This is a genomic window from Streptomyces sp. NPDC032472, assembly GCF_040636955.1.
Taxonomy (GTDB): domain Bacteria; phylum Actinomycetota; class Actinomycetes; order Streptomycetales; family Streptomycetaceae; genus Streptomyces.
The window spans coordinates 1-94,567 of the sequence record NZ_JBEZVK010000029.1; the positions used below are offsets into that span (position 1 = coordinate 1).

The window sequence follows — 94,567 nt, forward strand, 5'->3', positions numbered from 1 at the left end:
CCGGCCGGGGGCGGGGCGCCGCGGCCGGCGGGCGGGGCCGCCCCCGTCGGCCTGCCCGGGCAGGCCGACGGGGGCGACCGGGTGCACGGCGGGGTGCCGCTGGAGCGTTTCGTGCGGGGGGACGGCGCAGCGGTGCGGGCCGTCGGGTGGGTGCTGCGGGACCACGTGCTGGTAGGTGACCTCGACCAGGCGCAGCAGCTCGTTGCGGTGCGGCCCGACCTGGTGGCCGTGACACCCGACGGGGACGTGCTCGGGGCGCACCTCGCGCACGGCGGTTCCGCCGGGGCGCCCAGCCTGATCGAGGTGCAGGCCGCCGTCGACGAGGCCACCGCCGAGCTGGACCGCCTCGACGGGCAGTGCAAGGAGCTGGCCGAGGCCCAGGAGGCCGCCCGGGAGGCGCGCCGCGACCTCGCCGCCCGGGTCGAGGAGATCGGCGAGCGCCGCCGGGCCGGCGAACAGGCCCGGGCCGGGCACGCCCAGCAGCTCGGGCGGCTCGCCGGCCAGGCCAAGGGCGCCGCCGGCGAGGCCGAGCGCAGCGCCGCCGCCGCGGACAAGGCGCAGGCCGCGCTGGAGCAGGCCCTCGCCGAGGTGGAGGAGTGCGCCGAGCGGCTCGCCGCCGCCGAGGAGATGCCCGTCACCGAGGAACCCGACCCCGCCCGCCGCGACCGGCTCGCCGCCGACGGGGCCAATGCCCGCCAGACCGAGATGGAGGCCCGCCTCCAGCTGCGTACCCACGAGGAGCGGGTCAAGGGCCTGGCCGGCCGCGCCGACTCCCTCGACCGCGGCGCCCGCGCCGAGCGCGAGGCCCGCGCCCGGGCCGAGCGGCGCCGGGCCCGGCTGCGCCACGAGGCCGCGGTGGCCCGGGCCGTGGCCGACGGCGCCCGCCAGCTCCTCGCCCACCTGGAGGTGTCCCTCGGCCGGGCCGACGCCGAGCGCACCGCCGCCGAGCGCGCCAAGCGCCTGCGCGAGCAGGAGCTCGCCGAGGCCCGCACCCGCGGCCGCGACCTCAAGGCCGAGCTCGACAAGCTGACCGACTCCGTGCACCGCGGCGAGGTCCTCGGAGCCGAGAAGCGGCTGCGCATCGAGCAGGTGGAGGCCCGCGCCCTGGAGGAGTTCGGCATCGGGTCCGCCGCCCTCGTCGCCGAGTACGGCCCGGACCAGCCGGTCCCGCCGAGCCCGCCCGCCGAGGGCGAGGAGCTCCCCGAGGACCCCGAGCACCCCCGCAACCGCCCCGGCCCGTTCGTCCGGGACCGTCAGGAGAAGCGCCTCAAGGCCGCCGAGCGCGCCTACCAGCAGCTCGGCAAGGTCAACCCGCTCGCGCTGGAGGAGTTCGCCGCGCTGGAGGAGCGCCACCAGTTCCTCAGCGAGCAGCTGGAGGACCTGCGCAAGACCCGAGCGGACCTGCTCCAGGTCGTCAGGGAGGTGGACGAGCGCGTCGAGCAGGTCTTCACGGAGGCCTACCGGGACACCGCCCGCGAGTTCGAGGGGGTCTTCTCCCGGCTGTTCCCCGGCGGCGAGGGCCGCCTCGTCCTCACGGACCCCGACAACATGCTCACCACCGGCGTCGACGTCGAGGCCCGGCCGCCCGGCAAGAAGGTCAAGCGGCTCTCGCTGCTCTCCGGCGGCGAGCGCTCGCTGACCGCCGTGGCGCTGCTGGTGTCGATCTTCAAGGCCCGCCCGAGCCCGTTCTACGTGATGGACGAGGTCGAGGCGGCGCTCGACGACACCAACCTGCAGCGGCTGATCCGGATCATGGAGGAGCTCCAGGAGAGCTCGCAGCTGATCGTCATCACGCACCAGAAGCGGACGATGGAGGTCGCCGACGCGCTCTACGGCGTGTCCATGCAGGGCGACGGAGTCTCCAAGGTCATCAGCCAGCGCCTCCGCTGAACCGATCCGTCCGATTTCATTCAAGAAGTGAATGACCCGCCCTCGGGGCTCTGTCTCCGCTGCGCCTTCGCTGGGGCGAAGTGGAATTCATCTCGGTCACTTGCCTCCTCTTGACTTCAAGAACTGAAGACATAGGCTCGCTCCGCCGCCTCTTCCCTTCGAGTGGTGCCGGATCTTGCCCTGTGCGCCACTGGAGGGGTCAACCCCCACCCGCCCGCCACTGCAGCCGGGCACGCAGGAGCACACCTTGACCAGCAGCACAGCGCCGGCGCCGGCCCCGAAGGGCGGCCGGGCCGCCCGCCCCGACCACCTCGGGCGCGTCGTCTTCATCGCCGCCGCGGCCGCCATGGGCGGCTTCCTCTTCGGCTACGACAGCTCCGTCATCAACGGTGCCGTCGTGGCGATCCGCGACCGGTTCGACGTCGGCTCCGAGGCCCTCGCCCAGGTCATCGCCGCCGCGCTGGTCGGCTGCGCCCTCGGCGCCGCCACCGCGGGCCGCATCGCCGACCGGATCGGCCGCATCCGCTGCATGCAGATCGCCGCCGTCCTCTTCACGGCCAGCGCCATCGGCTCCGCCCTGCCCTTCGCCCTGTGGGACCTCGCGCTGTGGCGCGTCATCGGCGGCTTCGGCATCGGCATGGCCTCCGTCATCGGCCCCGCCTACATCGCCGAGGTCTCCCCGGCCGCCTACCGAGGCCGGCTCGCCTCGTTCCAGCAGGCCGCCATCGTCATCGGCATCGCCGTCTCCCAGCTGGTCAACTGGGGCATCCTGAACCTCGCCGACGGCGACCAGCGCGGCGAGCTCGCCGGCCTCGAGGCCTGGCAGTGGATGCTCGGCGTCATGGTGGTACCGGCCGTGCTCTACGGCCTGATGTCCTTCGTCATCCCCGAGTCCCCGCGCTACCTGATCTCCGTCGGCCGCACCGGCGACGCCCGCGCGGTCCTGCGCGAGGTCGAGGGCTCCGGCGCCGACCTCGACGGCCGCGTCCGCGAGATCGAGCTCGCGATGAGCTCCGAGCACAAGTCCACCTTCAAGGACCTGCTCGGCGGCCGCTTCGGCTTCCTGCCCATCGTCTGGATCGGCATCGGCCTGTCGGTCTTCCAGCAGCTCGTCGGCATCAACGTGATCTTCTACTACAGCTCCTCGCTGTGGCAGTCCGTCGGCATCGACCCGTCGAGCTCGTTCCTGTACTCCTTCACCACCTCGATCATCAACATCGTCGGCACGGTGATCGCGATGGTCTTCGTCGACCGCCTCGGCCGCAAGCCGCTCGCCCTGATCGGCTCCGTGGGCATGGCCCTCTCGCTCGGCGCCGCCGCCTGGGCGTTCTCGTACAAGGAGGGCAGCGGCGACCAGATCACGATGCCCGACACCCAGGGCACCGTCGCCCTCGTCGCCGCCCACTCCTTCGTGCTCTTCTTCGCCCTCTCCTGGGGCGTCGTGGTGTGGGTGCTGCTCGGCGAGATGTTCCCCAACCGCATCCGCGCCGCCGCGCTCGGCGTGGCCGCCGCCGCGCAGTGGGTCGCCAACTGGGTCATCACCGTCACCTTCCCGACGCTGTCGGACTGGAACCTCTCCGGCGCCTACGTGATCTACACGGTCTTCGCCGCGCTCTCGATCCCGTTCATCCTCCTGTGGGTGCCGGAGACCAAGGGCAAGGCGTTGGAGGAGATGGGGTAACCATCCCCGCCACCACCCCCTCTCCTCGTCGACAGGTGCTGCCCCGGCTCATCCGCTGAGCCGGGGCAGCACCTGTTCGCACAGCAGGTGCAGGCTGCGCCAGCCCTCGTCCAGCGGCATCCCGCCGCACAGCGGGTGCAGCACCAGGTTCCCCGCCCCGCCCGCGTCCCGCGCGTACGCGACCGCCTCGTCCGGGGTCAGGACGCGGTACACGCCCTCCGCCCGCAGCTCCGCCACCGAGCGCGCCCGGGACCGTACGGCGCTGCGGATGTCCTTCGACTGCCAGGACGCGTACGTGCCCGCCTCGTGCAGGAAGCACGCGCCGTGTTCGGCCCACACCCGGTCCGGGTCCTCGGCGATGTGCAGCAGCGGGGTCTCGGCCGCCGGCATCATGCAGAACCCCTCGGTGCCGTACTCCGCAAGCTGCTCGGTGTAGTACGCCTCCAGCTCCGGCAGGTGCGCGCTGGGGAAGAACGGCAGCCCGAGCCGGGCCGCCCGCCGGGCCGCGGCCCGGGAGCTGCCGCCGACCAGCAGCAGCGGGTGCGGCCGGGTGAACGGCACCGGTGTCACCCGCACCGTGCGGCCGCGGAACGCGAACGGCTCGCCCGTCCACGCCGACAGCAGCGTCTCCAGCAGCTCGTCCTGGAGCCGGCCGCGCCGGCCCCACTCGACGCCGTGCTGCTCGTACTCCTCGGGCCGGTAGCCGATGCCCGCGACCGTCACCAGCCGGCCGCCGCTCAGCAGGTCCAGAACGGCGATGTCCTCGGCGACCTTCAGCGGATCGTGCAGCGGGCCGATGATCGCCGAGACGGTGACCGCGATCCGCCGGGTGGCGCCGAGGACCGCCCCCGCGAACGTGAACGGCGAGGGCAGCCAGTTGTTCGCCGTGCCGTGGTGCTCCTCGGTCTGGACGGTGTCGATCCCGCGGTCGTCGGCGTACCGGGCCATCTCCAGCGCGGCCCGGTAGCGGGCGGACAGGCTCTCGGGGGTGCCGTTCGGGTCGACCAGATTGAACCGGGCCACGGTGACGGGCATGGCGGAAGTCCCCTTCGCCGGAGGTGGGTGGGCGGCGAAGGGGGACGTTAGCTGACGGAGCGTCAGTCGGCCAGGGATCCGGCGGGCTCGGACTCGGGCGCGGGCTCCGGCGACGGCTCGGGTGCGGGCCCGCTCACCTGCGCCGGGCGCGGCAGTACGGCGTACAGCGCGCCGGAGGTGAGGATGCCGGCCGCCCAGCCCAGCCCGTTCGCCCCGATCCAGGTGCCGGCGAGGGGGCCGGCGAACCAGTCCACCTCGGTGAACAGCAGGCCCACCGCCAGCGCCGTGCCCCAGGCGGTCATCGCCTGCCAGGCGAAGCCGCCCCGGTACCAGTAGGCGCTGCCCGGCGTGGTGTCGAGCAGGGCCGCGCCGTCGTACGCCGTCCGGCGCAGCATGTCCACGCCGAAGACGCCGATCCACGCGGAGAAGGCCACCGCCAGCAGGGTCAGGAAGGAGACGAACGAGCCGAAGAAGCTGGTCGCGACCACCATCAGCAGGAAGCCGAAGACCAGGCTGATCACGGCGTTCACGCTGACCGCAGCGGCCCGCGGCACCTTGATGCCGAGCGTCTGCGCCGTGAAGCCCGCCGAGTACATGGACATCGAGTTGATCAGCAGCATGCCGACCAGCGCGATCAGCAGGTACGGGACCGCGATCCAGGCGGGCAGCAGGGTGCCGATGAAGGAGACCGGGTCCTGGGCGGAGGCCAGGTCGGGCGTGCCGACCGCCATGACCGCACCCATCAGCACCATCGGCACGACCACCACGGCCGCACCGCCCACCGTCGCGCCGACGATGCCCCGGCCCGAGGCCGTACGCGGCAGGTAGCGGGTGAAGTCCGGCCCGGAGGGCACCCAGCTGATGCCGCCGGCGGCGATGGTGCCGATGCCCGCCACCATCATCGCGGTGGAGCCGGCCGGCTTGTCGAGAACGGCGGCCCAGTCGGTCTCGGCGACCAGATAGCCCAGCACGAGCACGCTGAAGGCGCCGAAGAGGTACGTCGACCAGGTCGAGCACGCGCGCAGCGCGCTGATGCCGAGACCGGAGACGAGGAAGGTGCAGCCCACGAAGAGCAGCAGGGTGGCCACCACCAGCGCGGTGTTCTTCCGGACGCCGAACAACAGGTCCAGCACCGTCAGCATGGCGAAGGCGCCGCTGACCGCGTTGATGGTCTCCCAGCCCCAGCGCGCCACCCAGATCAGGGCGCCGGGGAACAGGTTGCCGCGCTGGCCGAACACCGCCCGCGACAGGGCCATGCCGGGGGCGCCTCCGCGCTTGCCGGCGATCGAGATCAGGCCGACGAGCCCGTACGAGACCACGGGCGCGGCGACCGCCACCACGAGCACCTGCCAGATGTTGAGCTCGTTGAAGATCACCAGGCCGGCACCCATGGTCAGCAGCAGCACGCTGATGTTGGCGGCGACCCAGGTGGGAACCAGCTCGCGGACCCGGCCGGTGCGCTCGGCGTCGGGGACGGGTTCGAGGCCGCGGGTCTCCATCGCGGTCTCGGTCGTCGGGTGCTCCAGCGCGCCGTCTGCGGGCTCGGCGGACATGCGGTTTCTCCGGAAGGGGCGGGTACGGGTGGGCAAGTCGCCCATCATCGTAGATTTAATGCCTATACAACAAATAGGTCCTTACGGTCCGCTCCGGGCGCTCGGTGTCCGCGGCCCGGGGAGCCCGTGGCCGATACTGGTGCCGTTATGGACATCCTCATCCTTGCTGTAGTCATCGCCCTGGTCGCGGTCGGCGCGATCAGCGGGCTCCTGGTCAGCAGCCGCAAGAAGAAGCAGCTGCCGCCGGCCCCGCCCAGCACGCCGACCATCACTGCCCCGCCCGCCGAACCGCAGGTGGGGGAGGACGCCGCAACGACGGTCGAAGAGCCGCGCCGCACGATCGAGGAGGTCGCCCTCCCCGAGGCGGAGGCGGCGCCCGCCCCGCCCGCCGAGGCGCCGGTCGCCGAGGCCGAGCTGCCGGCCGCACCCGAGATCGAGGTGCCCGAGCCCACCGCGGGCCGCCTGGTCCGTCTGCGCGCCCGCCTCGCGCGCTCGCAGAACTCCCTCGGCAAGGGGCTGCTCACGCTGCTCTCCCGCGAGCACCTCGACGAGGACACCTGGGAGGAGATCGAGGAGACCCTCCTCATCGCCGACGTCGGTGTCGTCCCGACGCAGGAGCTGGTCGACCGGCTGCGCGAGCGGGTCAAGGTGCTCGGCACCCGCACCCCGGCGGAGCTGCGCACCCTGCTCAAGGAGGAGCTGCTGACCCTGGTCGGCACCGACTCCGACCGCGCCGTGAAGACCGAGAGCGGCACCGACACCCCGGGCGTCGTGATGGTCGTCGGCGTCAACGGCACCGGCAAGACCACCACCACCGGCAAGCTCGCCCGCGTCCTCGTCGCCGACGGCCGCAGCGTGGTCCTCGGCGCCGCCGACACCTTCCGCGCCGCCGCCGCCGACCAGCTCCAGACCTGGGGCGAGCGGGTCGGGGCGCGCACCGTGCGGGGCCCCGAGGGCGGCGACCCCGCCTCGATCGCCTACGACGCGGTCAAGGAGGGCATCGCCGAGGGCGCCGACGTGGTGCTCATCGACACCGCCGGCCGCCTGCACACCAAGACCGGCCTGATGGACGAGCTCGGCAAGGTCAAGCGCGTCGTGGAGAAGCACGGCCCGCTGGACGAGGTCCTGCTCGTCCTGGACGCGACCACCGGACAGAACGGCCTGATGCAGGCCCGCGTCTTCGCCGAGGTCGTCGACATCACCGGCATCGTCCTGACCAAGCTCGACGGCACCGCCAAGGGCGGCATCGTCGTCGCCGTCCAGCGCGAGCTCGGCGTCCCGGTCAAGCTCGTCGGCCTCGGCGAGGGCCCGGACGACCTCGCCCCCTTCGAGCCGGAGGCGTTCGTCGACGCCCTGATCGGCGACTGAGCCCCGCCCCGTACGGTGCCGCCCGCGCGGCCCGTGCACACGCCGGCGCCCCCGCGTTCCGCCCGGAACCCGGGGGCGCCGGCGTACGTACGGACCGCGCGGGCGGGGCGAGGCGGGCCGGTCCGGCGGCTGAGCTCAGCGGCGCAGGCGGTGGCAGATGTACGCGAGGGTGCCGAGCAGCAGCCGCGCCTGCGGCGGGCCGCCCGCGCAGTCCAGGGCGGGCGGGCGCAGCCAGCTCACCGGGCCGAGGCCCGCGTGGTCGGACGGCGGCGCCGTCACGTAGGCGCCCGTGCCCAGGGCCTGCAGGTCCAGGTCCGCGTCGTCCCAGCCCATCCGGTACAGCAGCTGCGGCAGCTCGGCCGCCGCGCCCGGGGCCACGAAGAACTGGGCGCGGCCGTCGGGGGTCGTGGTGACCGGCCCGAGCGGCAGGCCCATCCGCTCCAGGCGGACCAGCGCCCGGCGCCCGGCCTCCTGGGAGACCTCGATGACGTCGAAGCCGCGGCCCACGGGCAGCAGCACCGCCGCGCCCGGGTACTCGCCCCAGATCTCGCTGACCCGGTCGAGGGTGGCGCCCGCGGGGACCGTGGGGGCGAGGGGCAGCGGGTGCGCCCCGGGAGCCGCGCACTGCGCCCGGCCGCAGGAGCAGTCGCGGGCCGGAGCGGCGGCCCGGGCCCCGGGAACCACGTCCCAGCCCCACAGGCCGGTGTACTCCGCCACCGCCGTGCACTCCGACGTGCGTCCGCGCCGCCGGGCGGCGGAGCGGAATTCCTTGGTGCTGCGGCTGCCGCCGATCGTGAAGCCCATGCCCATGCCCCCTCCAACGGGTCGGACGCGCCGGTGGTTACGACGTCGGCAGGGCGGGTGCGGGCCCGGGTCCCGGCGGTGTGTCCCCTTCCCGGACTCCGTCCGGGAGGGACCCCGGGGCGCACTCCTCGCCGCGCGCGCCCCGGGCACACTCCTGTCCAACCGATCGTTTCGCCTCGCTGTCAAGTGAATCGCGCCTGGCGGGTGGCGAGTTCATTCGAAGGGGTGGCGAATGGTGGCGTTTCTGGAATCGACCTCGCGGGAGGGGTGATCGTAGGATTACTTTCAGTGCACGAACCCTTGCGGCAGGCCGATCCGTGGTTATGCCGGAGGCAAGGTGTGAGGGACCTGTGAAGGTGCCCGGCGGCAGGCGCCGCCCCGGCCAGGGTTTCGTGCGAGGAGCCAGAGCGGATGGGGGCGTTCCAGTGAGCGGCAGCGGCGCAAGCGGAACGAGCGCGGAGCCCGACGTGCCGGACGCTGCGGGCCCGGCCGCCCGCAACGAACAGCTCACCTCCTGGTTCGTGCGCAGCGGCTGGTCCAAGGGCGAGCTCGCCCGCCAGGTGAACCGGCGGGCCCGCCAGATGGGCGCCCACCACATCTCCACCGACACCTCCCGCGTCCGCCGCTGGCTCGACGGCGAACAGCCCCGCGAACCCGTCCCGCGGATCCTCTCCGAGCTGTTCTCCGAGCGGTTCGGCTCCGTCGTCGCCATCGAGCAGCTGGGCCTGCGCACCGCCCACCAGACGCCCTCCGTCTCCGGCGTCGACCTGCCCTGGGCCGGCCCCCAGACCGTCGAGCTCCTCGGCGAGTTCTCGCGCAGCGACCTGATGCTGGCCCGCCGCGGCTTCCTTGGGACCTCCCTCGCCCTCTCCGCGGGCCCCGCCCTCATCGAGCCCATGCAGCGCTGGCTCGTCCCGGTCCCGGCCGCCGACCCCGGCGTCCGCGAGCCGCTGCCCGGCGGCCACCGCCCGCCGCGGCTCTCCGAGCCGGAGCTCGACCTCCTCGAGGCCACCACCGTGATGTTCCGGCAGTGGGACGCGCAGTGCGGCGGCGGACTGCGCCGCAAGGCCGTCGTGGGCCAGCTCCACGAGGTGACCGACCTGCTCCAGGAGAACCACCCGGCCCCGGCCATGAAGCGGCTGTTCAAGGTGGCCGCCGAACTCGCCGAGCTGGCCGGCTGGATGAGCTACGACGTGGGCCTGCACCCCACCGCCCAGAAGTACTTCGTCCTCGCGCTGCACGCCGCCAAGGAGGCGGGGGACAAGCCGCTGGGCTCGTACATCCTCTCCAACATGAGCCGCCAGATGATCCACCTGGGCCGCCCCGAGGACGCCCTGGAGCTCATCCACCTCGCCCAGTACGGCAGCCGGGACTGCGCCGGCCCCCGCACCCAGGCCATGCTGTATGCGATGGAGGCCCGCGCCTACGCCAACATGGGCCAGCCCAGCCGCTGCAAGCGGGCGGTCCGCATGGCCGAGGACACCTTCGGCGACGTAGGCCTCGGCGGCGAGCCCGAGCCCGACTGGATCCGGTTCTTCTCCGAGGCCGAGCTCAACGGCGAGAACTCCCACTCGTACCGCGACCTGGCCTACGTCGCCGGCCGCAGCCCCATGTACGCCTCCCTCGCCGAACCCGTCATGGAGCGCGCCGTCGAGCTCTTCCAGAAGGACGAGGTGCACCAGCGCTCCTACGCCCTCAACCTCATCGGCATGGCCACCGTCCACCTGCTCCAGCGCGAGCCCGAGCAGGCCGCCGTCCTCGTGGACCGCGCCCTCGACGTGGCCGGAAAGGTGCGGTCCGAAAGGGTGAACACCCGGCTGCGCAAGACCGTCGACACCGCCGCCCGTGAGTACGGCGACGTCGCCGAGGTCGTCCGGCTCACCGACCACCTCGCCTCCCGCCTCCCCGAGGCCGCGGAGGCCGTCTGACGGCCCTCTCCCGGCCGCCCCCCCAAGGCCCCGGCCGCGGCAGACACCCCGTGAAGCCCGATCAGGCTCCCCCAGCCAGGTCTCCCGGGTGCTGCCGCGGCCGGCCGTACCGCACTGCCCCCACCCGACCCGTTCATGGACGCGTAACACGTCCGACCTCTTCGTCACGGGCGCGAAACATCGAGCGGCGCCGCCGGAAACCGGCCTGCGCGAATCTCATGGCCAATAACCGGCCAGCCCCCAGGCCCCACCCCCGGCCTTACGCCTTGCGCCGCTCAGGTTTTCACGATCGCCCGCACGCGAACGTACCGACGACGAGGAGACGCCGATGGCCTCAGCAGCAGCCATCACGACCCTCGCGGCAGACGCCCCGACGCTCTCTGCCGCGAACACCGGGTTCATGCTCATCTGCTCCGCCCTGGTCATGCTGATGACCCCGGGACTCGCCTTCTTCTACGGAGGCATGGTCCGAGTCAAGAGCACCCTCAACATGCTGATGATGAGCTTCGTCAGCCTCGGGATCGTCACGATCCTTTGGGTCCTCTACGGCTTCAGCCTCGCCTTCGGCACGGACTCCGGCAGCATCATCGGCTGGAACTCCGACTACGTGGGCCTCAGCGGCATCGGCATCACCGAGCTCTGGGACGGCTACACCATCCCGGTCTACGTCTTCGCCGTCTTCCAGCTCATGTTCGCCGTGATCACCCCCGCCCTGATCAGCGGCGCCCTCGCCGACCGCGTCAAGTTCAGCGCCTGGGCCCTGTTCACCGCCCTGTGGGTCAGCCTCGTCTACTTCCCCGTCGCCCACTGGGTCTGGGGCACCGGCGGCTGGCTCTTCGACATGGGCGTCATCGACTTCGCCGGCGGCACCGCCGTCCACATCAACGCCGGCGCCGCCGCCCTCGGCGTCATCCTCGTCATCGGCAAGCGCGTCGGCTTCAAGAAGGACCCGATGCGCCCGCACAGCCTGCCCCTGGTGATGCTCGGCGCCGGCCTGCTGTGGTTCGGCTGGTTCGGCTTCAACGCCGGATCCTGGCTCGGCAACGACGACGGCGTCGGCGCCGTCATGTTCGTCAACACCCAGGTCGCCACCGCCGCCGCCATGCTCGCCTGGCTCGCGTACGAGAAGCTGCGCCACGGTTCCTTCACCACCCTCGGCGCCGCCTCCGGCGCGGTCGCCGGCCTCGTCGCCATCACCCCCTCCGGCGGCTCCTGCTCCCCGCTCGGTGCGATCGCCATCGGCGCCATCGCCGGCCTGCTGTGCGCCATGGCCGTCGGCCTGAAGTACAAGTTCGGCTACGACGACTCCCTCGACGTGGTCGGCGTCCACCTCGTCGGCGGCATCGTCGGCTCCCTCCTCGTCGGCTTCTTCGCCACCGGCGGGGTCCAGTCCGACGCGGCCGGCCTCTTCTACGGCGGCGGCCTGGAGCAGCTGGGCAAGCAGGCCATCGGGGTCTTCTCCGTCCTCGCCTACTCTCTCGTCGCGTCCGCGGTGCTCGCCCTCCTCCTCGACAAGACGATGGGGATGCGCGTCAGCGAGGACGACGAGGTCTCCGGCATCGACCAGGTCGAGCACGCCGAGACCGCCTACGACTTCAGCGGGGCCGGCGGCGGCGCCTCCTCCCGGAGCACCGCCGTCCACACCACCGCTGCCGCCGCGACCAAGAAGGTTGACGCATGAAGCTGATCACCGCGATCGTCAAGCCGCACCGGCTGGACGAGATCAAGGACGCCCTCCAGCGCTACGGGGTCCAGGGCCTGACCGTCTCCGAGGCCAGCGGATACGGCCGCCAGCGCGGCCACACCGAGGTCTACCGCGGCGCCGAGTACACCGTCGACCTCGTACCGAAGATCCGCATCGAGGTCGTCGTCGAGGACGACGACGCCGAGTCCGTCATGGAGATCCTGGTACAGGGCGCCCGCACCGGAAAGATCGGTGACGGCAAGGTGTGGAGCGTCCCCGTCGACGCCCTGATCCGCGTCCGCACCGGCGAGCGCGGCGCCGAAGCGCTCTAGCGAGGGAGAACCCGGTTGACGAGCGTGGAAGACACAACGGACACCTCCGACCCCGGACCCGGCGGCTACGCCGCGGCCCGGCTGCGACTCCTCCAGGAGGAGTCGCGGTCCGGGCCTTCGCGGCGTTCCACGCTGTCCGGGCTCACCGACGACTGGCTGAACGCCCTGTTCACCACCGCCGCGCGCGAGACCGGTGTGCGCGGCGCCGCCCTCGTCGCCGTCGGCGGCTACGGGCGCGGCGAACTCTCCCCCCGCAGCGACCTCGACCTGCTGCTCCTCCACGACGGCAAGGCCGCCCCCGCCGACCTGGCCCGGCTCGCCGACCGCCTCTGGTACCCGGTGTGGGACCTCGGGCTCTCCCTCGACCACTCCGTGCGCACCCCCGGCGAGGCCCGCAGGACCGCCGCCGAGGACCTCAAGGTCCACCTCGGACTGCTCGACGCCCGCCCCGTCGCCGGAGACGCCGGACTGCTGGCGGGCCTGCGCACCTCCGTCCTGGCCGACTGGCGCAACCAGGCCCCCAAACGGCTGCCCCAGCTGCACGCCCTGTGCCGCGAACGGGCCGAACGCTCCGGCGAACTGCGCTTCCTCCTCGAACCCGACCTCAAGGAGGCCCGCGGCGGCCTGCGCGACGCCGCCGCCCTGCGGGCCGTCGCCGCCTCCTGGCTGGCCGACGCCCCCCGCGAGGGGCTCGCCGACGCCCGCCGTCGGCTGCTCGACACCCGTGACGCCCTCCACCTCGTCACCGGGCGCGCCGGCGACCGCCTCGCCCTGCAGGAGCAGGCCCAGGTCGCCGCCCGGCTCGGCCTGTCCGACGCCGATGCGCTCCTGCGCGAGGTGTACGAGGCCGCCCGGACCGTCGCCTACGCCGCCGACGTCACCTGGCGCGAGGTGGGCCGCGTCCTGCGCGCCCGCGCCGCCCGGCCCCGGCTGCGCGGACTCCTCGGCGGCCGCGGTGCCCCCGCCGGGGAACGGGCCCCGCTGGCCGAGGGGGTCGTCGAGTCCGACGGCGAGGCCGTGCTCGCCCTCGCCGCCCGGCCCGAACGCGACCCCGTGCTGCCGCTGCGGCTCGGCGCGGCCGCCGCCCAGGCCGGGCTGCCGGTCTCGCTGCACGCCGTACGCCGCCTCGCCGCCCAGGGCCGGCCGCTGCCCGTGCCCTGGCCGGGCGAGGCGCGGGAGCAGCTGCTCACCCTGCTCGGTGCGGGGGAGCCCACCGTCGGCGTCTGGGAGGCGCTGGAGGCCGAGGGGATCATCTCCGCGCTCCTGCCCGACTGGGAGCGCGTCCGCTGCCGCCCGCAGCGCAATCCCGTGCACACCTGGACCGTGGACCGGCACCTGGTGGAGACCGCGGTCCGGGCCTCCGCGATGACCCGCCGGGTCGGCCGGCCCGACCTGCTGCTGATGGCGGCGCTGCTGCACGACATCGGCAAGGGGTGGCCCGGCGACCACTCCGTGGCGGGGGAGACCATCGCCCGCGACACCGCGCTGCGGGTCGGCTTCGACGCGGCCGACGCCGACGTGCTGGGCGTGCTGGTCCGCCACCACCTGCTGCTGGTGGAGACCGCGACCCGGCGCGACCTGGACGACCCCGCCACCGTGCGGGCGGTCGCCGAGGCCGTCGGCAGCCCCGGCACGCTGGAGCTCCTGCACGCCCTCACCGAGGCCGACGCGCTGGCCACCGGGCCGGCGGCCTGGTCGGCCTGGCGGTCCTCGCTCGTGGCCGACCTGGTCGGGCGGGTCGCGGCCGTCCTCGGCGGGGCCCCCGTCCCCGACGAGCCCGACCCGGCGCCCTCCGCCGAGGAGGAGCGGCTCGCGGTGGAGGCGCTGCGGACCGGGGAGCCGGTGCTGGCGCTGCACGCCCGGCAGGAGGAGGACGCCGTCGGGGTGGAACTGGCCGTCGCCGTCCCCGACCAGCCGGGGGTGCTGCCCGCGGTGGCCGGGGTCCTCGCCCTGCACCGGCTCACCGTGCGCGCCGCCGACCTGCGGTCCCTGGAGCTGCCCGACCGGCTCGGCGAGGCCCTGGTGCTGCGCTGGCGGGTGGCCGCCGAGTACGGCTCCCTGCCCGAGGCGGCGCGGCTGCGGAGCGATCTGATCCGGGTGCTGGACGGGTCCCTCGACGTCTCGGCGAAGCTCGCCGAGCGGGAGGCGGCGTACCCGCGGCGCCGGGGGGTCGTCCCCCCGCCGCCCCGGGTCACCGCCGTGCCGGGCGTCTCCTCGCTCGCCACGGTCCTGGAGGTCCGGGCCCCCGACGCCGTCGGACTCCTCCACCGGATCGGCAGGGCCCTGGAGGGCGCCGGCGTGCGCGTGCGCAGCGCCCACGTCTCCACGCTGGGCGCCAACGCGGTGGACTCCCTGTACGTCACCACCCCCGAGGGCAAACCCCTGTCCCCGACCGAAGCCGCCACGGTGTCCGACACCCTGACCGAGGCTCTGTCCTAGCGCCACCGCCCCCGCTGCGCGAAGCAGTCCCCTCCCCGCCCCTTCCCGCAGTACCGATGAGCGGCTCCGCCGCGGGCGGGGCTGCGCCCCGGACCCCATCCGTGCGCTTCGCGCCCGGTGCGCTCAAACGCCGCGCGGGCTGGGTTTTGCCGCTGCGCGGCAATTCCAGCCCCGCCCGGCGGAAATCCAGCCCCGCCGGCGTTTGAGGCGCGGGGCCCGGGGCGGAGCCCCCGCTCTTTGAGCCGCGCCGGCGATTGAGGCGGGCGGGGCCGGGGCCGCAGGCCACGCCCGCGGCGGAGCCGCTGATCGGTACTGCGGGAAGGGGCGGGGAAGGGAAAGCCGCCCGCAGGGCCGGGGAGTCGGCCGGGACCGATACCCTGGGGTACGACCACCCCGCCCCCGACCCGAGGAATCGCGACCACCGTGTTCGATACGCTTTCCGACCGCCTCAGCGCGACTTTCAAGAGCCTTCGCGGCAAGGGCCGCCTGAGCGAGGCCGACATCGACGCGGCGGCCCGGGAAATCCGTATCGCCCTCCTCGAGGCCGACGTCGCCCTCCCGGTCGTCCGCTCCTTCATCGCGAACGTCAAGGAACGCGCCCGCGGCGCAGAGGTCTCCAAGGCCCTCAACCCGGCCCAGCAGGTCCTGAAGATCGTCAACGAGGAGCTCGTCGGCATCCTCGGCGGCGAGACCCGCCGCCTCCGCTTCGCCAAGACCGCCCCGACCGTGATCATGCTCGCGGGCCTCCAGGGCGCGGGCAAGACCACCCTCGCCGGAAAGCTCGGCTTCTGGCTCAAGGGCCAGGGCCACACCCCGCTGCTGGTCGCCTGCGACCTCCAGCGCCCCAACGCCGTCAACCAGCTGAGCATCGTCGCCGAGCGCGCCGGCGTCGGCTTCTACGGCCCGCAGCCGGGCAACGGCGTCGGCGACCCGGTCCAGGTGGCCAAGGACTCCGTCGAGTACGCGCGCACCAAGCAGCACGACATCGTCATCGTCGACACCGCCGGCCGCCTCGGCATCGACCAGGAGCTGATGCAGCAGGCCGCGGACATCCGCGACGCCGTCAGCCCCGACGAGATCCTCTTCGTCGTCGACGCCATGATCGGTCAGGACGCGGTCAACACCGCCGAGGCCTTCCGCGACGGCGTCGGCTTCGACGGCGTGGTGCTGTCCAAGCTCGACGGCGACGCCCGCGGCGGTGCCGCGCTCTCCATCGCGCACGTCACCGGCAAGCAGATCATGTTCGCCTCGAACGGCGAGAAGCTCGACGACTTCGACGCGTTCCACCCCGACCGCATGGCGGGCCGGATCCTCGACATGGGTGACATGCTCACCCTGATCGAGCAGGCCGAGAAGACCTTCAGCCAGGCCGAGGCCGAGAAGATGGCGGCCAAGCTGGCGAAGGGGCCGAAGGAGTTCACCCTCGACGACTTCCTGTCCCAGATGGAGCAGGTCCGCAAGATGGGCTCCATCAGCAAGCTGCTCGGCATGCTGCCGGGCATGGGCCAGATCAAGGACCAGATCAACAACATCGACGAGCGCGACGTGGACCGCACCGCCGCGATCATCAAGTCGATGACCCCGGCCGAGCGCCAGGACCCGACGATCATCAACGGCTCGCGCCGCGCCCGTATCGCCAAGGGCTCCGGGGTCGAGGTCAGCGCGGTGAAGAGCCTGGTCGAGCGGTTCTTCGACGCCCGCAAGATGATGTCCCGCATGGCCCAGGGCGGCGGCATGCCGGGCATGCCGGGCATCCCGGGGATGGGCGGCGGCCCCGGCCGGCAGAAGAAGCAGGTCAAGCAGGCCAAGGGCAAGCGCAAGAGCGGCAACCCGATGAAGCGCAAGGCGGAGGAGGCGGCCGCAGCCGCCCGCCGTGAGCAGGGCCCGCAGGACGCCCTGCCCGCCGGCAACCCGTTCGGCCTGCCGGCCGGCGGCCCGGACGGCCAGGACTTCGACCTGCCGGACGAGTTCAAGAAGTTCATGAAGTAGTTCGCGCGGTAGTCCGCGCAGGAGCTCGTGGAGTGCGTGCGGGGCCCCGGTCGCTGGGTGCGGCCGGGGCCCCGTGCGTACGGGCCCCGGTGTCGGCCCGTGCGGAAGCCGCCGTCCGGAATATCCCTTATGGTCGGCCGGGGGGACGGCAGTAAGGAGGCCACGGTGCCCAGCCCCACGCCCGCACCGCCCCGCGACCGGGCCGACACCCCCTGGCGCTCCGAGGGGGCGCCGCCCACCCCTCCGCCGCGGCGGAGGATGCCGGGCGGCTGGCGCGGACTGATCCTCGCCGCCCTGATCGTCTTCCTGCTGACCAACCTGGTCCTGTCGTTCTTCAACGAGGGCGACGAGCCGACGATCTCGTACACCGAGTTCAGCAAGCAGGTCGGCGCCGGCAACGTCTCGAAGATCTACTCCAAGGGCGACCGGATCCAGGGCGAGCTGAAGGCCGAGCAGGCGCTGCCCGACGGCGGAAAGGGCGACTACACCAAGTTCGTCACCCAGCGCCCCGCCTTCGCCGAGGACAACCTGTGGGCCGAGCTCACCAAGCAGCACGTGACCGTGACCGCCTCCCCGGTCGTCGTGCAGCGCAGCTTCCTGGCCAACCTCCTGCTCTCCCTCGCCCCGATGCTGCTGCTGGTCCTGCTGTGGGTGTTCATCGCCCACCGGATGGGCTCGGCGCTGGGCGGCGGGCTCGGCGGCCTCGGCCGCAAGGCGCCGCCCAGGCCCGTGGAGCTGGAGGCGGGTGCCAAGCGCAGCACCTTCGAGGACGTGGCGGGCATCGACGAGGTGGAGGCGGAGCTCAGCGATGTCGTCGACTTCCTGAAGAACCCGCAGCAGTACCGGCGGATGGGCGCCCGGATGCCCGGCGGCGTGCTGCTGTCCGGCCTGCCCGGCACCGGCAAGACCCTGCTGGCGCGGGCGGTCGCGGGCGAGGCGGGCGTGCCGTTCTTCTCGGCCTCGGCCTCCGAGTTCATCGAGATGATCGTCGGCGTCGGCGCCTCCCGGGTCCGCGAGCTGTTCGCCGAGGCGCGCAAGGTCGCCCCCGCGATCATCTTCATCGACGAGATCGACACCATCGGGCGGGCCCGCGGAGCCGGCGGCGGCCTCGGCGGCCACGACGAGCGCGAACAGACCCTGAACCAGATCCTGACCGAGATGGACGGCTTCTCCGGCTCCGAGGGCGTCGTCGTGATCGCCGCGACCAACCGCGCGGACGTCCTGGACCCGGCGCTGACCCGCCCCGGCCGCTTCGACCGCACGGTGACGGTCTCCCCGCCCGACAAGGGCGGCCGCGAGGCCATCTTGAAGATCCACACCCGCGAGATCCCCCTCGCCCCCGATGTGGACCTGGCGCACGTGGCCGCGACGACCCCCGGCATGACCGGCGCCGAACTCGCCAACCTGGCGAACGAGGCCGCCCTGCTCGCGGTCAAGCGCAAGCGGGACTCGGTCACCCGGGCCGATCTCTCCGAGGCCCTGGAGAAGGTCCAGCTCGGCGCGGAACGGCCGCTGGTCATGCCGCAGGAGGAGCGCCGCCGCACCGCGTACCACGAGAGCGGGCACGCCCTGCTGGGCATGCTCCAGCCGGGCGCCGACCCGGTCCGCAAGGTCACCATCGTGCCGCGCGGCCGGGCGCTGGGCGTCACCCTGTCCACCCCCGAGGCGGACCGCTACGCGTACACGGAGCAGTACCTGCGCGGCCGGATCATCGGGGCTCTCGGCGGCATGGCGGCCGAGCACACCGTGTACGACGTGGTCACCACGGGCTCCGAGAACGACCTGGAACAGGTCACCAACATCGTCCGCGGCATGGTCGGCCGCTGGGGCATGAGCGACCGGATCGGCCGGCTCACCGCGATCCCGTCGGACGCGCAGAGCCCGTACGGCCTCGTGGCGGCCCCCGCCACCCTCGACGCGGTGGACGTCGAGATGCGGCGGATCGTGGACGAGTGCTACGCGGAGGCGTGCCGGCTGCTGCGCGAACACCGGCCGAAACTCGACGCCCTCGCCGAGGCGCTGCTGGAGCACGAGACCCTCGACGAGGCCGCCGCCTACGCCGCGGCCGACATCCCCCGCATGGCCAAGTGACCGCGGCTCCCGGGCGGCGCACCGGCCGGCCGCCCGCCGGTCAGGGCACGCGGGCGATCACGTAGCGGAAGATGTTCGGCAGCCAGACGGAACCGTCGCTTCGCTCGTACGGGTGAAGCGCCTCGGCCAGCTCCTTCTCGAGCTGCGCCGGGTCCCCCGCGGCGTCGTACATCCCCGTCGAGACCAGCCCGCGTACCGCGCTGTCCGCGTCCGCGTACCCGAACGGGCAGAACACCCGCCCGGAGCCGTCGGGCAGCAGCCCGGCCCCCGCGACCAGGGCGTCCAGGTCGTGCGGTGCGGGCCCGCCGCCGAGCACCGCCGGCACCGTGCACCGCTCCGGCGGCCCCCAGTCGGCCAGGACCACCGCCCCGCCCCGCCGGACGGCCGGCAGGGCCGCGTCCAGGGCCGCCGCGGACGGCGCGAAGCCCAGCAGCACGTCGTAGGGCCGGGAGCGGGAGCCGCCCGGCGGGGCCGCCGCCACCTCCAGCAGCCGCTCGCGCGCCAGCGCCCGCCGCGCCGGCTCCGCCTCCACCCCGGTGGCGGCGGCGCCCCGCCCGGCGGCCAGCAGCAGGGCCAGCCCGGCGCCGCAGTCCAGGCCGAGCAGCCGGTCGCCCGGACCGACCTCCAGCCGGTCGAAAACCGCCTCGTACAGCGGTACCAGCATCCGTTCCTGGATCTCGGCCCAGTCCCGGGCGACGAGCGTGGCCGTCGGCGTCGGTGTCATCGAAAGAGCGCTCCTGATTCCTTGTCGCCCCCTTGCCCCCGTTGCCAGAGAACTCCCCATTCGCCCCGGCGTCCAGAGGACTGCGCCACCCGATTCACGCATCGAGCGCCCGGCGCCGTACCATTCGCGCCATGGCAAAGGCTCCCGTTCTCACCCCCCAGGCGGAGGATTTCCCCCGCTGGTACCAGGATCTGATCAACAAGGCCGAGCTGGCCGACAACGGCCCGGTGCGCGGCACCATGGTCATCCGGCCGTACGGCTACGGGCTGTGGGAGCGGATGCAGCAGGAGATGGACGCGCGCATCAAGGAAGCGGGCGCCCAGAACGCCTACTTCCCGATGTTCATCCCGCAGGCCTACCTCACCAAGGAGGCCGAGCACGTCGAGGGCTTCGCCCCCGAGCTCGCGGTCGTCACCCACGGCGGCGGCAAGCAGCTCGAGGAGCCGGTCGTGGTCCGCCCGACCTCCGAGACGATCATCAACGACTACTTCTCCAAGTGGGTCCAGAGCTACCGCGACCTGCCCCTGCTGATCAACCAGTGGGCGAACGTGGTGCGCTGGGAGATGCGTCCGCGCGTGTTCCTCCGGACGAGCGAGTTCCTGTGGCAGGAGGGGCACACCGCCCACGCGACGTACGAGGACGCCCGCGACTACGCCGCCCGGATCCACCGCGACGTGTACGGCGACTTCATGGTCAACGTGCTCGGCATCGACGTCGTGCTCGGCCGCAAGACGCCCAAGGAGCGCTTCGCCGGCGCCATCAACACCCTCACGCTCGAGGGCATGATGGGCGACGGCAAGGCCCTGCAGATGGGCACGAGCCACGAGCTCGGCCAGAACTTCGCCAAGGCGTTCAACACCCAGTACCTGTCCAAGGACAGCAAGCAGGAGTTCGTCTGGCAGACCTCCTGGGGCGTCTCGACCCGCATGGTCGGCGGTCTGATCATGTCCCACGGCGACGACAACGGCCTGCGCGTGCCGCCGCGGCTGGCCCACATCCAGGTCGTCGTCATGGCGATCAAGGGCGACGAGGCCGTGGCCAAGGTCCGCGAGCTGGGCGACCGCCTGAAGGCCGCCGGCATCCGGGTCCACGTGGACGACCGGGTCGACATCCCCTTCGGCCGCCGCGCCGTGGACTGGGAGCTCAAGGGCGTACCGGTCCGCATCGAGATCGGCCCCCGCGACCTGGAGGCCGGCACCGCGATGCTCGCCCGCCGGATCCCGGGCGGAAAGGAGCCGGTGCAGATCGAGGCGCTCGCCGACCTGCTGCCCAAGGTGCTGGACGAGGACCAGGCGCAGCTGCTGCGCGAGTCCCGCGAGCGCCGCGAGGCCCGTACCAGCGACGTCTCCACCCTGGAGGAGGCGGCCGAGGCCGCCATCGCCGGCGGCTGGGCCCGGATCCCGTGGGCCGACCTCGGCCCCGAGGGCGAGGCCAAGCTGGGCGAGCAGGCCGTCACCGTGCGCTGCCTGATCGCCGAGGACGGGTCGGTGCCGGAGTCCGACGACGCCCCCGGTACCCTCGCCATCGTCGCGCGCTCGTACTGACCGCCACCACCGCACTGCTCCGCATCAGCCCCGGCGCGCGGCCCGAGCCGCGCGCCGGGGCTGAGGTGTACCGGTCGTCGTTACGTACCGACTCCTCCTGGGATCGGCGCATGGGTCCTCGTCGGGTCGCATCAGGCTGAACTGACGGGTACGTGCAAAAAATTTGGAATGGCCCGGAATCGGAACACCGGGGCACCTCGGCTCGTTGTCACGACGTGAGCACGACACCACCTGTTCTCGCCGCAGAGCTGGCGCAGGCGTGGGCCGACATTCAGCGGTACCACCCCGAGCTGCCCGATCTTGCCGCGCCCGAGTCCCTGATCGGAGAGTCCTCGTCCGCCTGTGGCGCCGAGCTCTCCTTCGAGCGACTGCTGCACGAGGCAGTCCACGGCATCGCCGCCGCCCGCGGAGTGCGCGACACCTCCCGGGCCGGCCGCTACCACAACCGCAGATTCCTCGCGATCGCCGAGGAGATGGGGCTGGACCACTCGGACGAGCCGCATGCCAGCAGCGGCTTCTCCCTGGTCACGCTCAACGCGGAGGCGAAGAAGCGCTACCGGCCCACCATGGAGCGGCTCCAGCGCGCCCTGAAGGCGCACACGGCGGCCACCATGGCGGACACCAAGCGCAGCTTCCGCGGGCCGGCGGCGCGCCACGGCTCCTCGGGCGGCGGTGTCCGCGTCAAGGCGGTCTGCGACTGCGGGCGCAACGTGCGGGTCGTGCCGTCCGTGCTGGCGCAGGCACCGATCGTCTGCGGCGGCTGCATGAAGCCCTTCCGCATCCCCGAGGCCGCGATGGCCGCGGCAGCCTCCTGAACTGGGGGAGTTGCAGGCCCCCGCACGGAGGTGCGCCGGGCATGTGGCACAATGGCAAGCTGTACTCGACAGTCGCACAGGACCCCTCTCTCCTCCGGCTGACGCGTCCATCGGGCACCCGAGTACCGCAACCCCACGTGGCATCTCAAGTGCCCTACCACGTCAAGTTCAGGAGACACCACTCCAGTGGCAGTCAAGATCAAGCTCAAGCGCCTCGGTAAGATCCGCTCTCCGCACTACCGCATCGTCGTCGCCGACGCCCGCACCCGCCGGGACGGCCGCGCGATCGAGGAGATCGGCATCTACCAGCCGACGTACAACCCCTCGCGCATCGAGGTCAACGCCGAGCGTGCGCAGTACTGGCTCTCGGTCGGCGCCCAGCCCACCGACGCCGTTCTCGCCATCCTGAAGCTCACCGGCGACTGGCAGAAGCACAAGGGCCTGCCGGCCCCGGCGCCGCTGCTGCAGCCGGCCACGAAGGAAGACAAGCGTCGTTCCTTCGAGGAGTTCGCCAAGGCCCTCGAGGGCGTCGGCGAGGGCAAGGGCGAGGCCATCACGCAGAAGGCGAAGAAGGCCGACAAGAAGGCGGACGAGGCTGAGGCCGCCGCCGAGTCGACCGAGGCCTGATCATGCTCGAGGAGGCTCTTGAGCACCTCGTAAAGGGCATTGTGGACAACCCCGACGACGTGCAGGTCGCCTCGCGCAACCTGCGCCGCGGGCAGGTGCTCGAGGTCCGGGTCCACCCGGACGACCTCGGGAAGGTAATCGGCCGCAACGGCCGCACCGCACGTGCCCTGCGCACCGTCGTGGGAGCCATCGGCGGCCGTGGCATCCGCGTCGACCTCGTCGACGTGGACCAGGTCCGCTGAGCAGTTGAATCACCGGCACGGGCCGGGGAGGGCATACGTGCCCGCCCCGGCCCGTCGTCGTCTGAACAGGAGAGAAGCAGTGCAGCTGGTAGTCGCGCGGGTCGGCCGCGCCCACGGGATCAAGGGTGAGGTCACCGTCGAGGTGCGCACGGACGAGCCGGAGCTGCGGCTCGCGCCCGGCGCCGTCCTGCAGACCGAACCGGCCACGGCAGGCCCCCTGACCATCGAGACGGGCCGGGTGCACAGCGGCCGCCTCCTGCTCCGGTTCGAGGGCGTCAAGGACCGCAATGCCGCCGAGGCGCTGCGCAACACCCTCCTGATCGCCGAGGTCGACCCCTCCGAGCTGCCGGAGGAGGAGGACGAGTTCTACGACCACCAGCTCATCGACCTGGACGTGGTGCTGGAGGACGGCACGGAGATCGGCCGGATCACCGAGATCTCCCACCTGCCCTCGCAGGACCTGTTCATCGTCGAGCGGCCGGACGGCTCCGAGGTGATGATCCCCTTCGTCGAGGAGATCGTCGCCGAGATCGACCTGGACGAGCAGCGCTGCGTCATCACCCCGCCGCCCGGGCTGATCGACGACCGCGCCGAGATCGTCTCCTCGCGCGACAACGGGGACCAGGCCTGATGCGGCTCGACGTCGTCACGATCTTCCCCGAGTACCTGGAGCCGCTGAACGTCTCCCTCGTCGGCAAGGCGCGGGCCCGCGGGCAGCTCGACGTGCACGTCCACGACCTGCGCAACTGGACCTACGACCGGCACAACACGGTCGACGACACCCCGTACGGCGGCGGCCCCGGCATGGTCATGAAGACCGAGCCGTGGGGCGAGGCCCTCGACGAGGCGCTGGCCGACGGGTACGAGTCCGGCGCGCACGGCCCGGTCATGGTCGTCCCCACGCCCAGCGGCCGCCCCTTCACCCAGGAGCTGGCCGTGGAGCTCTCCGAGCGGCCCTGGCTGATCTTCACGCCGGCCCGCTACGAGGGCATCGACCGCCGTGTGATGGACGAGTACGCCACGCGGATGCCGGTGTACGAGGTCTCCATCGGCGACTACGTGCTCGCGGGCGGCGAGGCCGCCGTCCTGGTGGTCACCGAGGCGGTGGCCCGGCTGCTGCCCGGCGTGCTCGGCAACGCCGAGTCCCACCGCGACGACTCCTTCGCGCCCGGCGAGATGGAGAACCTGCTCGAAGGGCCCGTCTACACCAAGCCCCCGACCTGGCGCGGCCGCGGCATCCCCGAGGTGCTGCTCAGCGGCCACCACGGGAAGATCGCCCGCTGGCGCCGGGACGAGGCCTTCCGCCGCACCGCGCAGAACCGGCCGGACCTGATCGAGCGCTGCGAGGCGTCCGCCTTCGACAAGAAGGACCGCGAGCTGCTGGGCATCCTCGGCTGGCAGCCGACCGCCGACGGCCGATTTTGGCGCAGGCCCCGAGCCGTGGAAGAATGAGCGGCTGCTGTGTGCTCGCGTACGCCCCTGCCACAGGGGGACCGTCGTCCGCCGAGCGACCCGGCTGAAGAATTCTCTACGAAAACCCGCATCGGCGACCTGTGGCGTCGTGCGAAGAAAGCAGACGAAGAACATGTCTCACCTGCTCGACAGCGTCAACGCCGCCACGCTGCGCTCCGACGTCCCGGACTTCCGCCCGGGTGACACGATCAACGTGCACGTCCGCGTCATCGAGGGCAACCGCTCCCGTATCCAGCAGTTCAAGGGCGTCGTCATCCGCCGCCAGGGCTCCGGCGTCTCCGAGACCTTCACCGTTCGCAAGGTCTCCTTCAGCGTCGGCGTCGAGCGCACCTTCCCGGTGAACTCCCCGATCTTCGAGAAGATCGAGCTCGTCACCCGCGGTGACGTCCGTCGCGCCAAGCTGTACTACCTCCGTGAGCTCCGCGGCAAGGCCGCGAAGATCAAGGAGAAGCGCGACCGCTGATCTCCTCTCCGGATCCTGGGGACGGCCGGATAGGCTCGCCCCCGATGGACACCGAAGCAGAGCTCACACAGCGCGGCCACTCCTCCCCCGACACGGGGGAGGGGCGGCCGCGTTCTGCGTTGGGGCGCGGGCGCGAGGGCCGTCCCGGGCGCGCGCTCCCGGGTGGGCGGCGGCTTTCGGGATGGCGGCGGGCCGGGGCGCTCGGCGCGCTGTGCACGGTCTTCCTGCTGCTGCTCAGCCATTTCGTCGTCCAGCCCTTCCTGATCCCGAGCCGCTCGATGGAGCCGACGCTGCAGGTCGGGGACCGGGTGCTGGTCAACAAGCTGGCGTACCGCTTCGGCGCGCAGCCGAAACGGGGGGACGTGGTCGTCTTCGACGGCACCGGCTCCTTCGTACGGGAGAGGGCCGACGCCGGTCCGCTCGCCGGGCTGCTGCGCGGCGCCGGCTCCGCGCTCGGGATCGGCGAGCCGTCCGAGACCGACTTCGTCAAAAGGGTCGTGGGCGTGGGCGGCGACGACGTGGTCTGCTGTGACGCCGACGGGCGGATCAAAGTCAACGGAGTGCCCGTGGCGGAGCCGTACGTGTACCCCGGCGACACGCCCTCGCGCGTGCCGTTCCGGATCGTCGTGCCGCTCGGCACGCTGTGGGTCATGGGAGACCACCGGTCCCAGTCCCGCGACTCCCGGGACCACCTGGGCGAGCCCGGCGGAGGGATGGTGCCCGTGGAGAAGGTGATCGGCCGGGCCGACTGGATCGGCTGGCCCCCCGCCCGCTGGGGCGCCGCGGATGCGGGCGGCCATGGGTAGCCGGGGGCGGCCGCGACGCGAGCGCGGTCCCGGGCCGGAGCCGGAGCGCGAGCCCGAGCGGCAGGGACCGGCGGAGCCGCAGGGACGCGCGGAGTCGCGGGGACGTGCGGAGTCGCGGGGACGTGCGGAGTCGCGGGGTTCCGCCGGACCCCGTCGTGCCGCCGCGCCGCCCGAGCCGGGGGGCCGGGCCGAGCGGCGCCGGCTGGCCCGCAAGGTCCGCAGGCGCCGGCGCACCCGCCGGGCCGGTGAGGTGCCGCTGCTGGTCGTCGCGGCCCTGTGCATCGCCCTGCTCCTGAAGACCTTCCTGGTGCAGGCGTTCTTCATCCCGTCGGGCTCCATGGAGCAGACCATCCGGATCGGTGACCGGGTGCTGGTCGACAAGCTGACCCCGTGGTTCGGCTCGAAGATCGAGCGCGGGGACGTCGTCGTCTTCAAGGACCCCGGTGGCTGGCTCCGGGGTGAGGCCGCCCGCCCGCCGCAGGACCCCGTCGGCGTCAAGCAGATCAAGCAGACGCTGACCTTCATCGGGCTGCTGCCCTCGGCCGACGAGCAGGACCTGATCAAGCGGGTCATCGGGGTCGGCGGCGACACCGTCGCGTGCTGCGACGCCAAGGGCCGCGTCACCGTCAACGGCGCGCCGCTCGAGGAGCCGTACGTCAATCCCGGCAATTCCCCCTCCGACATCCGGTTCGAGGTGCACGTACCGCCCGGACGGCTGTTCGTCATGGGCGACCACCGCGCGAATTCGGCCGATTCCCGGTTCCACCTCGACGAGGCCTTCCAGGGCACGATCGACGAGGAGGGCGTCGTGGGGCGGGCCGTGGTCATCGCCTGGCCGTTCGACCACTGGCGCGAGCTGGAGCAGCCCGCGACCTTCCGCACGGTGCCCGATCAGCAACGCAGCCGACGGCGCGGCCGCCGCGGGGGCCGCCGGGGCGCGCCCGTCGCATAGTGTGTCCTCGGTCTCCCGAGCCCTAGGGAACTCCCGCTCGTTAAGGGAGGGGAGGACCCGTGTCCGGTTCGGCGCGGGGCGGCAATTCCGAGTGAGGAGTGGATGTGGGGGACGTGGCGGTAGGCGCGCGGTCCGGACGCGACGAAGGCGAGGAGCGGCCGGAGGGTGCCGAGCGCGATGCCGAGCGCGATGCCCGCGAGAGCGACGACGGCGCGGAGGACGGCGCCGAGGCGCGCCCGCACCGGTCGTTCTGGAAGGAGCTCCCGCTCCTGGTCGGTATCGCCCTGCTGCTCGCCCTGCTGATCAAGACCTTCCTGGTGCAGGCGTTCTCGATCCCGTCCGACTCGATGCAGAACACCCTGCAGCGCGGCGACCGGGTGCTTGTGGACAAGCTGACCCCCTGGTTCGGCTCGGAGCCCGAGCGGGGCGAGGTCGTGGTCTTCCACGACCCGGCGAGCTGGCTGGCCGGTGAGCCCACCCCGGAGCCCAACTTCGCGCAGCAGATCCTCAGCAAGATCGGCCTGATGCCGTCCGCGGACGAGAAGGACCTGATCAAGCGGACCATCGCCATCGGCGGGGACAGGGTCGAGTGCAAGAAGGGCGGCCCGGTCGTCGTCAACGGCAAGGAGCTCGACGAGCCGTACATCTTCCCGGGCAACACCCCCTGCGACGACGCCCCCTTCGGCCCGATCACCGTGCCCAAGGGCAAGATCTGGGTGATGGGCGACCACCGCCAGAACTCGCAGGACTCCCGCTACCACATGCAGGACTCCACCCAGGGCTTCGTGCCGGTCGACAAGGTGGTCGGCCGGGCCGTGGTGGTGGCCTGGCCGGTCACCCGCTGGGCGACCCTGCCGATCCCGGACACCTTCGACCAGCCCGGCATCGGCGACCAGGCCCCGGCGAAGGCCATCGGGGCCGGACCGGCCGCACTCGGGCTCGCCGGGGCGGTCCCCGTCGTGCTGTGGCGCCGCCGCAGGGGGCTGACCAGCAGGACTACCGACAGGTAGGGTGCCGCCCAGGTCGTCGATCCCGGATGTGGGGGCGCTGCAATGGGCGGAACGCAGGCAAGCGGTGCACAGGCACCGCAGGCAATACGCGGTGGAAAGGACGGCCGCGGCGGTATCGGCAACGTGTTGTCGGGCATCGCCGTGGCCGTCGGCTTCGTGCTCTTCCTGGGCGGCTTCGTGTGGGGAGCGCTGGTCTACCAGCCGTACACCGTGCCGACCGACTCGATGATGCCGACCGTGCAGCCCGGCGACCGGGTGCTCGCCCAGCGGATCGACGGCGGCCAGGTGCGCCGCGGCGACGTGGTCGTCTTTACTGATGCCATGTGGAGCGACTCTCCCATGGTCAAGCGGGTCGTCGGCATCGGCGGCGACACCGTGAAGTGCTGCGGCCAGGGCGGCCGGCTCACCGTGAACGGCAAGGAGCTCGACGAGCCCTACGTCGACCCCGACAAGGGCCGCCCGGATCCCGTCACGGGCATCGCGGCGCCCTCCGACACCCCGTTCGAGGTGACGGTGCCCGAGGGCAACCTCTTCCTGCTGGGCGACCGGCGCGCCGCCTCGCTGGACTCCCGCGCCCACCTGCAGGAGGCCGGGCAGGGGACCGTGGCCCGCTCGGCGGTCCGGGCCCGGGTCGACGCGGTGGCCTGGCCGTCCACGACCATGCTCGCGCGGCCGCAGACGTACGCCGCCCTGCCCGGCGGGACCTCGAAGGCGGGTCCGCTGAAGCTGCAGCTGGCGGCCGTGGGCGTCGGGGCGGCGCTGGTGGTGCTGGGGGCCGCGTACGGGCCGCTCGCGCGGATGCTGGGGCGGGGCCGCGGGCGCGGGCGCGCGGGGGAGCCGGCCGGTGTCCGCTGAGCCGGCCGCCGCTTGCGGCCCGCGCAAGGTGTCCCGGGTGATCCTGCTGGACCCCGACGACCGGATCCTGCTGCTGCACGGCTTCGAACCGGACGATCCGGGTGTCGACTGGTGGTTCACGCCGGGCGGCGGCCTGGAGGACGGCGAGAGCCGCGAGGAGGCCGCGCTGCGGGAGCTCGCCGAGGAGACCGGGATCACCGAGGTCGAGCTCGGGCCGGTCCTGTGGCAGCGGTACTGCTCCTTCCTGTTCGACGGGCGGCGCTGGGAGCAGGACGAGTGGTACTACCTGGCCCGGACGGCGCAGACCCGCACCGAGATGGGCGGGCTGACGGAGCTGGAGCGGCGCAGCGTCACCGGGGCCCGGTGGTGGACCTCCGCGGAGCTCCTCGCGGCCGGGGAAACGGTGTATCCGAAGCGGCTCGCCGTTTTGCTGCGTACGCTGCTCGACGACGGACCTCCGGGCGCGCCGGTGGTCCTGGCGCCGGAAATCGTCTAGGGGTGCCCCGGCCTGGCGCACAATAGGGGGACGCACGGCTGAAGGGGAACATGCCATGAGCGCCGAGGACCTCGAGAAGTACGAGACCGAGATGGAGCTGAAGCTCTATCGGGAGTACCGCGACGTCGTCGGGCTGTTCAAGTACGTGATCGAGACGGAACGCCGCTTCTACCTCACCAACGACTACGAGATGCAGGTGCACTCGGTCCAGGGGGAGGTGTTCTTCGAGGTCACCATGGCCGACGCCTGGGTCTGGGACATGTACCGGCCGGCCCGCTTCGTGAAGCAGGTGCGGGTGCTGACCTTCAAGGACGTCAACATCGAGGAGCTCAACAAGAGCGACCTCGAACTGCCGGGCGGCTGATCCCGCAGGTCACGGCTGTGATGCCGCCCTTGTGTCGGTCGCGGTTCCGCCCCTGGCGGCGGCAGCGGTCCCGGCCCTGGTCTCACCCCTGGGGGTGAACGGGTTGTCCACAACGGCCTGACCGTCCACAAAGATCCACTCGTCGGGTGCGCCTCCGGGATCGTCGGGGGCGGAGGTGGTGCCCGATGAACGCGAAGGACGTGGCACGGCAGGCACTGGGGCGGTACGGCGAGGAGCTCGCGGTACGGCGGCTGACCGAGGCGGGGATGACCGTCATCGCGCGGAACTGGCGGTGCCGCAGCGGGGAGATCGACATCGTCGCGCGGGACGGGGACGCCCTCGTCGTGTGCGAGGTCAAGACGCGCCGGGCGGGGGATTTCGAACATCCCATGGCCGCGGTGCGGGCGGGCAAGGCCGAGCGGCTGCGCCGGCTCGCCGGGCGCTGGCTCGCCGACCACGGCGGGCCGCCGCAGGGCGGCGTGCGGATCGACCTGGTGGGCGTCCTGCTGCCGCGGCGCGGCGCGCCGGTCGTGGAGCACGTGCGGGGGGTGGCGTGATGGGCTTCGCGCGGGCCTGCTCGGTCGCCCTGGTGGGCGTCGAGGGCGTGGTGGTGGAGGTCCAGGCCGATCTCGAACCCGGGGTCGCGGCCTTCACCCTGGTGGGGCTGCCCGACAAGACCCTGGTCGAGAGCCGGGACCGGGTCCGGGCCGCCATCGTGAACTCGGGCGCGGCCTGGCCGCAGAAGAAGCTCACCGTCGGACTCAGCCCGGCGTCCGTGCCCAAATCGGGCGCCGGCTTCGACCTGGCCGTGGCGGCCGCCGTGCTGGGCGCCGCCGAGGTGGTGGATCCGGCGGTCATCGCCGATCTGGTGCTCATCGGGGAACTGGGGCTGGACGGCCGGGTGCGGCCGGTGCCCGGCATCCTGCCGGCCGTCCTCGCCGCGGCCCAGGCAGGCCACCGCCATGTGGTGGTGCCCGAGCCGTGCGCCGCCGAGGCAGCGCTCGTGCCGGACGTGGCGGTGCTCGGCGTCCGGACCCTGCGGCAGCTGATCGCGGTCCTGACCGACGGGGAGGTCCCCGAGGAGGAGCCGCCGGAGCGGGCCGGACCGCCGGGCGCGGGACCGGCCGGCCTGCTGGTCCCGGGCGCGGGGCTGGGCACCGGGATCTCCGCGGGCCGGGTGGGGGCGGGAGCCGAGGCGGACCTCCCCGACCTCGCCGACGTCGCCGGGCAGCATGCCGCCCGCCGGGCCCTGGAGGTGGCCGCGTCCGGGGGCCACCACCTCTTCCTCAGCGGGCCCCCGGGCGCCGGCAAGACCATGCTGGCCGAGCGGATCCCCGGGATCCTGCCGCCGCTCGGCCGGCAGGAATCCCTTGAGGTCACGGCCGTGCACTCGGTCGCGGGCATCCTGCCGCCCGGCGATCCGCTGGTCATGCGGCCCCCGTACTGCGCACCCCACCACTCGGCGACCATGCAGTCCCTGGTCGGCGGCGGGGCGGGGGTGCCCCGGCCGGGCGCGGTCTCGCTGGCCCACCGCGGTGTGCTCTTCCTCGACGAGGCCGCCGAGTTCAGCGCCAAGGCGCTCGACGCCCTGCGCCAGCCCCTCGAATCGGGGCGGGTCGTCATCGCCCGGGCCGCCGGGGTGGTGCAGCTGCCCGCCCGGTTCCTCATGGTGCTCGCGGCGAACCCCTGCCCCTGCGGACGGCACACCGCGCACGGCACCGGCTGCGAATGCCCGCCCGCGGTGGTGCGGCGCTACCAGGCGCGGCTGTCCGGGCCGCTGCTGGACCGGGTCGACCTGCGGGTGGAGGTCGAGCCGGTCAGCCGCTCCGACCTGCTCGGGGGCCGCGGCCGCGGCGAGGCCACCGCGGCGGTCGCCGACCGGGTCCGCGCGGCCCGGGAACGCGCCGCGGCCCGGCTGGAGGGCACCCCGTGGCGGGTCAACGCCGAGGTGCCCGGACACGAGCTGCGCACCCGCTGGCCCGCCGCGCCGGGGGCGCTGGCCCAGGCCGAGCGGGAGCTGGAGCGGGGCCTGCTCACCGCCCGCGGTCTGGACCGGGTGCTGCGGGTCGCCTGGACCGTGGCCGACCTGCGGGGCAACGACCGCCCCGACGCCCTGGACGCGGCCGTCGCCCTGGAACTGCGCACCGGTATCGCCCGCGGGGCCCTCCTGAGCCCGGGAGCCGGGTCATGACCGCGCCGCCGTGGCCGCACCCCGACCCGCCTGCGGACCCGCAGCCGGGATCCGGCCCGCGGGCCCTCCCGCCCCGGGGTTCGGGTGGCGGGCCTGCCGATGAGGGGGCGCCTGATGCGGGGGTGTCCGGGGCGACGGTGGGGGAACCGGAGGGCGGGGACGGCGAGGAGGTGCTGGCGCGGGTGGCGCTGGCCCGGGTGATCGAGCCCGGGGACGAGCACGGCGGGCGGTGGCTGCGCGAGCACGGCGCTCCTGGGCTGATGCGGCTGCTGACCGGCCCGGATCCCGAGCCGGAGGAGCTCAGCGGGGTCGGGTCGCAGCGGCTTGCCGGATGGCGGGCGCGGGCGGCGCTCGCCGACCCGGGGCGGGAGCTGTCCGAAGCCGCCGCGGCGGGCTGCCGGTTCATCTGCCCCGGCTCGCCCCAGTGGCCCACCCAGCTCGACGACCTCGGCGACGCCCGGCCCGTCGGCCTGTGGGTGCGGGGCCGGCCCGACCTGCGGACCTGGGCGCTGCGCTCGGTCGCCCTGGTCGGCGCCCGCGCCTGCACCCCGTACGGCGCACACATGGCCCACACCCTGGCCGCGGGGCTCGCCGAGCGCGGCTGGGTCGTGGTGTCGGGAGCGGCGTACGGGGTGGACGCGGCCGCGCACCGCGGGGCCCTCGGCTCCGGCGGTGCCACGGCCGCGGTGCTGGCCTGCGGGGTGGACGTCGCCTATCCCCGCGGGCACGCCGGGCTGCTCGGCGCCATCGCCGGGCAGGGGCTGGTGCTGGGCGAGCTGCCGGTGGGCAGCCATCCCACCCCCAGCCGCTTCGTCCTGCGCAACCGTGTCATCGCCGCCCTGACCCGCGGGACCGTCGTGGTCGAGGCCGCCTACCGCAGCGGCTCCCTGGTCACGGCGCGGTGGGCCCGGCAGCTGGGCCGCTTCACCATGGGCGTGCCCGGGCCCGCCACCAGCGCACTGTCCGCCGGGGTGCACGAGCTGCTGCGGGGCGAGGCCGTGCTCGTCACGGACGCCGCGGAGGTGGTCGAGCTGGTCGGCGGCATGGGTGAACTGGCCCCCGCGCGGCGCGGGCCGGTCCTCGCCCGGGACCTGCTGCACCCGGACACCGCCCGGGTGCTCGAAGCCCTCCCGGCGGGCCGCCCCGTACAGCCGGCGGAGGTGGCCCTCGCCGCGGGGACCGGCACCGATGAAGTCATCGGCAGACTGTACGAACTTCACTCTCTGGGGTTCGTCGAACGGCTGGGCGACGGCTGGCGGTTGACCCCGCTCACACGTGAAGGAGGCACTCAAACCGGTGGCGCCCGGCGAGGCGGTCGTTGACCTGGGGCGTTCCGGTGAAAGAGTGAAGGCGATGAATGACGCGGTCTTCCCGCCGGCAGCGGCCGGGACCGAGCGCCAGGCGCCGGTCCCGGGTCGCCCGCGCGAGTCGGGGCGCCGCTGGGGCCTCATACGATCCCGTACTCTTCGCGCACCGCGACACTCTCGTCACGCTACGCTCCCAAGGAATCCGGCTCCGGCAAAGGCGAAGCATGCCCCAGCACACCTCAGGGTCCGACCGCGCTGCTGTGTCCCCCGCTGCCCGCGGCAGCGTGCGGTCCGCCGCGCCCTCGTCCCTGGAGGCGCTGTGGCGCTCGTACAAGGAGACGGGGGACGAGCGGCTGCGGGAGCAGTTGATCCTGCACTACTCGCCGCTGGTGAAGTACGTGGCCGGCCGGGTCAGCGTGGGCCTGCCGCCCAACGTGGAACAGGCCGACTTCGTCTCCTCCGGGGTCTTCGGGCTGATCGACGCCATCGAGAAGTTCGACCTCGACCGCTCCATCAAGTTCGAGACGTACGCCATCACCCGCATCCGCGGCGCGATGATCGACGAACTGCGGGCGCTGGACTGGATCCCGCGCTCCGTGCGGCAGAAGGCACGGGCCGTGGAACGGGCCTACGCCACCTTGGAGGCGCAGCTGCGCCGCACCCCCACGGAGCACGAGGTGGCCGGGGAGATGGGGATCGCGGTGGAGGAACTCCACACGGTCTTCAGCCAGTTGTCGCTGGCCAACGTGGTGGCCCTGGAGGAGCTGCTGCACGTCGGCGGCGAGGGCGGTGACCGCCTCTCCCTGATGGACACCCTGGAGGACACCGCCGCGGACGACCCCGTGGAGGTGGCCGAGGACCGCGAGCTGCGCCGGCTGCTGGCCCGGGCCATCAACACGCTGCCCGAACGGGAGAAGACCGTGGTGACGCTCTACTACTACGAGGGCCTCACGCTCGCCGAGATCGGCAACGTGCTGGGTGTCACCGAGAGCAGGGTCAGCCAGATCCACACCAAGTCCGTGCTCCAACTGCGCGCCAAGCTGGCGGATGTGGGCCGCTGAGCCGCCGGTGGCTCCGTACAGTGGGAGCGTGCCCAGGATTCGAGCGGCCTCCGTGGCCGAGCACCGGTCGATGCAGCGCAGCGCCCTGTTGGACGCCGCCCGCACCCTGCTGTCCGAAGGCGGTACGGAAGCGCTGACCTTCCCCGCCCTGGCGGAGCGGACCGGGCTCGCCCGGTCCTCCGTGTACGAGTACTTCCGCTCCCGCGCGGCCGTGGTCGAAGAGCTGTGCGCGGTGGACTTCCCCGTGTGGGCCGCCGAGATCGAGGCGGCCATGGAGCAGGCGCCGACGCCCGAGGCGAAGATCGAGGCGTACGTCCGCAGCCAGCTGGGCCTGGTCGGGGACCGCCGGCACCGGGCGGTGGTCGCGATCTCGGCCAGCGAGCTGGACGCGGGCGCGCGGGAGAAGATCCGCGCGGCGCACGGCGGACTCGTGGCGATGATCGTCGAGGCACTCGGGGCCCTGGGCCAGGAGCAGCCGAAGCTGGCCGCGATGCTGCTGCAGGGCGTGGTCGACGCGGCGGTCCGGCGCATCGAGCTCGGTGCGGCCGAGGACCCGGCCGTGGTGACCGAGGCGGCCGTCGCGATGGCCCTGCGCGGCGTCCGGGGCTGAGCCCGGCGGCCGCCGGCCCGGCGGTGCCCGCCGCCGATGGCAGCAGGCGGGGCGTGGGCCGGGGGAGCAGGGCCAGGGGGTTGCGGTAGGCCTCGCCGGCCAGCAGGCCCCAGTGCAGGCAGGGCTGCGCACAGTGGGCCCCTGCCGTCAGCACCGCCACCACCTGGCCCGCGGTGACCGCCTCGCCCTCCGCGACCAGCGGCCTGACCGGCTCGTAGGTGGTGCGCAGCCCGCCCGGCAGGGTGAGGGAGAGGACCCCGCGCCCGGCGACCGGCCCGGCGAAGTGGACCCGGCCGGGCCCCACCGCCCGCACCGGCGCCCCCACCGGGGCGGCCAGGTCCACCCCACGGTGCCCGGCCGCGTACGGCCCCGGCGGCGGGTCCCACCAGCGCACCACCACCAGCGGCGCGGCCAGCGGCCGGGCGTCCGCGGCAGCCGCCGCAGGGTCGGAGGCGGGCGGGCCCGAGGCGGGTGAGCCGGAGGCGGTCGGGCCGGCGGCACGGGCGGGAACCACCGCCAGCAGCAGGATGAGCAGCAGCGTCGTCATGACCGCAGCGTCCCGCACCCGTGGCGCAGCGCGACGGCGCCTGTGGACGGGCGGCCCGCTGTGGACAGCGGCGTCACCTGGCATACCGCCCGGTCCCGTACACTTCTTACGGCGATCCGGGTCACCGGGTCGACTTCGCACGCCCCAGCACCGGCCGATCCGGCCGCGCGGCAGCGTCTCTCGGTCCCCTCCCGGGGGCAGGACGCGATGGGACGTCAGGACCAAACCGAGAAACCAAGGAGATGGCCATGGCCGTCGTAACGATGCGGGAGCTGCTGGAGAGCGGCGTCCACTTCGGTCACCAGACCCGTCGCTGGAACCCGAAGATGAAGCGCTTCATCTTCACCGAGCGCAACGGCATCTACATCATCGACCTGCTCCAGTCGCTGTCGTACATCGACCGCGCCTACGAGTTCGTCAAGGAGACCGTCGCGCACGGCGGCTCCATCATGTTCGTCGGCACGAAGAAGCAGGCCCAGGAGGCCATCGCCGAGCAGGCGACGCGCGTCGGCATGCCGTACGTCAACCAGCGCTGGCTGGGTGGCATGCTCACCAACTTCTCGACCGTCTACAAGCGCCTGCAGCGCCTGAAGGAGCTCGAGGCGATCGACTTCGAGGACGTCGCGGCCTCGGGTCTCACCAAGAAGGAGCTCCTGGTCCTCTCCCGCGAGAAGGCCAAGCTGGAGAAGACCCTCGGTGGTATCCGCGAGATGTCGAAGGTTCCCAGCGCCGTCTGGATCGTCGACACCAAGAAGGAGCACATCGCCGTCGGTGAGGCGCGCAAGCTGCACATCCCGGTCGTCGCGATCCTCGACACCAACTGCGACCCCGACGAGGTCGACTACAAGATCCCGGGCAACGACGACGCGATCCGCTCCGTCACCCTGCTCACCCGCGTGATCGCCGACGCCGTCGCCGAGGGCCTCATCGCCCGCTCCGGCGCTGCGACCGGTGACTCGAAGCCGGGCGACAAGGCCGCCGGCGAGCCGCTCGCCGAGTGGGAGCGCGACCTGCTCGAGGGTGAGAAGAAGGCCGACGAGCCGGCCGCCGCCGAGGCCCCGGCCGCCGCCGAGGCTCCGGCCGCCGCCGAGGCTCCGGCCGCGGACGCCGAGCAGGCCTGACCCACTGGGAGCGCCCGGCGTTCACGTGCCGGGCACTCGCAGCACGGACGATGACGGCGGGGGAGCCGCGCTCGCGAGCGCGCCTCCTCCGCCGTTCACCCGTAGATCTACGACTTCAGAGAGAAGCAAAAGACTCATGGCGAACTACACCGCCGCTGACGTCAAGAAGCTCCGCGAGCTCACCGGCGCCGGCATGCTGGACTGCAAGAACGCGCTCGTCGAGGCCGACGGCGATGTCGAGAAGGCCCAGGAGGCCCTCCGCATCAAGGGTCAGAAGGGTGTCGCCAAGCGCGAGGGCCGCTCTGCCGAGAACGGTGCCGTCGTCTCCCTCATCGCCGACGACAACACCTCCGGTGTCATCGTCGAGCTGAAGTGCGAGACGGACTTCGTCGCCAAGGGTGACAAGTTCCTGGCCGTCGCCAACCAGCTGGCCGCCCACGTCGCCGCCACCTCCCCGGCCGACATCGAGGCCCTGCTCGCCTCCGAGATCGAGCCCGGCAAGACCGTCACCGCCTTCGTCGACGAGGCCAACGCCAACCTCGGCGAGAAGATCGTCCTGGACCGCTTCGCGCAGTTCGCCGACGGTTACGTGACCGCGTACATGCACCGCACGATGCCCGACCTGCCGTTCCAGATCGGCGTCCTGGTCGAGCTCGACAAGGAGAACGCCGAGGTCGCCCGCGGCGTCGCGCAGCACATCGCCGCGTTCGCCCCGCAGTGGCTGTCCGCCGAGGACGTCCCGGCCGAGAAGGTCGAGTCCGAGCGCCGCATCGCCGAAGAGGTCACCCGCGCGGAGGGCAAGCCCGAGGCTGCCATCGCCAAGATCGTCGAGGGTCGCGTCAACGGCTTCTTCAAGGAGGCCACCCTCCTCGGCCAGCCGTACGCGCTGGACAACAAGAAGTCCGTCCAGAAGGTTCTGGACGAGGCCGGTGTCACCCTGAAGCGCTTCTCGCGCATCAAGGTCGGCATCTGAGTCCGTCGGTACACGACGGACACCGGACCCCGGTAGGGTCTGAAGCAGTCGTCCGCGTCCGCGCGGAGCGACCGCAGATCTGACGAGGAGGCCATTGCCGCAGAGGGAACCGCGAGGACCCACCGGCAATGGCCTTCTTCGTATGCGCACGAGGAGATCTCCATGAATCAGGGCGTGGACCCCCACACCGCTTCCGACGACAAGAGCGACCACGGGAAGAAGGGCCGCCGCTTCATGCTGAAGCTGTCCGGCGAAGCCTTCTCCGGTGGCGGAGGACTGGGCGTCGACCCCGACGTCGTGCACGCCATCGCGCGTGAAATCGGCGCGGTGGTGCGCGACGGCGCGGAGATCGCCGTCGTCATCGGCGGCGGCAACTTCTTCCGCGGCGCCGAACTCCAGCAGCGCGGCATGGACCGCGCCCGGTCCGACTACATGGGCATGCTCGGCACCGTCATGAACTGCCTCGCCCTCCAGGACTTCCTGGAGAAGGAAGGCATCGACTCCCGTGTGCAGACCGCGATCACCATGGGCCAGGTCGCAGAGCCGTACATCCCGCTGCGCGCCGTACGGCACCTGGAGAAGGGCCGCGTCGTCATCTTCGGCGCCGGCATGGGCATGCCGTACTTCTCCACCGACACCACGGCCGCCCAGCGCGCCCTGGAGATCGACGCCGAGGCCCTGCTCATGGGCAAGAACGGCGTCGACGGGGTCTACGACTCCGACCCGAAGAAGAACCCCGACGCAGTGAAGTTCGACGCGCTGGAGTACGGCGAGGTGCTCTCCCGCGACCTCAAGGTCGCCGACGCCACCGCCATCACGCTGTGCCGCGACAACAAGCTGCCGATCCTGGTGTTCGAACTGCTCGCCGAGGGCAATATCGCCCGCGCCGTCAAGGGTGAGAAGATCGGCACGCTCGTGAGCGACCAGGGAACCCGGGCCTGAGCGGTCCGCAGCCGGACCGGGCCCCGCGGGGCCCGGCCCGCACCGCCCGCCTGAACCATCCATTCAAGACATGCAGGAGCACGTGGTGATCGAAGAAATCCTCCTCGAGGCCGAGGAGAAGATGGAGAAGGCCGTCGTCGTCGCCAAGGAGGACTTCGCCGCGATCCGCACCGGGCGTGCGCACCCGGCGATGTTCAACAAGATCGTCGCGGACTACTACGGCGCGCTCACCCCCATCAACCAGCTCGCCTCCTTCTCGGTGCCCGAGCCGCGCATGGCCGTCGTCACCCCGTTCGACAAGAGCGCCCTGCGCAACATCGAGCAGGCCATCCGCGACTCCGACCTCGGCGTCAACCCGAGCAACGACGGCAACATCATCCGGGTGACCTTCCCCGAGCTGACCCAGGACCGCCGCAAGGAGTTCATCAAGGTCGCCAAGGGCAAGGCCGAGGACTCGCGCGTGTCCATCCGCTCCGTGCGCCGCAAGGCCAAGGACTCCCTGGACAAGCTGGTCAAGGACAAGGAGGCCGGCGAGGACGAGGTGCGCCGCGCCGAGAAGGAGCTCGACGACACCACCGCGAAGTACGTCGCGCAGGTGGACGAGCTGCTCAAGCACAAGGAAGCCGAGCTCCTCGAGGTCTGATGAACGACTCTCCCTGGGCCACGGAGCCGGTTCCGGCGGGTCCCGCATACGATGCGCTGGTGGGACCGCACACTCGGCCCACGCCCATCGTGCCCGATGCCGCCGGCCGTGACTTCGACGACCGGGAAGCACGCGATCGGGGGGCTGCTGCTGAAGGCGGCCCCCCGTTCCGCGCCGAGATGCCGCCGCAGGAGCCCATGCCCAGCCCCCCGCCCCCGCCTTCGCAGGTACCGCAGGACGCCTCGCCCCCGCCGCAGAAGAAGCGGGCCGGGCGCGACCTGCGTGCCGCCATAGGGGTCGGCGTCGGCCTCGGTGCGGTGATCTTCGCCTCCCTCTTCATCGTCAAGGCGGTCTTCGTCGGCGTCATCGTCGTCGCGGTCGTCGTGGGCCTGTGGGAGCTCACCTCCCGGCTCCAGGAGAAGAAGGGCATCAAGGCGCCGCTCGTCCCGCTGGCGATCGGCGGCGCCGCCATGGTCATCGCCGGATACGTCCGCGGGGCCGAGGGCGCCTGGGTGGCCATGGCCCTGACCGCGCTGGCGGTCCTGGTCTGGCGGATGACCGAACCGCCCGAGGACTACCTCAAGGACGTCACGGCGGGCGTCTTCGCCGCCTTCTACGTGCCCTTCCTGGCCACCTTCGTCGCGATGCTGCTCACCGCGGACGACGGCCCCCAGCGCGTGGTCACCTTCCTGCTGCTGACCGTGGTCAGCGACACCGGGGCCTACGCGGTGGGCTGGCGCTTCGGCAAGCACAAGCTCGCCCCGCGCATCAGCCCCGGCAAGACCCGCGAGGGGCTCTTCGGCGCGGTCGCCTTCGCGATGGGCGCCGGCGCGCTGTGCATGGAGTTCCTCATCGACGGCGGAGCCTGGTGGCAGGGCCTGCTGCTCGGCCTCGCGGTCGCCGTCAGCGCCACCCTCGGCGACCTCGGCGAGTCGATGATCAAGCGGGACCTGGGCATCAAGGACATGGGCACGCTGCTGCCGGGCCACGGCGGCATCATGGACCGGCTCGACTCCCTGCTGCCCACCGCCCCGGTGGTGTGGCTGCTGCTGGCCCTCTTCGTCGGCACCGGCTGACACCACCGGCGGGCGCCGAGCGAGAGCCGGCCCAGGGCACCGGCCGGGCCGACCGGGTTATCCTGAAGGGCGCACCACCACCTGGGGTGCGCCCTTCACCCCGTGATAGCGGGGATGCATTTCGTGTGAGGTCTCCGGCGCGGACGCGCCACCGCCATCACCTCCGCCCGTACGGAGGTCGTCGGACCTCGTCGCCCTGAGGAAGGACCGATCATGGCACCCCGCCCCGCTCCGGGAGAGCTCACCTTCGTCGCGCCCAAGGGGGCGAAGAAGCCGCCCCGGCACCTGGCCGACCTCACGCCCGCCGAGCGCCGCGAGGCGGTCGCCGCGATCGGCGAGAAGCCGTTCCGGGCCAAGCAGCTCTCGCAGCACTACTTCGCGCGCTACGCGCACGACCCGGCCGAGTGGACGGACATCCCGGCCGGCTCCCGCGAGAAGCTCCAGCAGGAGCTGCTGCCGGACCTGATGTCGGTCGTCCGGCACATCTCCTGCGACGACGACACCACCCGCAAGACCCTGTGGAAGCTGCACGACGGCACGCTCGTGGAGTCCGTGCTGATGCGCTACCCCGACCGGGTCACCATGTGCATCTCCTCGCAGGCCGGCTGCGGCATGAACTGCCCGTTCTGCGCCACCGGCCAGGCCGGCCTGGACCGGAACCTGTCCACCGCCGAGATCGTGCACCAGATCGTCGACGGCATGCGCGCCCTGCGCGACGGCGAGGTCCCCGGCGGCCCGGCCCGCCTGTCCAACATCGTCTTCATGGGCATGGGCGAGCCGCTGGCCAACTACAACCGCGTGGTCGGCGCCATCCGCCGCCTGACCGACCCGGAGCCCGACGGCCTCGGCCTGTCGCAGCGCGGGATCACCGTCTCCACCGTCGGCCTGGTCCCGGCCATCCACCGCTTCGCCGACGAGGGCTTCAAGTGCCGCCTCGCCGTCTCGCTGCACGCGCCGGACGACGAGCTGCGCGACACCCTGGTCCCGGTGAACACCCGCTGGAAGGTCCGCGAGGTCCTCGACGCGGCCTGGGAGTACGCCGAGAAGTCCGGCCGCCGGGTCTCCATCGAGTACGCCCTGATCCGCGACATCAACGACCAGGCCTGGCGCGGTGACCTCCTCGGCCGGCTCCTCAAGGGCAAGCGCGTCCACGTCAACCTGATCCCGCTGAACCCGACGCCGGGCTCGAAGTGGACCGCCTCGCGCCCCGAGGACGAGCGGGCCTTCGTCGAGGCCATCGCCCGCCACGGCGTGCCGGTGACGGTGCGCGACACGCGCGGCCAGGAGATCGACGGCGCCTGCGGCCAGCTCGCCGCATCGGAGCGCTGACGCGCGCCCTGACCGGCGCTGACCGGCACGGACCCGTGCTGACGCGCTGACCTGCACACTTACCTGCGGTTTCCCGCAGGGCCGGGTGCGGCCACGGGGTAGTCTGTGGCCGTACCTATTTGCATATTCCGACAGGGGAGCGCCACAGCGCTGAGAGTGCGGTCACCGTCCACCGCAGACCCTCTGAACCTCGCCCCGGTCATTCGGGGTAGGAAGTTCGGTCATCACTCAAGCTGTTGCGCCCTGCCCGGCGTCCGCTCCTGACAGCGCCGGGCAGGGCCGCGTCTTCTCCTGGTCACTCCAGGAGGAATCCACCAGTGAGCACCACCAGGAAGATCGCGGGCGCTGTGCTCGCGACCGCGCTCGGCGTGACCACGCTCAGCGCCTGCGGCGGCGGCAACGACAAGCCGGCCGCCGGCGGGAGCGAGTCGCCGAAGCAGAAGACGATCACGCTCGTCTCGCACGACTCCTTCAACGTGACCGACACGGTCCTCAAGGAGTTCGAGCAGCAGAGCGGCTACACCGTGAAGGTCCTCAAGTCCGGGGACGCGGGCGCCGCCCTCAACCAGGAGATCCTCACCAAGGGCTCGCCGCGCGGCGACGTGTTCTTCGGCGTGGACAACACCCTGCTCTCCCGCGCCCTCGACAACGGCATCTTCACGCCGTACGAGGCCAAGGGCCTGGACGGGGTCAAGCCCGAGTACGTCCTCGACAAGCAGCACCGGGTCACCCCGGTCGACTCCGGCGACATCTGCGTCAACTACGACAAGGCGTACTTCGCCGACAAGAAGCTCGCCCCGCCGCAGACGCTGGACGACCTGGTCAAGCCCGAGTACAAGGGCCTGCTCGTCACCGAGAACGCGGCGACCTCCTCGCCCGGCCTCGGCTTCCTGCTCGCCACCGTCGGCAAGTACGGCGAAGACGGCTGGAAGGACTACTGGACCAAGCTGAAGGCCAACGGCGTCGAGGTCGTCGACGGCTGGGAGCAGGCCTACAACGAGCGCTTCTCCGGCTCCGCGGGCGGCAAGAAGGCCAAGGGCGACCGCCCGCTGGTCGTCTCCTACGCCTCCAGCCCGCCGGTCGAGGTGCTCTACGGCGAGCCGCAGCCGGCCGAGGCCCCCACGGGCGTGTCCACCGGCACCTGCTTCCGCCAGATCGAGTTCGCCGGCCTGCTCAAGGGCGCGAAGAACGAGGAGGGCGGCAAGGCGCTGATCGACTTCCTGATCGGCAAGAAGTTCCAGGAGGACATGCCGCTCCAGATGTTCGTGAACCCGGTGGTCAAGGACGCGAAGCTGCCGGAGCTGTTCACGAAGCACGGCGTGGTCATCGAGAAGCCGGAGAACGTGGCTCCCGAGACCATCGCCAAGAACCGTGAGCAGTGGGTCAAGACGTGGTCCTCGATCGTCGTGAAGTAGACCCCGCAGGCGCAGGCGCAGACGCAGGCGAAGGTCGCCCCCGCGCAGGCGCAGCCGCGCCGCGCGAGGGCGCACGCGGTACGGCCGTCAGGCTCGCCCTGATGGCCGTACCGCTGGCCTTCTTCGGGCTGTTCTTCGCCTGTCCCGTCGCCGCGATCGTCGGCCGGGGCGTCAAGACCGACGAGGGCTGGCAGCTCGGCCGCATCGGCGAGGTGCTCTCCCGGCCCGACATCGCCGACGTCCTGTGGTTCACCACCTGGCAGGCGCTCGCGTCGACCGCGCTGACCCTGCTGATCGCACTGCCCGGCGCGTACGCCTTCGCGCGGTTCGACTTCCGCGGCAAGCAGCTGCTGCGGGCCGTGGTCACCGTTCCGTTCGTGCTGCCGACCGTGGTCGTCGGGACCGCCTTCCTGGCGCTGGTCGGGCGGGGCGGGCTGCTCCAGGAGCTGTGGGGCGTCCGGCTGGACACCACGGTCTGGGCGATCCTCCTCGCCCACGTCTTCTTCAACTACGCGGTCGTCGTCCGCACGGTCGGCGGGCTGTGGGCCCAGCTCGACCCGCGGCAGGAGGAGGCCGCCCGGGTGCTGGGCGCCGGGCGCTTCGCCGCGTGGCGGCGCGTGACGCTGCCGGCGCTGGCCCCGGCGGTGGCCGCCGCCGCGCTGATGGTGTTCCTGTTCACCTTCACCTCCTTCGGCGTCGTGCAGATCCTCGGCGGGCCCTCGTACGCCACCCTGGAGGTCGAGGTCTACCGGCAGACCGCACAGCTGCTGGACCTGCCCACGGCCGCCGTCCTGACGATGGTGCAGTTCGCCGCCGTCCTGATGATCCTCGGCGTGCACGCCTGGACGGTGCGCCGGCGTGAGACCGCGCTGCGGCTCGTGGACCCCGCCCGGACCGTGCACCGGCCGCGCGGCGCCGGGCAGTGGGCGCTGCTGGGCGGGGTGCTGCTGAGCGTGGCGCTGCTGGTCGTGCTGCCGCTGGGGGTCCTGGTGGAGCGGTCCCTCGACGCCCCCGGCGGGTACGGGTTCGGCTTCTACCGGGCGCTGCAGAGCGCGGGCGCCGGCGGCGGAACGTTCCTGGTCCCGCCGCTGGAGGCGATCTGGAACTCCCTGCAGTACGCGCTGGCCGCCACCGCCATCGCCGTGCTGATCGGCGGGCTGGCCGCGGCCGCCCTCACCCGGCGCGGGGGCCGGTTCGTCCGCGGCTTCGACGCGCTGCTGATGCTCCCGCTCGGGGTCTCCGCGGTGACGGTCGGCTTCGGCTTCCTGATCACCCTGGACGAGCCGCCGCTGGACCTGCGGACCTCGTGGATCCTGGTGCCGCTGGCACAGGCGCTGGTCGGCGTGCCGTTCGTGGTGCGGACCATGCTGCCGGTGCTGCGGGCCGTGGACGCGCGGCTGCGGGAGGCCGCCGCCGTGCTCGGCGCGTCCCCGCTGCGGGCCTGGCGGGAGGTGGACCTGCCGCTGGTGCGGCGGGCCCTGCTGATCGCGGCCGGCTTCGCCTTCGCAGTCTCGCTGGGCGAGTTCGGCGCGACCGTCTTCATCGCACGGCCGGACCGGCCGACGCTGCCGGTGGCCGTGGCCCGGCTGCTCGGGCGGGCCGGCGAGCTGAACTACGGGCAGGCGATGGCCCTGAGCACGATTCTGATGCTGGTGTGCGCGGTGTCCCTGCTGGTGCTGGAGCGGCTGCGCCCCGACAAGACCTCGGGAGAGTTCTGATGACGTTGCTCGAACTGGCCGGCGTGTCGGTCCGATTCGGAGAGCGCACCGTCGTCGACTCCGTGGACCTCGAGGTCGCCGAGCACGAGATCGTGTGCGTGCTCGGGCCGAGCGGCAGCGGCAAGTCCACTCTGCTGCGGGTCGTCGCCGGGCTCCAGCCGGTGTCGGCCGGCCGGGTCCTGCTGGGCGGTGCGGACCAGGCGCGGGTGCCCGTGCACCGGCGCGGGGTCGGCCTGATGTTCCAGGACCACCAGCTCTTCCCGCACCGGGACGTCGCCGGGAACGTGGCCTTCGGCCTGCGCATGCGCGGCTCCGCGGACGGATCCGGGCGCGGGGCGCGGGCGCGCGCGGCACACGCCGCGCGGGTCGCGGAGCTGCTGGAGCTGGTCGGGCTGCCCGGCGCCCAGCGCCGCTCGGTGTCCTCCCTGTCGGGCGGCGAGCAGCAGCGGGTCGCCCTGGCCCGGGCGCTGGCGCCCTCGCCGCGGCTGCTGATGCTGGACGAGCCGCTGGGACAGCTGGACCGGGGGCTGCGCGAGCGCCTCGTGGTGGAACTGCGCGAGCTGTTCTCCCGGCTGGGCACCACGGTGCTGGCGGTCACCCACGACCAGGGCGAGGCGTTCGCCCTCGCCGACCGGGTGGTGGTGATGCGCGAGGGCCGCATCGCGCAGGCCGGTACGCCGCTGGAGGTATGGCAGCGGCCCGCCTCGGTGTTCGTGGCGCGCTTCCTCGGCTTCCAGAACGTGGCCCCGGCCACCGTCTCGGGCGGCGCCGCGGCGACCGCCTGGGGCAAGGTCCCGGTGCCCGACGGCTCCCCGGAGGGCGACCAGCAGGTACTGATCCGCCCGGCGGGGGTCCTGCTCGGCACGGACGGCCTGCCGTGCGAGGTGCTCTCGCGGACCTTCCGCGGCACGCACGTCGCCCTGCTGCTCCGCCCGGCGCAGGGACCGCCGCTGGAGGCCGAGTGCGACCTGGCCGGAGCCCCGTCCCCCGGGGACCGGGTCGGCGTCACGTTCGCCCCGTCCCAGGTGGTCGTCCTCCCGTCCGCCTAGCCGGCCGGGGCCGGGCCCGGGAACGGCTGCTCCCCCGCAGCGCCCCCAGGTACACCCCGGCCAGGACGAGCGGGGTGCCCAGCAGCAGCGAGGCGGTCAGCGGCTCGGCGTCGAGCCAGGCCGAGGCGAGGATCGCGACCACCGGGACCGCCACGAACGCGTACGCGGCCCGGGCCGCGCCCCAGCGCTGGATCACCAGCAGGTAGAAGACGAAGACCAGCACCGAACCCGCGACGACCAGGTACAGCAGCGCCCACCACGTCGCGGCGCGCCCGGGCAGCACCCAGCGGTCCCCCGCCGCGGCCGACGCGGCGAACAGGGCCGCGGTGCCGGCGCCCATCCCGACCGCGTTCATCGTCACCGGGTGCACCCTCGGGATCCGCTGCACGAGCACGGCCGCCTCGGCGAACGACAGCACGCTCGCGAGCAGCGCCGCGAAGGACAGCAGCGGCACCGACGCCTGCAGCGGCGCCCGGGAGATCACCGCGACCCCGGCCAGGGCGCACAGGGTGCCCGCGGCCGCCGAGGCCCGGAAGCGCTCCTGCCCCTGGACCACGGCGAGGAGCAGGGTGACCAGCGGGACCAGCGCGAGCAGCGTCTGCCCGAGCCCGGCGTGGATCTCCACGAGCGCGTAGTACGTCAGGGCGAAGGTGACGCCGAAGTTGAGCAACCCGTACGCCACGGCGCCGGCGAGGGCCCGGCCGCGCGGCAGCGGCAGGCGCAGGGCGGCCATGACGCCGGCCAGCAGCAGCGCCGCCACCCCGAACCGGAGGGCGGCGCCCCACAGCGGGTCGAGTTCGCGCAGGCAGATCCGCACCCCGACCGCATTGCCGCCCGCGAGCACGGCGCCGGCCGTGAACGCCGCCGGCGCCACCCGGTCGGGACGCTGCTCCATCCCCTCACGGTAGGGCGCCGCCCGGAAGCCCGCCGCCCGCGTCGGCCGTCCGGCAGCGGGGTCCGTGAGCGCCTAGCGGACCCCGGCCGGCTCCGGCTCCGCGGCCTCGGCGGGGTCCTGCGCCCCGTCGTGGTTGCCGTACCAGGCGACGGCCACCGCGCCGGCCACCGCGAGGACGAAGCCCAGCACGGCCAGCCAGGCCAGCCCCGGCCGCGACGCATCGCCCAGCCAGAGCACTCCGATCGCGCCGGGCAGGACGGTCTCGCCGACCACCAGCGCGGCCGTGGCGCCGTTGACGGAGCCGATCTGGAGGGCGACGGTGTGCAGGTACATGCCGCCGACGCCGGCCAGCACGATGGCGTACAGGGCGGGGTCGCCGAGCAGCGAGGCGATGTCGAACGGGTCGATGCCGTTCAGGATCCGCACGCCGACGCCGAGCGCGCCGAAGGCCAGGCCCGACAGCAGACCCGCGAGGATCGCCGCCCGCGCGCCCAGCAGCCGTACCGCGACCGTGCCGCCGACGATGATCAGCAGGGTCACGCCGAACAGCCACCAGTGCGTGGACATCGGGGCGTGGTGGGCGCCCTCGTGCCCGGCGGCCGTGGCCAGCAGCACCAGCGCCGCGCACACCACGCCGATGGAGATCCACTCCTTGCGGGTGAGCCGGATGCCGAGCATCCGCACGCTGAGCACCGCCGTGATCACCAGGTTGGCGCTGATGACCGTCTGGGAGAGGAAGAGGGGCAGCAGCCGGGCGGCGAGCGCGCCCAGGCCGAAGCCTGCGAAGTCGAGGATGGTGCCGAGGATGAACTCCCACGTCATCGCCGCCTTGGCGGTGGACGACAGGTTGGGGCCGCCGTGTGCGGTCACCCCGGCCTCGGCGGGGGTCGTACGGGCCGCGCGGCGCGAGCCGACGGCTTGCAGGACGGATCCCGTGCCGTAGCAGATGGACGCCGCTATCGCGGTCAGCAGGCCTATGAGCACCGAGCGCTCCGTTCACGTCTGGCAGGTTTTGCGGTACCTCTGCCAGACGTGAGAACGGCCCCCGAAGTTGCCTCGTACCGTCAGCCCATTGCGGCGAGCGCCGCCGGGACCTCCTCCACCGAGTCCACCAGTGCGATGCGCGACTCCATGGCCCGGCCGCGGGCCAGGGCCTGCAGCAGCGGCCACACGGGCAGGTGCTCGGTCCAGTGCGTGCGCCCGACCAGCACCATCGGCGTCGGCTCGCCGCGCGATGCGTAGTGGTTCGGGGTCGCGTTGTCGAAGACCTCCTGTACGGTGCCCGCCGCGCCCGGCAGGAACACCACGCCCGCATCGGACCGGGACAACAGCCCGTCCTCGCGGGTGGCGTTCGCGAAGTACTTGGCGATGTGGCTTGCGAAGGCGTTCGGCGGCTCGTGCCCGTAGAACCAGGTCGGGATGCCCACCGAGTCGCCGCCGTCGGGCCAGCGGTCCCGGACGGCGAACGCCGTCCGGGCCCAGTCGGACACCGAGGGCGTGAAGGACGGGGCCTTGGCCAGCATCTCCAGCGCCTCCGGCAGGGCGTCGTCGGGGGCCGGGGCCAGGTGGGCGCCGAGGTTGGCCGCCTCCATGGCTCCGGGACCGCCGCCGGTGGCCACGGTCAGCCCGGAGCGGGCCAGGGTCCGGGCCAGCTCGGCGGCGCCCCGGTAGCCGTCGGCGCCGCGGGCCAGTGCGTGGCCGCCCATGACACCGACCACGCGGGCGCCGGCGAGGTGTTCGTCGAGGGCGTCGGAGACGGCGTCGTCGTGGAGGGAGCGCAGCATCGAGGACAGGACGTCGCCGTCGGCCTTGGTCTGCTGGTACCAGGCGTAGGTCTCGGCGTCCCGGGTGGCCTCGTACCCGGCGGACAGTCCCTCGAAGAGCTCGTCGGCCGTGTACAGCAGGCCCCGGTAGGGGTTGAACGGCAGGTCCGGCACCGGCGGGAAGACCAGGGCGCCGTCCGCGCGGACCTTGACGGACGCGTCGGGCTCCATCGGGCAGCCGAGGAACACGGCGTGGGAGGTGTCGGCGGACAGCAGGGCGAAGGTGCGGTCCAGCAGGTTGACCGACTGGATGCGGTAGCCGCTGAGCGAGCCGCGGGAGACGACCCGGTCGAACTCGGCGAGCGTCTCGATCTCGATGTCTGCGTTGACCATTCGGCCCACCCTAAGCGCTGCGCGCGTCAGCGGGTCAGCACCAGCGACGTCAGCTGCGCCACACCCCAGCTGACCGGTACGCAGCCGGCGAGCAGCGCGGCGGCCCGCAGGCCGGCGGCCGTGCGCAGGACCGCGGCGGGGGCGCCGAGGTCGAGCAGGACCGTGCGGGCGGCGGTGCGGGCCTGGCGGACCTCCACGGCGGAGGCGAGCAGCGTGGCGGCGGCGCAGGCGCCGACCAGGGCGGCGGCCGGACCGGTCAGCGGGCCCAGCGGGCCGCCGGCGCCGAGGGCGCCCCCGCCGGGCAGGGCCAGGGCGGTCAGGGTGGCCGCACCCACCGCGCACAGCACTCCGAGGGGCCGGCCCAGCCGGGGCGCCTCTTCCTGCAGGGCCCGCCCGGCCAGCAGCCGCAGGGCGCCGGGGCGGACGGCCTGGACCAGGGCCCCGCAGGCGTGGGCGAGGCCCGGCCCGGCGAGGGCGAGCCCGGCGGCGGTCAGGGCCCAGCCGGCCGGGATCCCGGCGCCGCCGCGCCCGGCCCATGCCTGCACGGCGAGCCCGCAGGCGGTCAGGGCGATGCCCCAGGGCAGCCCGTTCTGCGGAGCGGGCGGGGTGTGCGGGCGCAGGGCGAGGGCCGTGGCGGCCGCGGCGCTCAGCGGGACCAGGGCCAGCAGGGTGAGGGCGGCGGCGAGGGGCAGCGGCCGGTCGGCGTGGAGGAGCCCGGCCCCGGCGCCGTCGAAGGGCAGCCCGGCGAGGTCGCCGCGCAGGTGGAGGAAGGCGGCCAGGGCCAGGGCGCTGCCCAGGGCCCCGCAGACGCCGGTGGAGACCGCGGCGACGAGCGCGAGCCGTACGGGTCCCAGCCCGACGGCGTCCATCCCGGCGCGGCTCCGGCTCGCGGGGTCGGTCCGGGCGACGGCGACGGCGAACTGCACCGCGGCGGCGAGCGGGACCAGGGCCCACAGCAGCCGCGGGAACGATCCGGCAGGCCGGGCGGCGGCTCCGGCCAGGACGAAGAGCAGCAGGAAGGCGGCGCCGGCGCAGGCGGCGGCGACCAGCAGCCGGCGCAGCTGCAGCAGCGGGCCGGAGCCGCGGGCTAGGCGGAGAGCGAGCACGCGGCCTGGTCCTCCGGGGTGTCGCCGGGACCGCCGGGCACGGTGCCGGCCGTCCCGGCGGGACGGCCGTCGAGGAGGGCGAAGCAGCGGTCGGCGACGGCCGCGGTGTCCTCCTCGTGGGTGGCCAGCAGCACGGTGATCCCGTGGGAGCGGGCCGCGGTGGTGAGGGTGCGCAGGAGCAGGGAGCGCTCGGTGCGGTGCAGCGGGGCGGTGGGCTCGTCGGCGAAGATCACCGCGGGCTCGTTGACCAGGGCGCGGGCGAGGGCGATGCGCTGGGCCTCGGCACGGGTGAGCCCGCGGGGGCGCTTGCGGGCGAGGCCGCCGATGTCGAGGCGGTCCAGCCAGGCGCGGGCGGCGTGTTTGGCGGTGCGGTGGGAGGCGCCCGAGAGGAGCAGGGGCAGGGCCGCGTTCTCCCACGCGGTCAGCTCGGGCAGCAGGGCCGGCTCGGGGCCGATCCAGCCGAACCGCTCGCGGCGCAGCTGCTCGCGGGCGGTGGTGCCCATGGTGTGGACGGGGACGCTGTTGAACCAGACCTCGCCCTGCTCGGGAACGAGCCGGCCTGCCAGGCATTTCAGCAGGGTGGTCTTGCCGCTGCCGCGCGGGCCGGTCACGGCGAGGATCTCGCCCTGGCGGACGCTGATCGAGACCCCGATGAGGCCGGGCGAGCCCCCCTGGGACTTCGTCCGGGCGGAATCCCAGTGGGAGTAGTGAACGGACCGTGCCCACAGGACGTCATTGTCCGGTGGGGCGTTGTCCGGTGGAGCCACCATGGCGTACACCTCCGTCCGGGGGAACGAAGCGGAGCCGCTTCGGTCACTGGCGCCCGCACTGAGATGTAAAGAGATGAACGTCCCGGACGGTGACAGCACACGGCCCGGACCTTCCCGTTCTCACTCGAACGGGGGTCCGGGCCGTGTCATCGGGCCTATGTGCAGCCGGGCCCGTGTAAAGCCGGGCCCCTGCGGGCCGGCCCTGCGGCTTCGTCCTACAGCTTGGTCCACGCCTCGGTGAGCACCGAGCGCAGGATGCCTTCGATCTCGTCGAAGGTGCCCTGGTCGGCGGTGAGCGGCGGGGCCAGCTGGATGACCGGGTCGCCGCGGTCGTCGGCCCGGCAGTACAGGCCGTTGTCGAAGAGCGCCTTGGACAGGAAGCCGTAGAGCACGCGCTCGGTCTCCTCGTCCGTGAAGGACTCCTTGGTGACCTTGTCCTTGACGAGCTCGATGCCGTAGAAGTAGCCGTTGCCGCGGACGTCGCCGACGATCGGCAGGTCGTGCAGCTTCTGCAGCGTCTTCAGGAAGGCGGACTCGTTGTCCAGCACGTGCTGGTTGAGGCCTTCCTTGTCGAAGATGTCGAGGTTGGCGATGGCCACCGCGGAGGACACGGGGTGGCCGCCGAAGGTGTAGCCGTGCAGGAAGGTGTTGGCGCCCTTGTAGAAGGGCTCGGCGACGCGGTCCGACACGATGCAGGCACCGATCGGGGAGTAGCCCGAGGTCATGCCCTTGGCACAGGTGATCATGTCCGGGATGTAGCCGAACTTGTCACAGGCGAACATCGTGCCGAGGCGGCCGAAGGCGCAGATGGTCTCGTCGGAGACGAGCAGCACGTCGTACTCGTCGCAGATCTCGCGGACCCGCTGGAAGTACCCGGGCGGCGGCGGGAAGCAGCCGCCGGCGTTCTGCACCGGCTCCAGGAAGACGGCGGCGACGGTGTCGGCGCCCTCGAAGAGGATCTGCTGCTCGATCTGGTCGGCGCACCAGCGGCCGAAGGCCTCGGGGTCGTCGCCGTGGATCGGGGCACGGTAGATGTTGGTGTTGGGCACCTTGTGCGCACCCGGGACCAGCGGCTCGAAGGGGGCCTTCAGGGCCGGCAGGCCGGTGATGGACAGCGCGCCCTGCGGGGTGCCGTGGTAGGCGACCGCGCGGGAGATCACCTTGTACTTGGTGGGCTTGCCCTGCAGCTTGTAGTACTGCTTGGCGAGCTTCCAGGCGGTTTCGACAGCCTCGCCGCCGCCCGTGGTGAAGAAGACCTTGTTCAGGTCGCCGGGCGCGTAGTCGGCGAGGCGCTCGGCGAGTTCCACGGCCTTGGGGTGCGCGTACGACCACACGGGGAAGAACGCGAGCTCCTGGGCCTGCTTGTAGGCGACCTCGGCGAGCTCCTTGCGGCCGTGACCGGCGTTGACCACGAACAGTCCGGCGAGACCGTCGAGGTAGCGCTTGCCCTTGTCGTCGAAGATGTACGTGCCCTCACCGCGGACGATGGTCGGCACGGGGGAGTTCTCGTACGACGACATGCGGGTGAAGTGCATCCACAGGTGGTCATACGCGGTTTTGGAGAGGTCTTGGCTCACGGGCTATCGAGTTCCCCACATGTAGGTCTGCTTCTTCAGCTTCAGGTAAACGAAGCTTTCGGTTGATCGCACGCCGGGGAGCGCGCGGATCCTCTTGTTGATCGTCTCCAGCAAGTGGTCGTCGTCCTCGCAGACGATCTCGACGATCAGGTCGAACGAGCCCGCGGTCATCACCACGTACTCGCACTCGGCCATCTGGGCCAGTGCTTCGGCCACCGGATCGACGTCGCCCTCGACGTTGATGCCGACCATGGCCTGGCGCCGAAGACCGACGGTGAGGGGGTCGGTGACGGCGACGATCTGCATGACGCCCTGGTCGAGCAGCTTCTGCACGCGCTGGCGCACGGCCGCCTCCGACAGGCCCACGGCCTTGCCGATGGCTGCGTAGGGACGGCGGCCGTCCTCCTGCAGTTGCTCGATGATCGCCAGGGACACAGCATCGACCGAAGGGGACGGTTGTCTGTTCCGGGAATCTGCGCTTCGACTGACCACGACCTCACTGTGCACGAGGAGTCGTCTGTTCCGCAAGACGGAATCGATGAAATCCGTTGTTTGGAGTCGCCGATCTTGCTGATTTCGTAGTTGGCGGCATGTGGCCCTGTCGAAAGCGTCCGCCGAGGGGCTAGGCTTGGGGCTCGTCTCAATCGTTGGACATGTGATCAGGAGTGTGGGTGTAGTGACCACCGAACTGCGTCGTCTGCGCAATTACATCGGCGGAGAGTTCAAGGACGCCGCCGACGGGCGGACCACCGAGGTGGTCAACCCCGCCACCGGCGAGGTGTACGCCACGGCCCCGCTCTCCGGCCAGGCCGATGTCGACGCGGCCATGGCCGCGGCCGCGGCCGCCTTCCCGGGCTGGCGCGACACCACGCCCTCCGAGCGCCAGAAGGCCCTGCTCAAGATCGCCGACGCCTTCGAGGCGCGGGCGGACGAGCTCGTGGCCGCCGAGTCGGAGAACACCGGCAAGCCGCTGGGCCTGACGGCCAGCGAGGAGCTGCCGCCGATGGTGGACCAGATCCGCTTCTTCGCGGGCGCGGCCCGCCTGCTCGAGGGCCGCTCGGCCGGCGAGTACATGGACGGGATGACCTCGATCATCCGCCGCGAGCCCGTGGGCGTCTGCGCCCAGGTCGCGCCGTGGAACTACCCGATGATGATGGCCGTGTGGAAGTTCGCCCCGGCCATCGCCGCGGGCAACACCGTGGTGCTCAAGCCCTCGGACACCACCCCGGCCTCCACCGTCCTGATGGCCGAGATCATCGACTCCATCCTGCCCAAGGGCGTCTTCAACGTCGTCTGCGGCGACCGCGAGACCGGCAAGGCCATGGTCGAGCACTCCACCCCGGCGATGGCCTCCATCACCGGCTCGGTGCGCGCCGGCATGCAGGTCGCCGAGAGCGCCTCGAAGGACGTCAAGCGCGTCCACCTGGAGCTCGGCGGCAAGGCCCCGGTCGTCGTCTTCGAGGACGCCGACATCGCCAAGGCCGTCGAGGACATCGCCGTCGCCGGCTACTTCAACGCCGGCCAGGACTGTACGGCCGCCACCCGCGTGCTCGTGCACCAGTCCATCCACGACGAGTTCGTCGCCGCGCTCGCCAAGGCCGCGGCCGACACCAAGACGGGTCAGCCGGACGACGAGGACGTGCTCTACGGCCCGCTGAACAACCCCAACCAGCTCAAGCAGGTCGCGGGCTTCATCGAGCGCCTCCCCGCCCACGCCAAGGTCGAGGCGGGCGGCCACCAGGTCGGCGAGAAGGGCTACTTCTACGCCCCCACCGTGGTCTCGGGCCTGAAGCAGGACGACGAGATCATCCAGAACGAGGTCTTCGGCCCCGTCATCACCGTCCAGTCCTTCGCCGACGAGGCCCAGGCCCTGGAGTACGCGAACGGCGTCGAGTACGCCCTCGCCTCCTCCGTGTGGACCAAGGACCACGCCCGTGCGATGCGCATGTCCAAGCACCTCGACTTCGGCTGCGTGTGGATCAACACCCACATCCCGCTCGTCGCCGAGATGCCCCACGGCGGCTTCAAGAAGTCCGGCTACGGCAAGGACCTCTCCGCCTACGGCTTCGAGGACTACACCCGCATCAAGCACGTGATGACCTCGCTCAACGCCTGACCTGCCGTCACGGCGGTCGCATCGATCACCGCAGGACCCTGAGGGGGCGGGCAGTGGACAATGTGTCTATTGCCCGCCCTCTTCGCGTTCCCCGAGGCTTTCCCCATGCCTGAACCCGCCTTCTCCCGCCGCGCGACGCTGCGCGGCCTCGGTGCCGCCGGACTGCTCGCGGCCCTCACCGGCTGCGGCGTGCCCGCCGCCTACGTGGCCGAGAACCGGCGGGGAGGCCCGGACCGCTCCGACCGCGAGCGGACCCTGACCTTCTCCAACTGGCCGCTCTACATCGACACCGACGACAACGACGAGGAGCGCCGCCCCACCCTGGAGGCCTTCACCGAGCGGACCGGCATCGAGGTCCGCTACAGCGAGGAGGTCAACGACAACGACGAGTTCTTCGGCAAGGTCAGCCCGGCCCTGATGAACCACCAGGACACCGGCCACGACATCGTGGTGGTCAGCGACTGGATGGCCGCCCGCTTCGTCCACCTGGGCTGGGCCCAGACGCTGGACCGCGCCCGGCAGCCCAACGTGGCCGCACACCTCGACCCGCAGCTGCGCGCCCCCGCCTTCGACCGGGGCCGGCTGCACACCGTCCCGTGGCAGTCGGGCATCACCGGAATCGCCTACAACCGCAAGGCGCTGGGCCGGGAGATCAAGTCCGTACGGGACCTGTGGCACCCGGGCCTGGCGGGCAAGGTCACCCTCTTCTCCGGCCTCGACGAGTCCTTTGCCCTGCTGATGCAGGGCAACGGCGTGGACGTCACCCGGTGGACCGAGTCCGACTTCCACCGCATGTGCGACCAGGTCGAGAGCATGGTGAAGAAGAGGCACATACGCCGCTTCACCGGCAACGACTACACCTCCGACCTCAGCAAGGGCGACGTCCTGGCCTGCCAGGCCTACTCGGGCGACGCCATCCAGCTCAAGGCCGACAACCCCGACATCGAGTTCGTCGTCCCCGAGGAGGGCGCCGAACTGTGGGCGGAGAGCATGCTCGTGCCCAACCTGGCCCGTCACAAGGCCAACGCCGAGGCGCTGATCGACCACTACTACGCGCCCGAGGTGGCCGCCGAGCTCGCCGCCGCCGTCAACTACGTCTGCCCCGTGCCGGCCGCACGCGAGGTGCTCGCCCGCTCGCAGGACAAGGAGACCGCCGCGCTGGCCGAGAACCCGCTGATCTTCCCCGACGAGCAGATGCGGGCCCGCCTGGCCGTGGCCCGCGACATCTCCTCGGCCGAACGCCGCTCCCTCGCCGCCCGCTGGAACGCCATCGTCGGACTCTGACCGTCACCGGCCGAGGTCGGCCCGTACCGCGGCCAAGGCGTCCAGGCGGTTGGTGGTGACGGCGTCCACCCCGGCCCGGACCACCCTGCGCATCGACCGCTTGGTGTCGGGGGTCCAGGCCGACACCAGCAGCCCGTCGCGGTGCAGGGCGTCCACCAGCTCCGGACCGACCAGCCCGAAGCGGTAGTTGAGCCAGGTCGGTGACACCGCGTCGATCAGCACCCGGCGCGGCGGCGACAGCGTCGTCCAGGTCAGCGCGATCTCCGCGTCCGGGTCGGCGGCCCGCACCTCCAGCATGGTGTTCGGGCCCGCGCAGTACGAAGTGCGGTCGCGGGCCCCGTACTCGCGGACCTGTCCGACGACCTTCCGCACCGCCTCGTACGTCGCGCCCGGCAGGTCGACCATCACCCGGCCCTCTCCGGCCGCCGCCAGCGCCTCGCGCAGCGTCGGGACGCCGCCGTCCGTCAACTCCCTCAGCTGCGGGGCCGTGACGGCGTCCAGCCGCACGTCATGGCCCCACAGCCGTTCGAGCGTCTCGTCGTGCAGGAGGACCGGCTCCCCGTCCCGGGTCAGCCGTACGTCGATCTCGACCGCGTCCGCCCCGCGTGCGAAGGCGGAGCGGATGGAGGACAGCGTGTTCTCACGGAAGCGGTAGGGATCGCCGCGGTGGCCGATGGCCGTCAGGGTGCGCATGGCACCCATTGTCGACGGGCTTTAGCGCGCCAGCCAGGCAGCGGTGTACGTGTCGATCTCCTCGGTGATCCGCGCCTTGCCCGCCGCGTCCAGGAAGGAGGCCTCGACCGCGTTCTTCGCCAGCGCCGCGAGCCCGTGCTCGTCGAGTTCGAGGAGCCGGGCGGCCACGGCGTACTCCTTGTTGAGGTCGGTGCCGAACATCGGCGGGTCGTCGCTGTTGATGGTGACGAGCACGCCGGCCTGCACCATCTCCTTGATGGGGTGCCGGTCGAGGTCGGTCACGGCGCGGGTGGCGATGTTGGAGGTCGGGCAGACCTCCAGGGCGATGCGGTGCTCGGCCAGGTACGCCAGCAGCTCCGGGTCCTGTGTGGAGCTGGTGCCGTGCCCGATGCGCTCGGCGCCGAGGTGGCGGATGGCGTCCCAGACGGTCTCCGGCCCGGTGGTCTCGCCGGCGTGCGGCACGCTGTGCAGGCCGACGGCCCGGGCGGCGTCGAAGTACGGCTTGAACTGCGGGCGCGGGACGCCGATCTCGGGGCCGCCGAGGCCGAAGGAGACCAGGCCCTCCGGGCGCAGGTCGACGGCCAGGCGGGCGGTCTCGGCCGCGGACTCCAGGCCGGCCTCGCCGGGGATGTCGAAGCACCAGCGCAGGATGACGCCGAGCTCGGACTCGGCGGCCTTGCGGGCGTCCTCGATGGCCTCCATGAAGGCCTTTTCGTCGATGCCGCGGCGGGTGGAGGAGTAGGGGGTGATGGTCAGTTCGGCGTAGCGGATGTTCTGCCGGGCCATGTCGCGGGCGACTTCGAAGGTCAGGGTGCGCACGTCGTCGGGGGTGCGCACCAGGTCCACCACGGACAGGTAGACGTCGATGAAGTGCGCGAAGTCCGTGAAGGTGAAGTAGTCGGCGAGCGCCTCGGGGTCGGTGGGGACCTTCGAGTCGGGGTGGCGCGCGGCGAGTTCGGCCACGATGCGCGGGGAGGCCGAGCCGACGTGGTGCACGTGGAGTTCCGCCTTGGGCAGCCCCGCGATGAAGGGGGTCAGGTCGGTCATGAGGTGCCTTTCGGAAGAACACGGGTGCGGACGGGACGGTCTTCATCGTAGGCAGGCCGGGGACTGTCCGCGGCAGCACATAGCATGACCGTACGAGAGGGGGGCGACGCATGACCGACCAGAGCCCCGAGCCGAGGGATCCGTGGGCGCCGCCGGAGCGGCCGGCGGGCGAGTTCGGCGGACCGCAGGGCGCGCAGGGGGTGCCGGGCCCGCCGTCCGTGCACGACCAGCCCACGATCGCGGGGATGCCGGGGGCCGACATACCCTCGGCGGCCGCGCCGCAGCCGTCGCCCGGGCCGCAGCCGGGGGCCGTCCCGCAGCAGCCTGCGCCCGCGCCGCTGCCACCCGCCTACGGGTACCCGGCCCAGCCGGGCCCGCCCGCGTACGCGTACCCCGCGCCGGCCCCGGTGCCGGCGCCCGCTCCGCCCGCGTACGGATACCCCGGCTACCCGGGCTACGGCGCCTACCCGTACGGGGCGCAGCCGCGCAACGGCTTCGGGGTCACCGCGCTCGTCCTCGGCATCATCGCCGTGGTCGGCTGCTTCACCAGCTTCCTCGCGGTCGCGCTCGGCATCGCGGCGGTCGTCTTCGGCGTCCTCGGCCGCGGCAAGGCCCGGCGCGGCGAGGCCACCAACGGCGGGATGGCGCTGGCCGGGATCATCCTGGGCGCGGTCGGCATCGTGCTGGGCGCCGCCCTCCTGGTGATCGGGGTCATCGGCATCCTCGACCGGGACGGCGACTTCCGCCACGACACCCCGCACTCGGACACGCGCATGCGCGAGCGGGTCTGACCGCAGGACGGCAAAACGGCGACGGCGCAGGGCCGGTCCGGGGGCATACCGCCCGGGACCGGCCCTGCGCCGCTTTCACGCCTCCGTACCTCCGGCTACGCCGCCCACGGCCAGTGGGCGTTGCTGCCGTCCTCGATCAGGGTCACCATCCGGAACGCCGCGTCGCCGAGCCCGCCGAAGGTGTGCCGGTTGCCGGAACCGGAGGGCGCGTGGCCCACCCGGTAGCCGGCCAGGTTCCAGGTGTAGACCGGAACCTCCTGCGGGACCAGGGCCGTCGGGTCGTACCCGTACCCGTACGAGGCCTGCTCGTCGGTGACGATCAGGACCCGGTCGTGGTCCTTGTAGTGCTTGCGGACCGCCTCCGCGGTGTAGGTGCCGCCGAGGTCCTTGAACCGCTCCAGCACCTTCAGGACCGACTCGCCCCGCGCGTAGGGGACCTGCTTGCTGTCCGTGCCGAACTGGACCAGGTCCGCCTCCTCGGCCCGCAGGGCCAGTGCCGTGCCGAAGACGGCCGCCGCGTCGGCCCGGTTGAGCTGCGAGCGGTCCGACAGCGGGGACCACATCGACCCGGAGCGGTCGACCAGGACCAGGGTGCGGCCCGGCAGGGCCGGCACGTTGGCCAGCGAGTGGCCGAGCGCCTGCTCCAGCGGGTACGCCCAGCGCAGCGACGGCGCGTGCTGGTAGGCGGCCAGGTAGCGTAACGGGAACTGCCGGGACCGGGCCACGGCCTCCGGGTCGCTGATCCTGGCTGCCACCTGCGCGGCCACGGCGTCCGAGACACCCGCCTGGTCGAAGTTGCGCAGGTTGCGCAGCAGCGCCATCGGGCCCATCGACGGGATGACGGCCTCCCAGGCGGCCGCGTCCATCGGCCCCTGCAGCCACCCGGCCAGCGCCTCCCAGGTCATGCCCGCGGCGGCCAGCCGCTCGGCGCCGTCCGGCGCGGTGACCTGCGCCCGGCGCTCCTCGACCGGCAGCGCCATGAGCTCCACGTGGGCGGCCAGGGTGCGGTTGCCGGCCGGGACCTCCGCCGTCTCCGGGTGGTGCCGGCGGTCGAGGGCGTAGCGGAACAGCTCGCCCTGCCAGGGCTTGGCCGGGTCGGGGGAGGCGTGCACGAGGTTGAGCACGTCGCCGAAGCGGAAGCCCTTGGAGGCGGTGTCGTACTTCAGCAGGGAGGTGCCGGAGTAGAGCCGGCGCACGGCGTCGGCGACGCCCCGCTTGACGGGCTTGGGCACGGCCCGCCCGTGCACGGCCGTCCAGTAGGCCAGCAGCTCGCCGGGCTCGTCGGCGCGCTGCAGGACCGAGTCGACGACCTGCCGGTTCGAGGGGCCCGCGGTGGCTCCGGCGTCGAGCCGGGCCTTGACGTACTCGGCGGCGCCGACGAGCGAGGCGGTGCGCATGTTGCCCTCGCCGCGCAGCCAGCCGAGCAGGCCGGCGGTCCACTCGGGGTCCTCGACGGCGAGCCTGCGCACGAGCGCGGCGAAGCGGTCGTCCCGGCCGCCGGGGGACTCGTACGCGGTGCGCTGGCCGACGAAGTTGGCCACGGCCAGCAGGAACAGCTCGGAGCGGGCGTCGCGCGCGAAGCCGGGGCTGCCGTGGTGGTTGCGGGCCCGCCGGCCGGTGGAGCGCACGGGCGAGGCGGGCGCGGACGGCGCGGCCGTGGAGCGGCGCACGTTGAAGCGGGCCATGATGAATCCCCCCGAATCCAGTAGAAACCTGCACAAAAGGGGGAGGCGTGACGTGCGGGATGCCCGAGATCGAAGTCGACAGACGGCACATATAGCCAGGCGAGCTTCCGAGCTGCTCCACCGGCCGTGGCCGGGCGGGATTCGAACCCGCGACCTCCTGGTCCCGAAGTAGCCGTCGCCTGCGCACCGGGCATCCCGCACGCGGCCTCCCGAGATCAAGGTGGCGGCGGCCTGGTTTCTCTGCAAAAGAAGGAGCCGCAGCCCGCGCACCGGGAGGTGCGTGACGTGGGTGTCCAGAGTTCGAGGCGGCGAAACCACGTGGTGCTCTGCCGACTGAGCTACACCGGCCCGAAGCCGGTGGCGGGACTCGAACCCGCGGCCTCCCCATTAAGAGTGGAAGTAGGTCTCGCCTGCGCACCTGGACGAGTCCCACGGTAGGCGGGGCGGCCCGGCCCCCGCCACGCATTTACGCCGCGCGCAACCGCTCGCGGGCCTCCATCAGGGCGAACCCCAGCAGGTTCAGGCCCCGCCAGCGGCCGGGGTCCAGGACCCGGTCGTCGTCGGGGGCCAGGCCCACCCCCCAGATGCGGTCCACGGGGCTCGCCTCCACCAGCACCCGCTCCCCGGTGCCCAGCAGGTACCCGCGCAGCTCCGGCGTCGAGCCGAACTTGTGCACGCTGCCCTCCACGACCAGGCCGAACCGCTCCCGCTCCCAGACGGCCTCGTCGAACCCGCGCACCAGCCGCCCGGCCTTCTTGGCCTCGGCGGGGGTCCGGGCCGCCAGGATCTTCCGCTCGGCCTCGGGGTCCCCGAACAGCCGGGCCTTGCCCGCCATCATCCAGTGCTCGGCGGTGTCGTAGCGCACCTCACTTACCGTGAAGGGAGAGGGCCACCACTGGCTCATGCAGCTCGGCCCGAGGGTCCCGTCCGGACGCGGCCGGTGCCCCCAGAAGGGCAGGAACTTCACGCGGTCACCACGGCTGACCTGCTCGATCAACTTGTCGATCTTCTCCATGCACGGGAGTCTGACAGTCTCCACTGACACTTCGTACGGGATTTGGAGTGTGTCTGGACACATGGTCGACCGATTCCGTCGCGTAATCAAAAGGCAACAACGGAATCACTTGGCGGTGAAGAACACCTCTGCCAGGATCGGCACTCAATTCGAGCTGAAGCCACGAGAGCGTGAGAGCGTGATGGGTATTCGCTTCCAGGTCAGGGAACGCTTCGCCGACGGCGCGCAGTACATCGACGGGCGGCTCAGGCCCGGTACCTCCGGACGGTCGCACACCGTCGTCGACCCCGCCACCGGAGAGGAGGTGCTCACCTACGAGCTCGCCTCCACCGCCGACGTGGACGACGCCGTCGCCGCCGCCCGGCGCGCCTTCCCCGCCTGGTCCGCGGCCACCCCCGGCGAGCGCTCGGACGCCCTGCACCGGCTGGCCTCCGTCCTGGCCGCGCAGGCGGAGGACCTCGCGTACGCCGAGTCGCTGCAGTGCGGCAAGCCGATCAAGCTGTCCAGCGAGTTCGACGTGCCGGGGACCATCGACAACACCGCCTTCTTCGCGGGCGCCGCCCGCCACCTCCAGGGCCAGGCCGCCGCCGAGTACTCCGCGGACCACACCTCCTACGTGCGCCGCGAGCCCCTCGGCGTCATCGGCTCCATCGCCCCCTGGAACTACCCGCTGCAGATGGCCGCCTGGAAGATCCTCCCGGCCGTCGCCGCCGGCAACACCATCGTCCTCAAGCCCGCCGAGCTCACCCCGCTGACCTCCCTGATGTTCGCCCAGGCGGCCCGGGAGGCGGGCATCCCCGACGGCGTGATCAACATCGTCACCGGCGCCGGCCGCGACGTCGGCGAGCACCTCGTCGGCCACCCGGACGTGGTGATGACCTCCTTCACCGGGTCCACCGCCGTCGGCAAGCGCGTCGCCGAGATCGCCACCGCCACCGTCAAGCGGCTCCACCTGGAGCTCGGAGGCAAGGCCCCCTTCCTCGTCTTCGACGACGCCGACCTGGAGGCCGCCGCCCACGGCGCCGTCGCCGCCGCCCTGATCAACACCGGCCAGGACTGCACGGCCGCCACCCGCGCCTACGTCCAGCGCCCCCTGTACGAGGCCTTCACCGCCCGCGTCGCCGAGCTGATGGCCGGCGTCCGCCTGGGCGACCCCTTCGAGCCGACCACCGACCTCGGCCCGCTGGTCTCCCACGCGCAGCGCGACCGCGTGGCCGGGTTCGTCGAGCGGGCCCGCGGCTACGCCACCGTCGTCACCGGCGGCGAGGTCCCGGGCGGCGAGCTCGCCGAGGGCGCCTACTACCGGCCCACCCTCATCGCGGACGCCGCCCAGGACAGCGAGGTCGTACAGGCCGAGATCTTCGGCCCCGTCCTCGTCGCCCTGCCCTTCGACACCGACGACGAGGGCATCGCCCTCGCCAACGACACCCCCTACGGGCTCGCCGCCTCCGCCTGGAGCCGCGACGTCTACCGGGCGAACCGCGCCACCCGCGAGATCAAGGCGGGCTGCGTCTGGGTGAACGACCACATTCCGATCATCAGCGAGATGCCCCACGGGGGCTACAAGGCGAGCGGCTTCGGAAAGGACATGAGCGCCTACTCCTTCGAGGAGTACACGCAGGTCAAGCACGTCATGTACGACAACACGGCGGTGGCCGCCAAGGACTGGCACCGCACGATCTTCGGGGACCGATAGCAGCAGGGCCGTGTGACCAGCGGCCCGACCATCCCGAAAGGGCACAGCCCATGGAGCAGTACGAGCCCGATCGCCTCTCGGCGGCGCAGGCCGCCGCGATGCGCCGCAGCCTGACCGAAGGGCGCGGCGCCCTCACCCGCCGCTCCCTGCTGCGCGCCTCCGGCGTCGGCGCGCTCACCCTCGGCGGCCTCGCCTCCCTGTCCAGTTGCGGCATCCCGCCCGCCAAGCGGGAGGGCACGGCGGCGGCCTCCGACGACCACTCGGCACAGGAGAAGGAGATCAACTTCTCCAACTGGACCGAGTACATGGACACCAGCGACGACGAGAAGACCCACCCGACGCTGGAGGAGTTCACCAAACGGACCGGCATCAAGGTCAAGTACACCGAGGACATCAACGACAACGTCGAGTTCTTCGGCAAGATCCGCCCGCAGCTCGCGGCCGGCCAGGACACCGGCCGGGACCTGATCGTCGTCACCGACTGGCTCGCCGCCCGCATCATCCGCCTCGGCTGGGCGCAGAAGCTGGACCCCTCGAACCTGCCGCACGCCTACGCCAACCTGATCCCGCAGTACCGCAGCCCCGACTGGGACCCGGGGCGCGCCCACAGCTATCCGTGGACGGGCATCGACACCGTCATCGCGTACAACGCCAAGGCCACGGACGGCAAGAAGGTCGACTCCGTCACCCAACTGCTCGACGACCCCTCCCTCAAGGGCCGCGTCGGCTTCCTCACCGAGATGCGCGACACCGTCGGGATGACCCTGCTCGACATGGGCAAGGACCCGGCGACCTTCACCACGGCGGACTTCGACGCGGCCATCGGGCGGCTGCAGAAGGGCGTGGACACCAAGCAGATCCGCCGCTTCACGGGCAACGACTACACCTCCGACCTCGACAAGGGCGATATCGCGGCCTGCCTCGCCTGGGCCGGCGACATCATCCAGCTCCAGGCCGGCAACCCGGACATCAAGTACGCGATCCCGGCGCCGGGCTACATCACCTCCAGCGACAACCTGATCGTCCCGGCGCACGCCCGGCACAAGGCGAACGCCGAGAAGCTCATCGACTTCTACTACGAGCCCCCTGTCGCGGCCCAGCTCGCCGCCTTCATCAGCTACGTCTGCCCCGTCGCAGGGGTCAAGAAGGACCTTGAGAAAATCGATCCTGCGCTCGCGGACAACCCCTTGATCATTCCGGACGAGGAGATGGCCGCCAAGGCCCACGCCTTCCGCCTGCTCACCAGCGAGGAAGAGACCGCCTACGAGGAGAAGTTCGCCAAGCTCATCGGAGCCTGACGGACCGCCGTAGCGGCACCCGCGCCCCGCACCCTTCCCCGACACACCACCACCGAAGGCTCCAGGCCCATGACTGACAAGACCGCGGGCGGCGACGTCCGTCTCGCCGGCATCAGCAAGCACTACGGCACGTTCACCGCCGTGCACCCGTTGGACCTCACCATTCCGCAGGGCTCCTTCTTCGCCCTGCTCGGCGCCTCGGGCTGCGGCAAGACCACCACCCTGCGCATGATCGCCGGCCTGGAGGAGCCCTCCACCGGCACGGTCCACCTCGGCGACCGCGACGTCACCCAGCTGCCGCCGTACAAGCGCCCCGTGAACACGGTCTTCCAGAGCTACGCCCTCTTCCCGCACCTGAGCATCTACGAGAACGTGGCCTTCGGCCTGCGCCGCCGCGGCATCAAGTCCGTCAAGAAGCAGGTCGAGGAGATGCTCGAACTCGTCGAGCTCGGCCAGTTCTCCCAGCGCAAGCCGCACCAGCTCTCCGGCGGCCAGCAGCAGCGCGTCGCCGTCGCCCGTGCGCTCATCAACCACCCCCAGGTGCTCCTGCTCGACGAGCCGCTCGGCGCCCTCGACCTCAAGCTGCGCCGCCAGATGCAGCTGGAGCTCAAGCGGATCCAGACCGAGGTCGGCATCACCTTCGTGCACGTCACGCACGACCAGGAGGAGGCCATGACCATGGCCGACACGGTCGCGGTGATGAACGGCGGCCGCGTCGAACAGCTGGGCGCGCCCGGCGAGCTGTACGAGAACCCGCGCACCACCTTCGTCGCCAACTTCCTCGGCACCTCGAACCTCATCGAGGCCGAGGTCCTGGAGGCCGGCGGCGGCGACGTCGCCGTCAGCTCGGCCGGCACCCGGCTCCGGCTGCCCGCGGCCCGATGTTCCACCACCCCGAAGGCGGGCGGGAAGCTGCTGGTCGGGGTGCGCCCCGAGAAGATCTCCCTGGTCCCCGCGGCCGAGCGGGACACCATCGCGGTCGGCCGCAACACGGTCACGGGCAGGATCGCCAACTCCTCCTTCATCGGCGTCTCCACCCAGTTCGTCGTCGACAGCCCCGTCTGCCCCGAGCTGGAGGTGTACGTCCAGAACATCGAGCGCGACGCCCGCCTGACCCCCGGCGCCGAGGTCGTCCTGCACTGGAACCCGGAGCACACCTTCGGACTGGACGCCGCCCAGGACATCGACGCGGGCATCGAGACGGTCGAGGAGGGCGCATGACCGCCACCGCGGCCCCGCCCGAGGCCTCCGCCCCCGCCGAACCCCCGGCCCACCGGCCCTCGCTGCGCAAGCGCCTGGTCCCGTACTGGCTGCTGCTGCCCGGCATCCTGTGGCTGCTGGTCTTCTTCGTGCTGCCGATGGTCTACCAGGCGTCCACCTCGGTGCAGACCGGCTCCCTCGAAAAGGGCTTCGAGGTCACCTGGCACTTCGGGACCTACTGGGACGCCTTCCTCGAGTACTACCCGCAGTTCCTGCGCTCCCTGGCGTACGCAGGCACCGCGACCGTGCTGTGCCTGCTGCTCGGCTACCCGCTGGCCTACCTGATCGCCTTCCGGGCGGGCCGCTGGCGCAACGTGCTGCTGGTGCTCGTGATCGCCCCGTTCTTCACCAGCTTCCTGATCCGCACCCTGGCCTGGAAGACGATCCTGGCCGACGGCGGACCCGTCGTCGCCGTCCTCAACAAGATCGGCTTCCTGGACGTCACGAGCTGGCTCGGCGTCACCCAGGGCGACCGGGTGCTGGCCACGCCGCTCGCCGTGGTCTGCGGTCTGACGTACAACTTCCTCCCCTTCATGATCCTGCCGCTCTACACCTCGCTGGAGCGCATTGACACCCGCCTGCACGAGGCCGCCGGGGACCTGTACGCCCGCCCCGCCACCACCTTCCGCAAGGTCACCTTCCCGCTGTCCATGCCGGGCGTGGTCTCCGGGACCCTGCTCACCTTCATCCCGGCGAGCGGCGACTACGTCAACGCCGAGCTGCTCGGCTCGACCGACACCCGGATGATCGGCAACGTCATCCAGTCGCAGTACCTGCGGATCCTCGACTACCCGACGGCCGCCGCGCTGTCGTTCATCCTCATGGCCGTCGTCCTGGTCATGGTCACGATCTACATCCGCCGAGCGGGAACGGAGGACCTGGTCTGATGAAGTGGCTCCGCCGCAACCTCGTGGTGATCCTCGGCCTGCTGACGCTCGCGTACCTGATCCTGCCGAACGTCATCGTGACCGTCTTCTCCTTCAACAACCCCACCGGGCGCTTCAACTACGCCTGGCAGGAGTTCTCCCTCGACGCCTGGAAGGACCCGTGCGGGGTCGCCGACCTGTGCGGCTCCCTGTCCCTGTCGCTCCAGATCGCCCTGTGGGCCACCCTCGGCGCCACCGCGCTGGGCACGGCCATCGCCTTCGCCCTGGTCCGCTACCGGTTCCGGGCGCGCGGCGCGGTCAACTCGCTGATCTTCATGCCGATGGCGATGCCGGAGATCGTGATGGCGGCCTCGCTGCTGGCCCTGTTCCTCAACATGGGCATCGAGCTGGGCTTCTGGACGATCCTGATCGCCCACGTCATGTTCTGCCTCAGCTTCGTCGTCGCCGCCGTCAAGGCGCGCCTGCTGTCGATGGACCCGCGCCTGGAGGAAGCCGCCCGCGACCTCTACGCCGGCCCGGTGCAGACCTTCCTGCGGGTCACCCTGCCGATCGCCGCGCCGGGCATCGCGGCGGGCGCCCTGCTGTCCTTCGCGCTCTCCTTCGACGACTTCATCATCACGAACTTCAACTCGGGCAACACCGTCACCTTCCCCATGTTCGTGTGGGGATCGGCCCAGCGCGGTACGCCCGTGCAGATCAACGTCATCGGCACGGCGATGTTCGTCATCGCGGTGCTGGTGGTCCTCGCCGGCCAGATCGTCGGCAACCGCCGCAAGAACGCACAGCCCAAGTAACTCTGTAGGGAGTTGGAAGACATGGCCCCAGTCGCCATGCGAAGCGTTGCGAAATCCCTTTCCGAAGCACTGCCGGTCTCGTACTGGCTGGACGACCCCGGCCGCCCCGACCCGCAGCCGGCCCTGACCTCCGACGAGGCCTGCGACCTGCTGGTCATCGGCGGAGGCTACAGCGGGCTGTGGACCGCGCTCATCGCCAAGGAGCGCGACCCCGCCCGGGACGTCGTCCTGATCGAGTCGAAGGAGGCGGGCTGGGCCGCCTCCGGCCGCAACGGCGGCTTCTGCGCCGCCTCCCTCACCCACGGCTTCGCCAACGGCCTGGCCCGCTGGCCCGGCGAGCTCGCCAAGCTGGAGGAGCTCGGCGCGCGCAATCTCGACGAGATCGAGGCGGCCGTCGCCCGCTACGGCATCGACTGCGACTTCGAGCGCACCGGCGAGATCGATGTGGCCACGGAGCCGCACCAGGTCGAGGAGCTGCGCGAGCTGCACGAGGAGGCCGAGAGGCTGGGCCTCGCCGGCGGAATGCGCTGGCTGGACCGCGACGAACTGCGCGCCGAGGTCGACTCGCCGACGTTCCTCGCCGGCCTGTGGGACACCGACGGCGTGGCCATGCTCAACCCGGCCAAGCTGGCCTGGGGCCTGAAACAGGCCTGCCTCGGCCTCGGGGTGCGGATCTACGAGAACACCCGGGGCCTGTCGCTGGCCTCCTCGGGCGCGGGGATGGCCGTACGCACCCCCTACGGACGGATCTTCGCCCGGCGGGTGGCCCTCGGCACCAACATCTTCCCCTCGCTGGTCAAGCGGATCCGCCCCTTCACCGTCCCCGTCTACGACTACGCGCTGATGACGGAGCCGCTGACCACCGAGCAGCTGAAGGCCATCGGCTGGCAGGGCCGCCAGGGCATGGGCGACAGCGCCAACCAGTTCCACTACTTCCGCATCACCCCGGAGAACCGGATCCTGTGGGGCGGCTACGACGCCATCTACCCCTACAAGGGCCGGCTCGACTCCGAGTACGACCACCGCCCCGAGACCTACCTCAAGCTCGCCCAGCACTTCTTCACCGCGTTCCCGCAGCTGGAGGGCATCAACTTCAGCCACGCCTGGGGCGGCGCCATCGACACCTGCTCGCGCTTCTCCGCCTTCTTCGGCACCGCGCACTCCGGCAGGGTGGCGTACGCCGCCGGCTACACCGGGCTCGGCGTCGGGGCCACCCGCTTCGGCGCCGACGTGATGCTCGACCTGCTGGACGGGGCGCGCACGGAGCGGACGGAGCTGCAGATGGTGAAGTCCCGGCCGATGCCGTTCCCGCCCGAGCCGTTCGCCTGGACCGGCATCACCCTCACCAAGTGGTCGCTGGCCCGCGCCGACGCGCGCGGCGGCCGCCGCAACCTGTGGCTGAAGACGCTGGACAAGTTCGGCCTGGGCTTCGACAGCTGACCGGCCGGCCGTGTCCGGCCGGCCGAACGGCGGCCCGGCAGGTCAGCATCCCCGCGCCTGCCGCTGAGAGTGGGAGCGCAACCCCCTGGGGTCGTCCTGCTCCCCGCCGGCCGGCACTGGGACGTGCTGATCCTGCCGGGGGATCTGGGACGCTCCACCCTCGCCGTCCTGAAGCTGCTGTCCGCCCGGCCCGGTCCGGTGCTCGCCCGCTCCGGCGACGCCCGGCGGGGCTTCTTCGTCCCGGCGGGCACGGCCGCGCACTGGATCGGCACCGGCGTACGGGGCGCGGGGCGCGGGAGCTGGATCGCGGTCCCGTACCCCGGCCGGGCGAGGTGCTCGGTCCGCCGGCTGGTGGCGCCGGACGGGCGCGGCACCCTCACCGACCCGGCGGTGCTGGAGCTCGCGATGCACGAGGCGGCCGCCTCCCGGGCGGAGCGGTCCGCGGGGGAGCGGGGCCGCAAGCCCTGACCGGACCGGCCCGCCGCCGGACAGGCCCTAGTCGCCGGAGCAGCCGTGGAAGCCCACGTGGGTCGGCTCGCCGAGCAGACCGGTGCCGGGACCGCCGTCGAACAGCAGGACGTACAGGCCGCTCCCCGTCAGCGAGACCTCGCCCATCAGGCTGCGCTCGTACTCCTCGTGGCTCACGGCCCGCTCCGAGCGGGCCACCGCCTCCTCGTACTGCGCCACGGTCGGCCGGCGCGTGCCGAAGTGGTGCAGGAGCCGGTCGCCGCCGAGGGGGTGCACGCTCCCGTACCGCGGTACCGGATCGCGCCGCACCCGCACGACGTCGAGGACCGTGTGCGTGCCCTGCGTCCCCATGAACTCGTGGTCGGCCCACAGCGCTGCGAGATCCGGGTAGTCCCCGCCCTCGCCGAACTCCTCGGCGAACACCCGCGCCTGCAGGGCCGCCAGCGAATCGCCGACGGTGCCCGCGTACTGCGTCACGTAGCTCCAGTTGCTGGCACCCAAGGCGCGCCGCCTTCCGTAGGTCGAGTCCGAGATCGGACGACAGGCTAGGCGGGGGGTCTGACACCCCGTCGTACGGCCAGGCCGACGCCGCACAGCAGCGGCAGGCACAGCAGCAGGCTGGCCAGGACGTCCAGCGGCCAGTGCCAGCCGCGCAGGATCAGGCCGCAGGCCGTCGCCGCCGTCAGGGCCGACGCGACGGCCACCGGCCACGGGCGGCGGGTGTACGGGCGCAGCAGCAGCGCGGCGCCGATGTACGCGACGGCCGCGGTGGCGGTGTGGCCGGAGGGGAAGTAGCCGGCGGCCCACGGCTCCAGCGGCCCGGGGCGGGCGGTCCACTCCTTGAGCGGGACCACGAAGGCCGGGACCAGGGCCATGGCCAGGGCCGCGGCGAGGGCGCCGAGGCGGTTGCCGCGCCGGGCGGCGTACAGGGCCGCCAGCGCCAGGACCGGGACGGCGGCCTCGATGTTGCCGAGGTCGGAGAGGCGCTCGGTGACCGCGTCGGGCACGGCGCGGACCAGGGCGCGGCTGAGGTGCTCGTCCGGGGTGAGCAGCGGGCCCGAGACCAGGACCTGCCAGGTCGTCAGGGCGAGCCCCACCAGGGGGAGGAGGAAGAGAAGGAGGAGGGGAGTGGCCGGCCGTCCCGGAACAGGGGGGATGGTTCCGGGACGGCCGCCCGGATCGGGTTGCCGTGCGCCCCGGGGGGTTTGGGGCGTCCGGCCGTCCGATCGGTGAGGAGAGTGCGCGAACGCAGGCCCGGTGCGGCGCTGGGGAAGCCCGGTACCGGTGTCGCCCCCGGTTTCCCGGGAGCGGGGTGTCTCACTCATCTGCAGAAACCGTACGGCAGCGAAAGGGGGACCGACAGCAGGAACGCGGTCCTGCCATCGGCCCCCCACATCTTCTTCACAGCGCCCGCCCGTTACCGGTGGTAGCGACCGGGACGCGTGTTCGGATGTTCGCTCAGATGCCCGCGAACGCGGCCTCGATGATGTCCAGGCCCTCGTTCAGCAGGTCCTCGCCGATGACGATCGGCGGGAGGAAGCGGAGCACGTTGCCGTAGGTGCCGCAGGTGAGGACGATCAGGCCCTCGGCGTGGCAGGCCTTGGCCAGCGCGCCGGCCGCCTCCGGGTTCGGGGTCTTGGACTCCGGGTCCTTGACCAGCTCGATGGCGATCATGGCGCCGCGGCCGCGGATGTCGCCGATGATCTCGTACTTCTCCTGCATCGCGGACAGGCGCGACTTCATGACGGACTCGATCTTCTTCGCCTTGGCGTTGAGGTCGAGCTCCTTCATCGTCTCGATGGAGCCGAGCGCACCGGCGCAGGCCACCGGGTTGCCGCCGTAGGTGCCGCCCAGGCCGCCCGCGTGCGGGGCGTCCATGATCTCGGCGCGGCCGGTCACGGCGGCCAGCGGCAGACCGCCGGCGATGCCCTTGGCGGTGGTGATCAGGTCCGGGACGATGCCCTCGTCCTCGCAGGCGAACCACTGGCCGGTGCGGCAGAAGCCGGACTGGATCTCGTCCGCGACGAAGACGATGCCGTTGTCGTTGGCGAACTTCACGATCGCCGGCAGGAAGCCCTTGGCCGGCTCGATGAAGCCGCCCTCGCCGAGGACCGGCTCGATGATGATCGCGGCGACGTTCTCGGCGCCGATCTGCTTGGTGATCTGGTCGATCGCCTGGGCGGCGGCCTCCGGGCCGCAGTTCTCGGCACCGGTGGGCCAGCGGTAGCCGTACGCGACCGGGACGCGGTAGACCTCGGGGGCGAACGGACCGAAGCCGTGCTTGTACGGCATGTTCTTGGCGGTCAGCGCCATCGTCAGGTTGGTGCGGCCGTGGTAGCCGTGGTCGAAGACGACGACGGCCTGGCGCTTGGTGTACGCACGCGCGATCTTGACGGCGTTCTCGACGGCCTCGGCACCGGAGTTGAACAGGGCCGACTTCTTGGCGTGGTCGCCCGGGGTCAGCTCGGCCAGCGCCTCGCAGACCTCCACGTAGCCCTCGTACGGGGTGACCATGAAACAGGTGTGGGTGAAGTCGGCCAGCTGCGCGGTGGCGCGGCGCACGACGGCCTCGGCGGAGCCGCCGACCGAGGTCACGGCGATGCCGGAGCCGAAGTCGATCAGGCGGTTGCCGTCGACGTCCTCGAGGATGCCGCCGTCGAGGCGCTGCGTGAAGACGGGGAGCACGGAGCCCACGCCACCGGCGACCGCGTCGAGGCGGCGGGCCTGCAGCTCCTGCGACTTGGGGCCGGGGATCGCGGTGACGAGCTTGCGCTCCTGCGGTACAGCAGTCATGGAGGGCTCCTGGGGGGTGTTTTCGGACGCACTTGTGTCTTTGTCCGCAGGCTAGGCCCGTCGGAGGGGGGACGGCATGCTCCGTTCGGGAGTGATCTGCGCGTGTCCTTGTCCGTGACGGCCATAGGAAGGACCCGCGCCTGTCTTGTGGGCCCTGCGACGCCGCACGCGGGTACGCGCCGGTACCCGCCCGCAGGCGCGTCCGGGCAACTACATTGAGCGACGCAGGGCAGGCACGGGCAGGGGGCAGGGGTTTCATGGAGCGCGAGGGCACGTACGGGCACAGCCAGGGCGGGCAGGGGGCACCGCCCGGCGCGGACGCCGCCGGGGCGCAGGTGCCCCGCCCCGCCGGGCCGCCCCCGGCGCTGCCGCCGCATCCGCCGCGCCCGGCCACGGCCCCGCCGCCGCCCGACCGTGCACCCGGCGCGCCTGCGGCCGCCGACCGGAGCGCCGGGAAGAGCACGCCCGGAGCCGCCGCCGCAACGCCCGGCTCCGCGCTCACCGCCTGGCTGCGCGTCCCCCGGCCCGAAGCAGGGCCCGGCATCTGGCGCCACGGCTACGTCCCGGCCGCGAAGAAGCCCGAGGGCACCGGCCGGTCCGTCTTGGTCCGGGTCGTGATCGCCTTCCTCGTCGGCTTCGTCTGCTGGCGGCTCTTCCTCGAGGGCGGCCTGCCGTTCGTCGGCGCGCCCCTGCACTTCTTCACCCCGCAGAGCTGGTGGACCGGGGACTACGAGCCCCGGCCGGTGGACCACCGCGGCCAGGCCGCCCTGGAGCTCTACGAACTGCTGATCTCGGTCGGCATGTTCCTCTTCTTCGCCCGGCTCGGCCGCTGGCGGGCCGCCTTCGACGAGCACGTCGGCGCCCGCGGCCCCTGGCCCCGGGCACTGGCCGCGGCGGCCGGGGTCCTGGTGGTCGTGGCGCTGATCGAGAACGAGGTGCTGCCGGTCTACCCGCTCGCCTTCGGCCACCTGCCCTACCAGGAGCTCGGCGGCTTCGCCGGCTCGGTGATCACCTACGCCCTCTACGCCGTCATCTACCTCCCCGTCCTCTTCGTCTTCGCCCGCCTCGGCGGCTGGGCCCGCCTCCTCGGCGCGGCCCGGACGACCGCCGGGACCCCCGCCGCGGCCGCGGCGGGGTCCGTGGTCCCGGGCGGCCCGGACGACCCGGCCGCCTGGCCGCAGCTGCGCGCCGCCGGGCTGGAGGAGTCCGCCGACCGGCTCGCCGCCGAGGCGGACTCCGGGCGCATGAACGACGTCGACCACGCCCGGATCCGGCGGGCCTTCGCCTCGGTGCAGGCCGACCCCTCCCGCCGGGCCGCCTTCGCGCAGTCCGTCCGGGACCACGGCGCGGCGGCCTGCGCGCACCCGTCGAAGGCGCGCGACCTGCCCGTGCGCACCGCCGCCCACGACCTGGTCGTCTCCCAGGTCCGGATCGGCCGCGTCACCGGCGCCGGGTCCAACCCGTACGAGCGGCGCGGGACCGGCCTCGCCCTGGAGCCCGCGGTGCTGGGCACCTCGGTGCTCGCCGTCGGGCCCTCCGGCGCCGGCAAGACGCGCCTTCTGGTCCGGCCGGTCGTGGAGTCGTTGGCGCTCCAGGCCCTCGCCGGCCAGGCGGCCGTGATCGCCGTCGGCGCCGCCGGAGCCGGGCTCGGCCCCGACGACGGCTACGACGTCGTGGTCCGCCCCGGCGATCCCGCGTCCGTCCACGACCTCGACCTCTACGGCGGCACCGCCGACCCCGACGAAGCCGCCTCCCTGCTCGCCGAGGCCTTCGTCGGCGACCTCCCCGGCACCGACGCCCGCCGGGCCGCGACCGCCCTCGCCCAGCTCCTCGGGCCGTTCCGGGCCGCGTACGGCCGCTTCCCCGCCGTGGCCGAGCTGCGCGAGCTCCTCGACCGGGTCCCCGGCCCGCTCGACGCGCTGCGCCGCGTCCTGGAGGCCGCCGGGCAGCAGGCCATGCTGCGCGAACTCGACGCCCGCGAGCGGCAGTACGGAACCCACGGCGACCCCGGACCCGTCCTCGCCGACCGGGTCGGGCTCCTGGACCGGCCCGCCTTCCACGGCTTCTTCGACACCGCCGGCGCCGGCCGCCCCTTCTCCCTGCGCTCCCTCGAACACCCCGTGCGGGTCCGCATCGACCTTCCCGAGCGGGCCCACCCGGACGCCTCGCGGCTGCTGGCCCGGCTCCTGCTGGCGCAGTTCACCGCCTCCGCCACCGCCCGCGCGGACCGCTCGCTGTTCGCGTTCCTCGCCTTCGACGACGCCTCGCACACGCTGACCCCGCAGACCGTGCGCGGCCTGCAGCGGCTGCGCTCCGCCCACGCGGGGGTCCTGCTGACCCTGCGCACGCTGGACGACGTACCCGAGCAGCTGCGCACCCAGCTGCTCGGGGCGGTCGGCTGCCGGATCGCGTTCTCCGGGATCACCACCTGGGACGGCCGGCAGTTCGCCGAGGCCTGGGGCACCGAGCTGATCGAGACCCGCGACGTCACCAGCCGCCAGGTCTACGCCGAGCGGCCCATGACGCGGCTGATGCACGGCGTGCGCAAGCTCATCAGCGGCAAGGACGTGACCACGGACGCGGTCACCGTGCGCCAGGTCGAGCGGGAGCGCTGGTCCGCCTCGGCCCTGGCCAACACCGTGCCGCCCGGCCACGCCGTGGTCTCGCTGACCACCGTCACGGGGGAACGGGCTGCTCCGGTGCTCGTCGGCCTCGGCGGCCCCGGCGGGACGGGCTGAGCCGAACCGTACGAGGTGGCAGAATCGAGGGGAGCCGTTCATACGGCAAGGCGAAATTCTCCGTCGCCGCTCCTGCTGTCATCGCCACTCCTGCCGCTCCCGGCACTCCTTCCCTCCTTAAGGCCCCTGTTACCGATGCCGCTCACCCTCGCCTCACTCGTCCAGCACTCGGCGCTCAAGCTCAGCGTCCGGGCGGGGGAGGGCCGCCTCGACACCCCCGTGCGCTGGGCCCACGTCAGCGAGCTGGCCGACCCCGTCCCTTACATGGAGGGCGGGGAGCTCCTGCTGATCACCGCGATGAAGCTGGACGCCGAGGACCCGCAGGAGATGCGCCGCTACGTACGCCGCCTCGCCGCGGCCGGCGTCGTCGGCATCGGCTTCGCCGTCGGCGTCAATTACGAGCAGATCCCCGAGGCCTTGGTCGACGCCGCCCGCACCGAGGACCTCCCGCTGCTGGAAGTGCCGCGCAGGACCCCGTTCCTCGCCATCAGCAAGGCCGTCTCGGCGGCGCTCGCCGCGGACCAGTACCGCGCCGTCACCGCCGGCTTCGAGGCGCAGCGCGAGCTCACCCGCGCCGCGCTCTCCGCCGACGGCCCCGCCGAGCTGCTGGCCCGGCTCGCCGCACACGTCCAGGGCTGGGCCGCCCTGTACGACACCTCCGGCGCGGTGGTCGCCGCCGCCCCGGAGTGGGCCGCGCGCCGCGCCGCCCGGCTCACCTCCGACGTGGAGCGGCTGCGCGAGCGGCCCGCCCCGGCCAGCGCCGTGGTCGGCGGCGCCGAGGACCGCGTCGAACTGCAGTCCCTGGGCACCGGACGGCGGGCGCGCGGGGCGCTGGCCGTGGGCACCGCGGCCCCCCTCGGCACCGCCGAGCGGTACGCCGTCCACTCCGCCGTGGCCCTGCTGACCCTCACCACCGAGCGCTCGCGGTCGCTGCACGACGCCGAGTCCCGGCTGGGGGCGGCGGTGCTGCGGATGCTGCTGGCCGGGGAGGACGAGCACGCGCGCACCGTCGCCGGCGACCTCTACGGGGCCCTGCTGGACACCCCGTTCCGGCTGGTCGTGGCAGAGCCGGCGCTGCCGGGGACCGCCCAGCCGGAAGGGCTCGCGCTGCTCGCCGACACCGCGGAGTCCGCGGCCGGCCGCAGCGGGGAGGCGCTGCTCGTGGTGCCGGAGCCGGAGCGGCTGGTGATCCTCGCCGCGGACGGGGGCGCCGCCGTACAGGCCTGCGCCGACCACGCGGAGGCGCTGGAGTCGCGGCGCGGCCGGGACTCCTCCGGGCCCGAGCCGGACGAGCTGGTCATCGGGCTCTCCGCGCCCACCGGGCCGGCGGGCGTCGCGGCCGCGTACAAGCAGGCCGACCAGGCCCTGGCCGTGGCCCGGCGGCGCGGCCGCCCGCTGGTCGAGCACGAGGACCTGGCCGCCGGATCGGTGCTCCCGCTGCTCGCGGACGAGGCCGTGCGCGCCTTCGCGGACGGCACGCTGCGCGCGCTGCGCGAGCACGACGAGAAGGGCCGCGGCGACCTCGTGGCCTCGCTGCAGGCCTGGCTCTCGCGGCACGGCCAGTGGGACGCCGCCGCGGCCGACCTCGGGGTGCACCGGCACACCCTGCGCTACCGGATGCGGCGCGTCGAGGAGATCCTCGGGCGCTCCCTGGACGACCCGGACGTCCGCATGGAGCTCTGGCTCGCCCTGAAGGCCGCCCCCACGCCCTCGTGACCGACGGTCGCCCGGCCCACCCGCGCCCGGCCCACCGGGCCCGGCGCGGTGCCTTTCCCACGGCCCGGCGGCGGGAAAAGCGACAAACCGGCGTGGCACGGCCGCCGGGTACTCCACGGCGGACAAGCCGCGAAAGCGGCCCGGAGACCTACCGTGGTGGAGACAAGGACCCGCACACATCCGAAGGGCCGGGATTCGCATGACTTCCACCCACGCCTTCTGGCTCGCCGGCCGCCAGGCCGCCGGCGAGGACAGCTTCGACGTCCACAACCCGTGGGACGGCCGTCTCGTCGGCACCGTCAGCGTGCCCACCGACGCCCAGGTCGAAGAGGCCGTGGCCGCGGCGTACGCCGTGACGGCGGAGTTCTCCGCCACCCCCGCCCACGTCCGCGCCGCCGCCCTGGACCACGTGTCCAAGCGGCTCGCCGAGCGCACCGAGGAGATCGCCCAGCTGATCTCCGCCGAGAACGGCAAGCCCGTCAAGTGGGCGCGCGGCGAGGTCGGCCGTGCGGTGTCCGTGTTCCGCCTCGCCGCGGAGGAAGCCCGCCGCTTCAACGGCGGAGAGGCCCAGCGCCTGGACACCGACGCCGGCGGCGTCGGCCGCCTGGCCCTGACCCGCCGCTTCGTCAAGGGCCCGGTCCTCGGCATCGCGCCGTTCAACTTCCCGCTGAACCTGTGCGCCCACAAGGTGGCCCCGGCCATCGCCGTCGGCGCGCCGATCATCCTCAAGCCGGCCCCGGCCACCCCGCTGTCCGGCCTGATCCTCGGCGAGCTGCTCGCCGAGACCGACCTCCCGGCCGGCTCCTGGTCGGTCCTGCCGGTCGCCAACGACAAGATGCCGGCCCTGGTCAAGGACGACCGCCTCCCGGTCATCTCCTTCACCGGCTCCGACACCGTGGGCTACGCCATCCAGCAGTCGGTGCCCCACAAGCACTGCACCCTGGAGCTCGGCGGCAACGCCGCCGCCGTCGTCCTGGACGACTGGTCCTCCGAGGCCGACCTCGACTGGGCCGCGACCCGTATCGCGACCTTCTCGAACTACCAGGCCGGCCAGTCCTGCATCTCCGTGCAGCGCGTGATCGCCGACGCCTCCGTCTACGACCGCCTCGTCGAGAAGGTCGTCGCGAAGGTCCAGGCCCAGGTCACCGGCGACCCGTCCGACGACGCCACCGACGTCGGCCCGCTCGTCTCCGAGGACGCCGCCAAGCGCGTGGAGTCCTGGGTGGACGAGGCCGTCTCCGCGGGCGCCAAGCTCCTCACGGGCGGCAAGCGCGACGGCGCCTCGGTCGAGCCGACCGTCCTCGCGGACGTCCCGGCCGGCGTCAAGCTCGCCACCGAGGAGGTCTTCGGCCCGGTCCTGACGATCACCAAGGTCGAGAACACCGACGAGGCCTTCGCCGCCGTCAACGACTCGAAGTTCGGCCTGCAGACCGGCGTCTTCACCCGCAACGTCCAGACCGCGTTCCGGGCGCACCGCGAGCTCGAGGTCGGCGGCGTGATCATCGGCGACGCGCCGTCCTACCGCGCCGACCAGATGCCGTACGGCGGCGTCAAGCAGTCCGGCGTGGGCCGCGAGGGCGTCCGCTACGCGATGGAGGACTACACGTACGAGCGCGTCCTGGTCCTCACGGGCCTCGACATCTGACCGACTCGTACGGTCACAGACCGACGGCCGGAGCCTACTGTGCGGGGGCTCCGGCCGTCCCCCTTTTGCCCCGCGGATTCGCCCGCCCTGCCCAATCCCGCTTTTCCCGGGACGGCGCAGCGGGTACGACTCACAGGTAGCACCGGCCGGTAGGCCGGTCCCACCGACTCCGGCGGCGAGGTGAGCCCCCTCATGTCCGCAACACAGCCCGCACAGCCCAAGGTCACCGAGCGCGAGGCACGGCAGGTCGCGGAAGCGGCCCGGGAACAGGACTGGCGCAAGCCCAGCTTCGCCAAGGAACTCTTCCTCGGGCGGTTCCGACTCGACCTGATCCACCCGCACCCGCTGCCCGCCGACGAGGACGTCCGGCGCGGCGAGGCCTTCCTGGCCCGGCTGCGCGCGTTCTGCGAGGCCGAGATCGACGGCCCCCGCATCGAACGCGAGGCGCGGATCCCCGACGAGACCATCCGAGGACTCAAGGAGCTCGGCGCCCTCGGCATGAAGATCGACCCCAAGTACGGGGGCCTGGGCCTGACCCAGGTGTACTACAACAAGGCGCTGGCCCTCGTCGGCTCCGCCAGCCCCGCCATCGGCGCCCTGCTCTCCGCGCACCAGTCGATCGGCGTGCCGCAGCCGCTGAAGATGTTCGGCACGCAGGAGCAGAAGGAAACCTTCCTGCCGCGCTGCGCGACCACCGCCGTCAGCGCCTTCCTCCTCACCGAGCCCGACGTCGGCTCCGACCCGGCGCGCCTGGCCACCACCGCCGTCCCCGACGGCGACGACGCCTACGTCCTCGACGGGGTCAAACTGTGGACCACCAACGGGGTCGTCGCGGACCTCCTCGTCGTCATGGCCCGGGTGCCGAAGTCGGAGAACCACCGCGGAGGCATCACCGCCTTCGTCGTCGAGGCCGACTCGCCCGGCATCACCGTCGAGCACCGCAACGCCTTCATGGGCCTGCGCGGCCTGGAGAACGGCGTCACCCGCTTCCACCGGGTGCGCGTCCCGGCCGCCCAGCGCATCGGCGCCGAGGGCGCCGGCCTCAAGATCGCGCTTACCACCCTCAACACCGGGCGGCTGTCCCTGCCCGCCATGTGCGTCGGCGCCGGCAAATGGTGCCTGAAGATCGCCCGCGAGTGGTCCGGCGTCCGCGAGCAGTGGGGCCGCCCCGTCGCCCGGCACGAGGCCGTCGGCTCCAAGATCTCCTTCATCGCCGCGACCACCTTCGCCCTGGAGGCCGTCGTCGACCTCGCCTCCCAGATGGCCGACGAGGACCGCAACGACATCCGCATCGAAGCCGCCCTCGCCAAGCTCTACGGCTCCGAGATGGCCTGCCTGATGGCCGACGAACTCGTCCAGATCCGCGGCGGGCGCGGCTTCGAGACCGCCGATTCGCTGGCCGCCCGCGGCGAGCGGGCCGTCCCCGCCGAGCAGATGCTGCGCGACCTGCGCATCAACCGCATCTTCGAGGGCTCCACCGAGATCATGCACCTGCTCATCGCCCGCGAGGCCGTCGACGCCCACCTGTCGGTCGCCGGCGACCTCATCGACCCCGAGAAGGACCTCGGCGACAAGGCCAAGGCGGGCGCCCGCGCCGCCGGGTTCTACGCCCGCTGGCTGCCCAAGCTGGCCGCCGGCGCCGGCCAGGTCCCCGGCACCTACCGCGAGTTCCACCCCGCCGGCCACCCCGACCTCGCCACCCACCTGCGCTACGTCGAGCGCAGCGCCCGCAAACTCGCCCGCTCGACCTTCTACGCCATGTCCCGCTGGCAGGGCCGCATGGAGACCAAGCAGGGCTTCCTCGGCCGGATCGTCGACATCGGCGCAGAACTCTTCGCGATGAGCGCGGCCTGCGTCCGCGCCGAGCACCTGCGCGCCACCGGCGAGCACGGCCGCGAGGCCTACCAGCTCGCCGACGCCTTCTGCCGGCAGTCCCGCATCCGCGTCGAGGAGCTCTTCGGCCGGCTGTGGAGCAACACCGACGACCTGGACCGCAAGGTCGTCGCCGGCGTGCTCTCCGGCACCTACACCTGGCTCGAGGAAGGCATCCTCGACCCCTCCGGCGACGGCCCCTGGATCGCCGACGCCGCCCCCGGCCCGTCCACCCGCGAAAACGTTCACCGTCCTCTCCGCTGACCTGCGATGATCGCCGGGCGCCGGGGGAGGCGTACGGAGCCGGCGACGGGGAATCGGATGCATGTGAACGCGGACAGGGAGAGCCGGCGGCTCGCCTGGTGCGTGGCGCTCCTGCTGCGCCACGCACCGGACGCCGTCGCCGCCGCCCTCCTCGGACGGCTCGACGCCCCGGCCCGCCGCTTCCTGTGCCGCGACGAGCACCTGCCGGCCCACGCCGTCACCCTGCTCCTGCGCCAGGGCAGCGACGAGGACCGCCGCACCGTCGCCCGCAACCCCCACGTCCTCGGCCGCCCCCTGCCCGGACTGCCCGGTCCCGCCCGCTACGCCCGCCGCCCCGGCCCCACGCCCGAGCTGCTCGCCACCCTCGGCGCCGAACTCGGCCGCGCCCCCGAGCCGCCGCTGACCTCCGCCGAGACCCTCGCCCTGCTGCGCCGCCACGGCCGGCGCCGCCCGCGGATCCCGCTCGACGTGCTGGCCCTGGAACACACCCTCGACCCCGGCCTGCTGCTGCGCGAGCACGCCCGGGCGCCGCTGCCGCCCGGCTCGGTCGAGGCCCTGCTGCTGGTCGGGGGGCTGGACCGGAGCACCTGCCTCGCCCTGCTCGACACCCGTGCCCAAGGCCCGTACGGCCCCGACTGGCACCGGCCGGCCGTCCGCGCCGTCCGCGCCGGCATCCTGACCTTCGACGAGCTCGCCGCGGCCGTCGCCCCCGCCCACCGCACCCTGCTGCTCGGGCAGGTGCACGGCGCGGGCCGGCTCGGCTGGAACCTCGCCGAACGGGCCGCGATGCGCTCCGCCCTGACGCGCGTCCTGCGCCCGGCCCTCGGCGACGACCCCCGGCTGTGGGCCGAGCTCGCCCGGCACGCCCCCGGCTCCACCGGCACCCTGCCCGAGCTCGCGGCCGCCGTGGCCGCCGGGCAGGCGCCGCAGCCGCGCCCGAGCGGCCCGATACCCGGCCTCACCGAGGCGGTCCGGGCCCTCGAACCCGGCTCCCCGTGGCCGCCGAACGACAGCGTCGACCGCGAGCTCGCCCTCGCCAGCCTCTCCGTCCCCAACGCCATGGGCAGCCTGTACGAGGACATCCGCTGGGTCCGCGCCTGCCTGGACCGAGCCATCCTCACCGGCGCCGACGTCATCGGGCACAAGGCCCCGGCCGCCTGGGCGCTGGACGAGGACCACTGGCTCGGCGACGTCGACCACCCCGACCGGCACGACCGCCCCGAGGCCGTCCTCGCCGCCCGCGCCGAGACCGACCGGCTGCTCGATGCGGCCCTCGGCACCGACCCCGAGGCCTGGTGGGCCGCGGCCCGCGCGCTCCCCGACTTCGCCGGGACGCTGCCCGAACTGCTCGCCGGGGCCGTCCACGGGGACTGGGTGTCCGACCGCTCCGGTTGAGCGGCAACAATGGGGGCATGAGCGACAGTCCAGCCCCCCTCGCCGATCCGCACCTCCTCTTCGACGCCGCGGCCGGCCGCCGGGACATCGTCATCCTCGGCTCCACCGGGTCCATCGGGACCCAGGCCATCGACCTGGCCCTGCGCAACCCGGACCGGTTCCGCGTCACCGCGCTGTCCGCCGCCGGCGGCCGCGTGGAGCTGCTGGCCGAGCAGGCCCGGCTGCTGCGGGTCAACACCGTGGCCGTGGCCCGCGAGGACGCCGTACCGGCCCTGAAGGAGGCGCTGAGCGCCCGCTACGGGGCGTCCGAGCCGCTGCCCGAGATCCTGGCCGGTCCCGACGCGGCGGCCGAGCTCGCCGCCTCCGAGTGCCACACCGTGCTCAACGGCATCACCGGCTCCATCGGCCTCGCGCCCACCCTCGCCGCGCTGCGGGCGGGCCGGACCCTGGCCCTGGCCAACAAGGAGTCGCTGATCGTGGGCGGCCCGCTGGTCAAGGCCCTCGCGCAGCCCGGGCAGATCATCCCGGTCGACTCCGAGCACGCCGCCCTCTTCCAGGCCCTGGCCGCCGGGACCCGGGCCGACGTGCGCAAGCTGGTGGTCACCGCCTCCGGCGGGCCCTTCCGCGGCCGTACCCGCGCGGAGCTGGCACACGTCACCGTCGAGGACGCCCTCGCGCACCCCACCTGGGCCATGGGCCCGGTCATCACCGTCAACTCGGCGACCCTGGTCAACAAGGGGCTGGAGGTCATCGAGGCGCACCTGCTGTACGACATCCCCTTCGACCGCATCGAGGTCGTCGTCCACCCGCAGTCCTACGTGCACTCGATGGTGGAGTTCTCCGACGGCTCCACCCTCGCCCAGGCCACCCCGCCGGACATGCGCGGCCCCATCGCCATCGGCCTCGGCTGGCCGCAGCGCGTCCCGGACGCGGCCCCCGCCTTCGACTGGACCAAGGCCTCCACCTGGGAGTTCTTCCCGCTCGACACCGAGGCCTTCCCCTCCGTCGGGCTCGCCCGGCACGTGGGCACCCTCGGCTCCACCGCCCCGGCCGTCTTCAATGCGGCGAACGAGGAGTGCGTGGACGCCTTCCTGGCCGGTCGGCTGCCGTTCACAGCAATCATGGATACGGTCTCTGCCGTGGTCGATGAACACGGGACGCCGGACGCGGGAACTACCCTGACGGTCGCCGACGTCCTCGAGGCGGAGACCTGGGCCAGGGCCCGGGCACGGGAGATGGCGGCCGAGGCCGCCGTGGAGGCGCGCGCATGACAGCACTCATGACGGTGCTCGGCATACTCATCTTCGTATTCGGGCTGCTCGTCTCCATCGCCTGGCACGAGCTCGGCCATCTCTCCACGGCCAAGCTCTTCGGCATCCGCGTGCCCCAGTACATGGTCGGCTTCGGCCCGACGATCTGGTCGCGGCACAAGGGCGAGACCGAGTACGGCATCAAGGCCATCCCGATGGGCGGCTACATCCGCATGATCGGGATGTTCCCGCCCGGCGAGGACGGCAAGGTCACCGCCCGGTCGACCTCGCCGTTCCGGTCGATGATCGAGGACGCCCGCTCGGCGGCGTACGAGGAGCTCCGGCCCGGCGACGAGACCCGGCTGTTCTACACGCGCAAGCCGTGGAAGCGCGTGATCGTGATGTTCGCCGGCCCGTTCATGAACCTGGTGCTGGCGCTGGCGGTCTTCTTCGGCGTCTGGATGACCTTCGGGGTGAACCGGACGACCACCGAGATCGCCGGCGTCACGCCCTGCGTCATCCAGCAGAGCGAGAAGCGCGAGGTCTGCAAGGACGGCGACCCCGTCGCCCCGGCCAAGGCCGCCGGGCTGCGTGCGGGGGACCGGATCGTCGCCCTCGACGGCCGCGCCGTCACCGACTGGTCCGACCTGCAGAAGCGCATCCGCGACACCATCGGCCCGGCCACCGTGACGATCGAGCGCGACGGGCAGAAGCAGACCGTGGCGGTCACCCTCGTCGAGAACCGGGTCGCCAAGACCGACGGCCACGGCGGGTACGTCAAGGGCAAGTACGTGACCGCGGGCTGGCTCGGCTTCAGCCCGAAGAACGAGACCGCCGCCCTCACGTTCGGCCAGTCCGTCACCCACATGGGCGAGGAGATCGACCGCAGCGTCGACGGGCTGCTCAAGCTCCCCGGCAAGATCCCGGCGCTGTGGAACGCGGCCTTCAACGGGGCCGAGCGCGAACCCGACTCCCCGATGGGCATCGTCGGCGCGGCCCGGATCAGCGGCGAGATCGCCGCCCTGGACATCCCGGCCACCGACCGGCTGGTGGTCGCCCTCCAGGTCATCGGCTACTTCAACCTCTCCCTGTTCCTGTTCAACATGCTCCCGCTGCTGCCGCTGGACGGCGGGCACATCGCCGGCGCCCTGTGGGAGTCGGTCCGGCGGAACGCGGCGCGCATCTTCCGCCGCCCCGACCCCGGTCCGTTCGACGTGGCCAAGCTGATGCCCGCCGCGTACGTCGTGGCCGGCGTGTTCGTCTGCTTCACGCTGCTCGTGCTCGTCGCCGACGTGGTGAACCCCATCACGATCACCTGACACGGGCGCAGGGGCGCCATACGACCGGAGCCGGGCACGGATCGTGCCCGGCTCCCTACGTTCGGGTGTCGTGCACCCCTCGGATGCGGGGCCCGCGCCGTGCTTGGCGTAACCTCGAAGCCCGGAGCCCGCCGATCTCGGGACCTTGATCCACACCTTGGGGTTGCACAGCAGATGACTGCCATCTCTCTCGGAATGCCGTCCGTGCCGACGAAGCTTGCCGACCGCAGGGTCAGCCGCAAGATCCAGGTCGGCTCGGTGGCCGTCGGTGGCGACGCGCCCATCTCGGTGCAGTCGATGACCACCACCCGTACCTCGGACATCGGCGCCACGCTCCAGCAGATCGCCGAGCTGACCGCCTCCGGCTGCGAGATCGTCCGCGTGGCCTGCCCGACCCAGGACGACGCCGACGCCCTCGCCGTCATCGCGAAGAAGTCGCAGATCCCGGTCATCGCGGACATCCACTTCCAGCCCAAGTACGTCTTCGCCGCCATCGACGCGGGCTGCGCCGCCGTCCGCGTCAACCCCGGCAACATCAAGCAGTTCGACGACAAGGTCAAGGAGATCGCCAAGGCGGCGGGCGACGCGGGCACCCCGATCCGCATCGGCGTCAACGCCGGCTCCCTCGACCGCCGCCTGCTCCAGAAGTACGGCAAGGCCACCCCCGAGGCGCTCGTCGAGTCCGCGCTGTGGGAGGCCTCCCTCTTCGAGGAGCACGGCTTCCGCGACATCAAGATCTCGGTCAAGCACAACGACCCGGTCGTCATGGTCAACGCCTACCGCCAGCTCGCCGCGGCCTGCGACTACCCGCTGCACCTCGGCGTCACCGAGGCCGGCCCCGCCTTCCAGGGCACCATCAAGTCCGCCGTCGCCTTCGGTGCGCTGCTCTCCGAGGGCATCGGCGACACCATCCGCGTCTCCCTCTCGGCCCCGCCGGTCGAAGAGGTCAAGGTCGGCCGCCAGATCCTGGAGTCGCTGAACCTCAAGCCGCGCCGCCTGGAGATCGTCTCCTGCCCGTCCTGCGGCCGCGCCCAGGTCGACGTCTACAAGCTGGCCGAGGAGGTCACGGCGGGCCTGACCGGCATGGAGGTCCCGCTGCGCGTCGCCGTCATGGGCTGCGTCGTCAACGGCCCCGGCGAGGCCCGCGAGGCCGACCTCGGCGTCGCCTCCGGCAACGGCAAGGGCCAGATCTTCGTCAAGGGCGAGGTCATCAAGACCGTCCCCGAGTCCAAGATCGTGGAGACCCTCATCGAGGAGGCCCTGAAGATCGCCGAGCAGATGGAGAAGGACGGCGTCGCCTCCGGCGAGCCGACCGTCGCCATCGGCGCCTGAGCCCCCCCGGCGCCCCGGGCGCCCGCCCGCGGAGCCCGCAGCGCCGGCCCCGGCCCCGTTCCCGCAGTTCGCGGCCGGGGCCGGGGCTTTTTCGTGACCCGGGCAACCGGGCAGCCGCCCCGCCCTGCGGGTACAGTTCGACAGATCAGCAGCCCTGCATGTGAGGCCCCCGTGTTGACGCAGACCACCACCCGGGTCCTTGACCCCGGCGATCTCGACGCCGCCCTCGCCGTCCTCGGACGCGAGCCGGTCGAGAACGCCTTCGTCACCTCCCGGGTCCAGGTCGCCGGCCTCGACCCGTGGCGCCTCGGCGGCGAGATGTGGGGCTACTACGCCGACGGCGAGCTGCGCTCCCTGTGCTACGCCGGCGCCAACCTCGTCCCCGTCTGCGCCGGCCCCGACGCCGTACGCGCCTTCGCCGACCGGGCCCGCCGCACCGGCCGCCGCTGCTCCTCCATCGTCGGCCCCGCCGAGCCCACCCGGCTGCTGTGGCGGCTCCTGGAGCCCAGCTGGGGCCCCGCCCGCGAGGTCCGCCCCCACCAGCCCCTCATGGTCACCGAGCAGGCCTCCGCCGAGGTGCGGCCCGACGCGCTGGTGCGCCGGATCCGCAAGGACGAGATGGAGCTGATCATGCCCGCCTGCGTGGCCATGTTCACCGAGGAGGTCGGCGTCTCGCCGCTGGCCGGCGACGGCGGCCTGCTCTACCAGGCCCGCGTCGCCGAGCTCGTCGGATCCGGCCGCTCCTTCGCCCGCGTCGAGGACGGCAAGGTCGTCTTCAAGGCCGAGATCGGCGCCGCCACCGCCCGCGCCTGCCAGATCCAGGGCGTCTGGGTGGCCCCCGAGTTCCGCGGCCGCGGCCACTCCGAGACCGGGATGGCCGCCGTCGTCGAGTTCGCGCTGCGCGACGTCGCTCCCGTGGTCAGCCTGTACGTCAACGACTACAACACCGCGGCGCGCGCCGCCTACCGCCGCGTGGGCTTCCGCGAGGTCGGCGCGTTCATGAGCGTCCTGTTCTAGCCCCCTGTCCTAGCTCCCCAGCCCCCTGTTCCCGGCTCCGGATTCCGGCCCCCTGTCCGGCAGCCCGTCCCGGAACCCCGCGTCCTGTTCCCGTGCCCGCCGGCCGCGGGCCACCCCGGCGGCATACCGGCGGCACGGACCGACCAGTAAGGTCGCGGCATGCTGTCTACCCCCGCGGGCGACGACCCCGCCCGGCCCGCCGGACTGAGCATCGGCCCCCTCGACCTCGCCGCCCGCGTCGACGAGGCCCTGCGCGTGCAGGCCGTGGCCTTCGGGCTCAGCGAGGAGGAGGTCGGCATCCGGCGCTACATCGTCCAGCGCCACATGACCTGCCGCGGGGCCCGTGCGCTCGGCGCGTTCACCGACGACGGGGCGCTCGCCGGATTCGTGTACGGGATGCCGAACGACCGCGCGTACTGGTGGTCCTCGGTCGTCGAGCCGTACCTGCGGGCCGAGGGGGAGGACGCCTGGCTCGACGACTCCTTCGTCATCACCGAGCTGCACGTCCACCCCGGCTTCCAGGGCCGCGGCGTCGGCCGTACCCTCATCACCCGGATCACCGACGGCGCCGAGGAGAAGCGGTCGATCCTCTCCGCCATCGACGCCGAGAGCCCGGCCCGCCGGCTCTACCGCGCCCTCGGCTACACCGACCTCGCCCGCCAGGTGCACTTCCCGAGCGCGAGCCTGCCGTACGCCGTCATGGGCGCCCCGCTGCCGCTGCCGCGGCCCTGAATTCGTTTCGGGGCCGCGGGCCCGGGCCGGTAGCCTCCGGACATGTCAACGCAACACGTGCAGCGCATGTCCCGCCTCATGGCCCGGACCCTCCGCGAGGACCCGGCCGACGCCGAGACCCTCAGCCACCGCCTCCTCGTCCGCGCCGGATACGTCCGCCGCAGCTCGGCCGGAGTGTGGACCTGGCTGCCGCTCGGCAAGCGGGTCCTGGACAACGTCTCGCGCATCGTCCGCGAGGAGATGGACGCGATCGGCGCCCAGGAGGTGCTGCTGCCCGCGCTGCTGCCGCGCGAGCCGTACGAGACCAGCGGCCGCTGGTCGGAGTACGGGGACCTGCTCTTCCGGCTCAAGGACCGCAAGGGCGCCGACTACCTCCTCGGCCCCACCCACGAGGAGATCTTCACCCTCCTGGTGAAGGACCAGTGCACGTCCTACAAGGACCTGCCGGTCATGCTCTACCAGATCCAGACCAAGTACCGCGACGAGGCCAGGCCCCGGTCCGGGGTGCTGCGCGGCCGCGAGTTCCAGATGAAGGACTCGTACTCCTTCGACGTCAGCGACGAGGGGCTCGCCGAGTCCTACGCGCTGCACCGCGCCGCCTACCAGCGCATCTTCACCCGCCTCGGGCTGGACCACCGGATCGTCTCCGCCGTGTCCGGGGCGATGGGCGGCTCCGCCTCGGAGGAGTTCCTGGCGCCCGCGGCCGCCGGCGAGGACACCTTCGCCGACTGCCCCTCGTGCGGGTACGCGGCCAACACCGAGGCGGTGACCTTCCCCCTGGCGGAGGTGCCCGGGAGGGACCACCCCGCGCTGGAGGAGCTCCCCACCCCCGACACCCCGACGATCGAGACGCTGGCCGCGCACCTCGGTGTCGACGCCTCCGCGACGCTGAAGAACCTCCTGGTGAAGGTGGACGGCGAGATCACCGCCGTCGGCGTGCCCGGGAACCGGGAGGTCGACCTCGGCAAGCTCGCCGAGCACCTCGCCCCGGCGGTGGTGGAGTTGGTGACGGCGGAGGACTTCGTGGACCGCCCCGACCTGGTGCGCGGCTACGTGGGACCGCAGGGTCTGGCGAAGGTGCCGTACCTCGCCGACCCCCGTGTCGCGCCCGGCACTTCGTGGGTGACCGGCGCCAACAAGCCCGATACGCACGCGAAGAACGTGGTCTGCGGGCGGGACTTCGAGGTGGACCGGTACCTCGACGTGGTCGTGGTCGAGCCCGGTGACCCCTGCCCGCGCTGCGGGGCCGGGCTCCGGCTCGACCGGGCCATCGAGGTCGGCCACATCTTCCAGCTCGGCCGCAAGTACGCCGACGCGTTCGGGCTCGACGTGCTCGGGCGGGAGGGCAAGCCGGTCCGGGTGACGATGGGTTCGTACGGGATCGGGGTCTCGCGGGCCGTGGCGGCGCTGGCCGAACAGACCGCGGATGCGCGGGGGTTGGCGTGGCCGGCGGAGGTGGCTCCGGCCGATGTCCACGTCGTGGCCGCCGGCAAGGCCGTGCAGTTGGGTCTCGCGGAGTCGGCGGCTTCTGCTCTGGCCGAGTCGGGGCTGCGCGTCCTGCTGGACGACCGGGCCGGCCTGTCTCCCGGGGTCAAGCTCACCGATGCCGAGCTGATCGGCGTGCCTTGGATCCTGGTGGCCGGGCGGCGGGCCGCGGACGGGGTGGTGGAGCTCCAGCACCGTGCCACGGGCACCCGCGAGGAACTCCCCCTCGCGGAGGCCCTGATCCGCCTCCGCACCACCCCCGCCGGGGGCCGGCCCTAGGGGTACGCCCCCCACCGCACCGACGGTGCCCCGGCCCGGGCCGGGGCCGCCGAGCCTGGCCCCGCCCCCGCCGGGAGCGGCCGCATGAGGCCGGGCCTGCGGGGCCGCCCCCACGAAGCCGGCCTTGCAGGGGCCGGGTCCGCGGGGGCCGGGTCGGCTGGGTGGACCGGGGGTCGGGTCCGCTGCGCGGAGCCGTTTCCCCACCCCGCCCCTTCCCGAAACCGGGACCTGCGGCCCCGGCCCCCGCCGGGTGCGGGCTCCGCCCCCACCCGTTCCGGCCGCTCCGCGTCCGGTGCGCTCAAACGCCGCGCGGGCTGGATTGGGCGGCGCCGTGTGTTCTTGGCTCAGGCGGCCCCCGGTTTCGTGCGCTCCGCGTCCGGTGCGCTCAAACGCCGCGCGGGCTGGATTGGCCGGCGCTGTGTGTTCTTGGCTCAGGCGGCCCCCTGTTTCGTGGGCTCCGCGTCCGGTGCGCTCAAACGCCGCGCGGCTGGAATTGCCGCGCAGCGGCACGGCCCACTGCCACCTGACAGGTGCCAATTACTCCTCGCCGCATCGGAGACGGGGGTCCGGCTATTCCAGCCTCGCCGGCGTTTGAGGCGCGGGGTCTGGGGCGGCGCCCCAGGTGTTCGGCTGGCTCCGCCGCGCCTGGAGCGAGGGTCCGGCTATTCCAGCCCCGCCGGCGTTTGAGGCGCGGGGGTTGCGGGTGGTGCACCCGGTGGCGGCTAGGGCTTCGGGGAGCCGTCCACGGTGGTCGGGGTCTCGGACTCCGGGGCCGGGAGCACCGGCGGCGGGGCCACGGCGGCCGGGGTGTCCGGGGCCGTGGGGTCCGGTGGGGTGGCGCGTTCCAGGAAGCGGAGGAGCTCCACCGGGAACGGGAGGACCAGGGTGGAGTTCTTCTCCGCGGCCACCGCGACCACCGTCTGCAGAAGCCGGAGCTGGAGCGCCGCCGGCTGGTCCTGCATCACCGCGGCCGCCTCGGCCAGCTTCTTCGACGCCTGCAGCTCCGCATCCGCATTGATCACCCGTGCCCGCCGCTCCCGGTCCGCCTCCGCCTGCCGCGCCATCGACCGCTTCATCGTCTCCGGCAGCGACACGTCCTTGATCTCGACCCGGTCGATCTGCACGCCCCACCCCACCGCCGGGCTGTCGATCATCAGCTCCAGCCCCTGGTTGAGCATCTCCCGGTTCGACAGCAGATCGTCGAGGTCCGACTTGCCGATGATCGACCGGAGCGAGGTCTGCGCCATCTGCGAGACCGCGAAGCGGTAGTCCTCCACCTCGATGATCGCGCTCGCCGGGTCCACGACCTTGAAGTACACGACCGCGTCCACCCGCACGGTGACGTTGTCCCGGGTGATGCCCTCCTGGGCCGGCACCGGCATCGTCACGATCTGCATGTTGACCTTGCGCAGCCGGTCGAGCACCGGGACGATCATGGTCAGTCCGGGCGTCCGGATGCCCTCCCGCAGCCGGCCGAAGCGGAAGACGACGCCCCGCTCGTACTGGCGCACCACCCGCGCCGCGGCCCCCGTGACCACTGCGAGTCCCACGACCGCCGCGATCACCGCTGACAGCACTTCCTGGAACATGACGGCCTCCTGCCGGGCCGGGCCTGCTTTCGGACTCCACGGTATGCCCTACATGTACCCGTATGCCCTTATGCCCCTAAAGCCAGGACGCGAACTCCAGCAGCAGTTCCGCGTCCGCGCGCCGCCCCGCCACCAGGGCCCGGTGGCCCGACTCCACCGCCCGGAACAGGGTCCAGCCGCGCAGCCGCTCCCGGTCCACCTCCAGGCTGTCGGCCAGCTTGTTCACCCGCCGGCGCGCGCCCGCCGCCCCGGCCGAGGAGGCCATCTGGTCCTCCAGCCGGTCCCGTACCAGCCGGGCCAGGTCGTACGCCCGCTCGCCGACCAGCGGGTCCGGGCCCACCGTCAGCCACGGCGCCCGGTCCCCCGCCAGCACCTTGCCCTGCCGGAAGTTCCCGTGCAGCAGCAGCTCCTCGCCGGGCAGCGCCGTCAGCTCCTCCCGGACCGCGAGCGCGGCCCCGGCCAGCGCCTCCACCTCCGGCGGCGCCTTGCGCAGCGCCTCGGCCTGCCGGGCGGTCCGCTCGGCCACCGACTCGAAGGGGTGCCCCTGCGGCGGCTGCACCCACAGCCGCCGCAGCGTCCCGCAGGCCTCCAGCAGCGCCTTCGCCTCCGGCAGCGACCGCAGCGACACCTCCGGGTGCAGCCGCTCCAGCAGCAGCGCCCCGTCCTGCGCATGGTGGCGGGTGTCCAGCACCCGTACGGCCCCGAAGCCGCCCCAGTGGGCCAGCGCGGCCAGCTCCCGGTCGGGCCGGGCCTGCGGGGGAGCGAGCTTCAGTGCGGCCGGGGTGCCGTCGGCGTACTGGACCAGGACGACCAGACTGCTGCGGCCGCCCGGCGCCTGGACCCGCAGGGCCCGTACCTCACGCCGGGCCAGCGCCGCCTCGAGGATCCGGGGCAACTGCCCCAGCCAGGCCGCGTCCTGCGCCGATTCCGGCGTCTCGCCGAGCGCCCGTACGAGCCGCTGCGGCGGTTCGAAAACCATGCGTGCGTGATCCCTTTCAGCTGGTCCGGGCCGGTGCTGCGCGCTCCGTGAGCCCAGGGAAGGCTACGCCGACACCGCGCCAGCGCGCCGCGCGGACGGCCGCGGCGCTCAGCGCGTCGGCCGCCTCCCGGCGCAGCCGGCCGTCTGCGGCCCGCACCAGATCGGAGTACGCGCCCGCCACCCGGTCCTCGATCTCGGCGGCCAGCCGCTCGGCGTCGGCCGGGGCGTGCACCTCGTACGGCAGGGCGTACGCCGGCTCCGCGGACCGGGGCGCGCCCCCCATCTCGCGTACGGAGCGGGCCAGGGCGTCGCGCCGCGCCAGGTGCCAGCCGTACGCCTCGCGCGCCTCGTTCGCCCGGGCGGCCGAGGCGCGGGCGCCGATCACTCCGTAGCCGTACGCAGCCGCGTGCTCGGCGGCGAGGGCGGCCTGCGCGGCCTCCAGGGCCCGGTTGGCGGGGGAGGGTTCGGGCTTCACGACGCGGCTCCGGGGGTCGGGGTCAGCAGGTAGGCGTGGACGGCTCCGCACGCCGCCACCGAGGCCAGCAGCCGGGCCAGCTCCCCGGGCGCCCCGGCCAGGGCGACGGTCCGGGACTCGGCGAGGCTCCGCTCGGCGTCCGCGAGGGCGGCGAGGGCCTCCTCCGGCTTCGGCGGCACCGGCTCGCCGCTGACCGCGGGACCGGCGCCCGGCGCGGGCGCGGCGGCCGGGGCGGACGGCGCGGCGGAGCCGTCCGAGGCCCCCGAGGAAGAGAGCGCCGAGGTGTGCGCGGCCACCGCGGCGCGCAGCGGGGCGAGCCGCTCGGCCAGTGCCGGATGGGCCGCGGCGGTCGCGTCGTAACGTTCCAGCAGCCGCTCGCTGTCCCGAACGGACGACGCACGCATCCGCCGTTCGAGCGAAACGGCGGGGTCCGGGTCCGCCGTGCCCGGCCCGCCGGAGCACCCGGTGAGCAGCGCGGCACCGGCCGCGCCGGCGGCACCGGCGAGCAGGCTCCTTCGCGAAGGCCTCGAAGGCAGGGTCCAGGGCACGGCGACGTCCTCGGGGGTGGTGCGGGCAGGGTGTGATCACGGTACCCGGGGGCTTGTCCACAGGGCGGACGGCAACACCCTCCGCGACCGGATACCCTTTGTGCTGACACGCGACGTACACCACAACAGCACACGCGGCCGAGGAGTCACCCGGATGAGCACCACCCAGAGCGACAGGCTGCGCGGATTGCTGGAGCCGCTCGTCGCCGCCAGGGGCCTGGATCTCGAGGACATCGAGCTGTCCAAGGCCGGCAAGCGCCGGATGCTGCGCATCATCGTGGATTCCGACGAGGGCGTGGAACTGGACGCGTGTGCGGAGCTGAGCCGCGAGGTCTCCGACAGGCTCGACGAGACCGACGCGATGGGCGAGGGCGAGTACGTCCTCGAAGTGAGCTCCCCGGGCGCCGACCGCCCGCTGACCGAGCACCGTCACTACGTTCGCGCGATCGGCCGCCTCGTGAAGTTCCAGCTCGCCGAGGGCGGGGAACTGATCGCGCGCATTCTCGACGCCGACGACGAGGGCATGGACCTCGAGGTTCCCGGTGTGAAGGGCCGCAAGCCCACCGCCCGCCGCATCGCGTTCGCGGACGTCGCCAAGGCGCGTGTCGAGATCGAGTTCAACCGCAAGGACAAGAAGGAAGAGGAGGCGTAGCCGTGGACATCGACATGAGTGCCCTGCGGGGTCTGGTCCGGGAGAAGGAGATCTCCTTCGACCTGCTCGTCGAGGCGATCGAGTCGGCCCTCCTCATCGCGTACCACCGCACCGAGGGCAGCTTCCGCCGGGCGCGCGTGGAGCTGGACCGCACCAACGGCCACGTCGTGGTGTGGGCGAAGGAGGACCCGCGGGACCTCGAGGAGGGGCAGGAGGCAAAGGAGTTCGACGACACCCCGTCGGACTTCGGCCGGATCGCCGCGACGACCGCCAAGCAGGTGATCCTCCAGCGTCTGCGCGACGCCGAGGACGACCTGACCTTCGGCGAGTTCGCCGGCCGCGAGGGCGACGTCATGACGGGCGTCGTGCAGCAGGGCAAGGACCCCAAGAACGTCCTGGTCGACATCGGCAAGCTGGAGGCCATCCTGCCGGTGCAGGAGCAGGTCCCCGGTGAGGAGTACCCGCACGGCCTGCGCCTGAAGGCGTACGTCGTCCGGGTGGCGAAGGGCGTGCGCGGTCCGTCCGTGACCCTGTCGCGCACCCACCCCAACCTGGTGAAGAAGCTCTTCGCGCTGGAGGTCCCGGAGATCGCGGACGGCAGCGTCGAGATCGCGGCGATCGCCCGCGAGGCCGGCCACCGCACCAAGATCGCCGTGCGTTCCACCCGCTCCGGCCTCAACCCCAAGGGCGCGTGCATCGGCCCGATGGGCGCCCGCGTGCGCAACGTGATGGCCGAGCTGCACGGCGAGAAGATCGACATCGTCGACTGGTCGGACGACCCGGCGGAGATGGTCGCGAACGCGCTGTCACCCGCCCGGGTGAGCAAGGTCGAGGTCGTCGACTGGGACTCGCGCTCCGCGCGGGTGACCGTACCCGACTACCAGCTGTCGCTGGCCATCGGCAAGGAGGGGCAGAACGCCCGCCTCGCCGCCCGCCTGACCGGCTGGCGCATCGACATCCGCCCCGACACCGAGGCGTCCCCGGACGCCGACCGGGCCCGGGGCGGGGAATAAAACCGCTACCGGCCGGCGCTGTCCGGCCGGTAGACAGGTTGACGACAAGTTCAAGCGACAAGTTCAAGACAGCAGATCGCGACAACGTCCGTTCGATTTTTCGCCCGAAGGGGTGAGGTCGGTACGGGGAGGTAGACTTAGGCGTGTCTGGCCGGACGCAAGCCCGCGCATGCCCCGAACGCACCTGTGTGGGGTGCCGGGAGCGAGCGGCCAAGAGCGAACTGCTGCGGATCGTGGCGATCGGGGACGAGTGCGTCCCCGATCCACGCGGTACGCTGCCCGGCCGGGGTGCCTATGTGCACCCTGCCGCGGTCTGTCTCGACAAGGCGGTCCGCCGCAGAGCGTTCCCCCGGGCCCTCCGGTCCCCGGGAGCGCTCGACACGGCCGGACTGGCAGGCGCCGTGGCCGACCGGGCCGAGGCGACACCGTAAGAAGAAGTACGGCACGGAAATCCCGTGCGGTCAGGTACCTCGCGAGTTGGAAGTAGGTCGAGATTGCGATGAGCACTCGATGAGTACGCGATGAGTACGCCCATGAAGTAGCGACGGTCCGGCGTAACCCGGACCTAAAAGGAGCGAAGTGGCTAAGGTCCGGGTATACGAACTCGCCAAGGAGTTCGGTGTGGAGAGCAAGGTCGTCATGGCCAAGCTCCAGGAACTCGGTGAGTTCGTCCGTTCGGCGTCCTCGACGATCGAGGCGCCGGTTGTGCGCAAGTTGACTGACGCACTGCAGGGGCCCGGCGGCAGCGCCGGCAAGTCCGCTGCGAAGCCGGGAGCGCCCCGCAAGGCCGCCCCCGCCAAGCCCGGGGTGCCCACCCCGGGTCCCGTTGCACGTCCCGCCGCCCCCAAGCCCGGCGCCCCGGCCCCCAAGCCGGCCGCAGCCGAGGCCCCCGCGGCGGCCGCCCCGGTGACCCCGGCCTCCCCCGGCCCGCGTCCCGGCCCGAAGGCTCCGGCCGCCCCCAAGCCCGCTCCGGCGGCGCCCGTGGCGACCGAGTTCACCGCGCCCCCGTCCGCTCCGGCGGCTCCGGCGGCGCGTCCCGGCGCGACCCCGGGCCCGCGTCCGACGCAGCAGCGTCCCGCGGCCGCCGGCCAGGGCGGTGCCCGTCCCGGCGCCCCGCGTCCGGGCGGCCAGGCTCCCGGTGCCCAGGCCCCGCGTCCCGGTGGCGCCGGCGCGCCGCGTCCCGGTGCGCGTCCGGCCGGCCCGCGTCCGGGCAACAACCCCTTCACCTCCGGCGGCTCCACCGGCATGGCGCGCCCGCAGGCGCCCCGTCCCGGCGGCGCGCCGCGCCCCGGTGCCCCCGGCGCCCGTGCCCCGGGCGCCCCGCGTCCGCTGGCCGGTCCCGGCGGCGC

General features: G+C 72.8%; 81 protein-coding genes, 3 pseudogenes and 1 riboswitch. Of the genes and pseudogenes, 61 read left to right on the top strand and 23 right to left on the bottom strand.

Features of this window, described 5'->3' with window-relative positions; all coding sequences use genetic code 11:
- Together AB0F11_RS20695 and AB0F11_RS20700 are read left to right on the top strand one after the other, a co-directional pair.
- Nucleotides 1–1,890: AAA family ATPase (locus tag AB0F11_RS20695; protein WP_362175622.1), on the top strand; the 1,890-nt coding region annotated here is incomplete at its 5' end.
- 247 nt (nt 1,891–2,137) lie between these two features.
- Complete coding sequence (locus AB0F11_RS20700; RefSeq protein ID WP_362175625.1) at nt 2,138–3,571, top strand: sugar porter family MFS transporter; 1,434 nt, start codon at nt 2,138–2,140, stop codon at nt 3,569–3,571.
- A 48-nt stretch (nt 3,572–3,619) separates the two neighbouring features.
- On the opposite strand, the gene AB0F11_RS20705 is transcribed toward AB0F11_RS20700, so the two are convergent.
- Nucleotides 3,620–4,606: an LLM class flavin-dependent oxidoreductase gene (locus AB0F11_RS20705; protein ID WP_362175628.1), complete on the bottom strand. Its 987-nt coding sequence runs from the start codon at nt 4,604–4,606 to the stop codon at nt 3,620–3,622.
- Nucleotides 4,607–4,668: 62 nt separating this feature from the next.
- Entirely contained in the window at nt 4,669–6,159 is a 1,491-nt protein-coding gene (locus AB0F11_RS20710) for a cytosine permease (protein WP_362175631.1), read from the bottom strand.
- A 147-nt stretch (nt 6,160–6,306) separates the two neighbouring features.
- Between AB0F11_RS20710 and ftsY the strand changes: the two genes are divergently transcribed.
- Nucleotides 6,307–7,527: a signal recognition particle-docking protein FtsY gene (gene ftsY, locus AB0F11_RS20715; protein WP_362175634.1), complete on the top strand. Its 1,221-nt coding sequence runs from the start codon at nt 6,307–6,309 to the stop codon at nt 7,525–7,527.
- Between the two features lie 135 nt (nt 7,528–7,662).
- Here the strand turns inward: ftsY and AB0F11_RS20720 are convergent, their stop codons facing one another.
- Complete coding sequence (locus tag AB0F11_RS20720) at nt 7,663–8,331, bottom strand: bifunctional DNA primase/polymerase (RefSeq protein ID WP_362175637.1); 669 nt, start codon at nt 8,329–8,331, stop codon at nt 7,663–7,665.
- Between the two features lie 467 nt (nt 8,332–8,798).
- Between AB0F11_RS20720 and AB0F11_RS20725 the strand changes: the two genes are divergently transcribed.
- From AB0F11_RS20725 to ftsH, 6 genes are all read left to right on the top strand, one after another.
- Nucleotides 8,799–10,259: a hypothetical protein gene (locus AB0F11_RS20725; protein ID WP_362175640.1), complete on the top strand. Its 1,461-nt coding sequence runs from the start codon at nt 8,799–8,801 to the stop codon at nt 10,257–10,259.
- A 328-nt stretch (nt 10,260–10,587) separates the two neighbouring features.
- Nucleotides 10,588–11,940: an ammonium transporter gene (locus AB0F11_RS20730; protein WP_362175643.1), complete on the top strand. Its 1,353-nt coding sequence runs from the start codon at nt 10,588–10,590 to the stop codon at nt 11,938–11,940.
- The gene (locus AB0F11_RS20735; protein WP_361905651.1) at nt 11,937–12,275 is read left to right on the top strand and encodes a P-II family nitrogen regulator; all 339 of its coding nucleotides are present in this window, start codon (nt 11,937–11,939) and stop codon (nt 12,273–12,275) included. The genes AB0F11_RS20730 and AB0F11_RS20735 overlap by 4 nt, the downstream gene beginning before the upstream one ends.
- A 15-nt stretch (nt 12,276–12,290) precedes the next feature.
- Nucleotides 12,291–14,714, top strand: a complete 2,424-nt coding sequence (locus AB0F11_RS20740) for a [protein-PII] uridylyltransferase (protein ID WP_362175646.1) — start codon at nt 12,291–12,293, stop codon at nt 14,712–14,714.
- Between the two features lie 423 nt (nt 14,715–15,137).
- A complete protein-coding gene (gene ffh, locus AB0F11_RS20745) occupies nt 15,138–16,703 on the top strand; it encodes a signal recognition particle protein (RefSeq protein ID WP_362175649.1) in 1,566 nt (521 codons plus the stop codon).
- A 129-nt stretch (nt 16,704–16,832) separates the two neighbouring features.
- Complete coding sequence (gene ftsH / locus AB0F11_RS20750; RefSeq protein ID WP_362175652.1) at nt 16,833–18,794, top strand: ATP-dependent zinc metalloprotease FtsH; 1,962 nt, start codon at nt 16,833–16,835, stop codon at nt 18,792–18,794.
- 40 nt (nt 18,795–18,834) lie between these two features.
- Here ftsH and AB0F11_RS20755 read toward each other — a convergent pair whose 3' ends face one another.
- Nucleotides 18,835–19,518, bottom strand: a complete 684-nt coding sequence (locus AB0F11_RS20755) for a methyltransferase type 11 (RefSeq protein WP_362175655.1) — start codon at nt 19,516–19,518, stop codon at nt 18,835–18,837.
- A 131-nt stretch (nt 19,519–19,649) separates the two neighbouring features.
- Here AB0F11_RS20755 and proS point away from each other — a divergent pair, with 131 nt between their 5' ends.
- From proS to AB0F11_RS20845, 18 genes and pseudogenes are all read left to right on the top strand, one after another.
- On the top strand, nt 19,650–21,062 hold the full coding sequence (proS, locus tag AB0F11_RS20760) for a proline--tRNA ligase (RefSeq protein ID WP_362175658.1): 1,413 nt from the start codon (nt 19,650–19,652) through the stop codon (nt 21,060–21,062).
- Nucleotides 21,063–21,277: 215 nt separating this feature from the next.
- A complete protein-coding gene (locus AB0F11_RS20765) occupies nt 21,278–21,877 on the top strand; it encodes a hypothetical protein (RefSeq protein WP_362175661.1) in 600 nt (199 codons plus the stop codon).
- A 186-nt stretch (nt 21,878–22,063) separates the two neighbouring features.
- Entirely contained in the window at nt 22,064–22,504 is a 441-nt protein-coding gene (gene rpsP, locus AB0F11_RS20770) for a 30S ribosomal protein S16 (protein ID WP_362175663.1), read from the top strand.
- A 2-nt stretch (nt 22,505–22,506) separates the two neighbouring features.
- A complete protein-coding gene (locus tag AB0F11_RS20775) occupies nt 22,507–22,746 on the top strand; it encodes an RNA-binding protein (RefSeq protein ID WP_007266827.1) in 240 nt (79 codons plus the stop codon).
- 79 nt (nt 22,747–22,825) lie between these two features.
- Nucleotides 22,826–23,377, top strand: a complete 552-nt coding sequence (rimM, locus tag AB0F11_RS20780) for a ribosome maturation factor RimM (protein ID WP_362175666.1) — start codon at nt 22,826–22,828, stop codon at nt 23,375–23,377.
- Nucleotides 23,377–24,198, top strand: a complete 822-nt coding sequence (gene trmD / locus AB0F11_RS20785; RefSeq protein ID WP_362175669.1) for a tRNA (guanosine(37)-N1)-methyltransferase TrmD — start codon at nt 23,377–23,379, stop codon at nt 24,196–24,198. Before rimM ends, trmD begins: the two co-directional genes overlap by 1 nt.
- A 133-nt stretch (nt 24,199–24,331) precedes the next feature.
- Nucleotides 24,332–24,682 (top strand): 50S ribosomal protein L19, encoded by a 351-nt coding sequence (gene rplS / locus AB0F11_RS20790; RefSeq protein WP_361905632.1) that lies wholly within the window; start codon nt 24,332–24,334, stop codon nt 24,680–24,682.
- Between the two features lie 44 nt (nt 24,683–24,726).
- Nucleotides 24,727–25,488 carry a signal peptidase I gene (gene lepB / locus AB0F11_RS20795; protein ID WP_362175671.1) on the top strand — a complete coding sequence of 254 codons (762 nt, stop codon included), beginning with the start codon at nt 24,727–24,729 and terminating at the stop codon, nt 25,486–25,488.
- A gap of 202 nt (nt 25,489–25,690) precedes the next feature.
- A pseudogene (lepB, locus tag AB0F11_RS20800) lies at nt 25,691–26,600 on the top strand (signal peptidase I); the annotation flags it as partial.
- Nucleotides 26,554–27,450, top strand: a complete 897-nt coding sequence (lepB, locus tag AB0F11_RS20805; RefSeq protein WP_362175674.1) for a signal peptidase I — start codon at nt 26,554–26,556, stop codon at nt 27,448–27,450. The pseudogene lepB (AB0F11_RS20800) and the gene lepB (AB0F11_RS20805), both read left to right, overlap by 47 nt.
- Before the next feature lie 42 nt (nt 27,451–27,492).
- Complete coding sequence (gene lepB, locus AB0F11_RS20810; RefSeq protein WP_362175677.1) at nt 27,493–28,305, top strand: signal peptidase I; 813 nt, start codon at nt 27,493–27,495, stop codon at nt 28,303–28,305.
- Nucleotides 28,295–28,801 carry an NUDIX hydrolase gene (locus tag AB0F11_RS20815; protein ID WP_362175680.1) on the top strand — a complete coding sequence of 169 codons (507 nt, stop codon included), beginning with the start codon at nt 28,295–28,297 and terminating at the stop codon, nt 28,799–28,801. Before lepB (AB0F11_RS20810) ends, AB0F11_RS20815 begins: the two co-directional genes overlap by 11 nt.
- Nucleotides 28,802–28,856: 55 nt before the next feature.
- On the top strand, nt 28,857–29,165 hold the full coding sequence (locus AB0F11_RS20820) for a DUF2469 domain-containing protein (RefSeq protein WP_014675276.1): 309 nt from the start codon (nt 28,857–28,859) through the stop codon (nt 29,163–29,165).
- A 185-nt stretch (nt 29,166–29,350) separates the two neighbouring features.
- The gene (locus tag AB0F11_RS20825; RefSeq protein ID WP_362175682.1) at nt 29,351–29,722 is read left to right on the top strand and encodes a YraN family protein; all 372 of its coding nucleotides are present in this window, start codon (nt 29,351–29,353) and stop codon (nt 29,720–29,722) included.
- Complete coding sequence (locus tag AB0F11_RS20830) at nt 29,722–31,356, top strand: ATP-binding protein (RefSeq protein WP_362175684.1); 1,635 nt, start codon at nt 29,722–29,724, stop codon at nt 31,354–31,356. The genes AB0F11_RS20825 and AB0F11_RS20830 overlap by 1 nt, the downstream gene beginning before the upstream one ends.
- Before the next feature lie 122 nt (nt 31,357–31,478).
- On the top strand, nt 31,479–32,678 hold the full coding sequence (gene dprA, locus AB0F11_RS20835) for a DNA-processing protein DprA (RefSeq protein WP_362175686.1): 1,200 nt from the start codon (nt 31,479–31,481) through the stop codon (nt 32,676–32,678).
- A 209-nt stretch (nt 32,679–32,887) separates the two neighbouring features.
- Nucleotides 32,888–33,724, top strand: coding sequence for an RNA polymerase sigma factor WhiG (whiG, locus tag AB0F11_RS20840; protein ID WP_362175689.1), 837 nt, complete (start codon nt 32,888–32,890; stop codon nt 33,722–33,724).
- A gap of 52 nt (nt 33,725–33,776) precedes the next feature.
- Nucleotides 33,777–34,334: a helix-turn-helix domain-containing protein gene (locus AB0F11_RS20845; RefSeq protein ID WP_362175819.1), complete on the top strand. Its 558-nt coding sequence runs from the start codon at nt 33,777–33,779 to the stop codon at nt 34,332–34,334.
- Nucleotides 34,335–34,422: 88 nt separating this feature from the next.
- On the opposite strand, the pseudogene AB0F11_RS20850 reads toward AB0F11_RS20845, so the two are convergent.
- Nucleotides 34,423–34,965, bottom strand: a pseudogene (locus AB0F11_RS20850) (M23 family metallopeptidase); the annotation flags it as partial.
- A gap of 164 nt (nt 34,966–35,129) precedes the next feature.
- Here AB0F11_RS20850 and rpsB point away from each other — a divergent pair.
- The 9 genes from rpsB (at nt 35,130) to AB0F11_RS20895 (ending at nt 45,147) form a co-directional block, all read left to right on the top strand.
- A complete protein-coding gene (gene rpsB, locus AB0F11_RS20855; protein WP_362175692.1) occupies nt 35,130–36,002 on the top strand; it encodes a 30S ribosomal protein S2 in 873 nt (290 codons plus the stop codon).
- Nucleotides 36,003–36,138: 136 nt separating this feature from the next.
- Nucleotides 36,139–36,975 carry a translation elongation factor Ts gene (gene tsf / locus AB0F11_RS20860; RefSeq protein WP_362175695.1) on the top strand — a complete coding sequence of 279 codons (837 nt, stop codon included), beginning with the start codon at nt 36,139–36,141 and terminating at the stop codon, nt 36,973–36,975.
- Between the two features lie 162 nt (nt 36,976–37,137).
- On the top strand, nt 37,138–37,917 hold the full coding sequence (gene pyrH, locus AB0F11_RS20865; RefSeq protein ID WP_361905611.1) for a UMP kinase: 780 nt from the start codon (nt 37,138–37,140) through the stop codon (nt 37,915–37,917).
- Between the two features lie 85 nt (nt 37,918–38,002).
- Nucleotides 38,003–38,560 carry a ribosome recycling factor gene (frr, locus tag AB0F11_RS20870; protein ID WP_362175822.1) on the top strand — a complete coding sequence of 186 codons (558 nt, stop codon included), beginning with the start codon at nt 38,003–38,005 and terminating at the stop codon, nt 38,558–38,560.
- The gene (locus AB0F11_RS20875; RefSeq protein ID WP_362175698.1) at nt 38,560–39,636 is read left to right on the top strand and encodes a phosphatidate cytidylyltransferase; all 1,077 of its coding nucleotides are present in this window, start codon (nt 38,560–38,562) and stop codon (nt 39,634–39,636) included. The genes frr and AB0F11_RS20875 overlap by 1 nt, the downstream gene beginning before the upstream one ends.
- A gap of 213 nt (nt 39,637–39,849) precedes the next feature.
- Nucleotides 39,850–40,965 (top strand): 23S rRNA (adenine(2503)-C(2))-methyltransferase RlmN, encoded by a 1,116-nt coding sequence (gene rlmN / locus AB0F11_RS20880; protein ID WP_362175701.1) that lies wholly within the window; start codon nt 39,850–39,852, stop codon nt 40,963–40,965.
- 123 nt (nt 40,966–41,088) lie between these two features.
- Nucleotides 41,089–41,198: riboswitch (TPP riboswitch) on the top strand.
- Between the two features lie 84 nt (nt 41,199–41,282).
- The gene (locus AB0F11_RS20885; protein WP_362175704.1) at nt 41,283–42,380 is read left to right on the top strand and encodes a thiamine ABC transporter substrate-binding protein; all 1,098 of its coding nucleotides are present in this window, start codon (nt 41,283–41,285) and stop codon (nt 42,378–42,380) included.
- A 101-nt stretch (nt 42,381–42,481) separates the two neighbouring features.
- The gene (locus AB0F11_RS20890) at nt 42,482–44,098 is read left to right on the top strand and encodes an iron ABC transporter permease (protein ID WP_362175707.1); all 1,617 of its coding nucleotides are present in this window, start codon (nt 42,482–42,484) and stop codon (nt 44,096–44,098) included.
- Nucleotides 44,098–45,147: an ABC transporter ATP-binding protein gene (locus tag AB0F11_RS20895; protein WP_362175708.1), complete on the top strand. Its 1,050-nt coding sequence runs from the start codon at nt 44,098–44,100 to the stop codon at nt 45,145–45,147. Before AB0F11_RS20890 ends, AB0F11_RS20895 begins: the two co-directional genes overlap by 1 nt.
- Here the strand turns inward: AB0F11_RS20895 and AB0F11_RS20900 are convergent.
- From AB0F11_RS20900 to AB0F11_RS20930, 7 genes are all read right to left on the bottom strand, one after another.
- A complete protein-coding gene (locus tag AB0F11_RS20900; RefSeq protein WP_362175711.1) occupies nt 45,104–46,042 on the bottom strand; it encodes an EamA family transporter in 939 nt (312 codons plus the stop codon). The two genes, AB0F11_RS20895 and AB0F11_RS20900, sit on opposite strands and share 44 nt — an antisense overlap.
- Nucleotides 46,043–46,114: 72 nt before the next feature.
- A complete protein-coding gene (locus tag AB0F11_RS20905) occupies nt 46,115–47,026 on the bottom strand; it encodes a hypothetical protein (RefSeq protein ID WP_362175713.1) in 912 nt (303 codons plus the stop codon).
- Between the two features lie 80 nt (nt 47,027–47,106).
- The gene (locus AB0F11_RS20910) at nt 47,107–48,198 is read right to left on the bottom strand and encodes a Rossmann fold nucleotide-binding protein (protein WP_362175716.1); all 1,092 of its coding nucleotides are present in this window, start codon (nt 48,196–48,198) and stop codon (nt 47,107–47,109) included.
- A gap of 26 nt (nt 48,199–48,224) precedes the next feature.
- Nucleotides 48,225–49,304 carry a hypothetical protein gene (locus tag AB0F11_RS20915; RefSeq protein ID WP_362175718.1) on the bottom strand — a complete coding sequence of 360 codons (1,080 nt, stop codon included), beginning with the start codon at nt 49,302–49,304 and terminating at the stop codon, nt 48,225–48,227.
- Nucleotides 49,286–50,083, bottom strand: coding sequence for an ATP-binding cassette domain-containing protein (locus AB0F11_RS20920; protein WP_362175720.1), 798 nt, complete (start codon nt 50,081–50,083; stop codon nt 49,286–49,288). Before AB0F11_RS20920 ends, AB0F11_RS20915 begins: the two co-directional genes overlap by 19 nt.
- Nucleotides 50,084–50,289: 206 nt before the next feature.
- Nucleotides 50,290–51,651 carry an aspartate aminotransferase family protein gene (locus tag AB0F11_RS20925; RefSeq protein ID WP_362175723.1) on the bottom strand — a complete coding sequence of 454 codons (1,362 nt, stop codon included), beginning with the start codon at nt 51,649–51,651 and terminating at the stop codon, nt 50,290–50,292.
- A 3-nt stretch (nt 51,652–51,654) separates the two neighbouring features.
- A complete protein-coding gene (locus AB0F11_RS20930; RefSeq protein ID WP_362175726.1) occupies nt 51,655–52,158 on the bottom strand; it encodes an Lrp/AsnC family transcriptional regulator in 504 nt (167 codons plus the stop codon).
- 169 nt (nt 52,159–52,327) lie between these two features.
- Here AB0F11_RS20930 and AB0F11_RS20935 point away from each other — a divergent pair, with 169 nt between their 5' ends.
- Nucleotides 52,328–53,767 carry a gamma-aminobutyraldehyde dehydrogenase gene (locus AB0F11_RS20935; protein WP_362175728.1) on the top strand — a complete coding sequence of 480 codons (1,440 nt, stop codon included), beginning with the start codon at nt 52,328–52,330 and terminating at the stop codon, nt 53,765–53,767.
- 105 nt (nt 53,768–53,872) lie between these two features.
- Nucleotides 53,873–55,051: a spermidine/putrescine ABC transporter substrate-binding protein gene (locus AB0F11_RS20940; protein ID WP_362175731.1), complete on the top strand. Its 1,179-nt coding sequence runs from the start codon at nt 53,873–53,875 to the stop codon at nt 55,049–55,051.
- 3 nt (nt 55,052–55,054) lie between these two features.
- Here the strand turns inward: AB0F11_RS20940 and AB0F11_RS20945 are convergent, their stop codons facing one another.
- Both AB0F11_RS20945 and AB0F11_RS20950 read right to left on the bottom strand, forming a co-directional pair.
- Nucleotides 55,055–55,744: a glycerophosphodiester phosphodiesterase gene (locus AB0F11_RS20945; RefSeq protein WP_362175733.1), complete on the bottom strand. Its 690-nt coding sequence runs from the start codon at nt 55,742–55,744 to the stop codon at nt 55,055–55,057.
- 21 nt (nt 55,745–55,765) lie between these two features.
- Nucleotides 55,766–56,791 carry an adenosine deaminase gene (locus AB0F11_RS20950; RefSeq protein ID WP_362175734.1) on the bottom strand — a complete coding sequence of 342 codons (1,026 nt, stop codon included), beginning with the start codon at nt 56,789–56,791 and terminating at the stop codon, nt 55,766–55,768.
- 110 nt (nt 56,792–56,901) lie between these two features.
- Between AB0F11_RS20950 and AB0F11_RS20955 the strand changes: the two genes are divergently transcribed.
- The gene (locus AB0F11_RS20955) at nt 56,902–57,582 is read left to right on the top strand and encodes a DUF4190 domain-containing protein (RefSeq protein ID WP_362175737.1); all 681 of its coding nucleotides are present in this window, start codon (nt 56,902–56,904) and stop codon (nt 57,580–57,582) included.
- 95 nt (nt 57,583–57,677) lie between these two features.
- Here AB0F11_RS20955 and AB0F11_RS20960 read toward each other — a convergent pair whose 3' ends face one another.
- Both AB0F11_RS20960 and AB0F11_RS20965 read right to left on the bottom strand, forming a co-directional pair.
- Nucleotides 57,678–59,267, bottom strand: coding sequence for a TROVE domain-containing protein (locus AB0F11_RS20960; RefSeq protein ID WP_362175740.1), 1,590 nt, complete (start codon nt 59,265–59,267; stop codon nt 57,678–57,680).
- A 466-nt stretch (nt 59,268–59,733) separates the two neighbouring features.
- Nucleotides 59,734–60,282 carry an NADAR family protein gene (locus AB0F11_RS20965; RefSeq protein WP_362175743.1) on the bottom strand — a complete coding sequence of 183 codons (549 nt, stop codon included), beginning with the start codon at nt 60,280–60,282 and terminating at the stop codon, nt 59,734–59,736.
- A gap of 181 nt (nt 60,283–60,463) precedes the next feature.
- Here AB0F11_RS20965 and AB0F11_RS20970 point away from each other — a divergent pair, with 181 nt between their 5' ends.
- The 7 genes and pseudogenes from AB0F11_RS20970 to AB0F11_RS21000 all read left to right on the top strand — a co-directional run bounded on the left by AB0F11_RS20970 (nt 60,464) and on the right by AB0F11_RS21000 (nt 68,125).
- On the top strand, nt 60,464–61,978 hold the full coding sequence (locus AB0F11_RS20970; RefSeq protein WP_362175745.1) for a gamma-aminobutyraldehyde dehydrogenase: 1,515 nt from the start codon (nt 60,464–60,466) through the stop codon (nt 61,976–61,978).
- 50 nt (nt 61,979–62,028) lie between these two features.
- Nucleotides 62,029–63,276, top strand: coding sequence for a spermidine/putrescine ABC transporter substrate-binding protein (locus AB0F11_RS20975; protein WP_362175748.1), 1,248 nt, complete (start codon nt 62,029–62,031; stop codon nt 63,274–63,276).
- A gap of 69 nt (nt 63,277–63,345) precedes the next feature.
- A complete protein-coding gene (locus AB0F11_RS20980) occupies nt 63,346–64,497 on the top strand; it encodes an ABC transporter ATP-binding protein (protein ID WP_362175751.1) in 1,152 nt (383 codons plus the stop codon).
- Nucleotides 64,494–65,423 carry an ABC transporter permease gene (locus AB0F11_RS20985; RefSeq protein WP_362175753.1) on the top strand — a complete coding sequence of 310 codons (930 nt, stop codon included), beginning with the start codon at nt 64,494–64,496 and terminating at the stop codon, nt 65,421–65,423. Before AB0F11_RS20980 ends, AB0F11_RS20985 begins: the two co-directional genes overlap by 4 nt.
- Nucleotides 65,423–66,217, top strand: a complete 795-nt coding sequence (locus AB0F11_RS20990; RefSeq protein WP_362175756.1) for an ABC transporter permease — start codon at nt 65,423–65,425, stop codon at nt 66,215–66,217. Before AB0F11_RS20985 ends, AB0F11_RS20990 begins: the two co-directional genes overlap by 1 nt.
- Nucleotides 66,218–66,238: 21 nt before the next feature.
- Nucleotides 66,239–67,657, top strand: a complete 1,419-nt coding sequence (locus tag AB0F11_RS20995) for an FAD-dependent oxidoreductase (RefSeq protein WP_362175759.1) — start codon at nt 66,239–66,241, stop codon at nt 67,655–67,657.
- 10 nt (nt 67,658–67,667) lie between these two features.
- Nucleotides 67,668–68,125: pseudogene (locus AB0F11_RS21000) on the top strand (hypothetical protein).
- A 27-nt stretch (nt 68,126–68,152) separates the two neighbouring features.
- Here AB0F11_RS21000 and AB0F11_RS21005 read toward each other — a convergent pair.
- The 3 genes from AB0F11_RS21005 to gabT form a co-directional block, all read right to left on the bottom strand.
- Nucleotides 68,153–68,626, bottom strand: coding sequence for a hypothetical protein (locus tag AB0F11_RS21005; RefSeq protein ID WP_362175767.1), 474 nt, complete (start codon nt 68,624–68,626; stop codon nt 68,153–68,155).
- Between the two features lie 44 nt (nt 68,627–68,670).
- Nucleotides 68,671–69,222, bottom strand: a complete 552-nt coding sequence (locus tag AB0F11_RS21010; RefSeq protein ID WP_362175769.1) for a phosphatase PAP2 family protein — start codon at nt 69,220–69,222, stop codon at nt 68,671–68,673.
- 361 nt (nt 69,223–69,583) lie between these two features.
- Nucleotides 69,584–70,918, bottom strand: coding sequence for a 4-aminobutyrate--2-oxoglutarate transaminase (gabT, locus tag AB0F11_RS21015; protein ID WP_362175772.1), 1,335 nt, complete (start codon nt 70,916–70,918; stop codon nt 69,584–69,586).
- Nucleotides 70,919–71,175: 257 nt separating this feature from the next.
- Here gabT and AB0F11_RS21020 point away from each other — a divergent pair, with 257 nt between their 5' ends.
- The 11 genes from AB0F11_RS21020 to AB0F11_RS21070 all read left to right on the top strand — a co-directional run bounded on the left by AB0F11_RS21020 (nt 71,176) and on the right by AB0F11_RS21070 (nt 87,962).
- A complete protein-coding gene (locus AB0F11_RS21020) occupies nt 71,176–73,656 on the top strand; it encodes an ATP/GTP-binding protein (protein ID WP_362175774.1) in 2,481 nt (826 codons plus the stop codon).
- Between the two features lie 135 nt (nt 73,657–73,791).
- Nucleotides 73,792–75,372, top strand: a complete 1,581-nt coding sequence (locus AB0F11_RS21025; RefSeq protein WP_362175776.1) for a PucR family transcriptional regulator — start codon at nt 73,792–73,794, stop codon at nt 75,370–75,372.
- A 199-nt stretch (nt 75,373–75,571) separates the two neighbouring features.
- On the top strand, nt 75,572–77,017 hold the full coding sequence (locus tag AB0F11_RS21030; RefSeq protein WP_362175779.1) for an aldehyde dehydrogenase family protein: 1,446 nt from the start codon (nt 75,572–75,574) through the stop codon (nt 77,015–77,017).
- A gap of 192 nt (nt 77,018–77,209) precedes the next feature.
- Nucleotides 77,210–79,153, top strand: a complete 1,944-nt coding sequence (locus tag AB0F11_RS21035; protein WP_362175781.1) for an acyl-CoA dehydrogenase family protein — start codon at nt 77,210–77,212, stop codon at nt 79,151–79,153.
- A 63-nt stretch (nt 79,154–79,216) separates the two neighbouring features.
- Nucleotides 79,217–80,548: a hypothetical protein gene (locus tag AB0F11_RS21040; protein ID WP_362175783.1), complete on the top strand. Its 1,332-nt coding sequence runs from the start codon at nt 79,217–79,219 to the stop codon at nt 80,546–80,548.
- A 17-nt stretch (nt 80,549–80,565) separates the two neighbouring features.
- Nucleotides 80,566–81,819, top strand: coding sequence for a 1-deoxy-D-xylulose-5-phosphate reductoisomerase (dxr, locus tag AB0F11_RS21045; protein WP_362175785.1), 1,254 nt, complete (start codon nt 80,566–80,568; stop codon nt 81,817–81,819).
- Nucleotides 81,816–83,117, top strand: coding sequence for a site-2 protease family protein (locus AB0F11_RS21050; protein ID WP_362175788.1), 1,302 nt, complete (start codon nt 81,816–81,818; stop codon nt 83,115–83,117). The genes dxr and AB0F11_RS21050 overlap by 4 nt, the downstream gene beginning before the upstream one ends.
- Before the next feature lie 174 nt (nt 83,118–83,291).
- Nucleotides 83,292–84,449 carry a flavodoxin-dependent (E)-4-hydroxy-3-methylbut-2-enyl-diphosphate synthase gene (gene ispG / locus AB0F11_RS21055; protein ID WP_361905511.1) on the top strand — a complete coding sequence of 386 codons (1,158 nt, stop codon included), beginning with the start codon at nt 83,292–83,294 and terminating at the stop codon, nt 84,447–84,449.
- Nucleotides 84,450–84,623: 174 nt separating this feature from the next.
- The gene (locus AB0F11_RS21060; protein WP_362175825.1) at nt 84,624–85,466 is read left to right on the top strand and encodes a GNAT family N-acetyltransferase; all 843 of its coding nucleotides are present in this window, start codon (nt 84,624–84,626) and stop codon (nt 85,464–85,466) included.
- A gap of 159 nt (nt 85,467–85,625) precedes the next feature.
- Nucleotides 85,626–86,198, top strand: a complete 573-nt coding sequence (locus AB0F11_RS21065) for a GNAT family N-acetyltransferase (RefSeq protein ID WP_362175791.1) — start codon at nt 85,626–85,628, stop codon at nt 86,196–86,198.
- A 42-nt stretch (nt 86,199–86,240) separates the two neighbouring features.
- Nucleotides 86,241–87,962 (top strand): proline--tRNA ligase, encoded by a 1,722-nt coding sequence (locus AB0F11_RS21070; RefSeq protein ID WP_362175794.1) that lies wholly within the window; start codon nt 86,241–86,243, stop codon nt 87,960–87,962.
- Between the two features lie 722 nt (nt 87,963–88,684).
- On the opposite strand, the gene AB0F11_RS21075 is transcribed toward AB0F11_RS21070, so the two are convergent.
- From AB0F11_RS21075 to AB0F11_RS21090, 4 genes are all read right to left on the bottom strand, one after another.
- Nucleotides 88,685–89,551: a slipin family protein gene (locus AB0F11_RS21075; protein WP_362175796.1), complete on the bottom strand. Its 867-nt coding sequence runs from the start codon at nt 89,549–89,551 to the stop codon at nt 88,685–88,687.
- A gap of 76 nt (nt 89,552–89,627) precedes the next feature.
- A complete protein-coding gene (locus AB0F11_RS21080; RefSeq protein ID WP_362175799.1) occupies nt 89,628–90,530 on the bottom strand; it encodes an aminoglycoside phosphotransferase family protein in 903 nt (300 codons plus the stop codon).
- 16 nt (nt 90,531–90,546) lie between these two features.
- On the bottom strand, nt 90,547–91,005 hold the full coding sequence (locus AB0F11_RS21085) for a ferritin-like domain-containing protein (RefSeq protein ID WP_362175802.1): 459 nt from the start codon (nt 91,003–91,005) through the stop codon (nt 90,547–90,549).
- Nucleotides 91,002–91,553 (bottom strand): hypothetical protein, encoded by a 552-nt coding sequence (locus tag AB0F11_RS21090; RefSeq protein WP_362175805.1) that lies wholly within the window; start codon nt 91,551–91,553, stop codon nt 91,002–91,004. The genes AB0F11_RS21085 and AB0F11_RS21090 overlap by 4 nt, the downstream gene beginning before the upstream one ends.
- 154 nt (nt 91,554–91,707) lie before the next feature.
- Here AB0F11_RS21090 and rimP point away from each other — a divergent pair, with 154 nt between their 5' ends.
- From rimP to AB0F11_RS21110, 4 genes are all read left to right on the top strand, one after another.
- Nucleotides 91,708–92,205, top strand: coding sequence for a ribosome maturation factor RimP (gene rimP, locus AB0F11_RS21095; protein ID WP_362175807.1), 498 nt, complete (start codon nt 91,708–91,710; stop codon nt 92,203–92,205).
- Between the two features lie 2 nt (nt 92,206–92,207).
- Nucleotides 92,208–93,218, top strand: a complete 1,011-nt coding sequence (gene nusA, locus AB0F11_RS21100; protein ID WP_362175810.1) for a transcription termination factor NusA — start codon at nt 92,208–92,210, stop codon at nt 93,216–93,218.
- A gap of 143 nt (nt 93,219–93,361) precedes the next feature.
- The gene (locus AB0F11_RS21105; RefSeq protein ID WP_362175813.1) at nt 93,362–93,649 is read left to right on the top strand and encodes a YlxR family protein; all 288 of its coding nucleotides are present in this window, start codon (nt 93,362–93,364) and stop codon (nt 93,647–93,649) included.
- A gap of 148 nt (nt 93,650–93,797) precedes the next feature.
- The coding region (locus AB0F11_RS21110; RefSeq protein WP_362175816.1) for a translation initiation factor IF-2 N-terminal domain-containing protein at nt 93,798–94,567 on the top strand (770 nt) is incomplete at its 3' end.

Excerpts from the sequence above, each read along its gene's own strand:
- AB0F11_RS20705 (WP_362175628.1), bottom strand. The coding sequence starts at position 4,606 with ATGCCCGTCACCGTGGCCCGGTTCAATCTGGTCGACCCGAACGGCACC.
- AB0F11_RS20710 (WP_362175631.1), bottom strand. The coding sequence starts at position 6,159 with ATGTCCGCCGAGCCCGCAGACGGCGCGCTGGAGCACCCGACGACCGAG.
- ftsY (WP_362175634.1), top strand. The coding sequence starts at position 6,307 with ATGGACATCCTCATCCTTGCTGTAGTCATCGCCCTGGTCGCGGTCGGC.
- AB0F11_RS20720 (WP_362175637.1), bottom strand. The coding sequence starts at position 8,331 with ATGGGCTTCACGATCGGCGGCAGCCGCAGCACCAAGGAATTCCGCTCC.
- AB0F11_RS20730 (WP_362175643.1), top strand. The coding sequence starts at position 10,588 with ATGGCCTCAGCAGCAGCCATCACGACCCTCGCGGCAGACGCCCCGACG.
- AB0F11_RS20735 (WP_361905651.1), top strand. The coding sequence starts at position 11,937 with ATGAAGCTGATCACCGCGATCGTCAAGCCGCACCGGCTGGACGAGATC.
- ftsH (WP_362175652.1), top strand. The coding sequence starts at position 16,833 with ATGGTCGGCCGGGGGGACGGCAGTAAGGAGGCCACGGTGCCCAGCCCC.
- AB0F11_RS20755 (WP_362175655.1), bottom strand. The coding sequence starts at position 19,518 with ATGACACCGACGCCGACGGCCACGCTCGTCGCCCGGGACTGGGCCGAG.
- proS (WP_362175658.1), top strand. The coding sequence starts at position 19,650 with ATGGCAAAGGCTCCCGTTCTCACCCCCCAGGCGGAGGATTTCCCCCGC.
- AB0F11_RS20775 (WP_007266827.1), top strand. The coding sequence starts at position 22,507 with ATGCTCGAGGAGGCTCTTGAGCACCTCGTAAAGGGCATTGTGGACAAC.
- trmD (WP_362175669.1), top strand. The coding sequence starts at position 23,377 with ATGCGGCTCGACGTCGTCACGATCTTCCCCGAGTACCTGGAGCCGCTG.
- rplS (WP_361905632.1), top strand. The coding sequence starts at position 24,332 with ATGTCTCACCTGCTCGACAGCGTCAACGCCGCCACGCTGCGCTCCGAC.
- lepB (WP_362175671.1), top strand. The coding sequence starts at position 24,727 with ATGGACACCGAAGCAGAGCTCACACAGCGCGGCCACTCCTCCCCCGAC.
- lepB (WP_362175677.1), top strand. The coding sequence starts at position 27,493 with ATGGGCGGAACGCAGGCAAGCGGTGCACAGGCACCGCAGGCAATACGC.
- AB0F11_RS20820 (WP_014675276.1), top strand. The coding sequence starts at position 28,857 with ATGAGCGCCGAGGACCTCGAGAAGTACGAGACCGAGATGGAGCTGAAG.
- AB0F11_RS20825 (WP_362175682.1), top strand. The coding sequence starts at position 29,351 with ATGAACGCGAAGGACGTGGCACGGCAGGCACTGGGGCGGTACGGCGAG.
- AB0F11_RS20830 (WP_362175684.1), top strand. The coding sequence starts at position 29,722 with ATGGGCTTCGCGCGGGCCTGCTCGGTCGCCCTGGTGGGCGTCGAGGGC.
- whiG (WP_362175689.1), top strand. The coding sequence starts at position 32,888 with ATGCCCCAGCACACCTCAGGGTCCGACCGCGCTGCTGTGTCCCCCGCT.
- rpsB (WP_362175692.1), top strand. The coding sequence starts at position 35,130 with ATGGCCGTCGTAACGATGCGGGAGCTGCTGGAGAGCGGCGTCCACTTC.
- tsf (WP_362175695.1), top strand. The coding sequence starts at position 36,139 with ATGGCGAACTACACCGCCGCTGACGTCAAGAAGCTCCGCGAGCTCACC.
- pyrH (WP_361905611.1), top strand. The coding sequence starts at position 37,138 with ATGAATCAGGGCGTGGACCCCCACACCGCTTCCGACGACAAGAGCGAC.
- AB0F11_RS20875 (WP_362175698.1), top strand. The coding sequence starts at position 38,560 with ATGAACGACTCTCCCTGGGCCACGGAGCCGGTTCCGGCGGGTCCCGCA.
- rlmN (WP_362175701.1), top strand. The coding sequence starts at position 39,850 with ATGGCACCCCGCCCCGCTCCGGGAGAGCTCACCTTCGTCGCGCCCAAG.
- AB0F11_RS20890 (WP_362175707.1), top strand. The coding sequence starts at position 42,482 with ATGGCCGTACCGCTGGCCTTCTTCGGGCTGTTCTTCGCCTGTCCCGTC.
- AB0F11_RS20895 (WP_362175708.1), top strand. The coding sequence starts at position 44,098 with ATGACGTTGCTCGAACTGGCCGGCGTGTCGGTCCGATTCGGAGAGCGC.
- AB0F11_RS20900 (WP_362175711.1), bottom strand. The coding sequence starts at position 46,042 with ATGGAGCAGCGTCCCGACCGGGTGGCGCCGGCGGCGTTCACGGCCGGC.
- AB0F11_RS20910 (WP_362175716.1), bottom strand. The coding sequence starts at position 48,198 with ATGGTCAACGCAGACATCGAGATCGAGACGCTCGCCGAGTTCGACCGG.
- AB0F11_RS20940 (WP_362175731.1), top strand. The coding sequence starts at position 53,873 with ATGCCTGAACCCGCCTTCTCCCGCCGCGCGACGCTGCGCGGCCTCGGT.
- AB0F11_RS20945 (WP_362175733.1), bottom strand. The coding sequence starts at position 55,744 with ATGCGCACCCTGACGGCCATCGGCCACCGCGGCGATCCCTACCGCTTC.
- AB0F11_RS20950 (WP_362175734.1), bottom strand. The coding sequence starts at position 56,791 with ATGACCGACCTGACCCCCTTCATCGCGGGGCTGCCCAAGGCGGAACTC.
- AB0F11_RS20955 (WP_362175737.1), top strand. The coding sequence starts at position 56,902 with ATGACCGACCAGAGCCCCGAGCCGAGGGATCCGTGGGCGCCGCCGGAG.
- AB0F11_RS20960 (WP_362175740.1), bottom strand. The coding sequence starts at position 59,267 with ATGGCCCGCTTCAACGTGCGCCGCTCCACGGCCGCGCCGTCCGCGCCC.
- AB0F11_RS20965 (WP_362175743.1), bottom strand. The coding sequence starts at position 60,282 with ATGGAGAAGATCGACAAGTTGATCGAGCAGGTCAGCCGTGGTGACCGC.
- AB0F11_RS20970 (WP_362175745.1), top strand. The coding sequence starts at position 60,464 with ATGGGTATTCGCTTCCAGGTCAGGGAACGCTTCGCCGACGGCGCGCAG.
- AB0F11_RS20975 (WP_362175748.1), top strand. The coding sequence starts at position 62,029 with ATGGAGCAGTACGAGCCCGATCGCCTCTCGGCGGCGCAGGCCGCCGCG.
- AB0F11_RS20980 (WP_362175751.1), top strand. The coding sequence starts at position 63,346 with ATGACTGACAAGACCGCGGGCGGCGACGTCCGTCTCGCCGGCATCAGC.
- AB0F11_RS20985 (WP_362175753.1), top strand. The coding sequence starts at position 64,494 with ATGACCGCCACCGCGGCCCCGCCCGAGGCCTCCGCCCCCGCCGAACCC.
- AB0F11_RS20990 (WP_362175756.1), top strand. The coding sequence starts at position 65,423 with ATGAAGTGGCTCCGCCGCAACCTCGTGGTGATCCTCGGCCTGCTGACG.
- AB0F11_RS20995 (WP_362175759.1), top strand. The coding sequence starts at position 66,239 with ATGGCCCCAGTCGCCATGCGAAGCGTTGCGAAATCCCTTTCCGAAGCA.
- gabT (WP_362175772.1), bottom strand. The coding sequence starts at position 70,918 with ATGACTGCTGTACCGCAGGAGCGCAAGCTCGTCACCGCGATCCCCGGC.
- AB0F11_RS21020 (WP_362175774.1), top strand. The coding sequence starts at position 71,176 with ATGGAGCGCGAGGGCACGTACGGGCACAGCCAGGGCGGGCAGGGGGCA.
- AB0F11_RS21025 (WP_362175776.1), top strand. The coding sequence starts at position 73,792 with ATGCCGCTCACCCTCGCCTCACTCGTCCAGCACTCGGCGCTCAAGCTC.
- AB0F11_RS21030 (WP_362175779.1), top strand. The coding sequence starts at position 75,572 with ATGACTTCCACCCACGCCTTCTGGCTCGCCGGCCGCCAGGCCGCCGGC.
- AB0F11_RS21035 (WP_362175781.1), top strand. The coding sequence starts at position 77,210 with ATGTCCGCAACACAGCCCGCACAGCCCAAGGTCACCGAGCGCGAGGCA.
- dxr (WP_362175785.1), top strand. The coding sequence starts at position 80,566 with ATGAGCGACAGTCCAGCCCCCCTCGCCGATCCGCACCTCCTCTTCGAC.
- AB0F11_RS21050 (WP_362175788.1), top strand. The coding sequence starts at position 81,816 with ATGACAGCACTCATGACGGTGCTCGGCATACTCATCTTCGTATTCGGG.
- ispG (WP_361905511.1), top strand. The coding sequence starts at position 83,292 with ATGACTGCCATCTCTCTCGGAATGCCGTCCGTGCCGACGAAGCTTGCC.
- AB0F11_RS21065 (WP_362175791.1), top strand. The coding sequence starts at position 85,626 with ATGCTGTCTACCCCCGCGGGCGACGACCCCGCCCGGCCCGCCGGACTG.
- AB0F11_RS21070 (WP_362175794.1), top strand. The coding sequence starts at position 86,241 with ATGTCAACGCAACACGTGCAGCGCATGTCCCGCCTCATGGCCCGGACC.
- AB0F11_RS21075 (WP_362175796.1), bottom strand. The coding sequence starts at position 89,551 with ATGTTCCAGGAAGTGCTGTCAGCGGTGATCGCGGCGGTCGTGGGACTC.
- AB0F11_RS21080 (WP_362175799.1), bottom strand. The coding sequence starts at position 90,530 with ATGGTTTTCGAACCGCCGCAGCGGCTCGTACGGGCGCTCGGCGAGACG.
- rimP (WP_362175807.1), top strand. The coding sequence starts at position 91,708 with ATGAGCACCACCCAGAGCGACAGGCTGCGCGGATTGCTGGAGCCGCTC.